General features: G+C 59.7%; 106 protein-coding genes and 3 pseudogenes. 60 read left to right on the forward strand and 49 right to left on the reverse strand.

The window, feature by feature from the left end; all coding sequences use genetic code 11:
• Positions 1-122 precede the first annotated feature (122 nt).
• On the reverse strand, positions 123-602 hold the full coding sequence (locus tag SB765_RS00515; RefSeq protein WP_016486745.1) for a GNAT family N-acetyltransferase: 480 nt from the start codon (positions 600-602) through the stop codon (positions 123-125).
• 124 nt (positions 603-726) lie between these two features.
• Between SB765_RS00515 and SB765_RS00520 the strand changes: the two genes are divergently transcribed.
• From SB765_RS00520 to SB765_RS00540, 5 genes are all read left to right on the forward strand, one after another.
• Positions 727-1,356, forward strand: a complete 630-nt coding sequence (locus SB765_RS00520) for a LysE family translocator (protein ID WP_410910682.1) — start codon at positions 727-729, stop codon at positions 1,354-1,356.
• A 21-nt stretch (positions 1,357-1,377) separates the two neighbouring features.
• Positions 1,378-2,250 (forward strand): alpha/beta fold hydrolase, encoded by an 873-nt coding sequence (locus SB765_RS00525; RefSeq protein ID WP_410930758.1) that lies wholly within the window; start codon positions 1,378-1,380, stop codon positions 2,248-2,250.
• Positions 2,251-2,346: 96 nt separating this feature from the next.
• Positions 2,347-3,234 (forward strand): pirin family protein, encoded by an 888-nt coding sequence (locus SB765_RS00530; protein ID WP_410930759.1) that lies wholly within the window; start codon positions 2,347-2,349, stop codon positions 3,232-3,234.
• A 77-nt stretch (positions 3,235-3,311) separates the two neighbouring features.
• Positions 3,312-3,815 (forward strand): DNA-3-methyladenine glycosylase family protein, encoded by a 504-nt coding sequence (locus tag SB765_RS00535; protein ID WP_410910683.1) that lies wholly within the window; start codon positions 3,312-3,314, stop codon positions 3,813-3,815.
• A gap of 186 nt (positions 3,816-4,001) precedes the next feature.
• Complete coding sequence (locus SB765_RS00540) at positions 4,002-4,262, forward strand: DUF1652 domain-containing protein (protein WP_041167745.1); 261 nt, start codon at positions 4,002-4,004, stop codon at positions 4,260-4,262.
• 20 nt (positions 4,263-4,282) lie between these two features.
• Here SB765_RS00540 and SB765_RS00545 read toward each other — a convergent pair whose 3' ends face one another.
• The 7 genes from SB765_RS00545 to SB765_RS00575 all read right to left on the reverse strand — a co-directional run bounded on the left by SB765_RS00545 (position 4,283) and on the right by SB765_RS00575 (position 11,879).
• Positions 4,283-4,897 carry a Yip1 family protein gene (locus SB765_RS00545; protein WP_016499858.1) on the reverse strand — a complete coding sequence of 205 codons (615 nt, stop codon included), beginning with the start codon at positions 4,895-4,897 and terminating at the stop codon, positions 4,283-4,285.
• 86 nt (positions 4,898-4,983) lie between these two features.
• Positions 4,984-5,271 (reverse strand): hypothetical protein, encoded by a 288-nt coding sequence (locus SB765_RS00550; RefSeq protein WP_028612962.1) that lies wholly within the window; start codon positions 5,269-5,271, stop codon positions 4,984-4,986.
• Between the two features lie 166 nt (positions 5,272-5,437).
• Positions 5,438-6,085 (reverse strand): DNA oxidative demethylase AlkB, encoded by a 648-nt coding sequence (gene alkB / locus SB765_RS00555; RefSeq protein ID WP_341795652.1) that lies wholly within the window; start codon positions 6,083-6,085, stop codon positions 5,438-5,440.
• A 250-nt stretch (positions 6,086-6,335) separates the two neighbouring features.
• On the reverse strand, positions 6,336-7,781 hold the full coding sequence (locus tag SB765_RS00560; protein WP_410930760.1) for a curlin: 1,446 nt from the start codon (positions 7,779-7,781) through the stop codon (positions 6,336-6,338).
• Between the two features lie 16 nt (positions 7,782-7,797).
• Positions 7,798-8,271 carry a curlin gene (locus SB765_RS00565; RefSeq protein WP_410930761.1) on the reverse strand — a complete coding sequence of 158 codons (474 nt, stop codon included), beginning with the start codon at positions 8,269-8,271 and terminating at the stop codon, positions 7,798-7,800.
• Positions 8,272-8,286: 15 nt separating this feature from the next.
• Positions 8,287-10,518, reverse strand: a complete 2,232-nt coding sequence (locus SB765_RS00570) for an Ig-like domain-containing protein (protein ID WP_341795650.1) — start codon at positions 10,516-10,518, stop codon at positions 8,287-8,289.
• A 32-nt stretch (positions 10,519-10,550) separates the two neighbouring features.
• Complete coding sequence (locus tag SB765_RS00575; RefSeq protein ID WP_341795649.1) at positions 10,551-11,879, reverse strand: hypothetical protein; 1,329 nt, start codon at positions 11,877-11,879, stop codon at positions 10,551-10,553.
• Between the two features lie 267 nt (positions 11,880-12,146).
• Here SB765_RS00575 and SB765_RS00580 point away from each other — a divergent pair, with 267 nt between their 5' ends.
• From SB765_RS00580 to SB765_RS00605, 6 genes are all read left to right on the forward strand, one after another.
• A complete protein-coding gene (locus SB765_RS00580; RefSeq protein ID WP_341795648.1) occupies positions 12,147-13,058 on the forward strand; it encodes a LysR family transcriptional regulator in 912 nt (303 codons plus the stop codon).
• A 98-nt stretch (positions 13,059-13,156) separates the two neighbouring features.
• Positions 13,157-14,086, forward strand: coding sequence for a hydroxymethylglutaryl-CoA lyase (locus SB765_RS00585; protein ID WP_341795647.1), 930 nt, complete (start codon positions 13,157-13,159; stop codon positions 14,084-14,086).
• Between the two features lie 24 nt (positions 14,087-14,110).
• Positions 14,111-15,301, forward strand: coding sequence for a CaiB/BaiF CoA transferase family protein (locus tag SB765_RS00590; protein WP_341795646.1), 1,191 nt, complete (start codon positions 14,111-14,113; stop codon positions 15,299-15,301).
• Between the two features lie 12 nt (positions 15,302-15,313).
• Complete coding sequence (locus SB765_RS00595; protein WP_341795645.1) at positions 15,314-15,838, forward strand: gamma carbonic anhydrase family protein; 525 nt, start codon at positions 15,314-15,316, stop codon at positions 15,836-15,838.
• A gap of 66 nt (positions 15,839-15,904) precedes the next feature.
• The gene (locus SB765_RS00600; protein ID WP_341795644.1) at positions 15,905-17,221 is read left to right on the forward strand and encodes an MFS transporter; all 1,317 of its coding nucleotides are present in this window, start codon (positions 15,905-15,907) and stop codon (positions 17,219-17,221) included.
• Between the two features lie 43 nt (positions 17,222-17,264).
• Complete coding sequence (locus SB765_RS00605; RefSeq protein WP_410930762.1) at positions 17,265-18,545, forward strand: OprD family porin; 1,281 nt, start codon at positions 17,265-17,267, stop codon at positions 18,543-18,545.
• Positions 18,546-18,557: 12 nt separating this feature from the next.
• Here the strand turns inward: SB765_RS00605 and SB765_RS00610 are convergent, their stop codons facing one another.
• From SB765_RS00610 to SB765_RS00630, 5 genes and pseudogenes are all read right to left on the reverse strand, one after another.
• Entirely contained in the window at positions 18,558-19,700 is a 1,143-nt protein-coding gene (locus tag SB765_RS00610) for a DUF6708 domain-containing protein (RefSeq protein WP_410930763.1), read from the reverse strand.
• Positions 19,700-20,695, reverse strand: a pseudogene (locus tag SB765_RS00615) (hypothetical protein); the annotation flags it as partial. The gene SB765_RS00610 and the pseudogene SB765_RS00615, both read right to left, overlap by 1 nt.
• A pseudogene (locus tag SB765_RS00620) lies at positions 20,672-20,905 on the reverse strand (DotU family type IV/VI secretion system protein); the annotation flags it as partial. The pseudogenes SB765_RS00615 and SB765_RS00620, both read right to left, overlap by 24 nt.
• Before the next feature lie 393 nt (positions 20,906-21,298).
• A complete protein-coding gene (locus SB765_RS00625; RefSeq protein WP_410930764.1) occupies positions 21,299-22,588 on the reverse strand; it encodes a cation:dicarboxylate symporter family transporter in 1,290 nt (429 codons plus the stop codon).
• A gap of 32 nt (positions 22,589-22,620) precedes the next feature.
• The gene (locus SB765_RS00630) at positions 22,621-23,034 is read right to left on the reverse strand and encodes a VOC family protein (RefSeq protein WP_341795640.1); all 414 of its coding nucleotides are present in this window, start codon (positions 23,032-23,034) and stop codon (positions 22,621-22,623) included.
• Between the two features lie 91 nt (positions 23,035-23,125).
• Here SB765_RS00630 and SB765_RS00635 point away from each other — a divergent pair, with 91 nt between their 5' ends.
• The 10 genes from SB765_RS00635 (at position 23,126) to SB765_RS00680 (ending at position 33,673) form a co-directional block, all read left to right on the forward strand.
• Complete coding sequence (locus SB765_RS00635; RefSeq protein WP_410930765.1) at positions 23,126-23,986, forward strand: LysR family transcriptional regulator; 861 nt, start codon at positions 23,126-23,128, stop codon at positions 23,984-23,986.
• Between the two features lie 3 nt (positions 23,987-23,989).
• On the forward strand, positions 23,990-24,112 hold the full coding sequence (locus SB765_RS00640; protein ID WP_410930766.1) for a DUF1737 domain-containing protein: 123 nt from the start codon (positions 23,990-23,992) through the stop codon (positions 24,110-24,112).
• Positions 24,113-24,468: 356 nt separating this feature from the next.
• Complete coding sequence (locus SB765_RS00645) at positions 24,469-25,215, forward strand: gluconate 2-dehydrogenase subunit 3 family protein (RefSeq protein WP_410930767.1); 747 nt, start codon at positions 24,469-24,471, stop codon at positions 25,213-25,215.
• 3 nt (positions 25,216-25,218) lie between these two features.
• Positions 25,219-27,003 (forward strand): GMC family oxidoreductase, encoded by a 1,785-nt coding sequence (locus tag SB765_RS00650; protein WP_341795636.1) that lies wholly within the window; start codon positions 25,219-25,221, stop codon positions 27,001-27,003.
• Between the two features lie 12 nt (positions 27,004-27,015).
• Positions 27,016-28,263, forward strand: coding sequence for a c-type cytochrome (locus tag SB765_RS00655; protein WP_410910694.1), 1,248 nt, complete (start codon positions 27,016-27,018; stop codon positions 28,261-28,263).
• A 264-nt stretch (positions 28,264-28,527) separates the two neighbouring features.
• On the forward strand, positions 28,528-29,547 hold the full coding sequence (gene ptxS / locus SB765_RS00660; RefSeq protein WP_410930768.1) for a transcriptional regulator PtxS: 1,020 nt from the start codon (positions 28,528-28,530) through the stop codon (positions 29,545-29,547).
• 66 nt (positions 29,548-29,613) lie between these two features.
• A complete protein-coding gene (locus tag SB765_RS00665) occupies positions 29,614-30,393 on the forward strand; it encodes a sugar phosphate isomerase/epimerase family protein (protein ID WP_341795633.1) in 780 nt (259 codons plus the stop codon).
• The gene (locus SB765_RS00670) at positions 30,386-31,336 is read left to right on the forward strand and encodes a sugar kinase (RefSeq protein WP_410910697.1); all 951 of its coding nucleotides are present in this window, start codon (positions 30,386-30,388) and stop codon (positions 31,334-31,336) included. Before SB765_RS00665 ends, SB765_RS00670 begins: the two co-directional genes overlap by 8 nt.
• A gap of 59 nt (positions 31,337-31,395) precedes the next feature.
• A complete protein-coding gene (locus tag SB765_RS00675; protein WP_410930769.1) occupies positions 31,396-32,688 on the forward strand; it encodes an MFS transporter in 1,293 nt (430 codons plus the stop codon).
• A gap of 10 nt (positions 32,689-32,698) precedes the next feature.
• Positions 32,699-33,673: a 2-hydroxyacid dehydrogenase gene (locus SB765_RS00680; RefSeq protein ID WP_341795630.1), complete on the forward strand. Its 975-nt coding sequence runs from the start codon at positions 32,699-32,701 to the stop codon at positions 33,671-33,673.
• 39 nt (positions 33,674-33,712) lie between these two features.
• Here SB765_RS00680 and SB765_RS00685 read toward each other — a convergent pair whose 3' ends face one another.
• The 3 genes from SB765_RS00685 to bamA form a co-directional block, all read right to left on the reverse strand.
• Positions 33,713-34,678 (reverse strand): endonuclease, encoded by a 966-nt coding sequence (locus SB765_RS00685; RefSeq protein WP_410930770.1) that lies wholly within the window; start codon positions 34,676-34,678, stop codon positions 33,713-33,715.
• Between the two features lie 14 nt (positions 34,679-34,692).
• On the reverse strand, positions 34,693-35,076 hold the full coding sequence (locus tag SB765_RS00690; RefSeq protein WP_341795628.1) for a hypothetical protein: 384 nt from the start codon (positions 35,074-35,076) through the stop codon (positions 34,693-34,695).
• A 251-nt stretch (positions 35,077-35,327) separates the two neighbouring features.
• Positions 35,328-37,691 (reverse strand): outer membrane protein assembly factor BamA, encoded by a 2,364-nt coding sequence (gene bamA, locus SB765_RS00695; protein ID WP_410930771.1) that lies wholly within the window; start codon positions 37,689-37,691, stop codon positions 35,328-35,330.
• A 196-nt stretch (positions 37,692-37,887) separates the two neighbouring features.
• Between bamA and SB765_RS00700 the strand changes: the two genes are divergently transcribed.
• Positions 37,888-38,580, forward strand: a complete 693-nt coding sequence (locus SB765_RS00700) for a response regulator (protein ID WP_410912705.1) — start codon at positions 37,888-37,890, stop codon at positions 38,578-38,580.
• Positions 38,577-39,842, forward strand: coding sequence for an ATP-binding protein (locus tag SB765_RS00705; protein ID WP_410930772.1), 1,266 nt, complete (start codon positions 38,577-38,579; stop codon positions 39,840-39,842). Before SB765_RS00700 ends, SB765_RS00705 begins: the two co-directional genes overlap by 4 nt.
• Here SB765_RS00705 and SB765_RS00710 read toward each other — a convergent pair.
• The 3 genes from SB765_RS00710 to SB765_RS00720 form a co-directional block, all read right to left on the reverse strand.
• Positions 39,835-40,830 carry an aldo/keto reductase gene (locus SB765_RS00710; RefSeq protein ID WP_341795625.1) on the reverse strand — a complete coding sequence of 332 codons (996 nt, stop codon included), beginning with the start codon at positions 40,828-40,830 and terminating at the stop codon, positions 39,835-39,837. The two genes, SB765_RS00705 and SB765_RS00710, sit on opposite strands and share 8 nt — an antisense overlap.
• A 96-nt stretch (positions 40,831-40,926) precedes the next feature.
• Positions 40,927-41,778, reverse strand: coding sequence for a LysR family transcriptional regulator (locus SB765_RS00715; RefSeq protein ID WP_410930773.1), 852 nt, complete (start codon positions 41,776-41,778; stop codon positions 40,927-40,929).
• A 116-nt stretch (positions 41,779-41,894) separates the two neighbouring features.
• Entirely contained in the window at positions 41,895-43,079 is a 1,185-nt protein-coding gene (locus SB765_RS00720; RefSeq protein WP_410930774.1) for an MFS transporter, read from the reverse strand.
• A 360-nt stretch (positions 43,080-43,439) separates the two neighbouring features.
• Here SB765_RS00720 and SB765_RS00725 point away from each other — a divergent pair, with 360 nt between their 5' ends.
• Together SB765_RS00725 and SB765_RS00730 are read left to right on the forward strand one after the other, a co-directional pair.
• Complete coding sequence (locus SB765_RS00725; RefSeq protein WP_243055441.1) at positions 43,440-44,564, forward strand: MFS transporter; 1,125 nt, start codon at positions 43,440-43,442, stop codon at positions 44,562-44,564.
• Positions 44,565-44,601: 37 nt separating this feature from the next.
• A complete protein-coding gene (locus SB765_RS00730; protein ID WP_410930775.1) occupies positions 44,602-45,252 on the forward strand; it encodes an alpha/beta hydrolase in 651 nt (216 codons plus the stop codon).
• A 138-nt stretch (positions 45,253-45,390) separates the two neighbouring features.
• On the opposite strand, the gene SB765_RS00735 is transcribed toward SB765_RS00730, so the two are convergent.
• The gene (locus SB765_RS00735) at positions 45,391-46,272 is read right to left on the reverse strand and encodes a LysR family transcriptional regulator (RefSeq protein ID WP_410931050.1); all 882 of its coding nucleotides are present in this window, start codon (positions 46,270-46,272) and stop codon (positions 45,391-45,393) included.
• Positions 46,273-46,441: 169 nt separating this feature from the next.
• Between SB765_RS00735 and SB765_RS00740 the strand changes: the two genes are divergently transcribed.
• Positions 46,442-48,085: an acetolactate synthase large subunit gene (locus SB765_RS00740; RefSeq protein ID WP_410930776.1), complete on the forward strand. Its 1,644-nt coding sequence runs from the start codon at positions 46,442-46,444 to the stop codon at positions 48,083-48,085.
• 65 nt (positions 48,086-48,150) lie between these two features.
• Here SB765_RS00740 and SB765_RS00745 read toward each other — a convergent pair whose 3' ends face one another.
• Positions 48,151-50,691: an HWE histidine kinase domain-containing protein gene (locus SB765_RS00745; RefSeq protein WP_410930777.1), complete on the reverse strand. Its 2,541-nt coding sequence runs from the start codon at positions 50,689-50,691 to the stop codon at positions 48,151-48,153.
• Positions 50,692-50,791: 100 nt separating this feature from the next.
• Complete coding sequence (locus SB765_RS00750) at positions 50,792-51,583, reverse strand: response regulator transcription factor (protein WP_410930778.1); 792 nt, start codon at positions 51,581-51,583, stop codon at positions 50,792-50,794.
• Between the two features lie 194 nt (positions 51,584-51,777).
• On the opposite strand from SB765_RS00750, the gene SB765_RS00755 reads away from it, so the two are divergent.
• The 3 genes from SB765_RS00755 (at position 51,778) to SB765_RS00765 (ending at position 54,970) form a co-directional block, all read left to right on the forward strand.
• Positions 51,778-53,142 (forward strand): APC family permease, encoded by a 1,365-nt coding sequence (locus SB765_RS00755; RefSeq protein ID WP_410930779.1) that lies wholly within the window; start codon positions 51,778-51,780, stop codon positions 53,140-53,142.
• Positions 53,143-53,154: 12 nt separating this feature from the next.
• Entirely contained in the window at positions 53,155-54,258 is a 1,104-nt protein-coding gene (locus SB765_RS00760; protein ID WP_410930780.1) for a P1 family peptidase, read from the forward strand.
• Between the two features lie 76 nt (positions 54,259-54,334).
• Positions 54,335-54,970: a dTMP kinase gene (locus SB765_RS00765; protein WP_410930781.1), complete on the forward strand. Its 636-nt coding sequence runs from the start codon at positions 54,335-54,337 to the stop codon at positions 54,968-54,970.
• A gap of 8 nt (positions 54,971-54,978) precedes the next feature.
• Here the strand turns inward: SB765_RS00765 and SB765_RS00770 are convergent, their stop codons facing one another.
• Positions 54,979-55,884 (reverse strand): LysR substrate-binding domain-containing protein, encoded by a 906-nt coding sequence (locus SB765_RS00770; protein ID WP_410930782.1) that lies wholly within the window; start codon positions 55,882-55,884, stop codon positions 54,979-54,981.
• 93 nt (positions 55,885-55,977) lie between these two features.
• On the opposite strand from SB765_RS00770, the gene SB765_RS00775 reads away from it, so the two are divergent.
• The 3 genes and pseudogenes from SB765_RS00775 to SB765_RS00785 all read left to right on the forward strand — a co-directional run.
• Positions 55,978-57,369 carry an MFS transporter gene (locus SB765_RS00775; RefSeq protein ID WP_341795614.1) on the forward strand — a complete coding sequence of 464 codons (1,392 nt, stop codon included), beginning with the start codon at positions 55,978-55,980 and terminating at the stop codon, positions 57,367-57,369.
• Positions 57,341-57,718: a DUF4440 domain-containing protein gene (locus tag SB765_RS00780; protein ID WP_341795613.1), complete on the forward strand. Its 378-nt coding sequence runs from the start codon at positions 57,341-57,343 to the stop codon at positions 57,716-57,718. Before SB765_RS00775 ends, SB765_RS00780 begins: the two co-directional genes overlap by 29 nt.
• Before the next feature lie 4 nt (positions 57,719-57,722).
• Positions 57,723-57,905 (forward strand): annotated as a pseudogene (locus tag SB765_RS00785) (TraR/DksA C4-type zinc finger protein); the annotation flags it as partial.
• 50 nt (positions 57,906-57,955) lie between these two features.
• Here SB765_RS00785 and SB765_RS00790 read toward each other — a convergent pair.
• Complete coding sequence (locus SB765_RS00790; RefSeq protein WP_016714074.1) at positions 57,956-58,396, reverse strand: Lrp/AsnC family transcriptional regulator; 441 nt, start codon at positions 58,394-58,396, stop codon at positions 57,956-57,958.
• A 143-nt stretch (positions 58,397-58,539) separates the two neighbouring features.
• Here SB765_RS00790 and SB765_RS00795 point away from each other — a divergent pair, with 143 nt between their 5' ends.
• The gene (locus tag SB765_RS00795; protein ID WP_410930783.1) at positions 58,540-61,587 is read left to right on the forward strand and encodes an aminotransferase class III-fold pyridoxal phosphate-dependent enzyme; all 3,048 of its coding nucleotides are present in this window, start codon (positions 58,540-58,542) and stop codon (positions 61,585-61,587) included.
• 252 nt (positions 61,588-61,839) lie between these two features.
• On the opposite strand, the gene SB765_RS00800 is transcribed toward SB765_RS00795, so the two are convergent.
• Together SB765_RS00800 and SB765_RS00805 are read right to left on the reverse strand one after the other, a co-directional pair.
• A complete protein-coding gene (locus SB765_RS00800) occupies positions 61,840-62,001 on the reverse strand; it encodes a hypothetical protein (RefSeq protein WP_410930784.1) in 162 nt (53 codons plus the stop codon).
• Positions 62,002-62,016: 15 nt separating this feature from the next.
• A complete protein-coding gene (locus SB765_RS00805) occupies positions 62,017-62,457 on the reverse strand; it encodes an Lrp/AsnC family transcriptional regulator (RefSeq protein ID WP_024717903.1) in 441 nt (146 codons plus the stop codon).
• A gap of 286 nt (positions 62,458-62,743) precedes the next feature.
• On the opposite strand from SB765_RS00805, the gene SB765_RS00810 reads away from it, so the two are divergent.
• The 6 genes from SB765_RS00810 (at position 62,744) to SB765_RS00835 (ending at position 68,786) form a co-directional block, all read left to right on the forward strand.
• Positions 62,744-63,532 (forward strand): ABC transporter substrate-binding protein, encoded by a 789-nt coding sequence (locus tag SB765_RS00810; protein ID WP_341795611.1) that lies wholly within the window; start codon positions 62,744-62,746, stop codon positions 63,530-63,532.
• Between the two features lie 65 nt (positions 63,533-63,597).
• Entirely contained in the window at positions 63,598-64,245 is a 648-nt protein-coding gene (locus SB765_RS00815) for an amino acid ABC transporter permease (protein WP_410930785.1), read from the forward strand.
• A 9-nt stretch (positions 64,246-64,254) separates the two neighbouring features.
• Entirely contained in the window at positions 64,255-64,914 is a 660-nt protein-coding gene (locus tag SB765_RS00820) for an amino acid ABC transporter permease (RefSeq protein WP_341795609.1), read from the forward strand.
• 11 nt (positions 64,915-64,925) lie between these two features.
• Entirely contained in the window at positions 64,926-65,675 is a 750-nt protein-coding gene (locus tag SB765_RS00825) for an amino acid ABC transporter ATP-binding protein (protein ID WP_410911763.1), read from the forward strand.
• 118 nt (positions 65,676-65,793) lie between these two features.
• The gene (gene nfsA / locus SB765_RS00830) at positions 65,794-66,615 is read left to right on the forward strand and encodes an oxygen-insensitive NADPH nitroreductase (RefSeq protein ID WP_410930786.1); all 822 of its coding nucleotides are present in this window, start codon (positions 65,794-65,796) and stop codon (positions 66,613-66,615) included.
• Positions 66,616-66,716: 101 nt separating this feature from the next.
• Positions 66,717-68,786 (forward strand): PAS domain-containing protein, encoded by a 2,070-nt coding sequence (locus SB765_RS00835; RefSeq protein WP_410930787.1) that lies wholly within the window; start codon positions 66,717-66,719, stop codon positions 68,784-68,786.
• Positions 68,787-68,825: 39 nt separating this feature from the next.
• Here the strand turns inward: SB765_RS00835 and SB765_RS00840 are convergent, their stop codons facing one another.
• The gene (locus tag SB765_RS00840) at positions 68,826-70,397 is read right to left on the reverse strand and encodes a sensor domain-containing diguanylate cyclase (protein ID WP_341795605.1); all 1,572 of its coding nucleotides are present in this window, start codon (positions 70,395-70,397) and stop codon (positions 68,826-68,828) included.
• A 90-nt stretch (positions 70,398-70,487) separates the two neighbouring features.
• Positions 70,488-70,658, reverse strand: a complete 171-nt coding sequence (locus SB765_RS00845) for a hypothetical protein (RefSeq protein ID WP_341795604.1) — start codon at positions 70,656-70,658, stop codon at positions 70,488-70,490.
• A gap of 181 nt (positions 70,659-70,839) precedes the next feature.
• On the opposite strand from SB765_RS00845, the gene SB765_RS00850 reads away from it, so the two are divergent.
• From SB765_RS00850 to SB765_RS00860, 3 genes are all read left to right on the forward strand, one after another.
• On the forward strand, positions 70,840-71,259 hold the full coding sequence (locus SB765_RS00850; RefSeq protein WP_341798889.1) for a hypothetical protein: 420 nt from the start codon (positions 70,840-70,842) through the stop codon (positions 71,257-71,259).
• 236 nt (positions 71,260-71,495) lie between these two features.
• Positions 71,496-72,851, forward strand: coding sequence for an MFS family transporter (locus tag SB765_RS00855; protein WP_341798888.1), 1,356 nt, complete (start codon positions 71,496-71,498; stop codon positions 72,849-72,851).
• A 12-nt stretch (positions 72,852-72,863) separates the two neighbouring features.
• Positions 72,864-73,907: a hydroxyacid dehydrogenase gene (locus SB765_RS00860; RefSeq protein ID WP_410930788.1), complete on the forward strand. Its 1,044-nt coding sequence runs from the start codon at positions 72,864-72,866 to the stop codon at positions 73,905-73,907.
• A 3-nt stretch (positions 73,908-73,910) separates the two neighbouring features.
• Here SB765_RS00860 and SB765_RS00865 read toward each other — a convergent pair whose 3' ends face one another.
• The 10 genes from SB765_RS00865 to SB765_RS00910 form a co-directional block, all read right to left on the reverse strand.
• Entirely contained in the window at positions 73,911-75,026 is a 1,116-nt protein-coding gene (locus SB765_RS00865) for an FUSC family protein (protein WP_410911550.1), read from the reverse strand.
• Between the two features lie 50 nt (positions 75,027-75,076).
• Positions 75,077-75,682 (reverse strand): TetR/AcrR family transcriptional regulator, encoded by a 606-nt coding sequence (locus tag SB765_RS00870; RefSeq protein WP_341795602.1) that lies wholly within the window; start codon positions 75,680-75,682, stop codon positions 75,077-75,079.
• A gap of 187 nt (positions 75,683-75,869) precedes the next feature.
• Positions 75,870-76,685, reverse strand: coding sequence for an HpcH/HpaI aldolase/citrate lyase family protein (locus SB765_RS00875; protein ID WP_059394843.1), 816 nt, complete (start codon positions 76,683-76,685; stop codon positions 75,870-75,872).
• A complete protein-coding gene (locus SB765_RS00880) occupies positions 76,682-77,524 on the reverse strand; it encodes a MaoC family dehydratase N-terminal domain-containing protein (protein WP_229609274.1) in 843 nt (280 codons plus the stop codon). Before SB765_RS00880 ends, SB765_RS00875 begins: the two co-directional genes overlap by 4 nt.
• Positions 77,525-77,537: 13 nt before the next feature.
• On the reverse strand, positions 77,538-78,467 hold the full coding sequence (locus tag SB765_RS00885) for an electron transfer flavoprotein subunit alpha/FixB family protein (RefSeq protein WP_410930789.1): 930 nt from the start codon (positions 78,465-78,467) through the stop codon (positions 77,538-77,540).
• A complete protein-coding gene (locus SB765_RS00890; RefSeq protein WP_341795600.1) occupies positions 78,467-79,216 on the reverse strand; it encodes an electron transfer flavoprotein subunit beta/FixA family protein in 750 nt (249 codons plus the stop codon). The genes SB765_RS00885 and SB765_RS00890 overlap by 1 nt, the downstream gene beginning before the upstream one ends.
• 52 nt (positions 79,217-79,268) lie before the next feature.
• Positions 79,269-80,465 (reverse strand): CaiB/BaiF CoA transferase family protein, encoded by a 1,197-nt coding sequence (locus SB765_RS00895; RefSeq protein ID WP_410930790.1) that lies wholly within the window; start codon positions 80,463-80,465, stop codon positions 79,269-79,271.
• Between the two features lie 55 nt (positions 80,466-80,520).
• Entirely contained in the window at positions 80,521-81,681 is a 1,161-nt protein-coding gene (locus SB765_RS00900; protein ID WP_162471785.1) for an acyl-CoA dehydrogenase family protein, read from the reverse strand.
• A gap of 75 nt (positions 81,682-81,756) precedes the next feature.
• On the reverse strand, positions 81,757-82,353 hold the full coding sequence (locus tag SB765_RS00905; RefSeq protein WP_410930791.1) for a thiamine pyrophosphate-dependent enzyme: 597 nt from the start codon (positions 82,351-82,353) through the stop codon (positions 81,757-81,759).
• Positions 82,341-82,871 carry a thiamine pyrophosphate-binding protein gene (locus SB765_RS00910; RefSeq protein WP_019470870.1) on the reverse strand — a complete coding sequence of 177 codons (531 nt, stop codon included), beginning with the start codon at positions 82,869-82,871 and terminating at the stop codon, positions 82,341-82,343. Before SB765_RS00910 ends, SB765_RS00905 begins: the two co-directional genes overlap by 13 nt.
• Positions 82,872-83,362: 491 nt before the next feature.
• Between SB765_RS00910 and SB765_RS00915 the strand changes: the two genes are divergently transcribed.
• The 3 genes from SB765_RS00915 (at position 83,363) to SB765_RS00925 (ending at position 87,371) form a co-directional block, all read left to right on the forward strand.
• Positions 83,363-84,658, forward strand: a complete 1,296-nt coding sequence (locus SB765_RS00915) for a dicarboxylate/amino acid:cation symporter (protein ID WP_341798886.1) — start codon at positions 83,363-83,365, stop codon at positions 84,656-84,658.
• A 142-nt stretch (positions 84,659-84,800) separates the two neighbouring features.
• A complete protein-coding gene (locus SB765_RS00920) occupies positions 84,801-85,724 on the forward strand; it encodes a LysR family transcriptional regulator (RefSeq protein WP_341795597.1) in 924 nt (307 codons plus the stop codon).
• A 276-nt stretch (positions 85,725-86,000) separates the two neighbouring features.
• A complete protein-coding gene (locus SB765_RS00925) occupies positions 86,001-87,371 on the forward strand; it encodes an MFS family transporter (RefSeq protein WP_410911556.1) in 1,371 nt (456 codons plus the stop codon).
• 45 nt (positions 87,372-87,416) lie between these two features.
• Here SB765_RS00925 and SB765_RS00930 read toward each other — a convergent pair whose 3' ends face one another.
• The 3 genes from SB765_RS00930 to SB765_RS00940 all read right to left on the reverse strand — a co-directional run bounded on the left by SB765_RS00930 (position 87,417) and on the right by SB765_RS00940 (position 90,757).
• The gene (locus tag SB765_RS00930) at positions 87,417-88,871 is read right to left on the reverse strand and encodes an alanine/glycine:cation symporter family protein (protein ID WP_410930792.1); all 1,455 of its coding nucleotides are present in this window, start codon (positions 88,869-88,871) and stop codon (positions 87,417-87,419) included.
• Positions 88,872-88,958: 87 nt separating this feature from the next.
• A complete protein-coding gene (locus SB765_RS00935; protein ID WP_410911560.1) occupies positions 88,959-89,768 on the reverse strand; it encodes an alpha/beta fold hydrolase in 810 nt (269 codons plus the stop codon).
• Between the two features lie 89 nt (positions 89,769-89,857).
• On the reverse strand, positions 89,858-90,757 hold the full coding sequence (locus SB765_RS00940) for a LysR family transcriptional regulator (RefSeq protein WP_063424285.1): 900 nt from the start codon (positions 90,755-90,757) through the stop codon (positions 89,858-89,860).
• A 107-nt stretch (positions 90,758-90,864) separates the two neighbouring features.
• On the opposite strand from SB765_RS00940, the gene SB765_RS00945 reads away from it, so the two are divergent.
• The 6 genes from SB765_RS00945 (at position 90,865) to SB765_RS00970 (ending at position 94,792) form a co-directional block, all read left to right on the forward strand.
• Positions 90,865-91,527 (forward strand): RraA family protein, encoded by a 663-nt coding sequence (locus tag SB765_RS00945; protein WP_410911562.1) that lies wholly within the window; start codon positions 90,865-90,867, stop codon positions 91,525-91,527.
• Between the two features lies 1 nt (position 91,528).
• Positions 91,529-92,194: an RraA family protein gene (locus SB765_RS00950; protein WP_410911563.1), complete on the forward strand. Its 666-nt coding sequence runs from the start codon at positions 91,529-91,531 to the stop codon at positions 92,192-92,194.
• On the forward strand, positions 92,191-92,820 hold the full coding sequence (locus SB765_RS00955) for an RraA family protein (RefSeq protein ID WP_341795590.1): 630 nt from the start codon (positions 92,191-92,193) through the stop codon (positions 92,818-92,820). Before SB765_RS00950 ends, SB765_RS00955 begins: the two co-directional genes overlap by 4 nt.
• Positions 92,817-94,025, forward strand: coding sequence for a pyridoxal phosphate-dependent aminotransferase (locus SB765_RS00960; protein ID WP_410930793.1), 1,209 nt, complete (start codon positions 92,817-92,819; stop codon positions 94,023-94,025). The genes SB765_RS00955 and SB765_RS00960 overlap by 4 nt, the downstream gene beginning before the upstream one ends.
• A 286-nt stretch (positions 94,026-94,311) precedes the next feature.
• On the forward strand, positions 94,312-94,605 hold the full coding sequence (locus SB765_RS00965; protein ID WP_410930794.1) for a DUF6555 family protein: 294 nt from the start codon (positions 94,312-94,314) through the stop codon (positions 94,603-94,605).
• A 28-nt stretch (positions 94,606-94,633) separates the two neighbouring features.
• The gene (locus SB765_RS00970) at positions 94,634-94,792 is read left to right on the forward strand and encodes a hypothetical protein (protein ID WP_174369621.1); all 159 of its coding nucleotides are present in this window, start codon (positions 94,634-94,636) and stop codon (positions 94,790-94,792) included.
• Positions 94,793-94,959: 167 nt separating this feature from the next.
• Here SB765_RS00970 and SB765_RS00975 read toward each other — a convergent pair whose 3' ends face one another.
• The 4 genes from SB765_RS00975 to SB765_RS00990 all read right to left on the reverse strand — a co-directional run bounded on the left by SB765_RS00975 (position 94,960) and on the right by SB765_RS00990 (position 97,080).
• Positions 94,960-95,208, reverse strand: a complete 249-nt coding sequence (locus tag SB765_RS00975; RefSeq protein ID WP_341798885.1) for a hypothetical protein — start codon at positions 95,206-95,208, stop codon at positions 94,960-94,962.
• A gap of 397 nt (positions 95,209-95,605) precedes the next feature.
• Positions 95,606-96,049: a DUF421 domain-containing protein gene (locus SB765_RS00980; protein ID WP_341795586.1), complete on the reverse strand. Its 444-nt coding sequence runs from the start codon at positions 96,047-96,049 to the stop codon at positions 95,606-95,608.
• A gap of 9 nt (positions 96,050-96,058) precedes the next feature.
• Positions 96,059-96,565 (reverse strand): hypothetical protein, encoded by a 507-nt coding sequence (locus SB765_RS00985; RefSeq protein ID WP_341795585.1) that lies wholly within the window; start codon positions 96,563-96,565, stop codon positions 96,059-96,061.
• 11 nt (positions 96,566-96,576) lie between these two features.
• Positions 96,577-97,080 carry a CinA family protein gene (locus SB765_RS00990; protein WP_341795584.1) on the reverse strand — a complete coding sequence of 168 codons (504 nt, stop codon included), beginning with the start codon at positions 97,078-97,080 and terminating at the stop codon, positions 96,577-96,579.
• A 184-nt stretch (positions 97,081-97,264) separates the two neighbouring features.
• Between SB765_RS00990 and SB765_RS00995 the strand changes: the two genes are divergently transcribed.
• The 3 genes from SB765_RS00995 (at position 97,265) to SB765_RS01005 (ending at position 100,702) form a co-directional block, all read left to right on the forward strand.
• Positions 97,265-97,429: a hypothetical protein gene (locus SB765_RS00995; RefSeq protein WP_341795583.1), complete on the forward strand. Its 165-nt coding sequence runs from the start codon at positions 97,265-97,267 to the stop codon at positions 97,427-97,429.
• A 102-nt stretch (positions 97,430-97,531) separates the two neighbouring features.
• A complete protein-coding gene (locus tag SB765_RS01000) occupies positions 97,532-100,174 on the forward strand; it encodes an ATP-binding protein (protein WP_410930795.1) in 2,643 nt (880 codons plus the stop codon).
• 99 nt (positions 100,175-100,273) lie between these two features.
• On the forward strand, positions 100,274-100,702 hold the full coding sequence (locus SB765_RS01005) for an NUDIX domain-containing protein (RefSeq protein ID WP_341795580.1): 429 nt from the start codon (positions 100,274-100,276) through the stop codon (positions 100,700-100,702).
• A 223-nt stretch (positions 100,703-100,925) separates the two neighbouring features.
• On the opposite strand, the gene SB765_RS01010 is transcribed toward SB765_RS01005, so the two are convergent.
• The 3 genes from SB765_RS01010 to SB765_RS01020 all read right to left on the reverse strand — a co-directional run bounded on the left by SB765_RS01010 (position 100,926) and on the right by SB765_RS01020 (position 104,514).
• Positions 100,926-101,276: a DUF5329 domain-containing protein gene (locus SB765_RS01010; RefSeq protein ID WP_341798884.1), complete on the reverse strand. Its 351-nt coding sequence runs from the start codon at positions 101,274-101,276 to the stop codon at positions 100,926-100,928.
• A 65-nt stretch (positions 101,277-101,341) separates the two neighbouring features.
• On the reverse strand, positions 101,342-102,928 hold the full coding sequence (locus SB765_RS01015) for a phospholipase D family protein (RefSeq protein WP_341795579.1): 1,587 nt from the start codon (positions 102,926-102,928) through the stop codon (positions 101,342-101,344).
• A 668-nt stretch (positions 102,929-103,596) separates the two neighbouring features.
• Entirely contained in the window at positions 103,597-104,514 is a 918-nt protein-coding gene (locus tag SB765_RS01020) for a bifunctional helix-turn-helix transcriptional regulator/GNAT family N-acetyltransferase (protein ID WP_341795578.1), read from the reverse strand.
• Positions 104,515-104,836: 322 nt separating this feature from the next.
• Between SB765_RS01020 and SB765_RS01025 the strand changes: the two genes are divergently transcribed.
• The 6 genes from SB765_RS01025 to SB765_RS01050 all read left to right on the forward strand — a co-directional run bounded on the left by SB765_RS01025 (position 104,837) and on the right by SB765_RS01050 (position 112,755).
• Entirely contained in the window at positions 104,837-105,415 is a 579-nt protein-coding gene (locus SB765_RS01025; RefSeq protein WP_410931051.1) for a TetR/AcrR family transcriptional regulator, read from the forward strand.
• A gap of 53 nt (positions 105,416-105,468) precedes the next feature.
• The gene (locus SB765_RS01030) at positions 105,469-105,945 is read left to right on the forward strand and encodes a DUF1348 family protein (protein ID WP_410930796.1); all 477 of its coding nucleotides are present in this window, start codon (positions 105,469-105,471) and stop codon (positions 105,943-105,945) included.
• Between the two features lie 1,214 nt (positions 105,946-107,159).
• Positions 107,160-108,968: a Mu transposase C-terminal domain-containing protein gene (locus SB765_RS01035; RefSeq protein ID WP_158541495.1), complete on the forward strand. Its 1,809-nt coding sequence runs from the start codon at positions 107,160-107,162 to the stop codon at positions 108,966-108,968.
• A 1-nt stretch (position 108,969) separates the two neighbouring features.
• On the forward strand, positions 108,970-109,833 hold the full coding sequence (locus SB765_RS01040; RefSeq protein ID WP_027609184.1) for a TniB family NTP-binding protein: 864 nt from the start codon (positions 108,970-108,972) through the stop codon (positions 109,831-109,833).
• Complete coding sequence (locus tag SB765_RS01045; RefSeq protein WP_141099599.1) at positions 109,833-110,840, forward strand: hypothetical protein; 1,008 nt, start codon at positions 109,833-109,835, stop codon at positions 110,838-110,840. Before SB765_RS01040 ends, SB765_RS01045 begins: the two co-directional genes overlap by 1 nt.
• Before the next feature lie 1,058 nt (positions 110,841-111,898).
• Positions 111,899-112,755 (forward strand): IS5 family transposase gene (locus SB765_RS01050; protein ID WP_088537540.1). Its coding sequence is split into 2 segments (ribosomal slippage): positions 111,899-112,240 and positions 112,243-112,755, totalling 855 coding nucleotides; the frame shifts between segments, so codons are not numbered across the junction.
• Between the two features lie 29 nt (positions 112,756-112,784).
• Here SB765_RS01050 and SB765_RS01055 read toward each other — a convergent pair.
• A complete protein-coding gene (locus SB765_RS01055; RefSeq protein ID WP_081717255.1) occupies positions 112,785-113,051 on the reverse strand; it encodes an antitoxin Xre/MbcA/ParS toxin-binding domain-containing protein in 267 nt (88 codons plus the stop codon).
• Between the last annotated feature and the right edge of the window lie 208 nt (positions 113,052-113,259).

The following is a 113,259-nucleotide window of genomic DNA, read 5'->3' on the forward strand; positions in this document are numbered from 1 at the left end:
TGCCGCGATCGGGCTGCATAGCAGCCCCGGCAATGTGTGCATATGCGCAGAAACCTGGGGCCGCTTCGCAGCCCGTTCGCGGCACAAGGCCGCTCCTACAAATGACCGCGTAAACCCGGCGGTCACCCGCGGGCGAATGCCGCCAGCTTCTCGCCATCCAGCCGGTAGCGCACCCACTCATCCTGCGCCTCGGCCCCCAGCTTCTGATAGAAGCCGATCGCCGGCTCGTTCCAGTCCAGCACGCTCCATTCCAGGCGCCCGCAATTGTTCGCCACTGCCTCACGGGCAATATGTCGCAGCAGTTGCCGGCCAGCACCGTCGCCACGCTGTTCAGGCGTGACGTACAGGTCTTCCAGGTAAATACCGTTGCGCCCAAGCCAGGTCGAGTAGCTGTAGAAATACACGGCAAAACCGACTGCCCGGCCATCGCGTTCGCACATCAGGCTACGCACCGTGCTCCCCTCGTCGAACAGGCTGTGCTCGATGTCGGCAAGAGTGGCGACCACCTCGTGGCGGGCGCGCTCGTACTCGGCCAGTTCGGTGATGAAGGCCAGGATCTGCTCGGCATCGGTGCGAACGGCAGGGCGAATGGTGAGGCTCATGGTGACGGCTTCCTTGGTCCGGGTTAGCGGTACAGTGATGTGTATCTAAATAATTTAATATAACTGTATCGGTCGCTGGAGTGGGCGACTCCGTTAGTGTGACAGCACCTATAACGAAAGTGGAATGCCCGCCATGCTTGCCTCTGCCGACCTGCTGACCGCTTTCGTGCTGTTTGCCTTCGTATCCTCCATCACCCCCGGCCCCAACAACACCATGCTGCTGGCCTCGGGGGTGAACTTCGGCGTGCGTCGCTCCATCCCTCACGCCCTGGGCATCAGTGTCGGTTTCATGGTCATGGTGCTGGCCGTCGGCCTGGGCCTGGGTGAGGTATTCAAGGCCTGGCCACCGCTGTACACGGTACTGCGCTACACCGGGGCCGCCTACCTGCTGTATCTGGCCTGGAAGATCGCCACTGCCGGGCCGGTTGGCACGGCCTCGTCCAGCGTCCGTAAACCCCTTGGTTTCTGGGGTGCGGCGGCGTTCCAGTGGGTCAACCCCAAGGCCTGGGTGATGGCGGTGGGTGCGATTACCACCTACACACCGGCGCAAGGCTATGTGACCAACGTGATCGTGATCGCCGCCTTGTTCGCCCTGGTCAACCTGCCCAGCGTCGGTGTGTGGGTCATGTTTGGCAGCGCCCTGCGCAACATATTGCAAAACCCGCGCTGGCTGATGCTGTTCAATGTCCTGATGGCCTTGTTGCTGGTGATTTCCCTCTACCCGCTGCTGTTTGTAGAATCGGCGTTTTCCTAGCCCCGCGAGTACAGCAAGCCGATGCAGTTGATCCCCTGGTCCCATGAATGCGCCGAAGGTTTTACCCTGCGGGGTTGGCGAACCCCGGCCAGTGGCAAGCCGTTGCTGCATTTTTTGCACGGCAATGGCTTCTGTTGCCTGGCCTACCAACCGCTGCTGATGCGCCTGGGCGAACATTTCGACCTGTGGCTTTGCGACGTCCAGGGGCATGGCGACACTGACCATGGTGGCGTGTTTCGGGGGTGGAACCGCACTGCCGAGCTGGCAGTGGAAGCCTTTCAGGCCGGGCGTGGCGAGTACGGCGATGTGCCGCGGTTTGCCGTGGGACACAGCTTTGGCGGCGTGCTTACGGGCCTGATCCTGGCCGCTGAACCTGCGCTGTTCGAGCGTGGGGTGTTGCTTGACCCCGTGTTGTTCAGCCGTCGCATGCTGGGTGTGATGGGCGCGGCAGCACTGGTTGGCCTGCACCGGCGTCATGCTCTGGCGCGCAAGGCCGCCAGCCGCCGCAGCCATTGGCCTGATCGCGAGGCAGCGCTGGCCTCGCTGCAAGGGCGGGGCATCTTCAAGGGCTGGACCGATGCGGCGCTGCAGGCTTATGTCGAACACGCCATCGGCGATTGTGGCGATGCAGTGGTGCTCAAGTGCCGGCCCAGCCGGGAAGTGGAAATCTTCAGTTCATTCCCCAAACGCATGTGGGCGCGCCTTGCAGCGATCAGCACGCCGACACGGATTCTGTATGGCGAACAGACTTATCCCTTCGTGCCACATTCGGTGAACCGCCTGGCGGGGCTCAACCGGCATGTAACCGCCCGGCAAGTTGCCGGTGGGCACTGCTTCATGCAGGAGGACCCGGCCATGGCGGCCGAGCAGGTGCTCGCTTTCTTGCAGGGTTGACTGTTCCATAGGTGGAACGATGCATGCCGAATAACCCGTCTACCGCCTGATTGGTATCATTGATAAGGTTATCCCAGCCAAGAGAGGAGCCTTCTCATGAAAAACATTCTGGGTATCCACCGCAGCCCACACGCCCATTGGGTAGGTGATGGCTTTCCCGTTCGCAGCCTGTTCACTTACGACAACCTGGCCAGCCGGATCAGCCCGTTCCTGCTGCTGGACTACGCTGGCCCCCATGACTTCACCCCGACCACTGCGCGGCGCGGCGTTGGACAGCACCCGCACCGCGGTTTCGAGACCGTGACCATCGTCTACCAGGGTGAGCTGGAGCACCGTGACTCCACGGGCGCTGGCGGCCTGATCGGGCCAGGTGATGTGCAGTGGATGACCGCCGCCAACGGCATCATCCATGAAGAGTTTCATTCCCCGTCCTTTGCCCGCAGTGGCGGTACGCTGGAAATGGTCCAGCTGTGGGTCAATTTGCCAGCGCGTGACAAGCGTGCAGCCGCCGGTTATCAGACGCTGCTGGGCAGCGATATCCCGGTGGTGGCGCTGGATGGAGACGCCGGTAGCTTGCGGGTGATTGCCGGTGACTACCGTGGGCACCAGGGGCCTGCCCGGACCTTTACCGCCATGGATGTGTGGGACCTGCGGCTGAATGCCGGCGCGTCCTTGCAGCTGCCAGTTGCTGCCGGTCGAAACGCTGCGCTGGTGGTGCTGCGCGGTAACGTGCGAATCAACGGCGAGCGTGAAGCGGGCCCGTCCAGCCTGGTCCTGCTGGACCGTCAGGGTGAGGATGTCACCGTCGAGGCGTTGGAAGGTGCCAGTGTGCTGCTGCTCAGTGGCGAGCCGATCGATGAGCCGATTGTCGGCTATGGCCCTTTCGTGATGAACAGCCAGGCGGAGATTGCCGAGTCGTTCGACTATTTCCATGCCGGGCGGTTCGGGCAGATGCAGGATGAGCGCGAAGGTGCTCAGCACTGAGTCTTGGCTGAAAAGCTGGGGTGCGAAGCGCCCCCGGCTTTCGTGTGCCCCAAGGCTGGGATGCCTGCGAACAAGCCATGCGTACTGTGCTGGGCCAGCAAATCAGCGTGGCCGGCGCCATGACCCTGGCCGGCCGGCTGGTACAACGTCACGGCACAGCGCTGCGTCTGCCGGTCGCGGGCCTGAGCCATGTGTTCCCGGCTTTGCCGGCATTGGCCAATGCGCAGTTCGAAGACATGGGCATGCCGCGAGCGCGCGCCATCACCCTCGGCACCTTGGCCAATGCACTACTGGCTGAACCCGGGTTGCTGCGTCGCGGCCAAGCGCTGGATGAGCTGCTGCGCAACCTGTGCCGGCTAAAAGGCATTGGGCCGTGGAGTGCGCACTACCTGGCGCTGCGCCAGGCCGGCGCTGCTGATGCCTTGCCGTTGGGCGATGTGGCGTTGATCAAGGCATTGCGCCTGCTTGAGGGCGATGACGCGAAACTGGTCGAACGGGCGCTGGCCTGGCGACCGTGGCGGGCCTACGCGGCGCAGCACCTGTGGGCATCGCTGGGGTCGGCAGGGACCGCTCGTCGTTAAGTCGGCCAATGCATCCGAACACTCGGCCCATGCCTGCAATCTTCCACTAAGGTGCTAGAGGATTCCCCGCATGATCATTGCCCCCGCGCATGGACGCCTGCCCGGGCATGCGCAATATCAATTGGCGCCCCGCCCGATAAAGGCGTACTCACTCACAACAGGCCATCGCACAGAGAGGGTCGTACCATGTCGTTGATAGGAGTTTCGATGCTGGAAATGCGGCAGATGATCGAGCAGGCCTGCTTGCCTGATCGCTGTGAAGTCAGCTGCCTGGATGGCGCCAACCTGACCATCCGCCTGGGTCAGGGTCAGAGTCTGGACGAGGGCGTGACCTTGAACGGGGTCCCGCTGCAAAGCCTTAACAGCTGCCGTGATCTGGTCCACCTGGTGGGGCAGCTGCACGCGCTGCGTGACAGCCGCCCGGCGCGAATCAGGTCGATTGCCTGAGTGCGCCCGTCGTGCCCCGGTCAGCCCAGGCTGGCCGGGCGTACGTATTCCGGCATCAGGCCGTTGAACCAGAACAGGATCATTGCCACCAGCATGGTCACCAAGAGTAGAAGCCCCACACCCCAGACGCATGTCGCAAACAGCATCGCCTGTTCCTTCTTCAACCGCAGGAATGTCTGCAACCCGCCATACAGCAATACGCTGGCATAAGCCGAGGCGGCGAGTAGTGCGGCGAAGGCCAGCCAGCGGATCGGCACCAGCCCGACCACGCCGGCAAAGAACCACGGCGTGGCACAGTAGGCGGCAAAACCAATGCATTGGTTGAGGCTGGGCTGCGCATCGAACCCTCGCGACATCCAACGTATCATCACCCCCATCAGCATCACGCCCACGACGGTAGTGGCATACAGCAGCCCTGCCAGTTGCGCGGCGCTGCCCATGCTCAGGCGTACCCGCTCCTCGGCTGCGAGGCTCCAGCCGAAGGTGGTAGTACCGACAAACAGGCACACAGCGGGTATCAATGCCAGGGCCAGCAGGCGCGGCAGGTATTGCTGTGGGTGGTCCTCTTCGGCCCGGCGGATATCCAGCCAGGCGTCGGCGGGGTGGGTGAAGAGCTTGAGTAATGGACTGTTCATGGCGTTCTCCGGCAGGCACGGGCCCTTTTGCTATGGAGATACGCCGCGCCGGGCCGGTTCAGCCGGTTTGGCCGCCGTTGATCGGCTTATTGCAGTTCCAGTAGCAGGTTCAGGCCGCCATCGCCGCACTTGCCCTTGTCGCGGACTACGCCGTGGTAACTGCGCCCATCCCAGACAAAGGCCACGCTATGAGCACGGTCGACCTTGTCAGGCAGTGGCGGGCAGATGTGCAGGCGCAGCCCCGGTCTGCCCTGCAGGTTGAGGGCGGCGAGCTGGCACTGGCATTCCACGCTTTGCGCCACCGGGCCGAACAGGGTGTCGCGTACGTAATCGAGCTGCAGCGAGGCATTGGGTGCGCGGCCAGGCATCTTCATCGGTACGTGGCTCCATCGCAACGGCTTGAAGGGCAGGGCGGGTTCGGCATGGCAGGCTCCAGGCAAAAGAAGGCGGCTTAATGTTTGAAGCTTGCCTGGCCAAGATGTTCAACGTGTTTCATGTGCATTCATCTTGTTTGCCCCGGGTGGCAGAAGGCAGGCCTGTTCAGGGGCCGGCCTTGCGCAAGGTCAGGTTGATCCGCCGCTCGCCCATGCGCGGATGCACGCCAGGTTTTATAGGCAGCACGCCATGAAAGCGCAAGCGGTCCTCACCACCCCAGACCAACACATCGCCGTGGCTCAGCGGGATGCGACGGGCCTTGTCGGCGCGCTGCAGGCCGCCGAACAGGAACACCGCCGGGAGGCCCAGCGATACCGACACGATCGGCTGGCCGAAGTCTTGCTCGTCGCGGTCTTGGTGCAGGCTCAGGCGTGTGCCTGGCAGGTAATGGTTGACCAGGCAGGCATCCGGCACGAAACCCTCGAAGCCGGCCAGGGCCGCAGCGCGGGTGGCGAGGGCGAGCAGCACCGGGGGCAGCGCGGGCCAGGGCTTGCCGCTGAGCGGATCGCTGGGGCTGTAGCGGTAACCGTGTTCGTCACTCACCCAACCCAGCGTACCGCAGTTGGTCAGGCCTACAGCCATGCGCAGGCCACCCGGCGTGTGCATGTGCCGAAAGGGCGCTGCACGCAGCACCGGGCGCAGGGCATCGAGCAGGGCCTCGGTTTCTGCCAGGGCGAAACCGGGCAGCAGTAGGGTGTGGCTGGCCAGGCGCTGCGGCTGGTGGCCGAACAGGTCTAGGTCGGACTGGATCATGGCATCGCACAGGTTCGAGGGATTGGACATTGTATCCCTGCAATCGCAATCCCTGTAGGAGCAGCCTTGTGCTGCGAAGAGGCCGGTATGCCTCCCAAAGATGTGCCGGTGCTGCAGGCCCTTTCGCAGCACAAGGCTGCTCCTACTGGGAATGCATATACCCGGCAGAATGAGAAGTTGCATAGGGTGTGAGCGAAAAAGGAACCGCGGCACCAGGGAGAGGAGTGCCGCGATTCAAGGGGGGAGAGGTTTACTTCTGGGTCACAGTGGCCAGGTTCGCGCTGCCCAGCTGGGTGATGGTGGCGGTTTGGGCGATACCGCTCTGGTCGACGAACGCCTTGTTGCCCTGGCCTCCCTGGGTCACGTAGGCGACGTTGATGCTGTCAGTCTGTTTGATGGTGGCTTCGTTGCCGCTACCGTACAGCTGGTTGGTATAGCTCTGGTTGCTGTAGCCGGACTGGTCCAGGGTGATGGAGTTACCGGTGCCCTGGCTGTTGCCGTAGGCATAGTTGTCGGTACCGCGCTGGTCGGCGATCAGGATGTTGTCGGTGCCGTTCTGCTCGAAATACAGCTCGTTGTTGACGTCGTCCTGCTTGGTCGACATCTGGTTGCCTTTACCGGTCTGGTTTAGCGTGGCCACTTGGTCAGCGCCTTTCTGGGTCAGGTTGACGCCGTTGCCATTGCCGTTCTGGTTGATGGTGGCGTTCTGGTTGATACCGAACTGGCCGCCCATCTTGGCGCCTTTCCAGTTGCTGGCGGTGATGCTGTTGCCATTGCCCTTGGTGTTGATGGTCAGGTTGAGGTTTTCACCATTCTGATAGGTGAAAAACAGGTTGTTGTTGCCGGTCTGGGTGATGGTGGCGGTGGCGTTGTTGGTCTCGAACTGGTCCGACCAGCTGGCGTTGGCATTGCCTTGCTGCGACAGGCTGACCTTGTTGGCCGCACCGAAGCTCTGGTCGATATAGCCTTCGTTAGTCTGGCCGGTCTGCACCACGGAGGCCTGGCTACCGACCTGGGTGTCCTGCCACACTTCCACCGAGTTGCCGCCACCGTACTGGCCAATGCCAATGGTGCCACCGGTGCCTTCGCGCTGGTCGCCGTAGGCCCAGTTGTCGTGGCCATCCTGGTACACCTGGATGTCGCCATCGACGTGGTTCAAGTGCTCGGCGGCGGCGTAGTTGTCCTGGCCGGTCTGGTTGACGGTACTGCGGTTGTTGGTGCCACCGAAGGTCTGCTCAATGAAGGCTTCGTTGCGCTGGCCGGATTGCCAGGTGGTGGCTTTGCTGCCTTCCTGGGTGTCCTGCCACACGGTGGATTTGTTGCCGACACCTTGCTGGGTTTGCAGCGATTCGTTGTTCAGCCCTACCGACTGGCTGGCGAAGGCATCGTTGTAGCTGCCCCCGGCACGCTGGGTGATCTTGCTGCCGTTCTCGAACAGTTGCTCGGCGTAGCCGGCGTTGTACTGGCCGGTGGCGCTCTGCTGGATATCGCTGGTGCTCTCGGTCTGCACCGCCATATGGTTGTGGCCCTTGCCCGTCTGGTTCTGGGTGGCCGAGGCGAAGGATGCTTGGGTCTGCGAGACTTCGGCGATGTTTTCCTTGCCGTCCTGGGTCTGGGACGAGGTGCTGTCAGCAGCCATGGCCTGACCTACGAGGGCCAGGACGATAGCGGCACTTAAAGGGGCGAGCTTGTACATGGTGGTGCCTCCAGGTCTATCGATATTGGGTGATCTGAACATGCTGGCCATTGCCGGTCTGGGTCACGGAGCTGTTGAGGCCCGAGCCGGACTGCACGATGCTGGCGCTGTTGTCGTTGCCGATCTGCTCGATGGCTGCGCTGTTGCTGCTGCCGCTCTGGCGGATCGACGCGCTGTTGCCATTTCCCTGTTGGCTGATGCTGGCCATCAGGTCACTGCCTTCCTGCAAGATGAAAGCTTCCTGCGCACCGCCAGACTGGACGATACGGCCCAGCAGGGCCTGACCGTTCTGGTCGAGCGCGGCGCGGTTGCCTGACCCCTGCTGCTCGATCACCGCAGCCTGGCCGGCACCGACCGGCAGCAGGCGGATGATCACCGGTTCACCGAGGTCGTTGCCGGGCGCGAGGTCGGCATTGTCCATCAGGTCGTCGGCCCAGCTGGCCTGGCCCGCCAGGGCCAGGCTGAACAGCAGTGGATACAAGCGTTTCATGGCGTTTCCCCGCCTTTACTGCACAACCACATTGACGGTGCGGGTGGTACCCGGGCTGGTGGTGATGGTTGCCGTCGGCGCGGCGGTCGGGATGATCGTGGTGCTGTTGCTCACTGCCAGCCGCCAGCGCCCAGTCACTGGCACCGTGGCCGTGCCCAACGTCTGCACCCCGGTGGTGGTGGTGACCCGGACGGTGACAACGTTGCCCGTGGTTACCGACGAAGTACCGCTGATGTCCCAGTTGTAACGGTTGTTGGAGCGCGCCGTGACGGTGGCTGCCGTGACCGCGAAAGTTTCGGCGGCGGGCCGTGGCGACACGTTGACGGTGACCGTACCCGGGGTGGACAACGCCCCCAGCGAGTCACGTGCCTGGTAGGTGAAGGTGGTGGTGAAGGCCGCCGTAACCGTGGCCGGTGGGGTATAGGTCACGGTGGCGCCGTCGGTGCTGACCGTGCCGCGGCCGGCAGCCGGTTGGGTGACGGCAGCAACAGCCAGCGGCACATTGCCTTCCGGATCGGTGTCGTTGGCCAGCACGTTGATGGTCAATGGCACACCCAGGGTGGCGACGGTTTCCGGGTTGGCGACCGGTGGCCGGTTAGGCGCCACATTGATGGTGACCGTGGCCGGTTCCGATTTCAGGCCCTTGGCATCCACCGCCCGGTAGCTGAAGGTGGCCACCAATGGTTGCGTAGCGCCGACTGGCGGGGTGTAAGTGACCGAGGTGGTACCGTTGAGCACCACACCGCCCAGGCCGGTACCCGGCTGGGTGAGGTCACTGAGGGTCAGCGGCACATTGCCGTCCGGGTCGCTGTCGTTTTGCAGCAGGTTGAGGGTGATCGGCACACCAACGCTGGTGCTGCCGACATCTGCCTGGGCCAGCGGTGGCTGGTTGGCCGCCTCGACGGGTGCGTTGCCGACCACGATCACGGGTTCCACGTCAGTACCACCATGGGCAGACTTGACCGTGACGGTAGCTGGCGGTTGTGCCACGTCGTTGACTGTGATGCTTTGCAGCGTGCCGGATTTCGACAGGCGGCCGTAGCCCTGGGCGAGCATGTCGGGGATAGCAACTTCGTCACTGGACCTGGCCTCGATCAGCAGGCGCTTGTTGGCCCAGTCGTAGCGCGCGGTGCTGACCTTGACCACGTCGGTCAGCTTGCTGGACAGTGCGGTTGGCTGGGTGCCGCCAATATTGTTGCTGGCGGTCACCACCACGATTGCAGGTGGTGCGTCCTGGCCGAACTGTTGATGGAAGAACAGCCCGTTGTTGTCGGCGGTGAGTGTGAACTGGCACGGTGAAGGCGGGGTGCCGACCAATGCCAGGCCATTGCGCATGCACAAGCTGGCCTCTATGGGCGCCTTGGCGAATACTTCCGTACGGGTGCCGGTGGCATTGCGTGAGTAGGTGGCGCGCTCCAGGGTTACCGGGGTCTGCGCACGTTGGTCCAGCACCTTGCCAGAGACTGTGAATGCGTTGGTCTGGATGATGCCGGCGGGCCCATCAATGCGTACGAAGTTGGTATTGAACGGGCTACCGGTTACCGCTTCGGTGATGTTGGGGTCACCGATGTAGGTTTCGGTGGAGCCAGTGTCAGGATTGACCTCGGTATAAGGCCCGCCAACCCCCTTCAGCCAAGGGCCGATCGCACCCGCCAGCGCCCCCTGGAAGTTGCCCGGAGCGCCAATGCCTATGTCCCGGGTAATGTTGATCGCTCGGCGACCTGCCGTGGTCACGTTGACCGTTTCCACCCCGTAAGGATGCGTGATGGTGTAGGTACCGGTGCGTGGAACCGAAGCGCGGATACGGATGCGGGCGAAACTTTGCTGATCACCGTCTACCGGGTTTTCAGCAGCGAAGGCTGCCTCTATACCCGCAACGTAGACCTCCAGCTCATAACCGCTGTTGCCCACTTGTGGTATCGAGGTTTCGGCCAGGAACCAGAACATCTCTGGTGGCCAGTTATCTGGAAATACCAGCGGCAGGGCGTCGTCATAGATACCGGGCTCGGGCAGCAAGGTGCACATGTAGGCCGGCGCCCCTGGTGCGCCTGGCGCGCGGGTGCTGGTGGCACGTGACTGGCACAGTTCCAGGGACTGGTTGAGGCTGTCCTTGTACCACATCGGGTAGCCGCCCGTGGCGAAGGTGTAGGGCCCCGGGTCGACATCAGACAACGCGGCAAAGGCGGCGCTGGTAACGGTGAGGGAAAAACCGGCGGCGAACAGCGCACGGCGCGACCAAGTGTTCATGCGGCCTCCTTGAAGGCTGAGCCTTTGTCTGTTCATGGCACCAGCACCACGTCTTCGGTGTCGCTACCGCCATTGGCACTGGTGACCTGCACCTTGGCCGGCGGGATGGGCGAGAAGGACATGCTCAACGTCTTCACGGCGCCGGTGCCGCCCAGGTTGCCGATCAACGTGCCGTTGCCGGTATGGGCGGTGAGCACTGGCGGGGTGGTTTCGTCGCTGGTGCTGGCCACCAGGGTCAGCTCGCCGGTGGACAGGCGGTACTGGGCCTGGGTGATGGTGACCAGGTCAGTCAGCGGCACGTTGCGGGTGGTCAGGCTGCTGGTCGGGATGGCCACGCTGTTGTCGGCGGTCAGGGTCACGATGGTACCGGCCGCCGGGTTGAGGGCCGACTGGGCGTACCAGGCGCCAGTGGCGTTGGCCTCGGTCAGGCTCAGGTTGGGCGTCTGGCTGGTCAGGGTGACGCTGGCCGGTGGCGGTGGGGCCATCACGAAGATGTCTTGCTGGGCACGCAGGTCGCCGTTCTCGGTGTGGCGTGAGTAGGTGCTGCGCTGAGGCATCAGCGGGGTTGGCAGGGCCACTTCGGAAAGCTTGCCCGAGATCGCGAACAGTTCGGTGCGCAGGTCGATGCCGCCAGGGCCTTCGATGCGCACGAAATTGGTGTTGAAGGGGCTGCCGGTTACTCGCTCTTCAAGGTTCGGGTCGCCGACGAAGCGTTCGTTGCCTTCGGTATAAGGGCCGTTGACACTGCGCAGGAACGGCCCGACATCGCCTTTCAGCGCACCGGTGAAATCGCCTGCCCCGGCAATGCCGATGTCGCGGGTCATGTTGATCGCCCTACGCCCTGCGGCGGGGACATCGAACACTTCCACGCCATAGGGGTGGGTGACCACGTAGGTGCCAGCGGTGGGGACATCGACCCGGATACGTACCCGGGCGAAGCTGACCTGGTCACCCTCGACCGGTTCTTCGGCGGCGAATGCCGCTTCGATCGCGGTGCCGTAGCTGAGGTCGATGCCACGCGCGACGTCGACGATGGCAGCGTCGGCGGTGAACCAGAACGCTTCGTCAGGGAAGTTGGTGGGGAAGACGATGGGTTGGGTATCGTCGAACACGCCGGGCGTGGGCAGCAGCGTGCACATGTAAGACGGTGCGCCGGGTGCGCCGGCAACCCTGGAGCTGACCGCCTTGGTCAGGCACAGGTCGAGGGTACGACCGTGACTGTCCTGGTACCAGGCGGGGAAGCCGCCGTTGGCGGGCACGTAGGCGCCCGGATCGACAGCATTCAAGGCAGCCTGCGCCGGGAGCTGGAGCATGCCGGCGAAAATCGCCACTGCCAGCGGGTGGGGTATCGGTCGGTGCATGAGTCAATTCCTCCTGCAAACGGGCCCATGGACTTGGGGCGTCTGGGAGGAGATCGGCAAGAGCTGTGCCACAATCTGGAAATAACGTTGCAGCCCTTGTGCGGCAAGGGAGCGGGCCTTTCAGCGGAGCATTTTGCGAGCAGCTGGCAGTGGGCTGCGTTCCCCCAAGGTTGGGGATTGGGGGCAGGTAATTTAAACCCGGTTTTCGAAGCAAATGCGGTTTTGCTACATTGCATCGGCGGTCCCATTCCCCTGCCGAGCCAAGCGATGCAACCCCTCGACCACCTTTCCCTGAACCTGTTCATCGTCGTCTGCGAAGAAGGCACCATCGCCCGCGCTGGCGAGCGCGCGTTCATGGCGCCCTCCGCTGTCAGCAAACGTATTTCAGACATCGAGGCGCGCTTTGGCACCGCCTTGCTCAAGCGCAGCAAGCGTGGCGTGGAGCCCACCCCAGCGGGCCTGGCCCTGCTGCGCCATGCCCGGGAAATGACCCGCGCCATGGAACGCCTGGACAGCGAGCTGAGCGAATACGCCGAAGGCGCGCGCGGCCATGTGCGGGTGCTGGCCAATGTGTCGTCGATCATGGAGTTCCTGCCCGAGGAACTGACGGCGTTCATGCTGGAGAATCCACTGATTCAGGCCGATATCGAGGAGCGCTTCAGCACCGATGTCGTTCGTGGTGTGGCCGAGGGCAATGCAGACCTCGGCATCTGCCGCAAATCCATGGCGGTGGGTGACCTGGAGTTCGTAGCGTACCGGCAGGATCACCTGGCCGTTGTCGTTGCTGCTGATCACCCGTTGGCCGGCCGCAGCCAGATTGCTTTCGAGGAAACCCTGGGTTACGACCACCTGGGCCTGTCGGCCTTCGCCACCTTGAACGCCTTCATGCGTAAAAGCGCCGAACAGGCCGGCAAAGAATTGCGTTTTCGTTCGTACGTGTCGTCGTTTGACGCGGCATACCGCCTGGTGCAATTCGGGCTTGGCCTGGCGGTGTTCCCGCAAGAGGCCGTGGCCCGCTATGCGGCATTGTTCGACCTGCGGGTCATCCCGCTGACGGACGACTGGGCGCTTGGCGAGTTCGTCATCTGCATGCGCGACCGGCACACGCTGTCGCTGTCCGCACGGCGCCTGCTGGACCACCTGTTGCTGCGTGCACCGGCCTGGCAGGTCGCCGGCTGATCCATCGTGGCTGACGATGGATCAGCCCGTGAAACACGTCTTTTCTGCCCGTCATTCAGCTCTTAGTCTGGCGCAACGCTTCAGACAGAGAGATCGTGATGACAACAATAACAATCAACGAAGTCGGCATGCGCGATGGCCTGCAGAGCCTGCAGACAACCCTGCCAACCGCCGCCAAACGCCGCTGGATCGACGCCGCCTACGCCGCTGGCGTGCGCCACATGGAGGTTGCTTCGTTCGTACCGCCACGCTTGCTGCCGCAAATGGCCGATGCCCGCGAGGTGGTGGCCCACGCCCTCACATACCCGGGCCTGCAGGTAACCGTGTTGGCCCCGAACCTGCGCGGCGCCAGGGACGCACTTGAGTCTGGCGCCCATCGCATCGTCGCCCCGGTATCGGTCAGCATGGCGCACAGCCTGGCCAACGTGCGCCGCACGCCCATGGAAATGGTCGAGGAACTGGGGCGCATGTGCCAAGTGCGTACTGAAATGGGCCTGCATGAGGTGCAGGTCATTGCCGGCATGTCGGTCGCTTTTGGCTGCACGCGCCAGGGTGAGGTGCCGCTGGCCGACCTTTGCGCACTGACCCGCCAGGTGATCGAAGCCGGTTGCGACCTTGTCTCGCTGGGTGACACCACTGGCTACGCCAACCCGGGCCAGGTGGCAACGGTGCTCCAGGCGGTGCGGGCGATTGCCGGTGACCGCCTCAAGGCCGCGCACTTCCATGACACCCGTGGCCTCGCCCTGGCCAACAGCCTGGTCGCTGTACAGCAGGGTATTCGCGAGCTGGACGCCTCCCTGGCTGGCCTGGGGGGCTGCCCGTTCGCCCCGGGCGCGTCGGGCAATACCGTCACCGAAGACTTGGTGTTCATGCTGCAGAGCATGGGCTACGCCACCGGTATCAACCTGCCTGCACTGATCGAGTCGCGCCAGGTGCTGAGCGAGGCGCTGCCGGGCGAGCCTCTTTACGGCTGCATCGCCCGCGCCGGTTTACCGCTGAACTTCGCCGACGCTGCCGGCCACGCCTGACCTGCCTGAACGAGGAATACCACGATGTCCAGACTTCCCTTGGACGGCATCCGTGTCGTCGAAATTTCCCACATGGTGATGGGCCCGACCTGCGGGATGATCCTCGGCGACCTTGGCGCCGAAGTGATCAAGATCGAACCTGTGCGCGGCGACGGCACGCGCCGGCTGCTGGGCGCGGGGGCGGGCTTCTTCCGCACCTTCAACCGTAACAAGCAATGCATCGCGGTGGATGTCGAATCGGCCGAGGGCCGCGAGGCCGTGCTGCAACTGATCGACACTGCCGACGTGTTTATCGAAAACTTCAAACCTGGTCGGATGCACAAGCTGGGCCTGGGCTACGCCGCGCTGCGCCAGCGCAACCCGCGGCTGATCTATGCCTCGCACAAAGGCTTTCTCAGCGGGCCCTATGACAACCGCCTGGCGCTGGACGAGGTGGTGCAGATGATGGCCGGCCTGGCCTACATGACCGGGCCGGTGGGCCGCCCGTTGCGTGCGGGCAGCTCGGTGAACGACATCATGGGCGGCATGTTCGGCGCCATTGGCGTACTGGCGGCGCTCAACGACCGTCACACCACCGGCAGCGGCCGCGAGGTGCAAAGTGCCCTGTACGAGAACTGCGTGTTGCTGGCCGCCCAGCACATGCAGCAGTACGTAGTCACCGGCGAGGCTGCAGCGCCGATGCCAAACCGCATCAGTGCCTGGGCGATCTATGACGTGTTCACCTTCGCCGGTGGCGAGCAGATGTTTGTCGCCGCCACCGGCGAAGGGCAGTGGCATGCGCTGTGCCAGGTGCTGGGGCAGACCGCCTTGCTCGATGACCCGACACTGGCCAGCAACAACGACCGTGTGTTGCAACGGCCACGGCTGCTGGCGCACCTGGCCGAGGTGTTCGCGCCACTGGATGCGGGGCAACTGGCGCTGCAGCTGGAGGCCAACGGCATCCCGTTTGCGCCGATCCGCCGCCCGGAAGAGTTGTTCGACGACCCCCACCTGCAGCAGAGCGGCGGTATGGCCGACCTGCAACTGGAAGACGGCAGCCACACACCCATGCCGTTGCTGCCGCTGTCACTGGACGGGCAGCGCCTACAGCCGCGCCGTGCGATAGCACGGATTGGCGAGCACACCCGCCAGGTGATGCGTGAACTGGGTTACAGCGATGCGCACATTGCCGAGCTGTGCGCGGCCGGCGTGCTGAAAACCGACGACGCAGCTTGAGGAGGGTTTGAGATGGCGATTTACCAATACGACACCCTGGCCCCCAACCTGCACCCGGAAGCGTACGTGGCAGAGGATGCCACCGTGATCGGCGACGTAACCCTCGAACAAGGCGTCAGCGTATGGCCGCAGGCCGTGCTAAGGGGCGACAACGAACCGATCCGCATCGGCCAGCGCAGCAATGTGCAGGAAGGCGCAGTGCTGCATGCCGACCCCGGCTTTGCGTTGACGGTGGGGCAGGGCGTCACCATCGGCCACCAGGCCATGCTGCACGGCTGCACCATCGGTGATGGTGCGCTGATCGGCATCCAGGCGGTGGTGCTCAACGGCGCGGTCATCGGCAACAACTGCCTGGTCGGGGCTGGCGCCATCGTCACCGAAGGCAAGGTGTTCCCCGATAACTCGCTGATCCTGGGTGCGCCTGCCAAGCTGGTGCGCGAACTGACGGCCGAAGCCATCGCCAGCATGCAGCGCAACGCCGTCGAGTACGTCGCAAAAGGCCAGAGCTTCAAGGAAAAACTGATCCGTATCCGCTGAAAACCCGCTGGCGACGCCCATGAAGGCGTCGCTGCTCTCCAATAATTACAAGAATGGAGATCCACCATGGTTGCCATGACCGGCGAACTGGCGCGTGAGCGCAACGACAGCCACATCAATGAACTGCTGCTGTACCGCCGCGTGGCCTGGCGCATTATGCCGCTGGCCATCATCTGCTTCCTGTTTTCGTACTTCGACCGCATCAACATCAGTTTCGCAAAAGCCCAGATGCAGCAGGAACTGGGCCTCAGCGACGCCGCCTACGGCCTGGCCGCGAGCATGTTCTTCGTGGGATATGTACTGTTCGAAGTACCTAGCAGTCTGGGCCTGAAGCGCTACGGGGCACCGGCCTGGATCTGCCGGATCATGGTGTCGTGGGGCCTGGCGACGGCGACGCTGGTATTTGCCTATACCCAGTACACCCTGTATTTCCTGCGCTTTCTGATCGGGGTGATGGAGGCCGGCTTCGGCCCGGCGATTCTTTTCTACCTCGCATGCTGGTTCCCGCGCAAGCACCTGGCGAAGATGAATGGCCTGTGGTTTCTGGCCGTGCCGCTGGCCGGTGCGGTGGGTGGCCCGGCAGCAGGTGTCTTGTTGGGGACCATGGATGGTGTGCTAGGCCTTGCCGGTTGGCACTGGCTGTTCCTGATGTCCGGTTTGCCCTGCGTGGTGCTGGGCCTGCTAGTGCTGTGGAAGCTGGACCGGGACATCGAAGCGGCAAAATGGCTGAGCCGTGAGGAGAAGGACCTGCTGGCGGAAAACCTGGCCCAGGACAAACGCGCCGAAAAGCCGGTTCTCGGCTCGATCTGGCGGGTGTTGCTGACCCGTGAAGTGGCGATCATGGCGTTCATCTACTACGTGATCAAAACCGCGTCCTATGGCCTTAACTTCTGGATGCCGCACCTGATCAAGTCATCAGGTGTGCAGGACATGCTCTGGGTGGGTGTGCTGTCGGCATTGCCGTACGCGGTGGCCTGCATCGGCATGGTGCTGCTGACCCGTCGCTCCGACCGTACCGGCGAGCGCAAGCGCTACCTGGTGTACTGCCTGCTGGCGGCAGCTGTGGGCTACCTGCTGGCGTGCCTGTATTCCGACTCGTCGCTGGCGATGATGGCCGCGCTGGTGCTGGCCACCGCAGGTACGTTCATCGCCATCCCGATCTTCTGGACCATTCCACAGTCGACCTTCTCGGGCCTGGCAATTGCCACCGGTACTGCGGCGATCAACTCGGTCGGGCAGCTAAGCGGCATCGTCGCACCGGTGATGGTGGGCAAGATCAATGACCTCACCGGCAGCGACTCCATGGGCATGCTGTCCATCGCCCCGCTGATCCTGATCGCCTGCCTGGTGGTGATGCGCTACGTGCGCAACCCCCGAAGCTGATTGGCGCTGAGTCTTCAAACAACAACAAGAACCAGGCACACCCATGATCAATCTTTCCCGGCGAGCATCGCTGATGCTCGGGGCGCTTTGCTGCGCCTGTCAAAACGCGCAGGCCGGCTTCATCGATGACGCCAGCGGCAGCATGGAACTGCGCAATTTCTATTTCGACCGCGACTTTCACGGTGACAGCGCCACGCAATCGCGGCGCGGTGAATGGGGCCAGGGCTTCATGCTGCGCCTGCAGTCTGGCTACACCGACGGTCTGGTCGGCTTTGGCCTGGATGCAGCCGGCATGCTGGGGCTCAAGCTGGATTCCTCACCCGACCGTAGCGGCACCGGCCTGTTGCCACGTGGCAGCGACAAACGCGCCGCGGACGACTATGCCAAGGCGGTGGCCACCTTCAAGGCCAGGCTGGCGCAGAGCGAGTTGAAAGTCGGCGGCCTGAGCCCGCAACTGCCCTTGCTGGCGTCCAACAACAGCCGCTTGTTCCCCCAGTGGTTCAACGGTGCGCAACTGGTGAGCAAGGACCTGGACCGGTTTACGTTCACCCTGCTGCAGGTGGATGCCACCAAGTTGCGTGACTCCACCAACTATGAGGACCTGACCGCCATGGCGCAGCAAGGGGCCTACTCGGCGACGGTAACCAGTGACCGGCTTTACTACGGCGGTGTCGATTACCAGCCGCTGAACAACCTGACCCTCAGCCTTCACACCAGCACGCTCGAAGACCTGTTCCGGCGTGATTTTGCCGGGTTCAAGTTCAAGACGCGCCTAGGGCCCGGGGATGTGTTTACCGAGTGGCGCTGGTTCAACGCACGCGAGCAGGGCCGGGCTTTGCTGGGTGAAGTCGACAACCAGACCCTCAGTACCAACTTCGGGTACAGCGTTCAAGGCCATACGTTCAGCGGTGGCTACCAGAAATTGCGCGGCGATACGGCATATGCCTACGTGGGTGGCACCGATACCTACCTGTTCAGCGAACAGCAGGTCAGCACCTTTGCCCTGGCCAATGAACGGGCGTGGATGCTGCGATACGACTACAACTTCGCTGCGCTGGGTATCCCAGGGCTCACGTTCAATGTGCGCTATGTGAAGGGCGACCATGTGGACCCGCAGCGCATCGCCAGCGCCAAGGGCAGGGCGCTGGCGGCTGGCGACGGAGAAGGGCGGGAGTGGGAGCGGACCACGGACATCACCTATGTGGTGCAGTCGGGGGCGCTCCGGAATGTGTCGCTGCGTTGGCGCAATGCGAGCATGCGCTCGAATTTTGCCGATGCAGCGGATGAGAACCGCGTGATCGTGGGGTACACGGTCGAATTCTGAATGCAGACACAATCATTCTGTGGGTGCAGCCGGTTCCTCTTTCGACCTGGATCTGCGCGGTTTTCGTGGTTTTTTCTCAGGCCGTTTGCCGGGTTTGAGCTGCCAGCGGTAGGCATTGGCGAGCAGGCGCTCCTGGATTGCGGGTGGGTAGTCGCTGAGGGTGGTCACGGGTGGTACGGGCTTGCCGGGCAAGCCGGCCTCGCGGATTACTTTCGGCCAGCGCGGTCGCCAGCACAGCAGCAGGCTGAGCCAGTGGCCGGTGCCAACAATGACGAAAGCGGGCCAGACGAACAGCAGGATAACTTTGAACAACCAGCTGCTTTTGCGGAAGAAACGCCCAAGCCCCTCGAACTGGGCGCTGAAGGCCTGGATGGGTGATGGTAGTTGTGTGCTCAGGCGGGGGCGGGGGACGGCGTGTGGGCCTTCTTCCATGTAGCGGCGGATGAACTCCCACTCGTCACGGAGTTCGCTGCCGCCTTGGCCTTGTTTGCCGAGTAGGGCCATTTCCATGTGGGGGAGGCCGGTGCGGCTGGGGTGCCAGACTAGCCCTAGTCGCATGCCCACGCTGAGTGGGTCATCTTCTGGGTCGATGGCTGTGCTTCCGGTTGTTTTCCACGGGAAAGTGACGATGCCGCCGCAGTATTTCGGTCGATGTAGGTGAACTTGTTGGGTTACACGATTGAAACGAATGAGCAAGTGACGGCTAGTCAGCATTTCTAGTCGGGTTAGGTGAATTCCATATTTTGAATAGAGATACAGTGACGTCGAGGTGACCGAGAGCATTATAAGTGTCGTAAGAATCGTGATTACGGACCGCCCCTCAGGGTCTGTGATGTCCATCCAGATAAACCCGGTGGTGATGTAAAGTCCAACAGCAACGGCCGGGGCGATGGCTCCGAGCGTTGCGAGCGTAATCAGCCCGCGCTTTTCTTCTGAACCACCACAGCGAATGTCTAAGAAGATGTCGTTAAAAGCGAATACAGGGCCTCTTGTGCGTGGGTTTTCACTCACCGGTTGAAAGTGCATTTCTTCAGCCAGCTCGTCCTCATACAAATCCTGACGTTTTTCTTTCGGTGTCAGCTCTGCTTCATAGGCTTTTCGCGCAGCTTCGGATTCAGTAGCCATTTGCCAGAAACCCCATTCGATCAGATACATCACAATACCTCGCTGAATGCGGAGTGCAGGGTCTTCAGTTCTTCTTGTTCTTCAAACGGTTTTGAGTTTTTTGCAAGGCGGAAGCTGCTGCGTTTGCACCACTTCTCTAAAGCGTCGTCTTCAAATATGTAAATTATCACTGTCAGGACTAGGCCAATCCAGAAAGCGCCAAGAATAAGGCGGGCAAGTAATAACCGAGCGGCCTGCGTTCCGAGCTTTTTTGCAAGCTCTCTCAAGGACGTGGATAGCATCCTAGCCAGCTTGGTTTTGGCATTATGAGAAAGGTAGTCGAAGAGAGGCTTTGCAACCGCGACTGCTGTTCCTAGCTCTGCTAGCGAAAGGGTTATTGTGGCCATCCCTCTCACAAAATACGTAGCGGCCAAGAGTCTCGAGTTTTTTTGAGCCCGCTGGGTAGCGTCACTCTGGCTGCTATTGAAGTGCTCAACCGAATCAGTGAAGTCCCACCACGCCAGCAGTGAACCTCCGATACCAGCCAATCCCGCCCCCCAGAGCTTCAACCTCCCCAATGTCGCGGCGGCCCCTTTCCCGGTCACACTGTTAGCGCCGTATCGTGTTACCACTTGGTCAACATAGCTGGCTCCAATTTCAAAGCCTGCTGCAGCCGTAGTCATCGCGGCCGCCATGAGTTCAGTCTTGATACGTGCATCACTGTCAGGCAGCTCGCGAGCCTTGAAAGCCATCAGCATGCCTTCGATAAGGCATATCAGGCCGGCAGCACGAACTTTATAGAAGTCGCTTTGCTTGTTATCAGCCTGCATTAGCCCTTCGGCCCAGGCCTGATCCAGGTACCGTGCAATCTGGCCACCGCTGCGTTGCGGATTGATTGGCTGCCCACTTCGTGCAGCTTCACTCACGCGTATTTCGACAGCCGTTTCATGTACCGAAGCAAACAACGCCAGGCGTAGACCGTGGTGCATCGCTCGGTCTGCGCTGCTCGGTGCCCCGGTTCTCAGTACCTGTCGCCGAATGACCAGTCCGAACAGCGGGCTTGCCGCAACGAGCATCAGGTTTTCGAAGCCGCCACGCAGCTGGAACTCCGGGTCGGCGGGGTAACCGGATAGATCCGTTGCGAGTTGAGGATCAGCGCCTGTACGGAACTGTTGGGTTTCCTCGATATCCTCAAGCAGGACTGGCTTTTTCTTGACCGGCACCGGTTTGTCAGTGCCATCGGACAGTCTGGACATCCTTAATCCTCGTCAATTAGCAGGGCAACTCACGCAATGGCCGCGGACTCCCCATGTGATCGGGCGCAAGCAATTTGCGAAAGCCTGAAGACTAACGAGGAATCAATTTCTATGGGAGATTGAAACTTCCTAAAGAGCTGTAGGAAGTTTCGCTACAGATTATTTTTAAAGTATTATTCGCAGGCAACGGGTCGGTGCTTTGGTATATGTTGCGGTTGTTTCTGGTGGCTGCTGGTGCCTCTGCTACGAGGGCCACGGCACAGCAGCGGCCAGTAGTGCAAGGCTGTTTTCAGGTGCCAACGCAACGCGTATATATGAAGAACCACCTGTGAACTTGATCGACTGACTACTGCACTTCCTCGTGCTTCGCAAAACGCAGCGATACTGATCGAATCACTGTTCTTGAGGGAGTGCTCTAGTTTCAGCATCACCTTTCACAGATTCATCACGGTTCTGGGATCGACTTTCCCATTTTGCCACTACCAAGGGGGCCAGCGCGTTGCCTAGCACATTCAGTGCAGTAACCGGCATATCCATTAGCCTGTACACGCCCGCGATCAAGGCAACACCCTCTAACGGCAACCCGGCGGCGGTGAGCGTGGCAGTGAGGATGACGAACATGAACCCCGGTACGCCCGCCGCGCCCTTGGAGGTTAGGACCATGATGAAAACAAGCATGATCTGGTCTGCCAGGGCGAGCTCAATGTTGTAAACCTGGGCAATAAAGAGTGTCCCTAACCCTGCAAACAAAGAGGCCCCATCAAGGTTGAACGAATATCCCAGCGGTATGACAAGCGTGGTGATGTTGCTTGGCACGCCTCTCACTTCGCTCTTGGCCATCAGTTGAGGCATGACCGTCGCGGAGCTGGCGCTACTGAATGCCAGCAATAATTCATCCTTGAAAGCCTTGATGATTTCAAAAATATTTTCGCCGACCAGCTTTGCAATGAAGCCGAGCACCACGATAGCAAAGACTATAACCGCTAGGTATGTCACGCCGATCAGCTTCGCCAGCGGCAGCAGGGCGTGAATACCAAAGCTGGATACTGTTACTGCAATCAGGGCAAAAATACCGATCGGAGAATACGCCATCACCATGTGCGTTACTTTGAACATGGTGTCGGCAACGGCTTGTAATGCACCTACCAAGGGAAGTCGCTTTTGCGGTTCCAGATTAGAAAGCGCAACCCCAAAAATTATCGCAAAAAACAGTACGGAAAGTAGCTTGGCTTCAGCCATCGCCGCGATGATGTTATCAGGGATAATCCCCAGGAGCACATTGCCTAACCCCTGTGAAGCACCCTGCATAGGGGCTTGCACTGTGGTGGTTGCTGCGCTGGAAAAGTCAGCACCAACGCCAGGCTGGAAAATATTACCCACTAATAATCCGAAAACAATTGCCAGGCCGGTAACCGAAAAAAAGTAGACCAAGGCCTTTGTGCCCACTCGCCCGAGAGAACGGCCCCCAGATCCCGCAATCCCCACTACCATACAGGAGAAAACCAGCGGGACGATGATCATTTTCATCAGCTTGATGAAGGCATCGCCCGCCGGCTGAAGGACCTGCGCTACCAACCAGTCTTTTTGATCGGGAAAGTAGTTGAGCAGTAGCCCGACAATAACCCCTGAAAATAAGCCGATTGCAATCTGGGTGATCAAGCTGATCTTTTTTTTCGCAGCCATGGTGTTGAGTCTCTTGTTATTATTTAGATGTATCAAGAAGCGAAGACGGCGGGGAGATTCCTAAAGCCTTTGACTTCAATTGGATTGCCACTCGGATCCAGGAAGAACATCGTACATTGCTCCCCGGGCTCCCCTCTGAACCGAACGACTGGGGGGATCTCAAACACGATGCCTTTGGCCTCTAACCGCTGAGCAAGCGCTAGCCAGCGATCAAGCGGCAGCACCACCCCAATATGGGGCATCAGCACCATGTGCTGGCCCACTTTGCCTGTACGGGTAGTCTTGAATGGTTCACCAAGATGAAGGGAGATCTGATGCCCGAAAAAGTCAAAATCTACCCAGGTGTCAGTACTTCGCCCCTCGATACATCCCAAGTATTCTTTATAGAATTTTCGGGATTCTTCAAGGCTGGTAACATGGTAGGCGATATGGAAAGGATTAAACATGGCGACTCTCCTCAGCAGGGGGAGGAAAGCTTTTCAGAACGCGCGATTCATGTACACCCACCAATTCTTGGTCTGAGCATAAGGAATCGGTATGGACATCAGAACGCTTGAGGCAGTTATATCTGTCATTGACCACGGGTCAATCGCGAGTGCTGCAAAAAAGTCGAGTGTGTCATCGACGGCCATCAGCTTGCGAATTCAAAGCCTCGAAAAAGAACTGGAGTGCGAGCTTTTCAATCGAGATGCCCATTCGATAAGGCCCAACCAGAGGCTGATTGCAGTGATACAAAAAATTCGTGACATCATACTACAAGTCAATGAATTGAAATTCGATTTGCAACTTGATGGCTTGCGAGGGGACCTTAGTCTTGGCGCTATATCCACCGCGTTAACGGGGATCATACCGTCAGCCATCGAACAGTTTTCGGTATGCGCACCTGACGTGAAGCTGAAGATTACCCCAGGCGATTCAAGGCTCCTGTACGATAAACTTGTCGGTGGCGATCTGGACGCGGCCATTCTCGTTGAGCCACCGTTCAAACTACCTAAGTCTTTAAGGCTATATTTGCTCCGCTCCGAGCCGCTTGGGCTGCTAAGCGGTACGCCGGTCACCGCAGAAGCAGTTTCATCCGCCCTGCAATCTCAGGCCTTCATACGCTACGACGTCAACTCATGGGGCGGGTCATTGGCTCAACGTTACCTTGATGATCGTGACATTGATGTAAGGGTGGCTTGCGATATCGATTCACTGGAAGCCATTGATTTGCTGGTGTCCTGTGGGCAGGGGGTGTCACTGGTACCTCAGTGGCTCACGATAGGGTCGTTCAGTTCTCACTATATTCCCGTAAGTCAGGATTCCCGTTACAGCCGGAACATCGTATTGGCTTATAGTGAGTCAAATCGTAACTTGCCAGCCCTTCAGCGCCTTCGGGATCTTCTCACCGCCGTTTAGGGAGTGAGTGATGCCTTGGAGCAAGGGTATCAGCGCCATGGTGGGCCTGCGCTCACGTTCAATGGCAAGAATGTAATCGCCGCCCAGGCTGTCATCTGGCCGGGGGCACAGGCGATTTCAGCCTGATAGAGGTTAGCCTTGGGTCTGCGGTGCCTGCGGGATCGAGCGCCGCCCGCGCGGCGCATAGCGAGCTGCGCTTGTTCCTACGTTTGTTTCGGTCCAGTAGCGCCTGTGAGAGGCGCGCGCGACGACACTGTAGGTAGCGGCATATCCGCAGAGAGTGAGACAGATGGAAAAGGCCTTGACCGGCCGGCAGTGTCGTGGCGGCTCAGCGGGTTATTGTCAAGCATGAAACCGGTTTCAAAACATTTCTGAACGCGCTAGATTATTTGGCTGTCTTCTTGATGGCCTATCAAGATCACCTCCCACAGAAAATCAGATGGCGCTTATCAAGGCCGCCGCACAGCCGATGAGGATTCGCAATGCCTGAGCATGCCCCAGACAACCCGCGCAGGGACTTTCTGCGCAAGACCTTGACCCTGATCCCCGTGGTTACCGTGGCCAGCACAGGGCTTGGCGTGGGCGCCAGCCAGCTGCTTGCGGCCCCGCAACCGCATCAGCAACCGAACGTGCCGGCCACGCCGCCTGCGGGCAACTATCAACCGACGTTCTTCAGCGCCGAAGAGTGGGCGTTTGTACAAGCTGCGGTATCGCGCATCATCCCGGCCGATGAGCTTGGCCCCGGCGCACTCGAAGCCGGCGCCGCCGAGTTCATCGACCGCCAGATGAACACCCCCTACGCGACTGGCGCGCAGTGGTACATGCAAGGCCCGTTCAACGCCGACGCCGCGCCCGAGCTTGGCTACCAGTTGCAGCTCAGCCCGCAACAAATCTATCGCCTGGGCATCGCGGCCGTGGACGGCTGGTGCAAAGCCAACGGCGGGCAAGCTTTTGCCGCGCAAGATAGCGCTACCCGAGACCGTATTCTCAGCAAGGTCGAAGCAGGAGAACTGGTGTTCGACGCCGTCCCGGCGAAGGTGTTCTTCAGCCTGTTGGTGCAGAACACCCGTGAGGGGTTCTTCTGCGACCCGATTCATGGCGGCAACAAAGGCATGGTCGGCTGGACCCAGATTGGCTTCCCCGGTGCCCGCGCCGACTTCATGGACTGGGTCGAGCGTAACGAGCGTTACCCGTTCCCGGCTGTATCGATCCGCGGCGAGAGGGCCTGAGGCATGGCGACTGTGTTGAACAAAGTGGATGCGGTCATCGTCGGCTTCGGTTGGGCTGGCGCGATCATGGCCAAGGAGCTGACCGAGGCCGGGCTGCACGTGGTGGCCCTGGAGCGGGGGCCGATGCAGGATACCTACCCGGAAGGCAGCTACCCGCAAGTGATCGATGAGCTGACCTACAGCGTGCGCAAGAAGCTGTTCGTGGATGTGTCGAAAGAAACCGTCACTATTCGCCACAGCGTGAATGACGTGGCACTGCCCAATCGCCAGCTCGGTGCGTTCCTGCCGGGCAAGGGCGTGGGCGGTGCGGGCCTGCACTGGTCGGGTGTGCACTTTCGGGTCGACCCGGTGGAGTTGCGCCTGCGCAGCCACTACGAAGAGCGCTACGGGCGTAAGTTCATTCCCGAAGACATGACCATCCAGGACTTTGGCGTCAGTTACGAAGAACTGGAACCGTATTTCGACTTTGCCGAAAAGGTCTTTGGCACCTCTGGCCAGGCGTGGACCGTCAACGGCCAGGTGGTCGGTGAAGGGAAGGGCGGCAACCCCTACGCGCCGGACCGTTCCAACCCGTTCCCGCTGCCCGCGCAGAAGAACGTGGTGTCGGCCAGGCTGTTCGAAAAAGCCGCCACCAGCCTGGGCTACAAACCCTACAACCTCCCATCGGCAAACACCTCCGGGCCTTACACCAACCCGTACGGGGCGCAGATGGGGCCGTGCAACTTCTGTGGTTTCTGCAGCGGCTACGTGTGCTACATGTACTCCAAGGCCTCGCCCAACGTGAACATTCTGCCGGCGCTGCGCCAGGTGCCTAACTTCGAGTTGCGGCCCAATGCCCATGTGCTGCGGGTAAACCTGGACGACAGCAAGCGCAAGGCCACTGGCGTGACCTACATCGATGCGCAGGGGCGCGAGGTGGAGCAGCCGGCGGAGCTGGTGATCCTGGCGGCGTTCCAGTTCAACAACGTGCGCCTGATGCTGCTTTCCGGCATCGGCAAGCCCTATGACCCAGTCAAGAACGAAGGTGTGGTCGGGCGTAACTTCGCCTACCAGAACATGGGCACGGTCAAGGCGTTCTTCGACAAAAACACCTACACCAACAACTTCATCGGCGCAGGTGGCAACGGCATTGCCATCGATGATTTCAATGCCGACAACTTCGACCATGGCCCCCACGGCTTTGTCGGGGGCTCGCCGATGTGGGTGAACCAGGCCGGTAGCCGGCCGATTGCCGGCACCTCCAACCCGCCGGGTACGCCGGCCTGGGGCAGTGCCTGGAAGAAAGCCACGGCCGACTACTACACCCACCAGGTGTCGATGGACGCCCATGGCGCCCACCAGTCCTACCGTGCCAATTACCTGGACCTGGACCCCACCTACCGCGACGCCTACGGCCAGCCGCTGTTGCGCATGACCTTCGACTGGCAGGAAAACGACATCAAGATGAACCAGTTCATGGTCGACAAGCTGAGCAAGATCGCTCAGGCGATGAACCCCAAGGCCATTGCCGTGCTGGGCAAGCAGGTCAAGGACCACTTCAACACCGCCAGCTACCAGACTACCCACCTGAACGGCGGTGCGATCATGGGCACCGACCCCAAGACCAGTGCACTGAACCGCTACCTGCAAAGCTGGGACGTGCATAACGTGTTCGTGCCGGGGGCTTCGGCGTTCCCGCAGGGCTTGGGTTACAACCCGACCGGGCTGGTGGCCGCGCTGACCTATTGGTCGGCACGCGCGATCCGCGAGCAGTACCTGAAAAACCCCGGCCCGCTGGTCCAGGCCTGAGGAGCGATGAGCATGAAGACAATGTTGATCGCAACCCTGCTGCTCGGTGCCACTACGGCCTTACAGGCCGTGGCGAATGACGATGCGCAGGTGCGCCAGGGCGAGTACCTGGCCCGCGCCGGTGATTGTGTGGCCTGCCACACCGCCAAGGGCGGCAAGGCCTTTGCCGGCGGCCTGCCGATGGAAACGCCAATCGGCACGGTGTACTCCACCAACATCACCCCGGCGGCCAGCGGCATCGGCAATTACAGCTTCGAAGACTTCGACCAGGCGGTACGCAAGGGCATTGGCAAGGATGGCAGCACCTTGTACCCGGCCATGCCATACCCGTCGTATGCGCGGGTCAGCGAGCAGGACATGCAGGCGCTGTACACCTACTTCATGAAGGGTGTGGAGCCGGTCGAGCAGGCGAACCAGGCCACTGACATTCCCTGGCCGCTGAGCATGCGTTGGCCGCTGGCAATCTGGCGTGGTCTGTTTGCGCCCGAGGCCAAGCCCTGGCAGGCATCGGCTGCAGCCGACCCGGTGGTGAACCGTGGTGCTTACCTGGTCGAAGGCCTTGGGCATTGTGGCGCCTGCCATACACCGCGTGCGCTGACCATGCAGGAAAAGGCGCTGAGCCCTGCAGATGGCGAGCAGTTCCTGGCCGGCAGCGCACCGCTGGAAGGCTGGATTGCGAAAAACCTGCGTGGCGATCACAAGGACGGCCTGGGCAGCTGGACCGAAGCGCAGCTGGTTCAGTTTTTGAAGACCGGGCGTAGCGATCGCAGCGCGGTGTTCGGCGGCATGAGCGATGTGGTCGAACACAGCATGCAGCACATGAGTGACGCCGACCTTAGCGCAATCGCCCGTTACCTGAAGACCCTTCCGTCAAGCAATCCGAATGACCAGCCGCACGTCTACGACAAGCAGGTCGCGGATGCGCTGTGGAAGGGCGACGACAGCAAACCCGGGGCGGCGGTGTACATCGACAACTGCGCGGCCTGCCACCGGACCGATGGCCAAGGCTACACCCGCGTGTTCCCCGCGTTGGCTGGCAACCCGGTGGTACAGACCGCAGATGCCACATCGCTGATTCACGTGGTGCTGGCGGGGGGTACGGTGCCGGCGACGCACACCGCGCCCTCGAACTTCACCATGCCGGCATTCGGCTGGCGCCTGAGTGACCAGGAGGTTGCCGAGGTGGTGAACTTCATCAGAAGCAGCTGGGGTAACCAGGGCAGCGCCGTTACGGCGGGTGATGTGAAGTCGCTTCGCTGACCTCTCCAGCTGCACCCTGATCCACTGCGGGAGCGAGCCTACCCGCGAATGCGATGTCGAATCTACCGACGCATTCGCGGGTGAACCGCTCCCACATTGTTTTTGGGTGAAATTGTATTTGCATCAATTATTTAATTTGCTTATCTAATCTTGAATATCATCTTTGTTTCAACATTGCCGACCAACGGCAGGTTGACGAACTGCCGCAGTTTTGCTGTATTGAAACCGGTTTCATCGCTATCACAATAATCATAAGGACCGCCCATGACCGACGCGCCTGCCCATGCCCGCGAACGGGTCACCATCAGCGAAGTAGCGCGTGTCGCTGGTGTTTCCAAGGCCACCGTCTCCCGTTACATCGGGGGCGATCGCCAATTGCTGGCCGAAGCCACGGCCAAGCGTCTGGAACAGGTCATCGAACGCCTCGGCTACCGCCCCAACCAGATGGCCCGCGGCCTCAAGCGCGGCCAGACGCGACTGATCGGCATGCTGGTGGCCGATATTCTCAACCCCTATTCAGTGGCCGTGATGCATGGTGTGGAAACCGCCTGCCGTCAGCACGGTTACAGCCTTGTGGTGTGCAACACCAACCGCGACGACGAGCAGGAGCGTCACCACCTGGTGGCCCTGCAGAGTTACAACGTCGAAGGGTTGATCGTGAACACGCTCGGGCATCACCCCGGCGAACTGCTCAACCTGCAGCGTGACCTCCCCATGGTGCTGGTCGACCGCCAATTGCCCGAGCTGAATGTCGACCTGGTAGGCCTGGACAATGCCGACGCCGTCGAGCAGGCCCTCGACCACCTGCAGGCCCAGGGCTACCGCGACATCCTGGCGGTCGGCGAACCCCTCGATGGCACCAGCTCACGCCTGGAGCGGGTGCAGGCATTCGGCGCGTCGGTCAGCCGCCGGCCCGGCATGCGCCAGCAGGTACTGGAAATCAGCGCCGGGCTGCAGGGCCAACTGGCTACGTTTCTTGCCAGCTGCGGCCATGGCCCGCAAGCCATCTTCACCTTCAACGGCGTTGCCACCTTGGCGGTGACCCGGGCCCTGCACGAGGCCGGGTGCAACCTGTTCGCCGATGTCGGGCTGATCGCCCTCGACGACCTCGACTGGTACCCCTTGGTCGGCAAAGGCATCACTGCGCTGGCCCAACCCACCGAGCGTATCGGTGTGGCGGCATTCGAAAGCCTGCTCGGTCGCCTGCGCGGCGACAACGGGGCAGCCCGGCGCATCGACTTCAAGGCCAACCTCATCATCCGCGGCTCAACCCAACCCCAGTAAGCAACGGCAGGCCCGCGCCTGCTGCTGCCGACTTAAAATGAAACCGGTTTCATAAGGATAAAAACAATGCACCCGAACCCCGTTTCCATCAGCCTCTCAAGCTACGGTGCCGACTTTGTGCGGCAGCGTGGCCAGGAGCAGTTCCTGGACATGCTGGCGGCCGCTGGCGTCAGCCGAGTGGAATTGCGCGAAGAGTTGTTCGCCAGTGCACCGGACGCGGCTGCACTCGGTGCGGTCATCGCCGCACTGCGCCTGGAGTGCCTGTACTCGACACCTCTTGAACTGTGGACCGCGCAAGGCGTGCCTGACCCGCTACTGGTCCGCAAGCTGGAAACTGCCCGGGCGCTTGGCGCTGTAGCGCTGAAGGTTTCCCTGGGGCACTTCGATGCGCACTGCGATGTAACCGCCCTGGCAGCGCTGCTGCCTGCGCAGGGGCCGCTGCTGCTGGTGGAAAACGATCAAACCGCACACGGTGGCAGGATCGAACCGCTGCTGCAGTTCTTCCAGCGTGCCGACACGCTTGGGCTGCGTCTGGGCATGACCTTCGACATCGGCAACTGGCAGTGGCAAGGCGAGCCTGCGCGGCAAGCCGCACGGCAACTGGGCCGTTGGGTGCGCTATGTGCATTGCAAGGCTGTGCAGCGCCGGGCCGATGGTCGCCTGGTTGCCATACCGCCCCAAGCGGCGGACCTGCAGGCGTGGACAGCGCTGATGACCGAGTTCGCCCCCGGCGTGATGCGCGCCGTCGAATACCCCCTGGTTGGCGAAGACTTGCTGGCGCTTACCCGTGCCCAGGTACGCAGCCTGTCTGCATTGGGCGCGAGGGTGGAGGTGGCCCATGCATGAGCATGACGTGCTGTGCTTCGGCGAGACCATGGCCATGTTCGTCGCCGAGCAAACAGGTGACCTGGCCAGTGTCGGTCAGTTCGGCAAACGCATAGCCGGCGCCGACAGCAACGTGGCCATCGGCTTGGCACGCCTGGGCTTCAAGGTGCGCTGGCTGAGCCGGGTAGGCGACGACTCGCTCGGCCGTTTCGTGCTCGACAGCTTGCGCCGCGAAGGCCTTGACTGTTCCGGTGTCGAGGTGGATGCCAGTTACCCGACGGGTTTTCAGCTCAAGGCGCGTTGCGATGATGGCAGCGACCCGGCAGTGGAGTACTTTCGCCGCGGTTCGGCAGCCAGCAGGCTGTCGCCCGTACTGCTGAACCCTGCCTGCCTGCAGGCTCGCCACCTGCACGCCACCGGCATCCCGCTGGCGCTGTCCGACAGCTGCCGTGCGCTGTCCCACGCGCTGGTGGACGCCATGCGCGCAGCCGGGCGCAGCATATCGTTCGACCCCAACCTGCGCCCCTCGCTGTGGCCGGATCAAAACAGCATGGTGCGCGAAACCAATGCCCTGGCGGCCAAGGCCGACTGGGTGCTACCGGGCCTGGAAGAGGGGCGGTTGCTGACCGGCCAGCATACCCCGGCGGACATCGCCGCGTTCTACCTCGACCAAGGGGTGGAACTGGTGGTGATCAAGCTGGGCGATGCCGGCGCCTACTTCCGCAGCGCCAAGGGCGAAGGGCAGGTAGCACCCGTGCCGGTCAGCAGAGTGGTGGACACCGTCGGTGCGGGTGATGCCTTCGCCGTCGGCGTGCTCAGCGCGTTGCTGGAGGGCCGCGCCGTGCCCGCAGCAGTGGCGCGTGGCAACTGGTGCGGCAGCCGCGCCGTGCAGTCGCGCGGCGACATGGAAGGGCTGCCGTTGCGCCACGAGCTGGAGGCCTACTACCTGCGCAGAAGCGCGTGAGCCAGCCAACCCCGAATCACCTGTTGCAACAAAAAAAACAAGCTCAGGAGAACCAAACCATGCAAAGCCAAAGCCTGGCACCTCGCCGCTGGTGGTACGTCATCCCGATTGTGTTCGTCACTTACAGCCTGGCGTACCTGGACCGCGCCAATTACGGCTTCGCCGCCGCCTCCGGCATGGCCGAAGACCTGCACATCACCCCGGTGCTGTCTTCGCTGTTGGGTGCGCTGTTCTTTCTCGGTTATTTCTTCTTCCAGGTGCCCGGCGCCATCTACGCCGAAAAGCGCAGCGTGAAGAAGCTGATCTTCGTCTGCCTGATCCTGTGGGGCGGCCTTGCCACGCTCACCGGCATGGTCAGCAACGTCTACATGCTGATAGGTATCCGCTTTCTGCTCGGGGTGGTAGAGGCCGCCGTCATGCCGGCCATGCTGGTGTACCTGTGCCACTGGTTCACCCGTGCCGAGCGCTCGCGTGCCAATACCTTCCTGATGCTCGGCAACCCGGTGACCATCCTGTGGATGTCGGTGGTTTCGGGGTACCTGATCAAGCATTACGACTGGCGCTGGATGTTTATCATCGAAGGCCTGCCTGCCGTGATCTGGGCGTTCTTCTGGTGGCGCCTGGTGGATGATCGCCCGGCCCAGGTGAAGTGGCTGAGCGATCAGGAGAAGGCGGCCCTGGCGCAGGCACTGGCCGCCGAGCAACAGGGTATCAAGCCCGTGAAGAACTACCGCGAGGCGTTCCGCTCGCCGCAGGTGATCATCCTGGCGCTGCAGTACTTCTGCTGGAGCATTGGCGTGTATGGCTTCGTGCTGTGGCTGCCGTCGATTCTCAAGGAGGCCGCGAATGTGGATATCGTGCAGGCCGGCTGGCTGGCCTCGGTGCCGTACCTGGCGGCGGTGCTGGCGATGGTCGGTGTGTCCTGGGCGTCCGACCGCCTGCAAAAGCGAAAGCGCTTCGTCTGGCCACCACTGTTGATTGCCGCCGTGGCGTTCTATGGCTCGTACGCGTTGGGCAGCGAGCATTTCTGGCTGTCGTACGCGTTGCTGGTGGTTGCCGGTGCCTGCATGTACGCACCCTATGGCCCGTTCTTCGCGATCGTGCCCGAGATCCTGCCGGCCAACGTCGCAGGCGGGGCCATGGCGCTGATCAACAGCATGGGCGCGCTGGGCTCGTTCGGCGGCTCGTGGCTGGTGGGTTACCTGAATGGCGCTACGGGCGGGCCAGGGGCCTCTTACCTGTTCATGTGCGGCGCGCTGCTGACCGCAGTGGCACTTACCGCCGCACTCAATACATCCCAGACGTCTGGCCGGGCCAAGCGCGGTAGCTCGCGGCTGGCCATGAACTCATAGGAAAACTGCAATGAAGAAGCGAATCGTGCTGTACAAACGCCTGTCCGACGACTTGATGGCACGCCTGCAAGAGCGCGTCGAGGTGACCTGGGTGGATACCTCCCAGCCCGATGGCCTGGCCCGCCTGCGCGATGCGTTGCCGGGTGCTCACGGGTTGCTGGGGGCCAGCCTGCGCCTGGATGCCAGCCTGCTGGACCTGGCGCCACAGCTGGAAGTGGTGTCCAGCGTTTCGGTGGGCGTGGACAACTACGATGTTGCCGAACTCAGCCGGCGTGGGGTGATGCTGACCAACACACCTGACGTGCTCACCGAAACCACTGCCGACACCGGCTTTGCTTTGATTCTGGCTACAGCCAGGCGGGTGGTGGAACTGGCGAACTGGGTGCGTGACGGCCATTGGCAGGCCAACCTGGGGCCGGCGCATTTTGGCTGTGACGTGCATGGCAAGACCTTGGGCATCGTTGGCATGGGCCGCATCGGCGAAGCCTTGGCCCGGCGCGCGGCAGCTGGCTTTGGCATGCGTGTGCTGTACCACAGCCAGCGCGCCAAGCCCGAGGTGGAGGCGCGCCATGCGGCACGCCAGTGCAGCCTGGATGAGTTGTTGCAGCAGGCGGATTTCGTTTGCCTGACGGTGCCGCTGAGCGCCAGCACCGAAGGCCTGATCGGCGCACGGGAGCTGGCGTTGATGAAGCCTGAGGCGATCCTGGTGAACATCTCACGCGGGCGCGTGGTGGATGAGCAGGCGCTAGTCGAAGCGTTGCGGGCCAGGCGCATACGCGGTGCGGGGCTGGATGTGTTTGTGCAGGAGCCGCTATCAGTAGACTCGCCGCTGTTGCAGCTCGATAACGTGGTAGCGACACCGCATATCGGCTCCGCGACCGAGGAAACCCGCCAGGCCATGGCGCGTTGCGCGGTAGACAACCTGCTCAGCGCGCTGGCCGGCGAGCGGCCGGCGAATTTGGTGAATGAGGAGTGCAGGACCTGAGAACAAGGGGCTGCACAGCAGCCCCCGTACAATACAGGTCTATCGGCAGTTACCTGCCTTGCGATAGCCCGCTGCCTGCGCCTCACCCTCGTTAGCGAAGGTAACCTGGTTCTTGGCGGCAACCTGGTTATAGCCCGGGCAGCCAGCAGACAGGTGATAAACGTGGCTGTTGCGGTTGCCAAGCACGGCCCCGACTGACTGGACAGTGGCCAGGCTCGGCCTGGCCTCTGCCTTGCTGGCTTTCACCGGCACCGCTTGCGCCACGCCACTGCCAACTGGCTTGTAGTCAGCCGTCCACTTGCGTTCCCCGCTCACGAACGGGTTGGCGTGCCCCATGATCGCGGCAATGCGCCGGTCGCGCTCTTTCTCCCAGGCCGACACCGGGTGCTGTTTGTCCCAGGCCATCAGCAGCTGTTGCTGCTGGCGCGACATGCTCAGTTGGTAACGGTCGAACATGTAGAACGTGGTACGGGCCACCAGGCCTTTGACTTCATCGCGCGGTTCGGCGGCGCGCTGGACGAAGTCGACCTTGGTGGTGCACTGGCCATACTCGCCGGCATTGCCCGCGACCATGCCGTAGTTGAAGTTGCTGCGGTCGCCGTTGACCTCGCCCACGGCCGGGTAGAGGTTGAACAGGTCGGCTTCCATGGCGCGGAACACCGGGTCGTTGTCCACGCAGTGCTCGCGGCCGCCGTTCTTCCAGCACTGGCGCTGGTTGCCGAAGGTGTAGGCGGGCACGATGTGTTCCCACTCGGTGCGCTCGGCGCGGTTCTGTTGCTTGCGGGTCTGGTAGCCGCACGAAGCCGCATCGATGCGGCCGCCGGACTTGCCCACCCAGGTCCACTTGCAGCCGCAGTACAGGTCGCCCATGGCACTGCTGGCCTGGTCCAGGTACACCTTCTGCTTGGCCACCACCTTGGCCTCGGTGAACGTGGCTGGCGGGTTGGCCAAGGCAGGGAGGGTGAAGGAAAACACTAAGGTTACGGCGTAAAGCAGTGATTTCATGGGAAAAACATATTTCAGATTGGGGCGCGCATTGTAATGCTTTCCCCGTCGCTGGCCAGCTCGCTGAGCCATACCAGCGGTCGGCCCGGGTCGTCGCCGGCCATGCGGTTGAACGTGGCTGAGTCGAGCATATCCCTGACCTGAGCGCCCATGCGCAGCAGCCGCTCGATGAAACCGGCACCGACGTCGCCAGAGTCCTCAAGTGAAACGCCGCTCTGGTTGTGCTGTATTGCCAAGTGGTAATGACTGACCCCGGCGCCATTGCCACTGCCGCCCAGCACCACGGTAAAGCGTGGGCCCAGCAGGCCGGCCAGGCGTTGCTGGACCAGGTCGAGCAGTGCGACCGGTACTTCATCGTGGCGCAGTGATGTGGGGAAACAGGGTGTGAACGGAGGCATGAGGGTGTCCTGCTGGGCGGGTTCGGGTGTTGCCCAGCTTAGGCAAGGTGACTGTCAACTTGGGTTAAGCGGGGGTAAAAGCGGGTAATACTCAAACAGGCCCTACGCGGTCCCTGTAGGAGCGGCCTTGTGCCGCGATGGGCTGCGCAGCAGCCCCGGGATTTCAGTGTCATGGCAACAACTTATGGGGCTGCTGCGCAGCCCATCGCGGCACAAGACCGCTCCTACAGGGGCCGTGCATGGCTGGTGTATCAGAACGTCTGCCCCAGCGAGAACTGGAAGATCTGGGTCTCGGCGTTGTCCGGCTTTTTCAATGGCGCCGCCAGGCTGAAGCTCAGTGGCCCCATCGGGCTGTACCAGGTCACACCAACCCCCAGCGACACGGCCATCTGCGCCAGGTCGACGCTGCCGCAGCCCTGGGTGGTCGAGAGGTAGCAGGTGTCGGCATAAACGTTGCCGGCGTCGACGAACAGAGAGCTGCGCAGCTGGCTCTGGTCCTTCACGAACGGCAACGGGAAGATGTATTCGGCGCCGCCGGTAATCAGGATGTTGCCCCCCAGCACGTCGGTGTCGCGGTCGGAATAGTAAGCCTGACCGGCGCTGGCGTAGGTGCCGGTGGCCGGGGTATTGCGCGGGCCGAGGGTGCCGTCCTTGAACCCGCGTACCGAGCCCTGGCCCCCCGCGGTGTAGCTTTCATAGAACGGCAAGCCGTCGGTGGACCCGTAGCCATTGCCATAGCCCAGCTCGGTGTGCAGGCGCAGCGAGGTGTTGTTGGTCACCGGCAGGAAGGCCTGGCCGTTGTAGTCCAGCTTGTAGAACGACAGGTCGCTGCCAGGGGTTGTGGCCATCAGCGTGAGGCTTTGCGAGTGGCCACGGGTGGCCAACACGCCTTTGTTGAGGGTGGATTCCGACCAACCGATCGACGCCTTCAGGTTGTTGAAACTCTTGCCCTCACGGGAGATGAAGTCGTAGATCTCGTCGGCGCTATAGGTACCCGGCGAAATGTCGTCATGCTGCAGGGTCAGGCCGTAGGTCAGGCGCGAGGTTTCGTTGATCGGGTAGCCAAAGCTGACCCCGGCGCCGTAGCTGTTGATCGCATAGTACGAAACGCCATCGTCGTAGTAGTCGCTGTAGTCGGTGGTGTTGTAGAACAGGTTGTAGCCCAGGCTGACACCGTCGGCGGTGAAGTAGGGGTCGACGAAGCCGAAGTTGTACTTGGTCTGGTATTCGCTGCGAGTCAGGCCGATGGACACCTTGTTACCGGTACCCAGGAAGTTGCTCTGGCTGATCGAACCACCGAGGATCAGGCCGGCGCTCTGGGCGAAACCGACGCTGGCGGTGATCGAGCCGGAGGCTTGCTCTTCGACGCTGTAGTTGACGTCGACCTGGTCGTCAGTGCCTGGCACCGGCGGAGTCTCGACGTTGACTTCCTTGAAGAAGCCCAGGCGCTCCAGACGGGTCTTGGACTGATCGATCAGGTAGGTCGAAGCCCAGCCGCCTTCCATCTGGCGCATTTCGCGACGCAGCACTTCGTCTTCGGTCTTGGTGTTGCCGCGGTAGTTGATGCGGTTGACGTAGGCACGCTTGCCCGGATCGACCACGAACATGATGTCGACCGTGTGGTCCTGGTCGTTCGGCTGTGGCACGCCGTTGACGTTGGCGAAGGTGTAGCCTTCGTTGCCCAGACGACGGGTGATCAGCTCGGAGGTGGTGGTCATCACCTTGCGCGAGAACACCTGGCCCGGCTGCACCAGCAGCAGCGACTTGACCTGGTCTTCCGGCACTTTCAGGTCACCGGACAGCTTCACGTCGCGAACGGTGTACTTCTCGCCTTCGTTGATGTTGACGGTGATGTAGACGTGTTTCTTGTCTGGCGTGATGGACACCTGGGTGGAGGCGATGTCCATGTTGATGTAGCCGCGGTCGAGGTAGTAGGAACGCAGCCGCTCCAGGTCACCGGACAGTTTTTCGCGGGCGTACTTGTCGTCGTTCTTGAAGAACGACAGCCAGTTGGTGGTCTTCAGCTCGAACAGCTGGCCCAGGGTGTTATCATCGAACACGTTGTTGCCAACGATGTTGATGTGCTGGATGGCAGCGACGGTGCCTTCGTTGATCTTGATCTTCAGCGCCACGCTGTTGCGCGGCTGCGGCACGACTTCGGCGTCGACCTCGGCCGAATAGCGGCCCTGGGCCACGTACTGGCGCTGCAGCTCGTTACGCACACCTTCAAGGGTGGCACGCTGGAAGATCTCGCCTTCGGCCAGGCCCGATTGTTTCAAGCCCTTCATCAGGTCTTCGGTGCTGATCGCCTTGTTGCCTTCGATCTCGATGCTCGACACCGACGGGCGCTCGACCACGTTGATGATCAGCACATTGCCATCGCGGTTCAGCTGGATGTCCTGGAAGAACCCGGTCTTGAACAGGGAACGGGTCGAGTCCACCAGGCGGCGGTCATCGGCCTGATCGCCGACGTTCAGCGGCAAGGCACCGAAGACACTGCCAGCGGAAACCCGCTGCAGGCCGTTGACCCGGATGTCGGCGATCCTGAAAGGGGAGGCCTGGGCCAACGTGGCTTTCAGCAACAGGATGGAGAGCAACAGGCGCGGGTAGTTCATCGGGGGTTCCAGACAAGCGGATTCGAAGGGGGCAAGCGCGGGCAACCCGCTAGCAGCGGGCGATGAGGATACGGGCGGGCTGTGTACGGCGCGGTTAGCCGAGGGTAAAGATGTGTAAAGTCCGACCGGCCGGCGGTGACAGTGCCGGCCTGGGGGGCGATCATTACAGCCCCTGCAATTGCGATGTCTGGCCCCGATGATCCCTGTGCTGCTGGTCGACGACGACCGCGAACTGACTGAAATGCTCTCTTTGTACCTGGCGCGCGAAGGCTTTCAGACCACTGCCGTGAATACGGGTGAAGAGGGCGAGACCCAGGCGTTGTCCGGTCACTTCCAGGTGGTTGTGCTGGATGTGATGCTGCCGGGTATCTCTGGCATCGAAGTGCTGCGGCGCGTGCGTGCGCGCAGCCAGGTGCCGGTGCTGCTGCTGACCGCGCGTGGCGACAATATCGACCGTATTGCCGGCCTTGAGCTGGGCGCCGATGACTACGTACCCAAGCCCAGTTCCCCGGGTGAACTGGTGGCACGCCTGCGGGCGATATTGCGCCGGGTGCAGCCGCACCCGACGGGCGAGGGCAGTGCGCCCGAACACGTGCGCACGGGCGCATTGAAAATGTGGCCGGGCCGCCGTGAAGCGCACTGGGGCGAAGCCACGCTGGAGCTGACCGGCTCGGAGTTCAGCCTGCTCGAAGCGTTGGCCCGCCAGGCTGGCCAGCTGGTCAGCAAGCAGGACCTGTCACTCAATGCCTTGGGTCGGCCGTTAACCCGTTATGACCGGCGCATCGACGTGCACGTCAGCAGCATCCGGCAAAAGCTCGGCCCGCGCGCCGACGGCAGCAGCTGGATCCAGAGCGTGCGTGGCATGGGCTACATGCTGATAGTCGAATGATGCGCCGGCGCCTGTTCTGGAAGCTGTTCCTGGCGTTCTGGCTGGCCAACTGCCTGACTTTCCTGGTGGGTGCGGGTGCCTTCATGTTCAATGACTGGCGCGGCGATACCCCGGCGCTGCGTTCGCTGCTGGCCACCGAACTGCAGCTACTGCAGCGTTACGGTGAGCAGGCAGGCCGGCAACTGCTGGAGGTGTCACCGCAGCCGCCGGATGTGCAAGTGGGCCTTTATGACAGTAAAGGCCAACTGCTGGCGGGCAGGGCGGTGCCGGTGTCGCGTTTCGAGCAGGCGTTGAGCGACCGCGAGGGTCGCCCGCTGGTGCTGCGTGCGTCGGTGGCCACGGTGCTTGGCGAACCGCCGCGCCCGCGGGGCATGGGCCCGCTGTTCACCGGCACGCTGATGAGTGCGCTGTTTGCCTTCCTGTGCAGCCTTTACCTGACTCGCCCGTTGGCCTGGCTGCGCGAAGCCATGGCCCAGGTGGCCCAGGGTAGGTTCGATGTGCGCGTGAAGCCCAGGCTGGGCAAGCGGCGCGACGAGATTGTCGAACTGGCCGAGGACTGCGACCGCATGGCCGGCCAGCTAAAGGCCCTGGTGCAGGCGCAGCAGAACCTGCTGCACGATATTTCCCACGAACTGCGTTCACCGCTGACCCGCATGCATGCCGCCATCGGCCTGATGCGTCAGCAACCCGACCGACATGACATGCTGGAGCGGGTGGAGCGCGAGTCACGGCGCATGGACGACCTGATCGAGCAGCTACTGACCTTGGCCCGCGCCCAGGCTCGGCAGGGCGACAGCGACTTTGCCAGTGTGGATGTGGTAGACCTGCTGGCGCAGATCGTTGAAGACGCCCGTTTCGAGGCAGGCATGAAGCAGTGCCAGGTGTCCCTGCAAGCCCAAGGCGCGTTTCTTATCCATGGGCATGAAGAGTTGCTGTACCGGGCGTTCGAGAACATCATCCGCAACGCCGTGCGCTACACCGCCGCCGGCACGGAAGTGTTGGTGCAGGCTGCGCTGGCACCGGGCGGGCAATGGTTCCAGGTCAGTGTCAGCGACCACGGTCCGGGCGTAGACCCGGCGCGGCTGAAGCGCATCTTCGAGCCGTTCGACCGAGGTACCGACAGCAGCGACGATGGCTTTGGCCTGGGCCTGGCGATTGCCCAGCGGGCCATCGCCCTGCATGGCGGCTGCATCACCGCGCTGGCCGCAACCAGCGGCGGGCTGCGGGTGCGCATCGAGCTGCCGCAAGCCCGCCCTACTTGAAGCCGGTTACCGCATGGGGGACGTAAGGGGCCTGCAAGCGCGCCACCTCGGCCTCGCTCAGCTGCAGTGACAACGCGCCCAGTGCATCGTCCAGGTGGGCGGGCTTCGAGGCGCCGACGATAGGGGCGCTGACGCCGGCCTTACCCAGTACCCAGGCCAGCGCAACCTGGGCCATCGGCACGCCCCGTTCGCCGGCGATCTGCTCGACCACGTCGATCACCCGGCCGTCTTCCACCTCGGTCTTTTCATAGAACGACTGGCCGGATACATCGCTGCGCGTGCGTGCGGTCTGCTGCCCGTGCGGCCGTGTCAGGCGCCCGCGGGCCATCGGGCTCCAGGGCATCAGGCCGACCCCCTGGTCCAGGCACAGCGGGATCATTTCGCGTTCTTCTTCGCGGTAGATCAGGTTGAGGTAGTTCTGCATCGACACGAAACGGCTCCAACCGTTACTGGCCGCCACCTGCTGTGCCTTGGCGAACTGCCAGGCGTACATCGACGATGCACCGATGTAACGCGCCTTGCCGGCCCTGACCACGTCGTGCAGGGCTTCCATGGTCTCCTCGATGGGGGTGTGGTAGTCCCAGCGGTGGATCTGGTAAAGGTCGACGTAGTCGGTGCCCAGGCGGGTAAGGCTGGCGTCGATGTTGGCCATGATCGCCTTGCGCGACAGGCCTTGTTCATTGGGCCGGCTGGCGCCTTCCCACATGTTGGCCGGGAAGAACACCTTGGTGGCGATCACGGTTTCTTCGCGACGGGTGAACTCCTTAAGCAGTTTGCCGAGGATGATTTCCGAAGTGCCGGCCGAATAGCTGTTGGCGGTGTCGAAGAAGTTGATGCCTTGCTCGACGGCATGGCGAATGATGGGGCGGCTGGCGTCTTCGCCCAAGGTCCAGGGATGAGTGCCGGCGTCGGGTTCGCCGAAGGTCATGCAGCCCAGGCACAACCTGGAGATGTCCAGCCCGGTGTTACCCAGCTTTACGTATTGCATCGTCGTCTCCTTCAAGGGCGTTAGTGATGGAGTTAGCCTAACGCGGGCAGCCTTGCGCGAAAATTCCATATTGATGCAGGTCCAGTCCGCAAAAATTCACAAGCGCAGCAGTGGCCGCACCTGTTGCTGGAGGAAGTCGGTAACTGCCTTGATCCGTGGGGTGGCGCGCACGTCCTCATGCACTGCCAGCCAGATTTCGATGCTCATGGTCTGCTCGGGGCTGCCGGCTTCTTTCAGGCCGTGCTCGTGCGCCATGAACGCGGGCAGGCAGGCGATTCCGATGCCGCCGGCACAGGCTTGAGCCTGGATGCGCAGGTCATTGCTGTGCAGCGCAAAGGGCTGCTGGCCGGCTTGCCGGTTCAGCCATTGTTGCTGTGGGGAACTGGCCTGGGACTCGTCGTAGCCGATGTAGCGCCAGGCCGCCGCGCTGGCCAGGTAGCTGGCCGAGGCGTACAGCCGGTAGTGCAGGTGCCCCAGCAGGCTGACCACCAAGGTCGGTTCTGTGGGCCTGGCCAGGGCGATGCTGATGTCGGCTTCGCGGCGGGCCAAGGATGCCTTTGATTTGCTGCCCACCAGCTTCAGGCGCAACTGTGGGTAGCGCTGGTACAGCTCGCCCAGGCGCCGGGCGACGATGCTGCCGAGCAGTGCCGGTGGTGCCGACAGCACCACTTCGCCTTCTACCGCCTGTTGGCCGGCGCTGGCGAAATGTTCAAGGGCGAAGGAGGACAGGGTCATTTGCTCGGCAAGTTCGGCAACGCGTCGGCCTTCGTCGGTGAGCACATAGGCGCGGGGACGCCGGTCGACCAGCTTGAGCTTGAGCGAGGCTTCGAGCGAAGCGATGCGCCGGGCCACGGTGGCGTGGTCGACGCCCAGTGCCTTGGCGGCGGCGGACAGCGAACCGGCCGAGGTGAAGGCAGAGAAATGACGCAGGTCTTCCCAATCGAACATGAAGGGCTCGGCAGTGGCTTGTGCGGAAGGGGGTAGGGTAGCGTTTTCTGGGGGGCACTGTGGATTGCGGCGGGTTGGAGATTTTGGGGCTGCGCTGCAGCCCCACATGGCTGGCCTCAGTGGCCGCCTTTCATCCGTCGCGCCATCAGATAGATGCCCAGGCCAACCAGCGCAGTCGCGGCGCCGATATAGCCAGTACTGGTCCAGCCCATGCCCGCAGTAATCGCCATGCCACCCAACCATGGCCCCAGAGCATTCGCCAGGTTGAATGCGGCATGGTTGGACGCTGCAGCCAGGCTCGGCGCTTCATGGGCAATGTCCATCAGGCGGATCTGTAGCGGCGCGGCCAGGGCAATCATGGTCCCCACCAGGCCGATACCCAACAGCAGGCTCCACAGCGCCTGGGCGGCGAAGGTGAAGTACAGCAGCACTGCGATCGACCACACCAGCACCAGCCCCACGGCGCGGAACTGCAGGCGGTCGAACAGTTTACCGCCGGCAATGTTGCCGACGATGCCGCCCACCCCGAACGCCGCCAGGCCGAACGGAATCCACTGTGGCGATACCTGGGTCACTTGCAGCATGGTCGGCGCCAGGTAGCTGAACACCGTGAACATGCCGGCGAAGCCGATCGAGGCGATGGCCAGCGCCATCCACACCTGCGGCAGCGTGAAGGCTTGCAATTCCTTGCGTGGGTCGCTGCGCACTTCGTCGTGGCGCTGCGGCACAAAGCGCCACACCAGGGCGATGGTGCACAGCGCGATGGCGCCAACCAGCACGAACGCCGAACGCCAGCCGAAAAACTGGCCCAGGTAGGTTGCCACCGGGTTGCCGAGCAGCATGGCCAAGGTCAGGCCCATCATCACCCGGGCAACCGCACCCGCCCGCTGGTCCTTGGCCACCATGCTCGATGCCACCACTGCGGCAATGCCGAAGTACGCGCCGTGCGGCAGGCCGCTGATGAAGCGGAAGGCAACCAGGCTGCTGAACGAGGGGGCGAAGGCGGTCGCCAGATTGCCAAGGGCGTACAGTGCCATCAGCAGCAACAGCATGTGCTTGCGCAGCAGCCGGGCGCCCAGGATCGCTAGCGTCGGGGCGCCAACCATCACCCCCAGTGCGTAGGCACTGATGGCATGGCCCACCTGGGGCTCGCTCAATTGCAGGTTGCTGGCGATGTCGGGCATCAGGCCCATGATGGCGAATTCGCCGGTGCCGATGGCAAAGCTGCCCAGCGCCATGGCGGCCTCCATCTTCGCGACGGTGCCTTTAGTGGGGAGAGGGGGTATTTCCTGGACTGACATCTGTATCCCTTTTGAAACATGCTGAAACGTTCAAGGCGGGATCATAGTCAATATTTGCCGGCAACGTCGAGGAAGCTGACCGGCTTGGGGCTTTTGGCCCTTTCTGCGTGCGGTCTTGAATGGCCGCTCGACGGTTTCATCACTGGGCTACCGGGTGGAGTACAAAAGTACTCTACTTGGATTTCCGGCACACAACAGCGAGCGCATAACTGAAATGCCGGGATGTTATGGCAAGCCGTACGCCTGCTCTTTTAGACTGCCGCCTGCGTGCGCCGACATCCGGCCCGCTTGGTCGATAAGGTTGCTTTAGTGAATGCTGGCGTACGTTTTCCCGGGCCTTTGGGCATTTTCTGGCTGGGCCTGCTGCAAATCCTGGTGTGGGGTGGTTCGTTCTTCCTGCTGGCGGTGATGGGCAAGCCAATCCTGCGCGAGACTGGCTGGGACAGCGGCTGGGTGTATGGGGCGCTGTCGCTGGGCCTGATGGTTTCGGCGCTGCTGGCGCCGCTGTCCAGCCGCCTGGTGGCGCGTTATGGCGGGCGCTCGCAACTGGCCGCCAGCGGTGTGGTAGTAGGGCTGGGCTTGCTGGTGGTTGCCAACTGCCACAGCCTGCTGGTGTTCCTGCTGGCCTGGGTGATCATTGGCGCGGGGATGGCAATGGGGCTGTATGAAGCGCTGTTCGCCACCCTCGGTGCCTTGTATGCGGAACGGGCAGGGCGGGCGATTACCGGTATCACCCTGATTTCGGGGTTTGCCACCACCATCACCTGGCCGGTGGTGGCCCTGGCCATCGAGCAACTGGGCTGGCGCACGGCGTGTACGGCTTATGCGCTGGTGCTGATCGTTGCCGTGGCGCCGTTGTACCTCTGGGTGTTGCCGGCAGGCCAGCCCGCACACAAGGCCCAGGGCGTGACGGCGACGAGCAATCTGCCTGTGGACCGCCGCCTCTATTGGCTGCTGACTGCAATCTTTGCCATTGGCGCGATCATCATGACTGCCGTTTCGGTGCAGCTGGTCGCAGTACTGCAGGGCCAGGGGCATTCGCTGGCGGCTGCCATTGGCCTGAGTGCCTTGCTCGGGCCGAGCCAGGTGGCATCGCGGGTGCTGCAGATCATCGCCGGCAAGCGCCACCCGATCTGGACTGCACTGGTGTCATCGGTGCTGGTCGCCGTCGGCCTGACGCTGGTGGCCGTGGCGCCCGGCGTGACCGCGCTGGGCCTGCTGCTGTATGGCTGTGGCAATGGCCTGCGCGCCATTGTCAGGGGGCTGCTGCCGCTGGCCCTGATGCCGCCAGCCCAGTATGTTGCGCTGATGGGCAAGATGTCGCGCCCCTCGTTGGTTGGCCAGGCACTGACGCCTTTGGTGGGTGGCTACCTGTTCCAGCACTTCGGCGCGACGGGGGTACTGGCAACGCTGTCGGCGCTGGCATTGACCAGTGTCGTGCTGGTGTTGCTGGTGATGCATGGCCTGCCGCGGCAAACGGCGTGATCAGGCGCTACTCATTTGGCTAGCAAGGACGATAAAGATGTCGGATGCATTACGTAACCAGTTGCTTATCGATGGACCGGCCGGCCAGATCGAACTGCTGATCGACCACCCGGCCGGGCCGCCAAAGGGGGTGGTGCTGGTCAGTCACCCACAACCGCTGCTGGGCGGGAGCCCGCGCCATATTGTGCCGCTGACCCTGGCGCGGCAGCTGTGCGCAGCCGGTTGGCAGGTGGTGCGGCCGAGTTTTCGTGGGGTAGGGCAGACACAAGGCGCGCACGACGAGGGCATCGGCGAAGCGCAAGACTGCATCGCGGTCATCCGTCACTTCAGCCGGGAGTTGCCGGAGCTGCCAATAGCCTTGGTAGGGTTTTCTTTTGGTGCCTATGTGTTCGCCCGTGTGGCCTGTGCGCTTGAAGGGCAGTTGCAGGCAGTGGCGTTGCTGGGGCTGCCGGTGGGTGATGTACCGGGCGGGCGCTATTACGAGCCATTGCCGGTGCCTGCGGATTGCCTGCTGCTGCATGGCGAACAGGATGAAATGGCGCCGCTGGCCAACCTGTTGCAATGGGCAGGCCCGGGGCAACGGGCGGTGTCGGTTTATGCAGGTGCCAACCACTTTTTCAAGGGCTGCCTGGGGCGGGCGGCTGAGCAGGTGATCGTCCATCTGGCGTTGAAAACCGCACTACCCTAGAACGGCTGCGGTGGTCTGGCACCGGCGTTGCCGGTGTTCGCGGCTGAAGCCGCTCCCAAATTGATCGCACTGGCTTCAAGGCATGCGCCGTACCTGTGGGAGCGGCTTTAGCCGCGAAAGGGCCGGAGCAGGCTAGCCTCACCGCTCCAGGTAATGCGTCTGCGCAGCAAAGTCGATGAACCGCTTGCTGGCCAGCGACAGGTATTCCCCGGAGCGCCAGCACAATCTGAAGCTCATCTGCTGCGCGGGCCGGAACGGCACCCCGACGATGCCCGGCGTGCGCTGCTGGACCGAGCGCAGCAGGGTCGCCACGCCCATGTTGTCCAGCGCGGCCTGCACCACCAGCGAGACGAAGTTGCTCTGCAACGCCACCTGGTAAGTAATGCCATGCTCGGCGAAGAACGCGTCCAGAAGGTGACGTTGAACGAACGTGCGGTCGAACACGACCATGTCGGTATTGCGCAGGTCTTGCGCCGTGAGAAAGGCTTTGCCGGCATAAGGGTGGTCCGGGTGCATGCACGCCAGCATCTCGTCACTGCCCAGCAGGATCGATTCCTTGTCGGGGGGCACGCGCCTGGACTCCAGCAATGCCAGGTCGATTTCCCGTTGTTCCAGGCGATGGCCAATGTCCTCGGCACTGCCTTCGAACACGGTCATGGCAATGCCTGGAAACAGCTGGCGGAAGGCGTTCATCAATCCCGGTACATAGTGCAGGCCGAACATGGGCGGGATGCCCAGGCGCACTTCACCGCGTTTCAGGTAGGCCATGTCGCGCAGCTCTTGTCGGGCAACATCCATCTCGCGCAGCGCCGACGCAATGCGTGGCAGGAACTGTTCGCCCTCGGCGGTAAGGATGACTTTGCGCGTGGTGCGGTTGAACAGGGTCACGCCCAGTTCTTCTTCCAGACGGGTTACGGCCATGCTTAGCGCAGGCTGGGCGATGTGCAAATGCTGGGCAGCCTTGGTGAAGCTGCCTTGGCGCACGATCTCGACGCAGCAGCGCAATGCCTTGAGGTTCATTAGGTGTTCTACCATTCATAACGAACTGTGATGCTAAGCATCATAACAATATATTTATTATTATTAACCAGAGGGCCTACGATGCGCGCCACTGAGACATCCTGCAATATCTCAGTCACGCAGCGTAATAATGCTGCAATCCCACAAAGATTTTGAGGTAGTACCCCAAATGGCCAAGGCCGCCGATGTCGTTGTGCAATGTCTGGAAAACGAAGGTGTCGAGTATGTGTTCGGCATTCCTGGTGAGGAAAACCTCGACCTGCTCGAATCCCTGCGCAAGTCGAAGATCAAGCTGGTACTGACCCGTCACGAGCAGTCTGCAGGTTTCATGGCTGCCACCTACGGCCGACTGACCGGCAAGACTGGCGTCAGCCTGTCCACCCTCGGCCCTGGCGCCACCAACCTGGTTACCGCCAGCGCCTACGCCTACCTGGGCGGCATGCCGATGATGATGATCACCGGGCAGAAGCCGATCAAGAAGTCCAAGCAGGGCCGCTTCCAGATCATTGACGTGTGCGGCATGATGGACCCCATCACCAAGTACACCCACCAGTTCGCCTCGGCCGACAACATCCCGGCCCGCATGCGCGAAGCCTTCCGCCTGGCTGAAGAAGAAAAGCCGGGTGCGGTACACCTGGAACTGCCGGAAGACATCGCCGCCGAGCAGACCGACGCACTGCCGATCCCGCGCAGCCTGCACCGCCGTCCGTTGGCCGAACACGTGGCCATCGAAGCTGCAGTCGAGAAGCTGAAGACCGCCCGTAACCCGATTCTGGTGATCGGCGCTGGCGCCAACCGCAAGATGACCGCCAAGGTCCTCAAGCAACTGATCGACAAGACCGGCATCCCGTTCATCACCACCCAGATGGGTAAAGGTGTGGTCGATGAGCGCCACCCGCGTTTCCTCGGCAACGCTGCGCTGTCGTCGGGTGACTTCGTGCACCGCGCCGTCGAAGCGGCCGACCTGATCATCAACATCGGCCACGACGTGATCGAGAAGCCGCCATTCTTCATGGTCCGTGGCGGCACCGAAGTCATCCACATCAACTTCCGCTCTGCCGAAGTCGATGCGGTGTACTTCCCGCAGGTGGAAGTGATCGGCGACATCGCTAACGCCGTGTGGCAGATCAGCGAAGCGCTGAACGACACGTCGCACTGGGACTTCACCCGCCTGATGGCCATCCGTGAAGCCAACGAAGCGCAGATCGCCGAAGGCGCTGACGACAACCGCTTCCCGGTCTACCCGCAGCGCATGGTTGCGGACATCCGTCGCGTTCTGCCGTCCGAAGGCATCGTTGCCTTGGACAACGGCATCTACAAGATCTGGTTCGCCCGTAACTACAAGGCGCACAAGCCGAACACCGTGCTGCTGGACAACGCCCTGGCCACCATGGGCGCCGGCCTGCCATCGGCCATGGCCGCGCACCTGGTGCACCCGGACCGCCCGGTGATCTCGGTGTGCGGCGACGGCGGGTTCATGATGAACAGCCAGGAGCTGGAAACCGCTGTACGCCTGGGCATGCACATCACCGTGGTGATCCTGCGTGACGATGGCTACGGCATGATCCGCTGGAAGCAGGCCAACATGGGCTTCACCGATTTCGGCCTGGACTACGGCAACCCGGACTTCGTCAAATACGCCGAAGCCTACGGTGCCAATGGTCACCGTGTGGAAAGCGCCGAAGGCCTGCTGCCGCTGCTGGAACACTGCATCAAGACCCCAGGCGTGCATGTTATCGACTGCCCGGTCGATTACAGCGAGAACGACCGCATCCTCAACAGCGAGCTGCGTGAGCGCGCGCTGGCGGTGTAAGCCCTGAGGTACGGCGCCAGCGCAAGGCTGGCGCCTTTCCCTGAGGAGCGGCCTGGTATCGCCTTTCAGCGATCCAGCAGGCCCCGCAGGCTGGCCAGGATGCTGTTGGCGTCGTAAGGCTTGCGCGCTACGGGGACGCCCTTCAAGTGCTCGGGAATGCTGATGCCATCGCCGTAGCCTGTGGCAAACAGGAATGGAACCTGACGGCGTACCAGTTCATCGGCCACGGAAATGGATGTGCCGGTGCCCAGGTTGACATCCAGTATCGCAACGTCCGGTGTGCGGCGGGCGAGCAATTGCATTGCCTCGGCTTCGGAGTTGGCGGTGATCACGTCTTTGATTTGAGCATCGTTGAGAATCTGCTCCAAGCCGACTGCAATCACCAACTGGTCTTCGAGGATCAGCACGCACAAGCCCGCCCGTGTTGCAAAGGTATCGCCTACGCGGGCCAGGACCGAGGCCGGGATGGCTGGCTCGAAGGTGTCAGCGACGGTCAGGTGCTTGTCAGGGATCCTGAAAACGCCTTGCAGGCCTTTGGGGTAATATTCCACCGTGCTGGTGCCGCCCAGGTCGAACGGGATACTGCGGTCGATCAGTACCGAGCCAAAGCCAGTGCGGCTGGGCGGGCGTACCGTTGGCCCGCCACTTTCACGCCAGCTGATGACGCAGGCGCTGGCGGCGTCGATCGCCCAGCTCACCGCAAGCTTGCCGCCGGCCCGCGACAGTGCACCATACTTGGCCGCATTGGTGGCAAGCTCGTGGAGCACCAGGGCCATCACCGAGTAGGCGCGCGCGTCGAGGATGACGTTCGGGCCCTGCAACTCGATCACGCCGGCAGCAGTGCGATAGGGTGAAAGCTCGGCCTCCAGCAGCATTGCCAGGCGGCCGCCACCATCCCCACGCACCACTTGGTCGTGGGCCAGTGACAATGCCTGGATACGTCCTTTGAGGGTGGCCACATAGTCCTGGAGGGTCTGGCTCTCGGAGGTCGGGTGGGCAACCAGCGCACCAATCAGTGACAGGATGTTCTTGACCCTGTGATTGAGCTCCTCGTTAAGGATGCGCTGGCGCACTTCAGCCTTCGAGCGCTCGCTGGCCAGCAGCTCGCTGTTGTGCAGCACCACTTCGACGATGGCGGTGCGGATGGCATCGCCAAATTGGCGGTCCTGTTCGGTCCAGGGCAGCGACTGCTGGTGAACGGTTTCTTTCCAGATGGCAAAGCTTTTGCGCGGCGTCAGGCGATCGCCCAGCGCGCCGCTGTCGTAAGTTTTGTTCGGGTCCCCGGCCCAGTCGAGCGTCTCGATGACCTCCTTGCGAAAGAAGATCAGGTAATCCCTCGGCTGTTGCGACATCGGTATGATCAGCACGCCGGATACGTCGCTGAAGTACGCCTGGGCAGAGGGAAGCACCATCGACAGGCGGTTGGACGCCCAGATGCGGCCATCGGTGACCATATCCGCCAGGCGCAACAGGTCGGGCACGGCAGCTTTGGGCACTGCCAGCCCGGCCGATGCCCAGCGGCCTTGCAACGACATGCCGATGCCATCGCAGGGGATCAGCGACATCAGCCGCGGCAGGCGTGAGTGGAAGAACCCATCGATGTCCGCTGACTGGTTGGCATTGCGCACGATGGTGTCCAGTGCTTTGTGAACCCGTACGGCGGCTTCGAGTTTTTGCCGGCTGCGCAGGGTCTCGATATGCAACGCGAAGAACTCGCCGAACATTTCGGCGGCCACCCGCTGCCCCATGGCCAGAGTACGCGGTGCGTAGTGGTGGCAGGCGATCAACCCCCATAGCTCGCCGTTGACGATGACCGATATCGACATGGAGGCGCCCACGCCCATGTTGCACAGGTACTCGCAATGGACCGGCGACACGCTGCGCAGGTGCGCGTAGGACAGGTCGAGCGGTTCGCCTGACGGGTCAAGGACCGGCTCGATGGCGACCGTTTTGAACTGGGCGTCGGAAATCACCCGGATCGGGTTGCGCAGGTAAAGCGCTCGGGCCTGCTGCGGGATGTCGGAGGCGGGGAAGTACTGGCCCATGAAGCTTTCAAGGTCGCCACGTTTGGCTTCGGCGACCACCTTGCCGGCACCGTCTGCGCCGAGCTGGTAGATCATCACCCGGTCGTAGCCCAGTACGGCCCGGACAAAGCGGGCAGCGTCGCGGAACAATTTGCCGGTCTGGTCGATTTCGCGCAGCTGCGCAATCAGGGTACGGGCCAGCTCGATGGGCTCGGCGATGCTGGCGCCGGCCGGTTCGAACTCCAGGATGGCCGTACCTTTGAACAGGTGGGCGGCGATATCGAAGGCCTGGCCGTTGGGCAGCATCACGCTGAAGCTGAGTGCAGGACGCGAGGCTTCGCGGGTACGGGCCAGCGCGTTGCGCAGGGCATGGGCTACCTCGTCCCCTAGCACCGCGTGCAGCTTCTGGCCGTTGATATCGCCCGCCAGGCCCAGCATATGCGGAGCGTTGACCGAATGGCGCAGGACCACTGTCGCGGATGCATCACAGGCCAGCAGGCAGCCGTGGGGCTGGATGCTGCCAGGGATCTGGATGGGTTCGCGGTCGCAGTTGGTCAGGTTTACTTGTGGGTCGAAGGTCATTTGGCCCGTGCCTAAGGGTAAAGAGTAGGCTGCCAGGACGGCCGCCATCGTCAGCCTAGCAGGCATTGTCCGCCTTGGGCATTGCCGGGTGGTTGCCTTTTCAGGCTGATGGGGTCTCCCCCCGTTCATCTGCGAACCCCAGCTCCCGTATGAACATCGAAAACAATTCGGGGTGAGACGAGATGTTCAGCTTCGCGTACAGGTGGCGCCGGTGCACCTTTATGGTTTCTGGCGAGATACCCAGCCGTTGCGCCATCGCTTTCGACGAGTAGCCGCGCAGGATAAGGCGGGCGATTTCCAGCTCCCGCTCGGACAACAGGCCTTGGGCAAACCTGGCCAACGCATCGCCAACCGGTGCCTGCACGGGCACCGGCACGCCACTACGCGCCCAGTGCTGCCCAAGCAGCGCCAGCACCCAGGCACTGATCAGGTTGAGCTTGCCCAGCTCTGTTGCGTCGAAAGCGCGGCGCATGCCCAGTGACAGCGACAATACCCCATCGGGCAGCTGCAACAGGAACTGGACTTCGTCGACCAGCACATGGTCCTGAAAGTAGTTCTGGTAATAATCCGTTTGCCAGAAATGGTCTGGCGCCACTTCTTCCAGGTGGTAGCAACCACTGGCCAAGCCTTCGCGGGCGGCCTGGTAGAAGGGGTCGAGCAGATACAACCCGTCGAGGTACAGCTCACCCGCTGCGGGCGCTGGCGCTGCATCGTATTCCTCCAACACTTGTGGGGCGCCTTGGGGAGGGAAGTGCATCGCCAGCGCGTTGTCGAACGGCACCCAATGCCTCAGCACCAGGATCAGCTGACGCCAGAAGCGCGGGCTGCCAATCTGCTCGATCGTTCTGGCCAGCGCGGTGTGGCCGGCAACCACATGAAAGAGAATTTCCACGACAGCGTCCTTGAAAGAAGTAGCGCATTGGCACCCGCTTTGCCTCAGCTGTCAACCGGGGGTACCCCTTAGTGGGAATTGTCCTGGCGGGTGGCGCCGCATAGATTTCATATCTATCAAGCGGGCCGTCGAGCTCGCCACGTTTCGCTTACTGGTTCTGCCTCTGACACTAACAACAACGTGAGGATGAACAAATGACGTCCTGTAGTGCACCCACCCCAAAACTTAAACCGACGCTGAGCGTCGCAGATGTAGTCGCCATCACCGTGTCTTCGGTCACACCCGCAAGCTCCGTCTTCGTCATTGCGCCCTTTGCTATCGCCCAGGCAGGTACAGGTGTGATTTGGGCCTTCGTGCTCGGTGGTGTGCTGGCGCTGATGTTTGCGCTTTGCTATGCCGAACTGGGCCGCGCGCACAGTGCGGCAGGGGGTGAATACGTGTTTGCCAAGCGGGTATTTGGCGGGATGGCAGGTTACGCCACTTTCCTTACCGTGCTGGCGATGCTGGTGTTCATTCCACCGGTCTTGGCCACGGGGGCAGCCACTTACCTGAATGCAGCGCTCGGCACCCAGCTTGACGGGCAGACGGTGGCCTTGGTGATCGTGGCACTGGGCTATTTGCTTGGCATCCTCAACATCAAGCTCAACGCGTGGGTCACCGGCATTTGCCTGTTTCTTGAGGTGGCGGCACTGATGGTGATCGTGGTGTTGGGCTTTGGCCACGCCCAGCAACCGGTCAGCAGCCTTGTCAGCCCGCTGGTACTCGATAACGGGATACTGCACGCGGCGCCCTGGGCGCTGGTGATTGGTGCGGTGGGCACTGCGCTGTTCTCTTTCAACGGTTATGGCGGCGCCGTGTTGCTGGCCGAAGACATGAAATGTGGCGGGCGTGGTATTGCCAAGGCAGTTTTGTGGTCACTGGTGCTGGTGCTGGCCATCGAAGTGATCCCGCTGGTTGCGCTGCTGGTGGGTGCACCCTCGCTTGAGGCAATGCTGGCCAGCCCGGACCCTATCGGCTACCTGCTGACGGCCCATGGTAACGAAACACTCTCGCGCCTGGTCAGCGCCGGGATTTTCCTTTCGGTGTTCAATGCCATCATTGCCCTGGTCATCCAGAGTGGGCGGGTGATCTACAGCAGCGGGCGGGATGCGTTGTGGATGCCGACCCTGAACCGCGCCTTCACCCGCATTCACCCCAAGTGGGAGTCGCCATGGCTGGCCACGCTGTTCCTCGCCGTGCCTTCCGCTGCCTTGACGTTCAGTTCCAACCTGTCGGAGCTCACGTCCTTCACCGTGCTGCTGATCCTGTGCGTGTACCTGGTAGTCGGGCTGTGCGCGCTGTTCAGCCGCGTGCTGCGCCGCGACCGTGAGCACCCTTACCGGATGCCACTGTGGCCACTGCCGGCCTTGGTTGCGGTGACCGGGGCCGGGTACCTGTTGACGACCCTGTTGAGTACGGCTTCAGCCCGGGACATTTTCATCATTCTTGGCATTCTGCTTACCTCTGTGTTGCTGTACGGCACGTATGGCAAGTTGAGCCCGGCCTTCCAGAAACTTTGAGCGAGAGACAAGATGCGAGCACGCGATTTCGGTATCACGCTGGGCCTTGGTCGGCCTGGCCCCCACAACGCTATTACCGATGTGCCGGGTGTACGGGTTGGCCACGCCACCCTGGACAAGCACCATAACGGCAAGCCTGTACGCACCGGTGTCAGTGTCATCGAGCCCCGCGAAGGCCCGGCGCGCCATCAACCGTGCTTTGCCGGCTGCCACGTGCTCAATGGCAATGGCGACGCCACAGGCCTGGAGTGGATTCGTGAGGCGGGCCTGTTGACGACAGCCATTGCCACCACCAACACGCACAGCGTCGGCGTTGTGCGCGATGCACTCATCGCCCATGAGCATGCGACCCTGGCGGACGCGTCGACCTACTGGTGCATGCCGGTGGTGATGGAGACCTACGACGGCGTGCTGAACGACATCTGGGGGCAGCATGTGAATGCGGAACTGGTTCAGCAAGCGCTGGGGGCGGCCCGTGGCGGGCCTGTTACCGAAGGTGCGGTAGGCGGTGGTACCGGCATGATCTGCCATGAATTCAAAGGCGGGATTGGTACTGCGTCGCGGGTATTGCCGGCAGAGCAGGGTAGCTGGACGGTGGGTGCCTTTGTCCAGGCCAACCATGGCCAGCGTCGCGAGCTGCGGGTGGATGGCTATCCCGTAGGGCGGGTGTTGCTCGATTTGCCCTCGCCATTTGATCAGCAGGACACTCCTGGCATGGGCTCGATCGTGGTGGTACTGGCCACTGATGCACCGTTGCTGCCGCATCAGTGCCAACGGCTGGCCCAACGTGCTGCGCTGGGTATTGCCCGCACGGGCGGCGGCACCGATGACTCCAGTGGCGATATCTTCCTGGCATTCTCGACGGGGAATACCGGGCTGGCGCCTGCCGACTACAATCGCCGCGATCTGCCGAGGACAGCGCAAGTGGCGATGGTCAACAACGACCATATATCGCCGCTGTTCGCGGCGGCAGCCGAGGCGGTGGAAGAGGCTATTGTCAACGCGATCCTGGCAGGCAGGACCATGCAGGCAGAGGATGGGCGAGAGGTGCCGGGCCTGGACGGTAAGCGGTTGCTGGCGGCCCTTGAGCAAGTGGGTTGGAAGGCTCAGGGTTGACGTAGAAAGAGAATCGCTTGAAGACAAGCCACGATCAATGGTCTCATCCCGCGCCTGAGCCAACTGGTATTGAACGATGAACCGCCCGCTGTTTGTTTCCATTGATGGGCCCAAGGGTACCGGCAAGACCACGCTGCTGGAGGCCGTCACTCAAGCCTTGCGGCTGGACGGGAACAAGGTGATCCGCCTTTGTGAAAGAAAGAACGACCCTTGCCGGGGCGAGACCATGGCCCTGGTCAACCAGCTTGCCAGAAGCCCATGCCGGGACCTGGAGTTCAAGGTGTGCGAGCGCTTTGCAGAGAGCCGCGCCTGGATTTCCCGGCATGTGCTGCCCAGGCAGCCAGCTGACAGCATCATTTTGATTGATCGCTGGTACCCCTCTGACGCTGCGTTTCGCCGCACGGTGCCGTTCGACCAGATCTTGCGCCTGAATCTCGAACGAAACGTGCAAGTACCGGATTTGCATGTCGGGGTTGTCACAGCCGCTGAAACCTCATGGGCACGGGCCGCAGCGCGTACGCGTGGGCTGGGCAGTACGGTGATCCACAACCTGGATGAACAGGTGGCCTGTACCGAGGCGTTCGAGCGTGCTGTTGCAGCGCACGGCTGGGTGCTGTGCCGCAATGAAGGGACGATCGACGAGGCAACCCGGCAGGTGGTTGGGGAGATTCAGGGCGTGCTTGCACGCATGCGAGCTGTGCCAGCAACGTGATATGGCTGTTACAGCCCGGTGTCCTCAAGGGCCCATCGGGCTGCCAGCTTGTCAATGAAAACGCGTGTTGCAGCAGGTACATACATGCTGTTGCGGTACAACGCATGAATGGGTTGCCGTGCAAAGTGTTGTGGGTCAAGGACGGCGCTGAGCTTACCCTTCGCGATGGCGTCGTCTACCAACCAGCTTGGCAGAAGCGCAACCCCGAGCCCGCGCAAGGCCATGTCCAGCAACGCCTCTGCGCTATCTGCCTGAAAGCGGGACGGGCGCACGAACTGGCAGCTTTCGGTCATGGACTGTGAGTTGAAGAAGCGCCAGGGCGCATCGCTCAGGTGCGTATGAGCCAGCCAGTGCACGTTGACCAGCGCCTCTGTCGAGCCAACCGGGTGCCGTAGCAGATACGCCGGGCTGGCGACCAGCTGCAAGGCATAGTCGCCAATCCTGGCGGCCTTGTAATCGGAGTCCGCCAACTCGCCTAGCCGTATTGCGACGTCGAAGCGTTCAGCAACCAGGTCACAGAGGTGCGATGACGCTACGTGCTCGATCGACAGATCGGGATGAGCCTCTGCCATGTCTGCCAGCACCGGCAGCACTGCACGCTGTGCAAAGGCGGAGGTACTGGTGATGCGTAACCGCCCGCCAAGCCCCGTGGATGACTGTTGCACGCTGGCTGTTGCGCGCTCCATCTGGTCAAGCAGCTGACGCGCTTCAACCAGAAACCGTTCACCGCAATCGGTCAGCACGGTGCGGCGGGTGTTACGGGCCAGCAGGCTGGCGCCCAGTTCAGCTTCCAGACGCCGTACATTGAAGCTGATCCGCGCCTTGGACTGGCCCAGCAACTGCGCAGCCTTGGTAAAGCTGCCGCTATCTGCAACGGCGACAAAGCTGGCAACGCGATTGAGGTCGAGCATCATTGTCAAAAATCAGTTAACAGTGTGGGCGCTATTACAGCACTTATGTCGCTGTCGGTGCAGGGGTACAGTCACGCTCGCTGACTGGAGTTCACCGTGGCCTTACTCAACCTGCGTCGTCGTATCACGCTGTTCTACTTGCTGGGTTTCTTCGTAGACCTGATCAATACCTTCATCACCGCCGTGGTTTCACCGAAGATAGGTGAAGCCCTGCACGCTGATGTCGCCACGCTCGCTTGGGTGAGTACGGCCTATCTACTCGGGCTGATGCTGGGGATGTTGCCCAGCCGATGGCTGGGGCAGCGCATGGGCGAGCGCTCAGTACTGCTCGGCTCACTGGTGTTTTTCTCAGGCGCCACACTGCTGATCGCCTGGTCGGGCCAGATGGCAACGCTGTTACCTTTACGCGGCCTGCAGGGTTTTGCAGCCGGGCTGTTCATTCCTCTGGGCCAGGCACTCGTCTACCGCCTGTATTCAGCGCATGAGCGGCCGAGGGTGACCATGGCGATTATGGCCATAGGCTTGCTAGCGCCAGCCGTATCACCCCTGGCAGGCGGTTGGTTGTCGCAACGGATGCCTTGGCAGTGGGTGCTGCTCGCCAGTCTTCCCATGGCACTGCTGGCTTTGATCCTGGGTGCTTGCTGGTTACCACGCCCGCCGTCAGCCACGCGCAATGAACCCTTTGATGGCAAAGGCTTGCTACTGGCTGGGGGAGGGGTGGCCAGCGGCTTGCTGGGTATGACTGATGCGGGTGGTGGCCAGGGTGGCATGGCTATGGCCTGGGCCGCACTGGCTGCAATCTTGCTCGGCAGCTACCTGCGTCACTCACGGCGTATCGCTGCACCCCTGTTGGACTTTTCGGTAATGCGCGAGCCCGTTTTCGCCGGATCGATGATGTTGTACCTGGCTGTGCCGGGCCTGTTCATCGGGGTAAACCTGTTGGCCATGCTTTACCTTCAGGCCGACCTTGGATGGACCGCAAGCGCAGCCGGCAGCCTGATGTTGCCATGGACCGTGGGGGCAGCGCTGGCGATCGCTTGCACCACCTGGTGTTACAGATCATTCGGGCCCACCCCGTTACTGCTGCTGGGGCTGGCGCTGCAGATACCGGGTTATGCACTGCTGGCGCTGGCTTCCAGCACGTCTTCACTGATGATTGCCTACGCGCTGCTCGGTGTCGGGGGGAGCTTATGCACCAGCGTCGCGCAAAGCGCTGCCTTCTCAGCATTGGCATCATCGGAACTTGGCCAGGCCAGTACCCTGTGGGCCCTGAACCGGCAGTTGAGCTTCTGCCTTGGCGTGACAGCCGTCAGCCTGGTTTTCAGCTTGCTGACCATGCTCTTCGAGGCCCGGCAAGCCTATCAAGCCACATTCATGCTGGCAGGAGGGGTGCAGGCAACCTGCCTGGCAGTCCTGTTCTGTCTGCGGATACGCTCACTTGTCAACCGAAAGGAACGCCATGAATCGGTATCTGAAAGAAGTCATTGATCTGCACGTATTGATCGAGGCGCGCTTCGCCAGGGGGGAGGGTTCTGTTGCAGCCATGGTCGAGCGGTTTCACGCGGATTTTTCTATGGTGACGCCTGCCGGTGCTCAGGTAGACCTGGGCGATGTTTCATCCCTGTTTGCTCAGCGTGCAGGGTCTCAGCCGGGATTGAGCATTGAGGTCGCCGAACTGGAAACCCTCGCACAATGGCCGGAGGGTGCAGTAGTGTGCTATCGCGAGACGCACCATTTGCCCGGCCAGAAAGCGAAGACACGGGTCTCGACCGCACTGTTCAGTGCTGTAGGGGGACGCGTGTTATGGCGCCATCTGCAGGAAACCTGGGCGGCTTGAGCTGCGCGAGCTGCTGGACAAGGTCGACGAAGCCCTGGAGCGCATTGCTCGGGGTGAGTACGGATGGTGCAAGGACACTGGCGAGCCCATCGGCCTGAAGCGCTTGCTGCTGCGGCCGACGGCGACACTGAGTATCGAGGCCAAGGAGCGGCAGGAACGCCAGGAGCGGCATATACGCGAAGCTTGATTCCCCTGGTGTGGATGGCACCGGCTTCGCCCGTGCCATCCTGCAGGTCGTCAGGCACCCTGGCGGTCGATGTCACGGCGCAGGACTACCGACGTGGTAATGTCATCCACGGATTCGTGGCGCGCGACGTTGTCGCGAACCTGGTTGAGGTCGTCGATGGTCCGGGTCTCCACTTCAACCACCAGGTCGAGCTGACCGCTCACCGAGGAAACCCGCCGCACGCGTGCGTCAGTAGCCAGCTGGTCAAGCAGCCCCATGGCAGGCGTGCGCTGTAACGTTACCAGCAAGATAGCGCGTATGACATTGGCGTCTATCTCGCCGATATCCGCCCGATATCCGCGAATGATCCCGCTGCGTTCAAGGTTGGCAACGCGCTCGGTCGTGGCGCTTCTGGAAAGGCCTATGCGGCCGGCTAATGCCTTCAGCGCAATGCGCGCGTCCTTCGAAAGTACTTCAAGAATCTCACGATCTTTTGCATCCAGCTCACGCATTGCAGCACCCGATTAGCTCGCCGTCTTTATGCCGGTCAGAACCGGCATAATGCCTGTTGATCCCGACCGTATGCAGGGTGTCGGTTTCGGTGGTGCATGACAAGCTATTGAAAAAACAATTTGCTCGCTCGGAACGTGATGATATGACAGACCTTTCCCACCCGGCACCTCGGTTTTCGGCAAGCGATGCAGAGGGCCTCGCAAAAGATTTCTTCAATGTCTCTGGCACTGCCACGCCCCTGGACGGGGAGCGTGATCGCAATTACCGGCTGGAGACTGGCGTGGATGCAGGCTGGATACTGAAAATCGTCAATGCCAGCGAGCCCAGGGTAGAAAGCGAGTTTCAAACCGCGCTGCTCGATCACCTGGCCGTGCACGGCGGGCATCTGGGCGTGCCTCACTTGCGGGCCAGCGTGGCTGGCGACTACCTGCCGTCGGTGACCGGTGCCACAGGTGAAAAGCACGCAGTGCGCCTGGTCAGCTGGTTGGCCGGCACGCCACTTGCCGAGGCCAGGCGCTCATTCGCACTGATGAGCAACTTCGGCCAGGCACTCGGCGAACTCGATCGCGCGCTGCAGGGCTTCATGCACCCGGGCGCCGTCCGCGACCTTGACTGGGATCTGCGCCATGCTGCGCGCTCCCGTTCGCGCCTGCACTTCATAAAGAGCCCTGAACGCCGGGCCATTGTCGAGCGCTTCATCACCCAGTTCGAACAGTCTGTACAGCCAAGGCTGGCTTCCCTGCGGGCCCAGGTGATCCACAACGATGCCAACGACTGGAACATCCTGGTCGATGCCGAAACTACCAGTACCGTGACTGGCTTCATCGACTTTGGCGATGCCGTGCATACCGTGCTGATAGCCGAGGTTGCGATCGCCAGTGCCTACGCCATTCTCGACATGGACGACCCGATCGGCGCCGCTGCTGCGCTGGTGGCCGGTTTCCATGAAAAGTACCCGCTGCAAGCGCAAGAGCTTGATGTGTTGTTCAACCTGATCGCCATGCGCCTGGTCATCAGCGTCACCTTTTCCGCTTCCCGGCATGACCAGACAGACGACAACCCCTACCTGGCGATCAGTGAAGCGCCTGCCTGGCGCCTGCTGGAACAGCTTGATGCGATGAACCCACGGCTGGCCACCGGCATCCTGCGCAAGGCCTGTGGTTTCGATGCCATCGAAGGCGCGGGTGATGTCCGCCGCTGGATTGCGGACAACCACAAATCCTTCGCCGACCTGGTACGCCCGTCTGCCGCCATCCTGAACAAGGTGATTGCCCCGTTTGGCGACGCCACCCACGAGATGACCATCGCCTCGGCTGAGCAGCGCCCTGCAGATGCAACCCGTTGGTGGGACGAGTTCTCTGCTGCTCACCAGGTGCCGCTGGCCATCGGGCCGTGGGGTGAGTTGCGCAGCATCTACACCGACAGCGCGTTCGAGTCCCGCTTCATCAAGGGGCAACGCCGTACACTGCATGTGGGTGTCGACCTGGTGATGCCAGCGGGTACGCCGTTGTACGCACCGGTCGCTGGCACTGTCAGAAGTGTGGAGGTTGAACCAGACCCGCTGGGGTATGGTGGCCTGGTGATGATCGAGCACACGCCACCCGGTTGCCCGCCATTCCTGACCCTGTGGGGGCACATGGCGCATGAAGCGCTCAGCCGCTTGAAAGCCGGTGACAAGCTCGAAGCTGGCGACCTGGTCGGCTACATGGGCACCGATCATGAAAACGGCGGCTGGATTCCCCACCTGCACCTGCAGATGACCACCGATACCCAGCTGAGCGCGAGCGAGGTCATTGGCGTGGGTGAGCCAGAGTACCGCGAAGTGTGGGCCGACCTGTTCCCCGATGCCTCGACCTTGGCGGGTATCCCGCCAGAGACCTACACCCAGCAAGGGCTTACCAAGGCCCAGATCATCGCCAGGCGCAAGGAACTGCTGCTACCGAACCTGTCGATTTCGTACAGCGACCCGATCAAGTTCGTGCGCGGTGATGGCGTATGGCTGATCGACAACTTCGGGCGCGCCTACCTGGACTGCTTCAACAACGTGTGCCACCTGGGCCATAGCCACCCCGACGTGGTCGAGGCCTTGACCCGCCAGGCTGCTCTACTCAACACCAACACCCGCTACCTGCACGACAACATCGTCGAATACGCCGAACGCCTGACCGGTACCCTGCCAGAGGGCCTTTGCGTAGCGTCCTTTGGTTGTTCGGGGAGTGAAGCCAACAGCCTCATGCTGCGCATGGCGCGCAACTACACCGGCAGTGACCAGGCGATCGTGCTGGACTGGGCCTACCACGGCACCACGCAAGAACTCATCGACCTTAGCCCTTACAAGTACAAACGCAAGGCCGGCAAGGGCAGGGCGCCGCATGTTCACGAGGCGGTGGTCCCGGACAGTTACTACGCGCCCGAGCACTGGCCAGTGGAACAGCACGGCAAGCGTTTTGCGGAGTCGGTCGCAGAGCAGCTGGATGCCATGCGCAAGGCAGGCAAGGGCCCCGGGTTCTTCCTTGCCGAGTCGATTCCCAGCGTGGCAGGCCAGGTGTTCCTGCCTGATAACTACCTCAAGGAGGTCTACGCCATGGTTCGCGCCGAGGGTGGGCTGTGCCTGGCCGATGAAGTACAGGTCGGGTTCGGCCGCGTCGGTAGCCACTGGTGGGCATTCGAGACCCAGGGCGTGGTGCCGGATGCCGTCACCATGGGCAAACCGATTGGTAACGGCCACCCGATGTCGGCGGTTGTGACCACCCGTGAGGTTGCCGATGCCTTCAACAACGGCATGGAATATTTCAATACCTTTGCCGGCAACCCCGTGTCGTGCGCGGTAGGCCTGGCGGTGCTCAATGCAATCGAGCGCGACCAGTTAAAAGAAAACGCCTTGAACGTCGGCAACTACCTGCTCGATGGTTTTCGCAAGCTTCAGCAGCAATTCGATGTGATTGGTGATGTGCGCGGGCTTGGGCTTTTCCTCGGCATCGTCCTGGTCACAGATCGCAAGTCGAAGGCGCCGGCCACGGCCCTGGCCCGGAAAGTGGCTGATGGAGCCAGGGAACGCGGCGTATTGATCGGCACTGAAGGCCCGCATGACAACGTGCTGAAAATGCGCCCTTCAATGATTTTCAGTCGGGGCAATGCCAACTTCCTTCTCGAGGTGCTGAAAGACAGCTTTGTGGCAGCCTTGAAGTAGCCCTCACAGATTGCACGGTCCCTGTAGATACTCTGTTGGCGGTCAAGCTTTTCTAAGGTATTCAGAGCTGAAAAGCTTGGCCGTATCAAATGGTTCACCGGTGCGGATATCCACCATGGCAATTGTGCCGGCAATGGCTCAATCGCTCAGGCTTGCCATTTCCTTGTAGGAGCAGCCTTGTGCTGCGAAGAGGCCGGCAAGGCAAAAGATCATCTTCGCCAGCTATGGCCTCTTCGCAGCACAAGGCTGCTCCTACAGGTACTTTGCATGGCTTGAAACCAGTGCCTCTTTGCCCCGGTTCAGGGGCTGGATCAGGTAATCGAGGATGGTCTGCTCACCGATGCGGACATCCATCGTGGCAATTTGTGCATCAGCACTGAAACCTGGGGCTGCTTCGCAGCCCTGTCGCGACACAAAGCCGCTCCTGCATCACGCCTTCTGCCGGTCTATGTCACGCCGCAACACCACTGCCGTGGTGATGTCGTCTACAGAGTCGTGGCACGCCACGGCGTCCCGTACACGGTTCAAATCATCGATCGTCCGTGCTTCGACCTCGACTATCAGGTCGAGCTGCCCGCTGACCGATGAAACCCGTTTTACCTGGGCGTTCTGTGCCAGCAGGTCCAACAACCCAAGCGCCGGTGTACGTTTCAGCGCTACCAGGATGATTGCCCGTATGACATTGGCATCGATTTCACCGATGTCGGCGCGATATCCGCGAATGACCCCGCTACGCTCCAGTTGCAAAACCCGCTCGCTGGTGGCACTTCTTGACAGGCCAACTCTTGCAGCCAGCGCTTTGAGCGCCACACGCGCTTCCTTGGAGAGTATTTCGAGGATTTCCCGATCTTTGACGTCTAACTCGCGCAATGCTGACACTCCCGCCTGATCACCGGTAAATGACTGGCCGCCCCGGAAAAGTGCAGTAGGCAAACCCGCCGAATACTTGCTTGTTTTTAGTGCATTGGCAGACACTACTCCAGTTTTCCAATGCCCAAAGTAGTGCCGGCATTGTGTCGGTCGATTCCGGCAATGTGCCAGCCGAACGCGCACATTGCAGGGTGATTTCAAGGTATCAGTGTGCAAAGCTCTCAGTGAAGGTTGGGGCCTCAAAACCCAAGACAATAAGAAATAGAAACTTCCAAGGAGTGCCTTGATGCTGGCAAGAAAAACCAGGATGCTACTGGCTTCCACCGCTGTTGCGGCGGCTGGGTTGTTCTCTCACGGTCTGGCGCACGCCGATGACTTGCAGGCCGTTCAAGCGTCAAAAGTACTGCGCGTGGCAATGAGCGGCCAGTACGCTCCCTTCAGCTTTGCCAATGAAAAGAATGAAATTGTCGGTTTCGACGCCTCTATTGGTGAAGCACTCGCTCAGCGTTTGGGCGTGAATATAAAAATTATTACCACACCGTTTGACGGCATTATCGCCGGGCTGCTGGCCAAGAAGTATGACGCTGTCATTGCCTCGATGACCATTACCCCCGAGCGGCTGAAAGCCGTTGACTTCGTGGGCCCTTATTACCATGCAGGCCGTACCATCGGCGTCAAGCAAGAGTCTCCGATCAAGGGGCTTGACGACCTCAAGGATGTCACCGTCGGCGTTACGCTGGGCGATTCGCATGACAAATGGGCGCGCACCCGCGGCAATCTTAAAGTGCGCACCTATAAAGGCTTGCCGGAAATGCTGGTGGACCTGGAAGCCGGTCGTATCGACGCGGTAGTAATGGACAGTATTCCGGTAATGGTTGCGGTAAAGGAGACCGGGCAGAAGGTGCGGATCATCAGCCTGCCGGACGAGCAGGGTGGTCGTGAAGGCCTGGGCATTGCCATTCGCAGAAACAACCCTGAACTCAAGGCCCAGTTGCAGAAGGCCCTGGAGGAGATCCTGGCCGATGGCACCTATGAAGAAATCTCCATGAAATGGGTGGGTAGCGACATTCGCTGATGCACACCTGGAGTGGCCTGACTGACTGTTTGGGTCGGGTTGGCTGAATTTTGTGAGTGATTTTTATGGACCTGTCATTGATCCATCGCACCTACCCGTTCTTCCTGGAAGCCGCCTGGGTAACTGTGCAGATCTCGTTGCTATCACTCTTGCTGGGTTTACTCCTTGCAATCGTTCTGGTGGCGTGCCGGTTATCACCATTTATTATCTTGCGGTGGGCAGCCAACATCTACGTCAGCGTATTTCGCGGTACACCCTGCCTGGTGCAGTTGTTCATTATCTATTTTGGTGGGCCACAAATAGGTATTGAGCTTGAGCCGTTTGCTGCTGCGGTGATCGGTTTAGGCATGAATATAGCGGCGTATATGTCGGAGTCCATTCGAGGGGCTATCGATAATGTCGACCCAGGCCAGGAGGAGGGCGCACGGTCGATTGGCTTCAGCCGCAGCCAGACGCTGTTGTTCATCATCATTCCCCAGGCAATGAAGCTGATGATCAGGCCGCTTGGCGTAAATGCCATCGGGCTGATCAAGGGTTCTGCCCTGGTGTCGGCCATTTCGGTAGTTGAACTGACCTACACCGCGCAGCGTTTTATCAGTTCAACTTACAAACCGTTCGAGATATTCATGGTGTCGGCGTTGCTTTATATCGTCATGGTCTACTCGGTCAAGTACCTGGTGGACATACTGGACCGGCGATACGCAACCCAGTGAGGAGTGCCAGTGGAAGGACTAAACCTGAGTGTCATCACGCCTTACTATGAAATGCTGGCAACCGGCCTGTGGTGGACGGTTGTCATGTTTCTCGGTTCCAGCGTCATCAGCCTGACGGTGGGTGTGCTATTTGCCCTGATCGACCTGTATGCGCCGAAGGCCATGGCACTGCCTGTACGGTTTGTGACCTGGCTGTTGATGGGCACGCCATTGTTGCTGCAACTGTATCTGATCTATTACGGGCTGGTTCAGGTCGGTATCGATATCCCGGCGCTGGCTGCGGGGATAATCGGGCTAAGCCTGCATTTTGCGGTGTACAACGCCGAGGTGATCAAGTCCGGGATCGAGGCGGTGGACCCAGGCCAGATAGAGGGCGCGCGCTCGATTGGCCTGAGCAAGGCCATGACCCAGCGCTACATCATCGTTCCGCAGGCCCTCAGAAAAACCATTGCGCCGCTGGGGAACAACCTCATTGTGTTGCTGAAGGACACTTCACTGGTGTCGATCATCGGTATCGCCGAACTCGTCTACAGCGCCCAGTTGGCTGTCAGCGAAACGTACAGCCCGTTTGAATTCTATATCGCCGTCGCAGTGATCTACTACGTGGCCAACCTGGTGCTCGAGGCTGGGTTGCATCTTATTGAAGCCAAGGTCGAGATGTCACGATGAACAACAACGCTATGGTAGAAGTGAAGGGCGCTCGCAAAGCCTACGGCACACTTGAGGTGCTGAAGGGCATCGACCTGTCGGTTTCGCGTGGGCAGATCTACGCCATCATCGGCCCGAGTGGCTCTGGCAAAAGCACCTTGCTGCGGTCGATCAACCATCTCGAAGTGCTCAATGACGGTGAAATCTGGCTGGATGGTGACCAGGTCAACCGCCCCTTGAAAGGCCGCGCCTTCGAGCAGCACATCAATCGGGTGCGCCAGCAAATGGGCATGGTGTTTCAACACTTCAATCTGTTCCCGCACCTTACCGTCTGTGAAAACGTCGCGATCGGGCCTGTGAAGCTCAAAGGCTACTCGAAAACTGCGGGCAGAGCGCTGGCCCTGGAGTACCTGCACAAGGTCGGGCTGGCTAACAAGATCGACGAATATCCTTCTCGCTTGTCTGGTGGGCAGAAGCAGCGCGTGGCCATTGCCCGGGCGTTGGCCATGCAACCCAAGGTCATGTTGTTCGATGAAGCGACCTCAGCCCTGGACCCGGAGCTTGTGGAAGAGGTGAACCTGGTGATGAAGCAACTGGCGGCCGAGCACATGACCATGTTGATCGTCACGCATGAGATGCGCTTTGCCGGCGAGGTTGCTGACCAGATCGTATTCATGGATGGTGGGGTTGTTGTGGAACAAGGGGCTCCTGGGGAAATCCTGAGGAATCCGGTGCAGGATCGTACCCGGGCTTTTTTGAAGAAGCATTTGCATGGCGGCTAGCGGGCCTACCGCTCAGGTGCTGGATAGCGGAGTGACGCTGAGGCGCGAAAAAATAATCAGTGTAGCTGTGTGGTAAACGCCTAAATTTGATAGCCTCCTATCATTTTGGAGGCTTCTCATGACAACCAACGCTCAGGCAAAACTCGCTGCACGCTATGGCGCACCGAACATTTCTGCGCTGCAACAATGGAATGACACCATCGACCAACTGCTCCAACACCGCAGCGTCAGGGCGTTCACTGATCAGCCTCTGCCCGAGGGTACGCTCGAGACCTTGGTTGCTGCCGCGCAGTCCGCGTCCACATCATCCAACCTCCAGGTCTGGAGTGTGGTTGCGGTGCAAGAGGGGGATCGCAAAGGCCGCCTCTCGGCGCTAGCCGGCAACCAGCCCTATATCCATCAAGCGCCACTGTTCCTGGTCTGGCTTGCCGATTTGTCCCGCGTCTCGCGCATTGCAGACCAGCATGGGGTAGAGCTGGAGGCTTTGCCATACCTGGAAAGCCTGTTGCTCGGCACCATCGACGCAGCGCTTGCGGCCCAGAATGCGGTCGTTGCGTTGGAGTCGCTTGGGCTTGGAAGCGTGTACATCGGCGGTATTCGTAACGACATCGAAGCCGTTGCCAAGGAACTGCAACTGCCGCCTCAGGTCTATCCGGTCTTCGGCCTCTGCGTTGGCTATCCATCGCCGGATCGGCCAGCCAAGGTGAAGCCGAGGCTGCCACAGGCAGCAGTGCTTCATCACGAAACGTACTCGGCTGCCGACGAGCAGGGCGTTCTAGCGGAATACGACAAGCGCCTGGGTGCTTTCTATCAACGCGAAGGCATGAAGGCTTCAGGCTGGTCGGCACAGGTGGTCAGCAGGCTGCGGAACGTTTCGAGCCTGCATGGGCGCGAGGAGCTGCTGGGGGAATTGAGCCGGATGGGCTTTGGCCTGCGCTGAACAGATCAGGTAAAGGGCTTTGCTCGCCATAGCTCGGCATCACGCTCTAGAATCTCATCCATTGGCTTGTCGTTCATGTGCGTAAGCAAAAGAGGCAATATATGGATCGCGAACGCGCCGGCTTTTCAGGAGAGCTGGATGCTCCCGCATTACCCAGTCAGGAGTCCGCGTTTCCGACAACCGCTTTGGAGCGTCTGCAGTTGGCGCTCGATGCGGGCGCGATCATTGGAACGTGGGTGTGGGATATTCGGCACAACCAGGTGACCGCAGATGAGCGGTTCTCGCGATCATTCGGGCTTCCTGCAGATAAATGCCTGGCGGGTATTCCGATCGAGGAAGCTTTTGCCTCGATTCACCCTGACGACCGTGATCGTGTCTCTGCCGATATCCAGGAGGCGATGAGCCGTGGCGGCGCCTACCGGTGTGAATACCGCGTCAGACAGCATGACGGCAGCTACCGCTGGATTGAGGCCAATGGCAGAGCTGAGCTAGACGAGCAAGGCGAGGCTGTTCGGTTCCCTGGCATTCTCATGGACATTGAGTCACGCCGGTCAGCGGAGGCTGAACGCGACAGGATGTCAGCGTTGCTGCGTACCTTCACGGCTGCTGTCCCGGGTGTTGTCTACGCAAAGGATCTCGAGGGGCGGCTGATTGTTGCAAATGACGGTGTCACCCGACTGGTCGGTAAACCACCAGAGCTGTATCTGGGCAAAACCGACCTGGAGTTTCTGGAAGACAAGGCCCAGGCACGCCAGGTCATGGAAACCGATCGTCATATCATGCATGGCGGGAAGGGCGCGCTGCAGATCGAAGAGCGTGTCGACATGCCGGATGGCACGGCTACCTACTGGCTTTCCGTCAAGGCACCCCTGTGCGACGAAGCAGGCGAGGTCATCGGGCTGATCGGCTCGTCCATCGATGTCACCGCGCGAAGAAATGCCGAGGCGCAGTTGCTTGAGCTTAACCGCACCCTGGAAGCGAAGATCGAACAAGCAGTGGCCGAGCGGGAAGCGGCGCAGGCGGCGCTACGGCAATCGCAGAAGATGGAAGCGGTCGGTCAGCTGACCGGGGGTATCGCTCACGACTTCAACAATTTGCTCGCGGGCATCACGGGAAGCCTTGAACTGATCAAGCTCCGCTTGAAGCAGGGGCGCATTGCTGACGTGGAACGTTACCTGACGGTGGCACAGGGTGCCGCACAAAGGGCAGCATCCCTGACCCACCGGCTCCTGGCGTTCTCTCGCCGCCAGACGCTGATGCCTGTTCATACCGATGTGAACACCCTGATCAGCGAAATGGAGGAGCTGATACGTCGGACAGTAGGGCCGGCAATCCAACTCAAGGTAGAGCTCCATGCAACCTCAAGTACCTGCCTGGTGGATCCGGCCCAAGTAGAGAACTCGCTGCTAAACCTGTGTATCAACGCGCGTGACGCACTGGAAGGCGGAGGGTCGATCGCCATCAGGACGTACAACGAGGAGCTTGTACAGGGGGCAGATCTTGACCCTGAACTGCCACCCGGCACGTACTTCACGATCTGTGTCGCCGATGACGGTGTCGGCATGAGCACCCAGACGTTAACGCGTGCATTCGAGCCTTTCTTTACCACCAAGCCTGTGGGGGCGGGTACCGGGCTCGGCCTGTCCATGATCTATGGTTTCGCCAAGCAGTCTGGCGGGCAGGTTCGGATCGAGTCAGAGGCGGGCCAGGGCACCCGCGTATTTCTGCAGCTACCCAGCCATGAGGTTGAGGTCGATGCTGCAGGTCGTGCCGAGCCATCGCCTGAGTCAGAACTGACCTCGTCAGGCGAAACGGTTTTGGTCGTCGATGATGAGCCTTCCGTCCGCATGTTTGTGAGTGAGTCGCTGGGCAGCTGCGGATACATCGTCATTGAGGCGACCGATAGCCTTGCGGGCCTGCAGTTACTCCGCTCGGATACCCGCATCGATCTGCTTGTCACAGACATTGGCCTGCCAGGAGGAATCGACGGCAGGCAAATGGCCAATACCGGCCGCAGCTTCAGGCCGGGCCTTCCCGTCTTGTTCATGACCGGGTATGCGCAACCGAATATATTGGACAACGCCCAGCTAGAGCCCAACACGGCTGTGCTGACGAAACCTTTCACACTCGAAGCGTTGACGTTGAACGTAAATGCGTTACTCATGAATTGATGATGCATAAGACACGCAAGCACCGTATCTCTTGGGGCATCAGAGCGTTACCCGATCATCGGCCACTACCCGGTTACGTCCATTCTGTTTGGCCAGGTACAAGCGCTCGTCAGCGCGCTTGAGGATGGCCGGGGCACTGGGGGTGTCTGCGTCCCGGCAGGCCACACCGATGGAGATAGTCAAGGTGCCGATCTGCGCCACCGCTGTAGCGTTGAGCGTTGTGCGGATCCGCTCGGCGACTTCCCAGGCCGTGCTCAGCGCGGTGTTCGGCAGCAGCAGGCAGAATTCTTCGCCACCCGCCCGGCACGGCAGGTCCCCGGCCCGCGTGCAGTCGCGGATCACTTGCGCGACCCTTTGCAACGCCAGGTCACCCACATCGTGACCAAAGTTGTCGTTCACCCGCTTGAAGTGATCGACGTCCAACGCCAGTGCCGAATACGGCTGTTGGCTTGCATCAAGCGCCTGGAGTGCCGCGTTCATCGCACGCCGGTTGGCCAGGCCGGTCAACGGGTCGGTGTCGGCGGCGGCGTTCAAGCTGCCGATCTTCTGTTGCAGTTGCTGCGACTGCACTACCAGCGCCTGGCGGATCGCCGCCGCCTCGGCGTACCAGGCGTTGATCGCGGACAGTTCAGCGGTGGCATTCGGCGTCGAAAGGTCGATGGCATGGCCGGCCAGAGCGCGCAGGGGGCGCGTGATCAGCATGACGCCGAGCAGTATCAGGACCAGACCGATCACCCCAGCCGGGATGATCCTGACCAGCATGTCGCGCATCAGTTTGCCCAGTGGCGCCAGTGCCTGTTCCCGGGGTTGCTGGACGACTACGGCCCAGTTGGAGCCCTGCACGTGCGCGAACCCGGCGAGCATCGGTATCCCATGGTAGTTGACCGTCTCCAGCGGGCCGTTGTCACCGAGCAACGCCTTGTCCACCGTCTCGCTCCAGCCGAGCACTTCACCGATTCGCTGCTGATCGGGGTGGTAAAGCAACCGGCGGTTGCCATCGGCGACGAAGGCGAAGGCACCCTCGAGGTGGTGTTCACCAATCAACGAATGCATCACGCCACGCTGTTGCAAGAACACGGAGCCGCCGACTAGCCCTAGATACTCGCCTGTGGGGCTGAAGACAGGCTGGGAGACGAAGACGATCAGCTTGCCGCTGGTTGAGGTAAAAGCCTGGCTGACCATGGGGCGACGCACGTTCAGCGCCTGGTGCAGTTCATCGGAGGTGACGGTCGAGCCGATCGGTACCGCAGGCGGGTAAGCCTGCAATACCTTGCCCGCAGGGTCGGTGATCAGCACGGTGTTCAACTCCGAGTCCTGGGCCTGCAGTCGGCGTGCTTCTTCCTCGAGCAACGCTCGATTGGCAAAGTCGCTGCCCAGGCGTTGGCTGCTGTACTTCAGGCGTTCATTGACCGAGTACAGAAACTGATCGATGCTCGAGGCGACCTTGAAGGCATAGGCACGGTTAGCCTCCAGTGCCGAGTGCACCAGCGCATCGCGTTGCACACTGTAGGCCGTGATCAGACTGTTGCAGAGGGTACTCAGCACGGCGAGCAGGACAAAGCCAAGAACCAGGCCACGCAGACCGATACGCGATGACAGCACCTTGCTCATGAGTACGCCTCGTCCCTCGCTAGCTGGAAAGTTCGGCACAAGCTTAGACGGGTATGGCAGCAAAGGTGCATCTGCGCGGGGGGTGAGCCGTCAGGCCAGAAACTCCGAATCAGCAGGGCAAGCCGGCTGCTTGTCCTGCTGGATGTTGCTGTACACGGCAACCCCGCACACGCAAGCCAGGCCGACACTGGCAAGCAGGATGTCGCCCAGCAACATGCCTGTGACCAACACCAGCACGCTGATGCGAAAGAGGGTTGTCATGACTGCCTCCGATGCAGTTCGATATCAGAACCCTGACCATACCGGCGCTGCCGAAATTGTGCAGCCCACTTGCGCGCCTGCGGCCGTGTTTACCTGTGAAATGGCAGAACGGACCTATTTGGCAGGGTATGGAATGCTGGTTGGCGGTATCCTGAAAGCCCCAGCCTCAGGTGCACCGATCATGCGCACAATGATGCTTTTATTGGCAATCACGGCAGTTACAGGTTGCCAGTCGCCGCTGCCAACCGCCAATCCTCAGATGGCCTGGGTCGATTTCTCGGTGCCATTTCCCAATGACAGGTTACTGATGGCTGAACGGCTGGATAAGCAACGGTTGAGCGACGGGCGCTTCTTTCAAGTGAGCCCGGGCAGCCATGAGCTGATCGTCAGGTTCGATTATGAAGTGGGCGGTGGCGGGGGGCTGAGCCTGATGGGCGGCACCACTGTGCGCGAATGCTACCTGACGGTCCCTTACGCCAACTTCCAGGCAGGCCAGCGCTATGTGCTGGAGGGGAGGTCGATGGCGCTAACTCCTGAAGCGCGTTTGTACGACGCCAAGGGGGAGGTGGTTGCAGAGGTCAGCGAATTCTATTGCCTGTAAGGGGCAGGGTTTCATGCAACACGTGGTAGAGCCAGCCGGCGTTCGGCTGTGTGGTGAGTGGCCAGCACAAGCTTGCCCTGATCTCACCCCGGTTTAGTTTGGTTGAAGTAAACGGCCATGCCCGCCAGGCATAGCTGTTAGATCTTTGGCAGGTCTTCCGTCACACCATCGCTGTGCAAAGCTGTACCCGAGTTGGCAAAACAATAACAACAAGGGTAGCGATCATGAATGCAGATATGGGCACGGCACGTCCGTTGACTCGCAAAGAGCGTACAACTGCAATTGTAGGTGTCTGTTCCGGCAACCTGGTGGAGTGGTACGACTTCTTCATCTATGCCTACACATCAATCTATTTCGCCTCACTGTTCTTTCCGGCGGGCGATCAGACCAGCCAGCTATTAGCCACCGCCGGTATTTTTGCGGTCGGTTTCTTCATGCGCCCGCTGGGTGGCTGGATATTCGGTTATATCGCCGATACGCGTGGTCGCAAGATATCGATGATCATCTCCGTGTTCATGATGTGCGGTGGGTCGTTGATGATCGCTGTCATGCCTACCTACGCCACTGTCGGTGTCGCGGCGCCGGTCCTGTTGGTGGTCGCCCGCTTGATGCAAGGGCTATCGGTCGGTGCAGAGTATGGCACCGGCGCGACCTACATCAGTGAGGTATCACGCGCTGGGCGCCGCTCGTTCTATGGCTCGTTCCAGTACATGACCATTATCGCAGGGCAACTGCTGGCGCTGTTGACGGTGGCAGTGCTGCAGCTGGTGCTGTCTGAACAGGACCTGAAAGCCTGGGGTTGGCGAGTGCCGTTCCTGATCGGCGCGCTGGCCTCGATCGTGGTGGTGTACCTGCGCCGGACCATGCGCGAAACAGCCACTGCGCAAGGTATGAAGAGCAAGGAGGCGGGTTCGCTCAGAGGCCTCATGCAACACAAGCGCGCTGTACTGCTGACCTTCACAATCACCATCGGTTGTTCTCTGTACTTCTATACCTTCACTGCCTACATGCAGAAATTCCTGGTGGTGAGTGTCGGTATTCCGGCACCGACAGTGAGCATCATCATGGCTTCGGCGCTGGTGATCTTCATGTTTGCCCAGCCGGTTTTCGGCATGCTTGCGGACAAGATCGGCGTACGCCGCAACATGATAATTTTCGGTCTGCTGTCCACGTTCCTGGTCATACCCCTGTTGTCAGCGATCAAATCTGTTCAGAACCCGCTGAGTGCATTCGCGCTGGTGGTCGCCGGGTTGCTCATTGCAGCTTTCTATACGCCGGTTACTGGCGTGCTGAAAGCAGACTTCTACCCGCCAACCGTTCGGGCCCTTGGTGTAGGGCTGCCTTATGCGGTAGGTGCTGCAGTGTTCGGGGGTTCCGCTGAATACGTGGCGCTGAGCTTCCGCTCGCTGGGCATGGAGCAGTACTTCTATCTGTATGTCGCAGCCATCGGTGCCATCACCCTTGTTTCCTCTCTGTTGATGCCAGACCTCTCCAGACATGGATACCTGGATGGCGATGGCAAGGTCGAGGAGAACATTGGGGTTCGCAAATTCATGGGACGCAAATCCACGCCATCCCACATCAGCCATTGAGGTGAGGCGAGCATGAATAGCGAAGTGAAGAAGATCGTACGCTTCGACGTCTGGTACCACCCGGTGATGGCCCAGACGCTCGAAGCCTCAGCCGATGTGGTGTTGCAAACCGTACCTCGTGACCAGGCGCCCGGGCTGATCATGCAAGCGCTGCGCAGTTGCCAGGTCTACCAGGTGCCATCCGCGCGCGATGAGCTGCCACCTGCATGGCATGTGACGGAACGTTTACTCAACCAACTGCCAAACCTGCTCTGTGTCTCAACCAATGGGGCCGGTTATGACACCGTCGACGTCGATGCCTGCACCCGTGCCGGAGTTCTGGTGGTGAACCAGTCCGCTGCCAATGCCCAATCGGTAGCGGAGGCAACCATCGGACTGATGCTCGACAGTGCGCGGCGCATCAGTGAATCGGATCGGCGGTTGCGCAGGGACCGAGGTTTCTCGCGCGAAGATTTGATGGGCTTCGAGCTCTCAGGGAAAACGCTGGGTCTGGTCGGTATCGGTGAGATAGGTAAACGGGTAGCGCGTATCGCCCAGGCCCTGGGCATGCGTGTCATCGCCCATGATCCGTTACTGACAAGCGAGCAGATCGATCAGCGAGGCGCAACAGGCTGCGAACTGGGGACGCTTTTGCAGCAGAGTGATGTCGTGTCGTTACATTGCCCCCGCCTGGCTTCGACGCTGAACATGATGAACGCAACAACGTTTGCGTCCATGCGCAAGGGCGCCATTTTTATCAATACGGCGCGTGGCGGCCTGCATGACGAGGCCGCACTTCATGCGGCGCTGGCCTGTGACCACCTTGGGGGCGCGGGTATCGACGTCTGGGACGAAGAGCCGCCAGCCCTCGATCATCCATTGCTTGGGCTTGATAACGTGGTGGGCCTTTATCACACCGCAGGGGTAACCCGTGAGGCCCGTCTGCGCATGGGGCTATGGGCAGCGGAGCAAATTCTGCAGGTGCTGCGCGGGGAGGAGGGGCCACGTATGGTCAACCCGCTAGTGTTTGCAGCCTATCGACAACGGCTGCAGGCCAGTAATCATTCGTCAGCCTAGGGTTCATCGGGACGCGCCCTGGCGGATCAACTGATTCGCCAGGCGTATTACGCCGATCAGGACGAAACCTGCCAACACCCCCTCCAAGCGGATGAACCCGGGCGAAGGGCTGACGTTGACGTACGTATCAGGCACCATCACTACCAGATACACGAGGGAAAATTGGGTGCCGGCGTAAGCGTATGAGCGGTTGCTGTTCTCGATGTGCCGCCCGACCATCACGCCGATGCACATTGCCAGGGTCATGGCGATCCAGTTCGAGCCTACCAGCCATAAAGCCAGCCCTGCACAGGCAGCGCCCGCGCAACAGCCTGCCAGGCGATGAACATTGCGCAGCGTCACTGCGCGGCTACCTGGCAAGAGCGCCCCAGGTGGCACCATCATCACGGCCATGACGGTGATAGCTGCCTGGCTCAATCCCGCCACCTCCAGCCAGATACCCAAGGAAGGGATCAACGCTAACGCCAGGCCTGCCTGCAGCACATGACCTGAAAGGCAACGGTCAAGGTCCGGTTCGCTCACGCGCGCGCCAGATCGGGAAGATAACCCACCATCGGGAAACATCTTGCGTACAGTACGGCCGGAGAGCATGGCTACGAACCAGCAGGCAAGGGTGCCGCATGCCACTTCCTCCAGGCGGGTTCTGGCTATCTCGATCACAGATGGGCCACCCGTCGCGTCAAATCCGGAGATAGCCACCATGGCGAATGTCAGCCCGGCAAACAGCCAGGCGTAACCATGCTCATGGCGGATGGCGCACCACAGTGTGCATGCGCCGACCAGCCCTATGACGGGACCAAGACAATGCACGCTTATTTGCAGTTGAGTCAGTAGCGCTGCTGCGGCCAAGCCGCCTGCGGCAGTGCCGATGATCCGGAGCCCGCCACGGTAAACGCAGTCATGCAGACTTGAACGCATCACCATGTAGCCACTGAACGCAGCCCAGCCAACATTATCGACAGCCAAGTAATGCGCCATGCCGATAGCCAACAACACGGACAGCAGCGTCTCGGCTTCGTCCAGCAAGCGTTGGGGGAGGCGGTCCGGGTTGGAGAACTCTTTACCTATCCCCTGGGTGAATTGCGCGAGGCTCGACCACAGTGTGAATCTGAATGGCATGATCTAGATCCTGATCCGTTCCGTCCGGGCGTGCTTGCAGACAGGATAGGTCAAGGATGATTGCGGTGGCCTGAGCACCAGAGCGCGCGTTGATGAGGTCGCAGCAATGCATTGCACGCCTGCAGGATGTGCTCCTGGATCCAGGTTTCATCGAAATGCGCCTTGCTGAGCCGCAGGCTGTTGGCGCTTTCGATAATCGCAACGATCGCCACCGAGGCTTTGGAGGGCTCATCCACGCGGTACTGGCCTGTCGCACAACCTTTCTGAATGATGCATTCCACAGGTTGGGCCAGGCGCGCACTCGCCCGGTCCAGCCAGCGCCGGTGGCTGGTTTCAAGGTGCCTGACCTCGTGTCGCAGGATCAAATCTTCCTGTGGGACGGTGACTTGCCGCTCGAGTGAGAAACACACATATCCCTTCAGGTCGCGTGGACATACGCTCGCATGCCACGCCTGAAGACGTTTTTCGACGATGTCCAGGACCACATTGAGCAGCAGATCCTGTTTGCAGTCGACGTGATGGTAAAGGCTGCCTGGGAGTATTCCGACACGTTGCGCCAGTTTTCGCATGGTCATGGCGGTATAGCCTATTTCAACCATCAGCTCTGACGCGGCCTGCATGACAGGTGCAGGGCATGTACGGGCGGCCTCAGCCATACGCCGGCAACCTGGACGGGGCACGCAGCAGCCGGCAGATCAAGCGCTTGCAGCCCTTGCACGGTGGCAGGGCTGCGCCATTCATGGAGCACATACGACACCTCTTCGACAGGTGCCCCCGATACAGATTACCCCTGCGCGTCAGAACAGTGGTCGCGTGCTGTAACGGGAGCATGAACTGGACCCTTCAACCCGCCTGCAGCAAGATTGCCCGGGCACGCAGGATCACCGGAGCGTCGACCATCTGGCCATCAAGGGTGAAAACGCCGGCGCCAGCTTCGGCCTGCTCGACCACCCGTCGAGCCCAATCCAGCTCGTGATGCGAGGGTTTCAGGGCATCGTGGATTACCTGGACCTGGCTTGGGTGAATGCACAAGGCACCGCCAAAACCCATGTCCCGTGCGAACCGGACTTGACGCTGCAAGCCGTCGATATCCTGGATGGCGGGGAACACACCGTCCAAGGGCGCGGCCAGTCCCGCGACCCGGCTATGTAGCAGCACTGCATAACGGGCATGCCCCAGCACGTGCTCGGCTGCTGCGCTACCCGTGCTGAGGCCAAGGTCCAGGCCCAGGTCCAGGCTGCCAAATGACAACCTGTCTACGCCAGCCGCTGCCGCCAGGGATGGTAGGGCAGCCAGGCCCTTGGCACTTTCGATGATTGGCCACACCGCCTTGCCAGTGGCATGGGCGCGATCTATCTGGTCGACGCTTTCAGCCTTTGGCAGCAGAATGCCGATGACCCCGGCATGACGCCGGCAAAGCGAGAGGTCAGCCTCGTGGGCCCAATGACCAGGCGCATTCACCCGAACCAGCACCTTGGCCTGCGGATGATCGTTGAGGAACTGGTCGAGGTTGTTGCGCGCCTGCTCTTTCAGCGTCTCTTCCACAGCGTCTTCAAGGTCGACAATGACCCGGTCGGCGCCACTGGCCAAAGCTTTCGGAATGCGTTCTGGTCGAGTAGCGGGAACGAAAAGCGCGCTACGGACTGGTTGTTGTGTCATCGGCGTGCCTCCTGGACGAATTCGATCTCGCCGACCTGGGCCTGGCCTGCCTGATTGCCAGCCCAGACTTGGGCTTTACCCTCACCGATCAATCGGCCACCGACATCGAACGCGTCAGGGCAGATCAAGGGACGAACACCACGGAAGCTGAATCGACGCACTGTCAATTGAGGGTTCGCCCGTACAAATGCTTGCACGTTCAGCGTTGCGATCAGGGGGCCGTGCACCACCAGGCCAGGGTAACCTTCGGTTTCGGTCACATAAGGCCAATCATAGTGAATGCGGTGGCCGTTGAACGTCACTGCCGAATAGCGGAACAGCAGCGTCGGGGTTGGCTGAACGTGGAGATGCCAGTCTCCCTGCGGCATCGGCTCGGTTCCGCCCAGTTTGGGTGGCGAGGGCTCACGATAAACGATGTCCTGTTCCTCGATGAGCGCCTGCTGGCCGTCTTGCACGTACTCATGTTGTACGGTGACAAACAGCAACGCCCCCGTACGCCCATGCTTTTCCTGAACGTTGAGGATGGTCGAACGGCGGGATACCTGGGCATCGACGCGCAGCGGGTGCAGGAACTCCAGGCGGCCACCTGCCCACATGCGGTTGCGGTTATCTGCCGGGGGCAAGAAGCCGCCTCGCGCTGGATGACCGTCCCCACCAAGCCCGGAGTGCTCGACGGCGTCCTGGAAGAATGCCCAGTGCCAGAGTTCGGGCAGGGGGGCACCCGGAGCTGGCGCTGGCTCACCCAAGGTTGCGGCAATGCGTTTTACCAGGTTATGGCTGATGCAATCGTGCACGGTCTCACTGCGACCGATCCACGTTTCAGGTGCTGATGTGGTCATTGTTTTTGTCCTGTTACAGCGTGGAGGTGAGTTCTGGCAGGATATCGAACAAGTCGCCGACCAGTCCGTAATCGGCCACCTGGAAGATCGGCGCTTCTTCATCCTTGTTGATCGCGACAATGACCTTGGATTCCTTCATGCCCGCCAAATGCTGGATCGCGCCGGAGATACCGACCGCGATGTACAACTGCGGGGCCACGATCTTGCCGGTCTGGCCGACCTGCATGTCGTTGGGAACAAAGCCTGCGTCTACTGCGGCGCGTGATGCCCCAACTGCCGCGCCCAGCTTGTCGGCCAGGCGGTACAGGTGGCTGAAATTGTCGCCGTTGCCCATGCCGCGGCCACCGGAAACAACGATGTCTGCCGCGGTCAGCTCGGGGCGATCGGACGTGGCCAGTTCTTCGCCGACAAACGCCGATATGCCTGTATCACGCGCGCCAGCCAATGCCACGATCGGCGCACTACCGCCTTCTGCCGGCAGGGCCTCAAAGCCGGTGGATCGTACGGTGATGACCTTGACTGCGGCGTCCGACTGCACGGTGGCGATGGCGTTACCCGCATAGATCGGGCGCTTGAAGGTATCGGCAGACTCGACCGAAATGATTTCGGAGATCTGATCGACATCCAGCAACGCTGCGACCCGTGGCAGGATGTTTTTGCCGTTGCTGGTGGCAGGGGCGAGTACATGGCTGAAGTCGCGACCCAGGTTGGCCACCAATGGCGCAACATTTTCCGGGAGCTGGCGCGCGTAGGCAGCGTCGTCTGCCATTAGCACCTTACTCACTCCCGCGATCTGCGCAGCCGCGAAAGCGACACCGGAAACGTCCAGTCCCGCGACCAGGACCACGACTTCCCCTCCGATCTGGCGGGCTGCAGCCAGAGTATTCAAGGTCGGCGCGGCGAGTGTGTGATTGTCGTGTTCAGCTACTACCAGGATAGACATCAGATTACCTTCGCTTCGTTCTTCAGCTTCTCGACCAGTTCGGCCACCGACTTGACCTTGATACCCGCGCTGCGCGCAGCTGGCGCTTCGACTTTCAGGGTCGTGTTGGTGGAGGCGAGGGAAACGCCGAGGTCGTCAGGCTTGACGGTCTCCAGCGGCTTCTTCTTGGCCTTCATGATGTTCGGCAGCGACGCATAGCGTGGCTCGTTCAGACGCAGGTCGGTGGTGACGATGGCTGGCAGGTTCAGCGACACGGTTTGCAAGCCACCATCGATTTCACGGGTGACGTTCAGCTTGTCGCCAGCAACGATGACCTTGGAGACGAAGGTGCCCTGGGCGTAGCCGGTCAGCGCGGCCAGCATCTGGCCGGTCTGGTTGTTGTCGCTGTCGATGGCCTGCTTGCCAAGGATGACCAGCTGCGGCTGCTCTTTGTCGACAACGGCTTTCAGCGCTTTGGCTACGGCCAGGGAGCTCAGCTCATCGACGGCTTCGACCAGGATGGCACGGTCGGCGCCTAGCGCCAGGGCGGTACGCAGTTGCTCCTGGGCGGCGGGCGGGCCCACGGAGACGACCACGATCTCGCTCGCCACGCCTTTTTCCTTCAGGCGTACGGCTTCTTCCACGGCGATTTCGCAGAAGGGGTTCATGGACATCTTGACGTTAGCAAGGTCGACGCCGGCGTTGTCCGCCTTGACGCGGACTTTGACGTTGTAATCGACCACACGTTTGATAGCGACCAGCACTTTCATAAGCAGTAATACTCTGTTCTTGAGCTCTCACAACAGGCGGTAAAAAGAGGGGTCAGATGCCCCCTGAAGCGCGCAGCTGTTGAATTCGTTCATGCGTCAGGCCAAGTTCGGCAAGGATGTTTTCGCTATGCTCGCCAAGCGCGGGCACCGGGCCCATGCGTGGTGCAAAGGCATTGCTGGTGGCGGGCGGGAGCAGGCTGGGAACGCTGCCTGCGGCCGTGTCGATGCGCCGCCAGCGGTCTCGGGCTTTCAGTTGTGGGTGCTCCCAGACGCCCTGCATGTCGTTTACCTTGGCGTTGGCAATGCTGGCCTGATCCAGCCGCTGAATAACGGTATCGAAGCTCAAGGGGGCGAAAGCCTCGATGATCAACGCGCGCAGGGCGTCGCGGTTGGCCACGCGTTTGAAGTTGGCAGAAAACCGATCGTCATCAGCCAGCTCCGGTCGGATCAGCACATGCTGGCAGAACAGCTGCCACTCCCGTTCGTTCTGCAGGCCGAGCATCACGGTGCTGCCATCGCCAACAGGGAATGGACCGTATGGATAGATCGTGGCGTGCGCTGCACCAGCGCGAGGCGGTGGCGGGGCTCCTTCGTAGGCGTAGTAGAGCGGGTAATTCATCCACTCCACCAGGCTCTCAAGCATCGAAACTTCAACGTGGCTGCCGATGCCGGTTTTTTCCCGCAACAATACGGCCGAGAGGACGCCCGTGTAGGCATACATGCCGGCAGCGATATCCGCTATCGAGTTGCCCGCCTTGGCCATCCCGTCTTCGCCGGGGCCACCGGTGACCGAAAGAAAACCGCCTTCGCTCTGAATCAGCAGGTCATAGGCTTTTTTCTGCTCGTAGGGGCCCCCAGCGCCATAGCCGGAGATGTCGCAGACGATGAGCCGCGGGAAGCGCTCGTGCAATTGCTCGAAACTCAACCCAAGGCGCGCGGCCGCGCCTGGCGCAAGGTTCTGCACCAGCACATCGGCTTGCTCCAGTAGCTGGCCAAGGATGTCCTCGGCGATATCCTGCTTGAGGTCAAGGGCCAGGCTTTCTTTCGAGCGGTTGGTCCAGACGAAATGCGAGGCCAGGCCGTTGACCCGCTGATCGTAACCACGGGCGAAGTCGCCACTGCCCGGGCGTTCGACCTTGATCACCCGGGCGCCCAGGTCAGCCAGCTGACGGGTACAGAAGGGCGCTGCGATCGCATGTTCGAGGCTGATGACAGTTATGCCGTCAAGTGGGCGAATGGGCTGACTCATGATTGTTGTCTCTCTTGTTATGGCAGGCCCTCGCGGTTGGCGAGGGGGCCCCGGGTCAGAACGAACGTGGCAGTTCCAGCAGATGTTCGGCCACGTAGGACAAGATCAGGTTGGTTGAAATGGGCGCGACCTGATAAAGGCGGGTTTCGCGGAACTTGCGCTCGACGTCATATTCATTGGCAAAGCCGAAGCCGCCGTGGGTCTGCAAGCATGCGTTGGCGGCCTCCCAGCTGGCTTTGGCCGCCAGGTACTTGGCCATGTTGGCGGCGGCGCCAGCGTTGCGGCCGCTGTCGTACTCGGCGCAAGCACGCCAGCGCATCAGGTCGGCGGCTTCGATTTCGATGTGGGCTTCAGCGATGGGGAACTGCACGCCCTGGTTCTGGCCGATCGGGCGGCCGAATACCACGCGATCACGGGCGTACTGGCTGGATTTTTCGATGAACCAGCGGCCATCGCCGATGCATTCGGCGGCGATCAAGGTACGCTCGGCATTGAGCCCATCGAGGATGTAGCGAAAACCCTTGCCCTCTTCGCCAATCAGGCTGCTGGCAGGGATTTCCAGGTTGTCGAAGAACAGCTCGTTGGTTTCGTGGTTCACCAGGTTGGCAATCGGCTGTACGGTCAGGCCGTTACCAATGGCTTCACGCAGGTCGACCAGGAAAATCGACATGCCATCGACCTTCTTGGTGACCTCGGCGAGCGGGGTGGTGCGCGCCAGGAGGATCATCAAGTCAGAATGCTGGACGCGAGAGATCCACACTTTCTGGCCATTGACCACATACTTGTCGCCTTTGCGAACCGCCGTGGTCTTGATCTTGGTGGTATCGGTACCGGTGGTCGGCTCTGTCACGCCCATCGACTGCAGGCGCAGCTCGCCACTGGCCAATTTGGGCAGGTAGTAGCGCTTTTGCTCTTCGCTGCCGTTACGCAGCAAGGTGAACATATTGTACATCTGGCCATGGATGGTGCCGGAGTTGCCGCCGCAGGCGTTGACTTCTTCAAGAATCACCGACGCCTCGGCCAGACCCAGGCCGGAGCCGCCAAACTCCTCGGGTATCATCGCCGACAGCCAGCCGGCCTCAGTCATGGCTTTGACGAAGGCTTCAGGGAAGCCTTTTTCTTCGTCGACCTTGCGCCAGTATTCGGCCGGGAAATCGCCACACAGGGCACGTACACCCTCACGAATGGCGTTGAGTTCTTCTTGATTGTTGTCGATCATCATCATTCTCCAGGGTGGGACAGGCCGGCAGCGTCATCGTGGTTCGGCCGCCGGCCCGACCCTGTAACACGGTCAAATAGGCTGGAAGCCAAGGGCGGCGCGGAAACGGTTCTTGATGTATTGGCCATCACGCGGCGGAAGTACACGTGGCGGGTTTTCGGCTTTGATCTTCACAGTGGCCAGCTTGACCCCGTCCCGATTGGCGAAACGCTCACGCAGGGCTTGGACCCCGTCCATTTCACGAATTTCCTGGGTCCAGGCAAAGCCACAGGTTTCAGCGACCCGGTCCAGCTCGATGCCGAAGCCGGCGTGGCTGACTTGCATGCCGGTTTCACCAAAGTGGCCGTTGTCCAGCACCACGATGGTCAGGTTTTTCGGCTGCTGCAGTGCAACAGTGGCCAGTGCGCCGAACCCCATCAGCAGCTCACCGTCACCAGTGACAACCACCACGCTTTTGTCCGGCTGCGCATTGGCGAGGCCCAAGCCCACGGTAATGGCACTGCCCATGGCCGCCCAAAGGTAGTAGTTGTTGTCGTGGTCACCCGCGGCCATCACATCATAGGAGGCAGAGCCCAGGCCGGTGACGACGAGCACATCATTGCGATCGGCGAGCAAGGTACGCACGACCTCTCGGCGGCAAAGCACGTGGTTGGCGCTTACTTGACCCATTTCTTTTCTCCGATCAGGCGCTGACCAAGCAGCAGGGCGGTGGCGGCATCGCCGTTGAAGGCCATGGTGGCGGCGCCATGCAGCAGTGGGGCCACATCCTCAGGTTTGTCAGCGCGCCAGGTCATCACTTTCATCAGGTTCAGGGAGGCTTCAGTGGCCTGACCCATCGGGTTTTGCCAGGCGTTGAATTCAGCCCAGTCACCCCGCATGGTCACTACCATCAGCAGGGGGAAACCAGCGCAGTTCTGCAAGGCGAGGGTGTTGATGCAGTTGCCGACACCGCTCGATTGCATCAGCAGCGCGCCGCGCTCCCCACCCAGCCAGGCGCCGGCCAGGTAGCCAATGCCTTCTTCTTCCGTGGTGAGCACAACGGCCTTGATGTCGGGGTCTGCATAGGACATGCGAATGGACGCCGAGTGGCCAGCGTCCGGTACGAATACGACGTGCTTGACGTCGTGGGCCTTGAGAACACGGAACACGTCCTCTTGCCAGTTCTGTTCAGCTTCTTGCGATGACATGGGTATCTCCCGGCAGTGCTGCTTTTGTTTTTTCTCATCATGCGGCGAGATGCAGCGCAGGACGACTACCGTTTTTTTCTTTGAGATATGCCGTAGCGGCATAGGTGAGGGCATGCCACAGGTCATCGAGGTTGAGTGCGACTGACTGCCGCGTCATGTGAAGCATCGCCCGGGCAGGCCCGCCAGTGGCTATATAAAGCGGGCATAGCTGTTAGACGCGCTCAGCGCTTCTGGGCAGCAGGTGAAAACGTTAGGTTGCCTGCTCGGTCGCGGCTGCGCCGCTATCGAATCAAAACAACAATAAGAACGAGGATTTTCCATGTTGCTTCGTTACCTGCGCACGCTCGCCGGGTGGCTCACCGCTGCAGAGTCGCCATTGGCCGATACACCATCCTCACCATGCTGTTTCCGGCATCTTGCACTGTCCTACTTCGTTCCGTAGTGCACCGCTCTGGCGGTGACGGTCCCTATTGGTTGAAAAAAGGTGCTCAATGAAATTCAAACTACCGCTGGCGGGCTGGATACTGCTCGCCATGTTTTTTGGCGTGGTGATCGGCTATGTCATTTTCCTCACCAGCCCTGACAAGGCAGCTGCTACCGAGACTGCCGGGTACATTTCGGTGATATCGGACGTATTCCTGAGGCTGATCAAGATGCTGATCGGGCCGCTGGTCTTTTCCACCTTGGTGGTGGGGATTGCTCACATGGGCGACGCCGGTGCGGTGGGTAGAGTCTTTGGCAAGGCGATGATGTGGTTCCTGACTGCTTCGCTGCTCTCATTGGCGGTGGGCCTGATGATGGCCAACATCCTGCAGCCAGGGCATCATCTGGCACTGCCTTTGCCGGACGTGAGCGCAACCACTTCCCTCCAGACATCTGCCTTCACCCTCAAGGCGTTTGTCACGCATCTGGTGCCCAGGTCGTTCGTCGAGGCCCTGGCCAACAACGAGATCCTGCAGATTGTGGTGTTCTCACTGTTCTTTGGTGTAGCCCTGGCGGCCCTGGGCGAAAAAGCCAAGGGTCTCGTGCGCCTTGCCGACGAGTTGGCCCAGGCCATGCTTCTCATTACGGGCTACGTCATGAAGCTGGCACCGCTGGCTGTCATGGCAGCGATGGCCGCCACAGTCGCGGTTAACGGGCTGTCGATCCTCGCAACGTTCGCGGTGTTCATGCGCGACTTCTACCTGGGGCTGATGGTGCTTTGGCTGTTGCTGATAATGGCTGGGGCGCTGTTCCTGGGCCGGCGGGTTTTCGCGCTTCTGGCGCTGATCAAGGAGGCCTTCCTGCTGGCGTTCGCCACGGCGAGTTCCGAGTCGGCTTATCCCAAACTGCTCTCGGCGCTGGACCGATTCGGAGTAAGCCGCAAGATTTCCAGTTTTGTCATGCCCATGGGCTATTCCTTCAACCTCGATGGCTCGATGATGTACTGCACCTTCGCTGTGCTGTTCATCGCCCAGGCATACGGCATCGAGATGACCCTTGGTACGCAGATCCTGATGCTGCTGACGTTGATGCTTACATCCAAGGGGCTTGCCGGGGTGCCGCGTGCATCACTGGTGGTTATTGCGGCGACGCTGGTGCAGTTCGATATTCCCGAAGCAGGGCTGCTGCTGATCCTGGGCATCGACACATTCCTCGATATGGGTCGCTCGGCCACCAACGCCGTAGGCAACTCGATCGCCACGGCGGTGGTCGCCAAGTGGGAAGGGGAGCTGCAGGACCCGGATACACAGCCGGCAACTGATCGTGGCACAACACAGGGGCCGGCAGGGTCTTCAACAGTCTGAGGTATCGATAGCCCAGTCGCGCCGTGGCGTATGCCTTTGGTGCTAGCTGCTATGCTCAAATTCTATAGCTGGTCCCCGAACCTGTCTTTAGACTGTGAAAACGCCGTTCTGAGGCGCCCCTTTCTTTGCCAGTGGTTGACCGATGGACGTAGTGCAACTGAAAACCCTGATCCATGTGGCCGAACTTGGCAGCCTGAGCAAGGCTTCGGACCGGCTCCATGTGGCGCAACCTGCATTGAGCCGGCAGATTCGGCAGTTGGAAAAGGAATTGGGCGTCTACCTGTTCGAGCGGCATGGCCGCGGCATGGAAATCACCGCTGCCGGCCTTGAGGTTCTTGAACGGGCTACCCGGATCATGGACGAGCTCGAGTCCATCCGTACCTCGGTAGCCGGCGGCCGTGCCGCATTTCGAGGCATGGTCGCCATCGGTACCACGCCGACCACCGCCGAGATTGTCACTGTGCCGTTGGTTCAACGCATCCGCGACACTCACCCGGACCTCTCGATCCGCTTTTCATCGGCGTTCAGCGGCTATTTGCTGGACTGGTTGCAGCGGGGCGAGCTGGAGCTGGCCATCTCCTACGATCCGCAGCCACTGCACACGTTGCGAATCGAACCGGTAATGATGGAGAACCTGGTCCTGGTTGGCCCTCCCGAGGCCAGGTTGAACCTGGACACGGCCGTGCCGTTCGCAGAATTGGCCAATGAACAGATGGTGCTGCCCAGCCCCCGGCATGGGCTGCGCAAGATCATGGACCAGTGCGCCCTTGAGCGAGGCTTCAAGATCACCACCAGTGTCGAGGCGGACTCCTTTGGCGCGATGATCGACCTGGTCCGTCATGGTTTTGGCTATACGGCATTGCCACTGGCCTCCATCTACTCTCGCCTTGATGACGGCAGCTTGTGCGCCGCGCCGCTGGTTGACCCGACGCCAATGCGCAAGCTGGTACTCGTGCTGCCCGCCGATCGGCAGGTAAGCCCCGCAACACGCTACGTCGGCCAGACCTTTGTGGACATTGCCAGCGAGCTGGTGGCCAAAGGCATCTGGGCGGGGCACATGCTCTGAAACGGCTGCGCCAAGCTATTCAATCGCGGCATAACTGCTAGAGGGCAGCGGGTCTGGCCGCTACCCAGGTGAGGGCGTAGCTTTGCCCGGGATAAAAGTCAGTGCGCTTTCGCTGACTTGTAAAATAATAGATCCCAGAAGGTGCCCCCATGATGTGCGTTCCATCGCCCCGCGTACTGCCGCCTGCTTTTCCTGTGATGACTCCGAGCCAGTAGATCGACGCAGACCAACGCTGTTGTTCTTGCCTCGCGTTTGCCTCAGATCTGGAGTTCCCCAATGCACGCCAACAATCACAATCCTGCTGCGCCTGATATTCGTAACCTGACCAATCGCCAACGGATCCGCGCCATTCTCGGCGCCTGTTCCGGAAACCTGGTGGAGTGGTACGACTTCTTCATCTACGCCTACACCTCAATCTACTTCGCCGCGCTTTTTTTCCCTCAGGGCGATCAGACCACACAGCTATTGGCAACGGCCGGCATTTTTGCTGTGGGCTTCTTCATGCGCCCCCTGGGCGGGTGGATTTTCGGTTACCTCGCTGACACGCGTGGCCGCAAGTTTTCCATGATCATCTCCGTCTTTCTGATGTGTGGGGGCTCGCTGATGATCGCGGTCGTGCCCACCTACGAAACCATTGGCATGGCCGCGCCGGTTCTGTTGCTGATTGCCCGCTTGATGCAAGGCCTTTCGGTAGGGGCTGAATACGGTACCGGTGCGACCTACATCAGCGAAATTTCCAGTACGGGCAAGCGCTGCTTCTTTGGCTCGTTCCAGTACTTCACGATCATTGCCGGGCAACTGCTGGCATTGCTGACTGTGGTTGTGCTGCAGAACCTGCTGCCCATCGAAGAACTCAAGGCCTGGGGCTGGAGGATTCCATTCTTCATTGGTGCAGTAAGTGCGCTGGTGGTGGTCTACCTTCGCCGCTCGATGCTTGAAACGGCAAGTCACCAAGGCGCCAAACACAAGGAAGCGGGCTCGATAAAAGCGCTGATGAAGCACAAGAAAGCCGTGCTGCTGACGATTGCCATCACTGCCGGTTGCTCGTTGCACTTCTATACATTCTCCACCTACATGCAGAAATACCTGGTGGTTTCGGCGGGCTTCGATCCGTCGACCGTGAGCTTCATCATGACAGCCGCGCTGGTGGTGTTCATGTGCCTTCAGCCGGTGTTTGGAATGATGGCTGACAGGATTGGTTCGCGAAACAGCATGATTGCCTTCGGCTTGCTGTCGAGCCTGTTGATCGTACCGTTGCTCACGGGTCTCAAGACCGTCAACAATGCGTACGAAGCCTTCGCGCTGGTCATGCTGGGCCTCCTGATTGCTGCGTTCTATACGCCGGTCACCGGCGTGCTGAAGGCGGACCTGTACCCCGCCACGGTCCGCGCGCTGGGCGTAGGGCTGCCCTATGCCTTGGGCAACGCGCTGTGTGGCGGTACTGCCGAGTACGTGGCGCTGTCCCTGCGCGGCGCTGGCGTGGAGTCGTATTTCTACTACTACGTGGCGGCGATGAGCGTCATTACCCTGATTGCCGCAGTGCTCATGCCCGATCTACGAAAGCACGGTTACCTCGACGGAACGGGGGCTGTGGAAGAAAACACGGGCTTGCGGCCCGGTACCCATTATTCGAATGCACGAAGCTGACACCAAGCCCAGGCAACCACTACGGTTGCCTGGGCTTCCTGCCAATCAGGATGTTTTTGGTGGTTCAGGCTCGAGCACACCCAAGCCCTGATCTTTTGCGACCTGCTCTGGAGCATTGCCCCAGATGGTCCTGTCTATGTTGAGGTCGTGGAAGGCACTGGCGGTGAGAACCGGCTCGGCCACGCCGGCTTTGCGCTGTGTGTCGTAATCGGCGAGCAGTCGCAGGCCGACTCGGCATAGCAGGACCAGGGCGATGAGGTTCACCAGCGCAGAAAGGGTCATGGTGATGTCGGCGAAGGCAAACACCGTGGACAGGTCCTGAACCGAGCCCCAGAGAATCAAGGCCAACACCAGGGCGCGATAGCTCAGCAGCGCCTTGCGGTTCTTGCCCAGAATAAACCTCAGGTTGTTTTCGCCCAGGTAGTAGTTGTAGAGAATCGAGGTGAACACGAACAACGCAAGTGCAACGCTGATGAAGCTGCGGCCCCAGTCACCGACCACTGCGGCAAGCGAGTTCTGCGTCAGCACGATGCCGTCACCCGCGAAACCGGCGGTATAGAAGCCCGACAGCAAGATCAGCAAAGCGGTGCAGGTGCAGATGATGAACGTATCGAAAAACACGCTGAACGCCTGCACGACACCTTGTGAGACAGGGTGCCGGACTTCGGCCACCGCGGCGACGTTTGGCGCACTGCCCAGGCCAGCTTCGTTGGCGAATACGCCACGCTTCACACCCATCACGATTGCGCTGCCGATGAGGCCACCAAAGGCTTGATCGAGCCCGAACGCGCTTTTCACGATGGTCAACAGCATCAGGGGCACGTGATCAAATTGCAGCACAATGACGTACAGGGTAACCGCTATGTAGGCCAGCGTTTTCACCGGTACCAACAGGTCTGCCACCCTGGCGATGCGTTTGATGCCGCCCACGAACACCAGCGCTAGCACGGCGGCCAGGGCGATGCCGGAATAGGCTGGGTCAACGCCAAAAGCATTCTGCAACGAGTGGGTCACTGCGTGTGACTGCAGGCCATTAAAGGAAAAACCGAAAGTGACGATCAGCAGTACCGCCATCACAACGCCCAGCCAACGCTTGTTCAGCCCGTATTCGATGTAGAACGACGGGCCGCCATGAAACTGGCCAATACCGTTGTGGCGCTTGTACAGCTGCGCCAGGCTGCATTCGAACAATGTGGTGGCCATCCCGACCAGTGCGGTAACCCACATCCAGAACACCGCACCAGGACCGCCCAGGGTTACAGCCACGCCGACGCCGGCGATGTTGCCCGCCCCGACACGGCCGGCCAGGCTGAGCATGAGGGCCTGGAAGGAACTGATCTGAGTGGAGCTACTGGTGAGGCTGTCCTTGAACACTTTGAACATGTGCAGGAAGTAGCGAAGCTGCACAAATCGTGTCTTGACGGTGAAATAAGCGCCCAGTCCGACGACCAGGACGATAAGCAGCTTTCCCGAAAGAAAGCCATTGATGGCTTCGAGCATGACGCAACCTCATTGTTATTATGACTGGGTGTGCGGGTACACACGGCCGCAAGCAGCCGTGTAGGAGTTGGAGCCGGTTGAACGGGGTCAGGCGCGGTCTTGCAGTGCCTTGATGTGCTGCCACATCAGCGCCGGGTTGGAGTACATCGGGAAGTGGCCACAATCAGGGATGCAAGCCAGTTGCACCCCTTGGGCAGCGATGTCGTCCAGATAGGAAAGGTGGGCGTTGGTTGCGCCGTACATGTACTGGCGCGGGAAGGGTAGCGCCAGGAACTTCTCCATCAGACCGCCGTTATCTGACAGCTCAACCATGGACTCGAAGATGCCGCGCACCGCCCCGGTACGTACCTTGTGCGCCAGGCTGGCCGCATAGAGTGCGCTGGCAGGATCGCCGGCAAGCCGGGTGCGCTCGATGAAGTCGCGGAAAAAGCGCAAATCGTCTTCGCGCGGGTGATCGTGGATCTGCCGGCTGAGGAAGCAATCTTCGGGCGCAATATTGCCCTCGATGTCGACGAAACTCAGCACTCGATCTGGAGCGGCATCAGCGAGCATCAGCCCGGTCAGGCCACCCATGGAGTGGCCGACCAGGTGAAATTTGTCGACGCCAAAGTGTGCCAGTACAGCCTGGGCAGTCTTCACCAGCAAGGAGATGTTGATGCGGGCGAGGTCGGCGCATTCGGTTTCTCCGCAACCAGGCGCATCGTAGGCAATGAAGGGATGGCCTTCGAATGCGGGCTGCAGCGTGATGTCGGCATAGTCTTCTTTGGTAGAACCGAACCCATGCAGGAAGAGGATAGGTGCCTTGGGGCCGGAACGATGGATCACCGCCAGGTCCAGCAGCACGCCGTCGATGTTCAACGGCAGTTTCTCGTGAGTGAAGCGAGCAGGGTTTGCCACGGTGGGAACTCCTTTTACAGAGGCCCCAATGTCGGGCCCACCCTGAATTTTGTAAAATACGAAGCCGCGAACCCTGTCATATGCCCAGCCTATGACGCAAAAACCTGTTTGGCCTGGTCAATCATCGCATCCACCAAAGGATTGCCGTTAACGCCGTGCCATGCCATGGCGGTGGTGACAACCTTCACTTCGGGCTGCAACGGCCGCACCAAAACATTTTCAGGAGCAAGCTTGTCCATGGAGGTGGGCACCAAAGCGATGCCCTGGCCACAACTGACGAACGCCACCTGCGCCGTGACAGAGCGGACCTGATGCACGATACGCGGCGCGAAGCCGCTGGCCTTGCATAGCCCCACCAGATAGTCGAAATACACCGGGCTGACGTCTCGTGAGGCCATCACCAGGGTTTCATCGGCAAGAGCCTTGAGCTCAATGGCTGCACTGGCCGCCAGTGGGTGGTCCTTGGGCATCGCGACTGCCAGGCGATCCTCTGACAGCGGCATGGACTGCAGATGCCGGCCGAGGTTGCCTTCAAGGCGTGCAAAGGCGATGTCGATATCGCCGGCCTCAAGCGCGGGTATCGCCTCCGCGCTATCGATCTCTCGAACCGAAACCGTGACCAACGGGTGGTCTTGCTTGAACCGCTCGATCAGCTGGGGCAGCACATCGATCATGGCCGAGGTGATCGCCCCGATGGTCACCACGCCGGCGTGGCCGGCCACGGCCTCGTGAACCGCCAACTCCAGTCGCTCCAGCTGATCAGCAAACTTGCGCACCGCGGGGAGAATTGCAGCCCCGGCGGCAGTGAGCTGAGCGCCACGGCGAGAGCGGGTGAACAGTTGAATGCGAAGGGACTGTTCAAGCGCCTGGATCTGCTCGGTCAACGGCGGCTGTGACATGCCTAGCCGCTTGGCCGCGCGGCTGAAGTTCTGGTCCTCGGCAACGGCCAGGAACAGCCACAGGTGACGTATCAAGCGAAAGTTGATCACGGCATTCTTCCATAGGTTTGGGGTATGACAAGCTTAGCTTCTTCGTAATATACGTATCAAATGCCCGCGCAGATACTCAAGCCTCACTTACAAGAGGCCTGCAACCGATGAGCTTGAAAGCCCCGCTTGAGCGCCTGGCTGTGCTCGATACCAATACGGTGTCGGACGCGCTGGACTTCCTCCAACTGCCTGGAGCCACCAACGACCTGATGCCGCTCTGGAACTGCCCGAAGATTGTTGGCCGAGCCAGCACCGTGCAGTTGGGGCCAAAGCAGGACGTGGCACCCACCGTTCACCTGATTACCCCAGTCATCGAGCAGATCACCACCGATGACCGCGTGCTGGTGATTGCGGGTGGCGTTGACGGTATTTCCAGCTGGGGTGACATCCTGGCCAATGCCGCCCGGCGCAAAGGCATCCGTGGCTCGATCATTGATGGCTTCAGCCGCGACATCTGCGGCAGCGCCGACATCGGTTACCCGGTCTACGGCCGTGGCGTGACCATGATCAGCGCGCGCAACAGGCTCATCCAGATCGACGCGGCCGTCACAGTTCGCATGGCCGGCGTTGACGTGGATGAAGGCGACTACGTGATTGCCGACGCATGCGGCACCGTTTTCGTCCCGGCCAGTGCCATCGACAAGGTGCTTGACCTGGCCGAGCGTATCGACCGTCGCCAGGCCGGCATGGTGGACGCCGTCCGCGCAGGCCGTTCGGTCGAGGAAGTGATGCACGACACCCAATTCGAAGCCATCAAGGTGGAGCACTGATATGGGCCTTTCTGATAAAGACCTCGTCGCCTTGTTCGAAGGCCTGGATACCCCAGGGGTGTCCGACGCGATGGACAAGCTGGGCCTTCCCGGCCAGGCCTTTGGTATCGCGCCGCTGGCCAACTACAGCCAGGTCGTGGTCGGCCCAGCCTTCACTGTCCAGTACGTCAGTGCGAGCACACCGCCAGGCACCGTGGGTGACTTCATTGATGAAGTCGCACCAGGCGACGTAGTGGTCATCGCCAACGAAGGCCGTACCGATTGCACGGTGTGGGGCGACATCATGACCCAGTACGCCCTGGCCCGCGGTATTGCCGGCACGGTCATTGACGGTGTCTGCCGCGATGTGAACAAGGCGCTGGGCGAAGGCTACCCGCTGTTCAGCAAAGGCCGCTTCATGCGTACCGGCAAGGACCGCGTGGAGGTCGTGGCCGTCAACCAGCCGGTGTCGGTTGGCCATGCCCGGGTTTGTGCCCGCGACATCGTCGTCGCTGACGCCAATGGTGTCGTCATCGTCCCGCGTGACCGTGCCCGGGAAGTTGCTGAAACGGCACGTCGCATCGAACACGTCGAAGCGCAAATCCGCGAACAGATTGCGGCTGGCAAGAGCCTCAAAGAAGCCCGTGCCGCCCTCGGTTACCACTCCCTGCAGAGCAAGCAATCATGAGCCTTCCACACGATTATCAGAACCTTGCAAAGGTCCTGGGCACCTCCACCCTGTACGAGGCGTCCGGGCTGCCGTGCGCGGTCGATCGCGAGATTCGCGCAGTCTGGAAAGGCGCATTCATCGCCGCGCCGGCTTACCCGCTGCAGTGTTCACCAGGTGACAACCTGGGCCTGCACCTGGCCGTGGCCAAAGCGCCGCGCGGCAGCGTGCTGGTGTGTGATACCGCCGACTTCGTCGCCGGCTATTGGGGTGAGGTGCTCACGGTGGCGGCGGAAGCGGCAGGCATCGTTGGCCTGGTGATCAACGGTGGTGTGCGCGACGTCGCCGCGCTCGAAGCTCATGGTTTCCCTGTATTTGCGCGAGGCATCTCGGTCAAAGGCACCGTCAAGGCAACCACGCCTTCGGTCGGCAAGCCGTTCGACTTCAGCGGTGCGCAGGTCAGCGCCGGCGATCTGGTCGTCGCGGACGAGGATGGTGTGATCATCATTCCGGCCAATGCCGTTGAACATACCTTGCGGGAAGGACAGAAGCGCGCGGACAAAGAAGCCGTATTCATGGGCAAGCTGCGCGAAGGCAAAACCACCATGGACCTGATGGGTCTTTCCCACCCGGAGGAGCACGCGTGAGCCTGGCAACGCTGAACCGTCGCCTGGAGGCTGCCAAGCCTTCGGCGACCTACAAGATCATCGACCGCGTGGCTGCGCGCCGCGCAGACGGGGCGAAGATCATTTCGCTCTGTGCGGGTGAGCCTGACTTCGATACACCGGAGCACATCCGGGCCGCGGCCATCAGTGCGATCGACAACGGCCATACCCGCTACACCCAGGTAGCCGGCCTTCGCACGCTGCGTGAAGCCATCGCACGCAAATACCAGCGTGAGAATGGTCTTGATGTCAGCTGGCAGGACACGCTGGTTTGCAGTGGCGGCAAGCAGGTCATCTTCAATGCCCTGGCCGCGACCCTGAACGAAGGCGACGAGGTTGTGATCCCCGCGCCATACTGGGTCAGTTATCCAGAAATGGTTGAACTGTGCGGTGGCGAGTCGCGGATCGTCGCTTGTGGCGCCGAGTCGGGCTTCAAGCTCACCCCGAAAGCGCTGGCCGAAGCCATCGGGCCGAAAACCCGCTGGCTGATCCTGAACTCACCGTCCAACCCCACGGGCGCCGTGTACGACCGCGACGAATTGCAGGCTCTGGCTGAGGTGTTGCTGGCCCATCCGCAGGTGCTGATTCTGGCGGACGATATCTATGAGCACCTGCTTTTTGACGGCCGTGACTTCCTCACGCTTGCCCAGGTCGAACCACGGCTGGCTGCACGGACACTGACCATGAACGGCGTGTCGAAGGCTTACGCCATGACGGGTTGGCGGATCGGGTTCGCTACCGGCCCTCGCTGGCTGCTTGAGGCGATGGAAAAGCTTCAGGGTCAGCAGACCTCGGGCGCTTGCTCCATCTCGCAGCACGCCGCAATCGCTGCCCTGGACGGTCCGAAAGACTTCATCGCCCACAGTCGCGAAGTATTCCAGCGGCGCCGTGATTTCATGGTCGAGTTGCTCAACCAGGCGCCGGGCATCCGTTGCGAGGTACCAGGCGGGGCGTTCTACGCTTTCGCCGACTGTTTTGGGCTGATCGGCAAGCGCTCACCTGCTGGGCGCGAATTGGTCAATGACGAAGCTGTGGCCCTGGCGTTGCTGGAGGAGGCCAATGTTGCAGTCGTTCAGGGCAGTGCTTTTGGTCTACCGGGCTATTTGCGCATTGCTTATGCGCTGGATGACGAGTCGCTGCGTGCGGCTTGCCGGGCCATTTACCGCTTCTGCGAGGACGCACGGTAGGTATAGTCCCTGTATCAGTGGCTCATCATGGCTCTGTGCTTTCTTGGCAATCTCAGGCAGCGTTATCTGAGCGTTGATGAAAGCGCTCTGTAAGGTACTGTACCCAGACGGGGCTGGCGCAATGGCCGCTTCGCGGAAAATGCGACGTTCTGAATTGATTGAGCGTGATGAGCCTGCCATCGATGAGGTTTGAGAGAGACGGCGGCACCGAGCCGCTCCGCTTCTCAACTGAATTTTTCTCACATTCGATACCTCCATAAGACATGAACTATAGGGAGGGATTCTTGTGTCAGCACTTCAACTGTACGTGATCGAGTATGAACTGCACGGCGATCATCGGACATTCATCATCCGCCTCGAGAAGATGGATAACGCTACTGCTTGGCACTGGGCGAGCTGCGATGCCGGTGTCGGCATCATTCCGAGGTTTGGTCAGCACAATATCAAGCTGGTGAGCCGGCCTATGGCGGAGCGCTATGGCATTTCCGAGGTGAGATGGAGGTTAGCGGGGCAGGGGCCGGAGTTCATACCTACCCCTGTTGATTTTACGAAGTTTTCGGAAAAGGCAGGTGGCGCGTAGCGCCAGGCAGATCACACTGGAGGTAGCTATGCAACCTAAGACTGAGGGCCCGGAAGAAAAAGGGCCAAGCGATGTCCCATTCATCAACGACCCGGAAAAACCCACGTCGCCGCCTTTGAATGATGCCGATGCTACGGACGCAGCAGAGGCGGAGGAAGACATTCAAGATGACGCAGAGTCGATCTAGAGCCGAGGAGCTACGCATGGATACCTACGGTTTGTACAAGTGGCTGCTCGCAAGCTTTCTCATCGGTAAAAGGATTCGCTCAACTCCGTAATCCCCTCAAGGTGAACAGACCCTACGGTAGAGCACAATGAGTAGCGGTGACTGGGATCACCCCACAGCCGGACTGGTCATGACCGCAGCTCGGCTGCTGTGTTTTTCTTCCAACCCCTAAAGTTCATAAGACACAGCACTACCTGAAGCACAATCAATGCCCAAGCTTGGGCATGCCATCCCCAGACCGTCCATAAAATGTTGCTTGCGATAAAGCAACAGAAGCCCACTTTGCGCCGCCTAGGGCGGTGCGATCCAATACACCAGGCTGCCAGCACTGTGACCGCCATCGCTGGCCATTCCAGCAACTCAATCCAATTTTCCATCAAACCATTCCAGACCGTTTCCATAAACCTAGAGCCATTTTCCGTCGGTCAATCCGCTTGTGAGTAACCGGATCCCTTTGGATTTGGAGTTCATCCTGGAGGACTGGGTTCCGCATACGATAAGGCAGGTGACGCGGCCCATTTAACGCTCTGGGCCGTAACCGCTGATTGCCAGGGCGGCGCGCATCGCAGCAAGGAGTGCCGAGGTTATCGCATGTCCCAATCACTCATTTTGGCGATGATGGAACAGGGGCAGATCTTCGACACCAGCAAAATGTGAGAATGGCTGACCACCCAGCGGAGTCTGATGCCTACACCAATAATTGAGCCTCACCACGCCATTCTCCTTAGTTAAATAGGCGGGGCGCCGTGGCCTGTCCGAGGCTCCTAGAGAATGTCACTCGTTGGGAATGATCGAGATCTTGCCGTTGCGCTCGACAATGGCAAATTTGATCTGCTCCACTTTTTCGATTCCCTGGCTATCGCGCGCAGCTTCAAGAATATCGTCTTCAGTGAGCCGCGCTCGGTGCATACGGTGGTGCAGAAAACGGCCATGCTCAACGACCAGCGTAGCGTAGCCATCCAGCAGTCGCGCCAAAGGCTTGGAATTGAGTTTCGCGAGCGACAGTCCGACATCCAGGACGATCAGCGTCGCGATGACCAACATGGCATTGGTGAAGGAAAAATCATCGCCCAGCAAAGCCTGTTGGGTCGCTTCGCCGATGATTAACAGCAGCACAAAATCAAAGGTCGTCAGGTCAGCTAAGGAACGTCTGCCTGCAACGCGAAACAACAGCATGAGGGCGATGTACATGCCGGCTGCGCGAAGGATTGAATCCATTACTCGCTCCTAAGGGAATAGGAAGGTAGAGAAGTGGACTGCACTGGATGGGCCTGCGCGCACCGCGCATTCCAGTGTTCCGACATACTCGCTGCGTAAGGTCAGATAGAGCGTGGCAATGCCATCCCCGCTGGTTCCCAGTTGCAGCAAGATGGCCTTGCCCTGTGAGAGCGAGGCTTGTGGTTGAGGTTGTAAGGTTTCAATGCTGGCTTCGCGCAGTAGTGAACCATCGAGCTGCACCATGATGGGCTCTCGGGCGCTGCCGCGTACAGTGATGCGCAAGCTGTCAGTTGTGCCACTGCGGCTGAGGCGTTGATACTCAACATGCAGACGGCCATCAGCGCTCGTGACCTGAGCATTGCTGAGTGGGCCATTACCGAATACGCCGGCCAATCCAAGTAAGACAATGACGACCAACAGGTACCAACCCACGCGTTCGAAGCGCCAGACGCGCTGCTGCATGGTCATGTCTTCCTGGACAGGCTGCTGTCTCGACACCAGTTCATCATCCGCCATAGCCATAATCCTCAGGCGCGCTCCCCACGAAGCCAGCGCTCGTGATAATGGATCAGGCGGGTCAGTCCGTAGACGGCCCCGTCATGCATGACTTGCGCTCGCTCTCCAAAAAAACGCTGGGTACGGGTAAATACGGCAATTGGTTCCCCGGCAAATGCCCAGGCAAAGCACACTGTGCCGGGTAGAACCCCAGATGCTGGGCTAGACCCGGCTACACCGGTAGTTGCAATAACGACGTTGGCATCGCTGTCCTTCAAAGCCCCTAGAGCCATCTCCCAGGCGACTGGTTCGCTAGTGAGCCCGTATCGTTCGATGGTCTCCGCGCTTACACCTAGCAAACGCTTCTTGGCGGAGGGGGAATACACTACGTAGCCGCTTTCGAGCACCTCGCCTGTACCTGGGAATGCCGCTAGCAGAGCGACCATGCAGCCCGCTGTGCAGGACTCGGCAGTGGTGAGTACCAGATGGTGGTCTTTGAGGTAGCCAAGCACGGCCAGTACGGGATCACTTGCCATTTTGATGTCGACTCGTTGTTCTTTTGTGGTGGACGTGTCAGCTATGTAAATGGTTCACCGGTTCAGCGCAGTTTCGCTTGGGTTCTTGACTTGAACTTCATTCCCCGCGTCAGCATCAATTTAGGTAGCACGGAGCCGGGCTCCGAAGTGTTATTTGAATGACAGAGACAAGGGTAGGGTAGCCATGAAAAAGCACACCGACACCGGGCATAGGCCCCAGGCCCCATCAAAATCCCAAGGTGAAGAAGAACGCGACAACGATGCACATAGACCGGATGGCTCATCAGGCTCCGATCATGATTCGACCGCACAGAAAACAGCGCGCAATGAAGGGGAGAAGAAGCACTGAGGCCAGCAACGTTGGCGCCTGCCAGCTTCTTTGTCAGACCAGCACGCCAATGCATGGATCTTGAGTTAAATTTATAGGGCTCCCCCCGTGGTGATTTGTCCTATGGATTACGGTGATCAGCGCTCAGCAATCGAATCGTTCGTGACGAACGACGGCCAGATTGGCACCCAGATGCGTCGAGTAGATTGGGCCAGTACCACCCTAGGTAATCCAGGGTGCTGGCCAGTGCAACTGCGGCACGCCGTGAGTTTCTTGCTCAGCTCGGATCTGCCCACTGCACTTCTTTGGGGTGCCGACAGAACACTGCTCTACAACGACAACTGGATCCCGGCCATGGGGCACCGTCATCCCCTAGGGCTGGGCAGGCCCGCGCACGAGGTCTGGACGGCGGTGTGGGGGCGGGTCGGTCTGCAGCTCGAAGCGGTAATGGAGAAGGCAAGCCTGTTATTACTTTCCGATTCGGAGTTTCCGGTTCGCCTGGATCGAGAAAAGCCGTGGGCGTTCAGCTTGAGTCCTTTGAGAGCCCCTGAGGGGCACATCGTTGGTGTCCTGGTGCAAGGGCAAGAAGTACAGTCGTCAGCCCTTGAACCCGTACCGTCGCACATTATGCTGGGTCGAGATCGCCGTATGTTTGACCAGGCACCGGGGTTCATCACCATCTTCCGAGGCCCTGACCACATCTTTGAATTCGTCAACGAGGCCTTCAGGCGGAGCTTTGGTGATCGAGGCTATCTCAACCGCTCTGTACGTGATGTATTCCCCGATCTGGAAGGGCAGGGTTATTTTTCCTGGCTGGATGAGGTGTTCAAGTCGGGCAAGCGGTTTGTCGCTACCGGCACGCCTATTTCGCTGCTCTGGCAATCAGATGGGGCCGAGATCCGCTACCTCGATTTCGTGTATGAGCCTGTATTAGACGATGCCGGTGTAGTGACCGGTATTTTCTGCGAAGGCTTCGATGTCACGAAACGAGTGGAAACCGAGCGGGCGCTTAAAGAGGAAAGCCGCACGCTTGAGATCCTTCGAGACATCAACGCGGCGTTCGCCAGTGACCTGAACCTTGAACGGATCGTGCAAAACCTCACGGATGCAGCAACGTCGCTCACAGGAGCAGCTTTTGGCTCGTACTTTGCCAATGAGGTCGACGATGCCGGCGCGCATCTGAAGCTTTATACCTTGTCAGGTGCTGATCGCTCGGCCTTTGAAAAGTTGGGTCATCCTCGCGCCACTCCGGTGTTTGCACCTACTTTCCGGAATGAAGGTGTCGTTCGATCCTTGGACATCCTGGCCGACCCTCGCTATGGCCAGTTCGAGCCCCATCATGGAATGCCTAAGGGGCATCTGCCCGTACGCAGTTACTTGGCGATCTCGGTGGTATCGAGAACAGGCGATGTCCTGGGAGGGTTGTTTTTCGGTCATCCTGAACCGGGAAAATTCACTGAGCGGCACGAACGGCTGGTAGTCGCCCTGGCCGCCCAGGCAGCAGTGGCCATCGATAACGCCCAGCTTTATCGGCAGGTACAGCAGGCGAAAGCCACACTTGAAGAGCGGGTCGCTCAACGCACAGACGAGCTTTCACAGGCCAACGAAGCCCTTCGCCAAGCTCAAAAAATGGAAGCGCTTGGGCAGTTAACGGGCGGAATTGCCCACGACTTCAACAACATCCTGGCGGCGATTCTGGGAAGCGCCGATTTACTATCACGGCGATTGAAACAGGGGAAAGGCGAAGCTACGGCGCGCCTGTTGGAAGGGATTCAAGTCAGCGCCAAGCGAGCAGCATCGCTGACTCAGCGTCTGCTCGCATTCTCACGGCGGCAGACGCTCGATCCCCGGCCTACGGACGTCAACGTACTTATCGATGGTCTGGTCGACCTGATCAATCGCTCGGTGGGGCCTGCAATTACTGTCATCACGCATCTGGAGCCGGGTCTAGGGTTGTCCCGGATTGACCCTGCCCAGTTGGAGAGTTCGCTGCTCAACCTGGCGATCAACTCGCGTGATGCCATGCCCGAGGGGCGCGGTGGGATCTCCATCACTACGCAGACAATCGAACTTGACGACCTGATGGCAGCTCGTGCCGACCTGCCTGCAGGCGAGTACATTGCGATTTCTGTCACTGACTCGGGAAGGGGCATCTCTGCGGAGAACATCAAGCGGATATTTGACCCGTTCTTCACCACCAAGCCACTTGGCCAGGGCACCGGACTGGGGCTATCTATGGTGCACGGTTTTGTACTGCAGTCCGGTGGCCAGATTGATGTGCATTCCCAAGAAGGTGTGGGCACGACGGTTCGCCTCTTGCTGCCCAAATTCGAAGGGCAACTGGAATTACTCGAGGGCGAGGCCAGGCAGAGTGCGCTTAGCGGCCAAGGGGTCGGGAGAATTCTAGTAGTCGATGACGAACCTATCGTGCGCATGTCCATCGTGGAAGCCTTGATGGAGGCCGGATATGAAGTTGATGAGGCTGAAGATGGATCTAGCGCCATGCATACGCTTCGCTCGTGCCCACCTTATGATCTGCTCGTCACCGATGTCGGGCTTCCAGGTGCGCTGAATGGACGCCAGGTGGCAGATGCCGCTCGTGAGGCTTTTCCAGACCTTCGGGTTCTATTCGTGACCGGTTTTGCAGAGGCATCGGTTTTGAAAGGTGGATTCCTGACACCTAGCACGGCAGTGATCACAAAACCGTTCGACATTCAGGTACTCCTGAACAAGGTGACCGTAATGCTGCACCAGCCCCAGACTTGAGCAGGGTGCCGGAACTCAGCTTCCTCCCCGGCAGTCATCAGCCTAAGGAAGTTCGTCCCAGCGTTCAGGATGTCGCGCGTTCTTTAGGTGCTATCCCTCATGAGCGTCATCAAGCATCGTCCAGCAGGGGCAAAAGTAACGATCATCTGTACTCGAAATGACCAGGTTCTTCTTGTTCGCAGGAAGGGTGCCAAATGGAAGTTTCCAAACGGTCTGCTTGAGAGAGGAGAGGCTCCAACCGTGGCTGCCGCTAGAGAGCTTTGGAAGGCCCTATCGTTGCACTGCTCAGGCCTACATCTCGTGGGCATCATTGAGATAGGCAACGTACTCCACCATATCTTCACCACTGACTTCGCTGATGGCTGTAGCGTGGCGCTGGGGAGAGGCATTGTCGCATGTAAGTGGATTGGCTGGGAGGACTTGAGCTCAACCATGCTCAAGCCCACAGCTGCTGCTTTGCTGTCACGAGATCTATCAGCGCTTGTCCATCGTTATGAGCCCGCAGAATTGGCATCCAACACAAACTGAACGGCAAGGTCATCGAGCCGGTCGGATCGTTAAATGCCATGAAAACTTATCAGGGCGGGTGTTGCTCCATGAGCGGCCCGCGTGAACGCGCGGGCTTTTTTTGATAGATGTGCTTGATCATGTTCGTGCCTAATGCCGGTGTCTTTTCAAGCATTGCCGTTTTTTGCTATCTACGGACGCTTGGCTCCTGACGTCCCAGCCTTCTCTTGGCTCAATAAGAGATTCAGTGAAATTGCCGTTGCCTTTGAAGCTCTCTGTGCAACCAGATGGCTGCCGGTTTCCTACCATCTGAGCATCGCACCTCGTAGGCACGGCCACTCAAGCTGCTTTTAGTCGCAGCAAGGTCGATGAAGTCTTCCGCGCTTTTCACCCTGTTCTTGCTTTTGAGGTAATCTAGCTTCCGCTCTAGGTGCGCTCGAGCTCGGGCGCCTGAGTATTCCGCTCCGTTACGAATAAATGTGCAGTCACTCTGCTCTACAAACTCTAGCAATCCCCTTATTTCATTAGCGGTTTGAGGCAGGGCTACTACCCGTGTGTCAACGATGATTGCGATAACGCAAACACTCACCGCCATTATCAGTTGACTGATAACCCGCCTGGGGCCTCTCGTCCACATCCGCATGATTTGTCCTTCCCACGCTATAGCATCTTTTCAAGTCCTATCGTGCTGCTGAGCCACGAATTGAAGCGCCGCCACCAGCCCCCCGGTTCTGTGGTCAACGTGCGTTGTTGGCCATTGTCTTCGGTGACCCAGACCAGATGATTATCTTCCAGCCGGGCCTGGTAACTCAGAGCAGATGCCATGCCTTCCAGAGCCAGTTCGCGCACCCGTCCGGCGAGCTCCGGATCATCAACCAAGACGCCGACTTCGGTGTTCCACAGCAAAGAGCGCGAATCGAAATTGAACGAACCGACAAACGCTTTTTGCTTGTCGAAAACCATCGCCTTGGTATGCAGGCTGGAGTCGGAGCTGCTGGAGGGCCCGCTGGAAGAGCCTTTGCGAGAGAAACGCGGCCTAGTATCGCTGTCGCTACGATCACCTGCTTGGCGACGTAACTCGAACAACTGCACGCCATGCTCGAGTAAGGTCTTGCGATAGGGCGCGTAAGCACCGTGCGAAGCCGGTACGTCGGTGGCCTCCAGAGAGTTTGTAAGCAAGCTGATTGACACGCCGGCGTCGGCTCGACGGGTCAGGTACACCACCGCGGGATAGCCCGGCACCATGTAGGCCGACACCAAAATTAGCTCCTTACTTACCCCGTTGAGTTCGGGTGCCAACTGAGTAGCCAACAGCAAGTGCGCAGCGGGTTCACCACTCGCCAATACTTTGCTAGGTGCATCCCACATCGCTTTGTTCCAGGCCCAAATCAATTCCCGGCGCCAGTTATTCAGGCGAGGCTGAGTGGTATAGCTCATCAAGTGTTGATAGAGCGCATGATTCTGAGTGCGCGTTTCCTCCAAGGAGGCATCCAGCCGAGTCCGAAGATCTTTCAGGTCTCTGCTCGTCGGCTTGAACGATATAAACTGCTCGATGGGCTTGCTGAGGGCACTGTTCCAGTACTCGTCAAAACTATGTCCCAACTGTTCTGCGACCGGGCCGACACTGAGCATGTCAATGTCAGTAAAATTTCTGTTGGGCTCGGCATCGAAATACTCGTCGCCCAGATTGCGACCTCCGACGATGGCCACACAGTTGTCTACCACCCACAGCTTGTTGTGCATACGCCGGTGTTGAAGCGACAGGTTGAAGAGTCGACCCATCGTGCGTGTCACCACGGTACTGCGGCCCAAATGGAGAGGATTGAACACTCGGATCTGTATATACGGATGCGTCGCCAGAGTCGCGATGGTTTCCTCCAGGTCATCGCTGGTGGTGTCATCGAGCAAAATCCTCACACGCACTTTACGGTCGGCAGCGAGGAGTAGCTCGCTCAGCAGTATCCGGGTACTGATACCGTCATGGACGATGTAGTACTGCAGGTCAATGCTGCTTTGAGCGCTGCGAATCAGCTCGGCGCGGGCGGCAAAAGCCTCGGCACTCTCCGGGAACAGCCGAAAGCCCGATCGTCCATGGTGGGGCGCTACCTGCGCCTGAATCGAACGACCGAACGCCGAATTGTTGGCGGGCAAGGCCTGACTGGGTTCATGGGGTGCATTGTGTGTCGTACAGCCACCGATGAACAGCGTGAGAAACAGAGCGACAAACAAGGGCTGTTTGGATCTCACGGAGCGTACCCCAGCGGATGGCGATGAGGGTGTCGGAGCCGAAGATGGGCCATCCCTTACCACCAGCGCATAGCTGCAACGATCGTGCGCAATGTTTCTTCGATCAGCCGGTTTCTTCAAAGCGTAGATCAACTCTGAGGGTGCCGTATCGCTCAGGGAGTATTAAGCAATGCCTTAGAAATCAAGAAATTATTTACAATGCTTATCAACACTACTCTCTTACTGATTCATATACGCGATACGCAGGGCAGTCCTATGCGCGTGATCTGCGACAGAGATTTGCGACGGTTCACTTCCTTGAATCTTGAGTTCAAAAAGGGTAAGCGGAGCGCGCCGGCCCAATGGGCCAGAGGCGTGAGCATGGAAGCCCGGTAGGGCGGACCCCAGGCCGACCCTAGGGGGCGGTTCACGACAGCCTTCCTAAGGCCCATTCTCCTCGTGGGAACCTGTTGAAGCGTCTCACCTCTCCATACCACGGTAGGCAGTGCGGCCGGTGGCCATGCCTAAGCTTTTGCGCTTAGCCTTGCGGCGTATTCAGGAGGGATGACTGCAACCAGGTTGGCGCATCAGCTCTAGGTCGAACGGCCTCCATCACTGACAGCTTTCGACCCATTGCAGCCGTTCAGCACTGGCAGAATTTGATCCCTCGCGGCCAGTGCTCCCGACACTTACAGTTCCCGAGCCCAAGTCTGGCTGACGAGGTCTTTTCCGAAGCTGTGTACCTGTTCTTCTTCGACCAATTGGAAACCTGCTTTCTGATAGAGCTTTCGGGCATCGACAAGCACACTGGTTGTCCAGAGGATCATGTGCTTGTAGCCCGCGAGCCGCGCAAACCGAATACTCTCTTCCAGCAACCGATTGCCGATTCCCATGCCCCTGACGCTCGCGTCAACGTAGAGCATCCGCAGCTTGGCGGTCGTCTGGTCATGTTTGACGACAAAGACCGAACCGATGACTGTGCCTTCTTTTTCCGCGATCCAGCATCGCTCGCAGGACGGGTCGAATTCACGAAGGTAGTTGGCGACGATTTCCGCCACCAGCGCTTCGAACTCCATATTCCAACCGTATTCGCGGGCATAGAGTTGCGCTTGTTGCTGAACAACAATACCCATGTCGCCCGCTTGTGGATCGCGCAGGATGTAGGAACGATCACCGTCGCCCAATTGAGTCTGGATCTTTCTCATGGCTTGGATCAATTGCTCTTGCTGGGGCTCAGATAAGCCTTGCAACATCAACATGACTTCTTCACGAGCGGCTTGCTCCAGCGAGGCCAGCACCTGACGACCTGGCTCGGTGAGCTGGATTTGAGAGGCTCGGGCGTCGATTGCCGACCGAGATCTGCTGATCAGCCCTTTTTTCTCGAAGCCACCGATTAATCGGCTGAGGTAGCCGGCGTCCAGGCCGAGCAAATGGCAGAGATCTGAACTCTTCAGGCCAGCACTAGCGCCTAATTCAAAGAGGATGCGTGCCTCGGTCAAGGAGAATTCGGCTTGAAGCAGGTGCTCTTGCAGCGCGCCAATCTGCCGTGTGTAGAAGCGGTTGAAACGGCGGACGATGTCAGCGCGCTCCAGGAGGGTTGTAGTCATGAAAATGCTCATATAGTTGCTTTTGGCATCTATATTATTGCCTTGGGCAACTATGTCAATCCTCTCATGTGCGGATGCATGGGCAGCGATGGAGCGATAGCCGCCTCTCGCAACCGGCAGGTTTCGACCCGTAGCCGCCGCTGCGCCTGAGAGCTACCTTGTGGGAGCGGGTTCATCCGCGAACACCGGCATAGCCGGTGCCATCCGGGCTGCTGGGCGCAAATTCGAGCGAGAGATCGATTGAAAACTCATCTCACGCGTACAATCAAAAAAATCCCAAGAGATGCTTGACCAGGGAGAACGATCGTTCTACTCTGGCTACATGGATCAGCCAATGACCGACACACGCGAAAAAATTCTTGCTACAGCCGAGAAGCTTATTTACGAAAATGGGATTCACGCCACTGGCATGGATCTCCTGGTAAAGACCTCGGGCGTAGCACGTAAAAGTATTTATCGATATTTTGCGAATAAAGACGATGTAGCAGCAGCGGCATTGAATGCACGCGATGTACGCTGGATGCAGTGGTTTAAAGGTGAATGCGAAAAAGCGCAAACTCCACAAGAACGCATTCTCAGCATTTTTGATGTTTTAAAGACCTGGTTTGAGTCGGACGGTTTTCGCGGCTGTGCCTTTATTAACACCGCCGGAGAAGTGGGCGATGCGGACGACCCTATTCGGCAGATCGCAAGGCTGCATAAACAAAAGCTACTTGAGTACACGCTAGAGCTTACTAGCGATTTAGGCGTCAAAGATCCGATTATTTTGGCTAGGCAGTTGTTCGTGCTTATAGAGGGCACTATAACCGTGGCCCGGGTAATGGGTGATTTCACCGCCCTGGATAGTGCTAAAGAAATCGCCAACATTTTGCTCAAAGAAGTACCGCGCACAAGCGCTTAACGTTCCAGAAACGCTAATTCCACTGAACGATCTAAATGATTGGAGGCACCCTCATGCCCAACGAACAAGCTCGTCCGCCACTTCCTCCTTTCACTCGCGAATCGGCGATTGAAAAAGTCCGACTCGCTGAGGATGCTTGGAATACTCGCGAACCCGAAAAAATCTCGCTCGCCTACACGCTGGACACCCAATGGCGTAACCGCGCCGAGTTTGCGACCAATCGCCAAGAAGCCGAGGGTTTCCTAACTCGCAAGTGGAAGAAGGAGCTGGACTACCGTCTGATCAAAGAGCTCTGGGCGTTTACTGAAAACCGCATCGCCGTACGGTACGCTTACGAGTGGCACGACGATTCGGGCAACTGGTTCCGCTCCTATGGCAATGAAAACTGGGAGTTCGAAGCAGATGGCCTGATGCACCGCCGTTTTGCCTGCATCAACGATATGCCTATCAAGGAAAGCGAGCGTAAGTTCCACTGGCCACTGGGTCGCCGGCCAGATGATCACCCAAGTTTAACTGAATTGGGTCTCTAAGCCATGCAGAGCCTGATCCTTCACAGCTGAAGGATCAGGTTTTTTGCTTTCCCCAAGGTGCCGCCGTGGTAATCATGCCGAAACCCATCGCAAGTGCCGTCTCCCTTGCGCAAGCCAAAGCCTACAAGGAGAGAACTCAGCAAAAAGTAGGTGAGGGCGCTTGCACTGAAATCAGGGCTCAGGCTTTTCACGCGAAGACTTTGACAGCATGACCGCAGTCAGACGCCGGATGTCATCAGCCGCTTGGGCAATCACTCAAGCACCTCATCGGAGATGGTGCGTAGAGCTTCTGGGCGGTTAAATACTAGCGATTTCGGCGTTTTCAGTGCGACTTTTTCCCGAGAGGCATCAACGTCCTTAAGGTAGAAATCCATGAACTGTTTTACGCAGATTGAGCATCTTTTCCATACCTTGGACGCAGGTGTTGTATTGCCGGTGGGGATTCCACGGGCTCCGGTTGTGGGCAATCCAGTTGATGAACCGGTCGACGTACCAGGTACTAATGAACGGCTGGCACTCAGTGTTGACTTCGCTCAGGCGTGCCGAGACTTGGAGGTTGCCAGGGAAACTGGTTGCGCTTTTTGGGCGCCAGTGACTGTAGGGAGGAAAGATCGGGAATGGGATGAACGGCCGCGTCATTGGACCCGCGCGCTAAAATCTCTGAGTTGTGCATCTACGTTTAGCAAACGTACCTGGTGCTGGCCAGTTTTCAGAGCGTCAGGTGGTGAAACGGAGATTCGTGACAGGGCAATCTAAGAGAGGATGTGAAGATGGTGATGCAATGGACTGATTTTGCATCGAGCGGAGGTTTGTGCAAAACCGACCGGGGGTTAATGGATGTGACTGTTATCCATAAATGATAAAAACGTATATTCAAGAAAATCAGGTCGTTAGCAGAAGTGAAACCCATAAAGGATAAATAATTAGCAAAATCTTAGGGATTTATCCTTTTTGAGCTGCAGAAGATGCGCATTGTAACGTCATATATCGTAAGGTTATAAAAAGCATCTGAACAACATTTTTTTGTCATTTTTCGTGTATCCGTTACACGGTTTTAGAAAATAATAAAAATTGGCATGCAATCATATTTCTTAAGAAAATCATCAGCTTATGAGAGATAATTCCTTTGATTTTTGGCTGGTTTGCCAATGGTGGTTTTGCGGTGCTTTTTTCTTTGCTATATGGAGATTTTTTCACACGGAAAATCTAAGGTCATGCATATCGAGATTGAAGAAGGGATGCATGTTGTAGCTCGCGGAAAAGCTGCATTAATTGTGGGGCCGGTTGATGCAGATTCAGTTGAGGTACTTCTGCTTTCTACTCGACAAAAGATCACTGTTGGACTGAATGAGATAGAGTTTATCACGGTGCCCAAGAGATCTACTGGCGGCCCCGAACTTCTTTATTTGACTAGATTGGAATCTGAATCAAATGACCAGGAAATTCAGCTGGCATTGAGGCGCTACGAGGTATTGTCGAGATTGCACCGTAAGGAAATTTCTGTGGCTCAAGCAGCAGAGGAAATAGGTGTTACTCGATCGCATGTTTATAAGTTGCGTGCCAAGCATGATGAAAGTATGGGGTATTGCACGCAGTTGGTTCAGCGAAGAGGTAATAAGAAAAACTCACGACATTTAGATCCTGCTCTCGAAAAAGAAATAGAGGCGGTGCTCGAGACATTTCGTGAACGTGCAGGAGTTACATTTGCAGAGGTGTGGCGTGCTGTCCAAAAAGCTTGCATGTCACTTAACCTAAAATGTCCTGTACGCCGAACGATTCGAAATCGTATGAAAAGTAGTTTTACTCGCAAAGAAGTCACCCGTTTGAAATATGGGCGGGAGGTGGCTGCACAGATGCATGACTCTCGACCAGGAAAGTACAAGGCTACCAAACCCTTAGAGTGGGTGCAGACTGACCACACGCTCGTTGACTACGAGGTCCTCACGGACGACCGTAGTGACATTATTGGTCGCCCTTGGCTGACTCTGTTTATTGATGTCTATACGAGGGTGATACTAGGCTACTATCTTAGCCTTCATCCACCTAGCACTTTGTCGGTTGCTTGTGCCTTAGCTCATGCGGTGATGCCAAAGGAAGACTTTTTACGTAGATTGAACTTATCAGGCTTCAAGTATCCGATGTATGGCCCCCCGTCCATGGTCTATATGGATAATGCGAAAGAGTACAGGAGTCATAAGTATCTCTCTTCTTTAGATCGTGCGCATATCGGCTACGACCACCGTCCGCTTGGGAAGAAGCACTTTGGTGGTCATGTCGAAAGGCTGATAGGTACGATGATGAATAAGGTTCATTTGTTGAGCGGCAGCACAATGTCAAATACAGTTATTAGGAAAAGACTGGCTAGAGATAGGAAACCCACCCAAACGTTCACGGAGTTTGCTAGGTGGTTTGCGTTAGAGGTAATGGAATATCATTCAACCGTGCACAGCGAAATTAAAAAGACACCTTTGCAAGCATGGCAGGATTACTATGGTCCGCATGGTGTAGTGCCTTTTCCTCCGCAAATAACAGATGCGCACCAGTTTCGCTTGAACTTCATGCCTCAAGAATATAGAAACATTCGGCCCGGTGGCATTGAATTCAAGACTCGTTTTTATTGGGATCCTGTGCTCGACCCCTTCATTGGAGAGAAAAAGGTTCTGATGAAATACGACCCTTTTTCACTTAAGCAAATCTGGGTCCAGTTAGATGGGCAATTCATTGCGATTCCTTTTGCCGACATGACGTTGCCTGATATTACTCTGGAAGAGCATAGAGCGAAAGTTCTCTCTAGTCACTCACTGGAGCCAGGATCTTTTGGTGATGCTCAAGCAGCAGAAGCACACAGTGAAGCAGGCAGGATAGAAAGTACAAGCATAAAGAAGACGCGCGCCGCCAAAAAACAACTAGCTGCGAAAGTTGAGTATCAGAAAGAGTTCTCGTCTGCGGTGGTTGTCAAAAAAGAGAAGAAAGTTGCTCCCGATTATTCTTTGCCGCCAAAGCCTTTCAAGGGGGGTGTGTAAGATGGGTTATGATCATGTGCGCCCTGACCGGGAGGCGTTGCTCGACTTGGATGTTGAAAGTAGAATTAAACTGATGCTCGGTGATATTTGGGTGGATATAGCGCCAAGTGAAAGCGTATTCAAAGTTATGAACAATATGGCGAATGTTCCTAAGAGAATCACAGCGCCCGCGCTTTTGGTGACGGGCCTAGGGGGAACTGGAAAGAGTGCAATAGTCAAAGAGATTCCAAATCGAGTAACTCGGAGCGAAGGACTTCTAACGATAAGCATGGCCTCTGATCCAGACTTAATGAAAAGAAAAGAGTTTAGGACTGAGATTTACCAAAAACTGGAGCTTCCCTGTCCGCCAATTCACCGCAAGTCCTCTGTAGCCGACTTAGTTACTAGAGAGCTGTCAGAGATCTTAAAGCTTAGGAAAATATGGGGCTTAGTGATTGATGAGATTCACGACATGCTATTGTGCGGAAAGGTGGAACAGAGGATTAATAGCTCAATGCTGAAGGCTTTTCTTGGGGAGTCATATGGAATTAGCCTATTCGCGTTTGGTACTCCTAAAGCTAACAGCTTTATATCCGCCATAACCGAAACGCAGCGTCGTTTTTCGGTAATCGAATTAGAGGACTGGAAAGAAGATGAAAGCTTCAGGACGTTTTTACTGGGAGTCGAGGAATTGCTTCCTCTTAAAAGGTCATCACGACTGTACGACCAAGACAAAGTTTTTGCCATTTTGGCTGCCACTTCAGGGCGAATGGATAACGTGATGAATTTGATCAGGTCTGCAGGATGCTACGCGCTCAGAGATGGAACCGAAGCTATTAGTCTCGAGCATCTTGCAAAAGCATCTGCCAGTCCTTGGGGTTTTTGATGAGTACCGTTGCAGGTATGCCCCATATACTGCATGATGAAACGATATCTTCTTGGCTGTATAGATCTACGCTTAGGTCTCGATACAATAATCAGTATTTGGCTGGTCAGTCATTTATGATCCCGCCACCAGTTTCCTGGGGCGGCCCGCTGGTCGAGAGTAGTGACTGGGACTTTGATCCAAACACAGATTTTTTAAAAACGGCCATGGAGAATTTATCAATTGATGTTAATTATGCCGCTGCATTATTTTTCAACCCCCACGGGCGTGTTGTGGACTGGGCTCGACGCTGGTGGTTCTGTGCCCAGTGCTTGCGTGCAGACATTGCTAGGGGGCAAGCCCCAGGCTGGCGTAAGCATTGGTGCTATAGAGATTCGATCGTTTGTTCGACCCACGGGGCGGATCTGCAAAGGTTACAGGCCCAACCTCAACTGAGTCGTGGATGGGACGCCTTTATTCAATGTCTGCAGGACAGATTGATTGATCCAGCCTGGCAGAGCCAAAACTTTCAGCGCTTCCGCGTCAGTGTTGTGAACAGATTGGCAAGATGGAAGTTGAAGCAAAGAAAAGTCACCCTTAATATATTCGACAACTTATATAGTGTTATGCTGCTTGCGCCTGTGTATAACGGCAATCAGGGCATGGCGTATGAATTATTTGGCGAGCCTGGCCCTTTGGTCCGCCTTGCGATGCCTAATTATCTTGCTGGCATCAAATACGGTGCAGAATTTGCGAGTATGAAGGCAAGATTTGCGAGTCTTTTGCTTGCTGGATACTTAATGGGAATTGTAGGTGGCCGAGATCTAGAATTTGTCGCAGCCAAGGATGAGAGATTTGAGACTTGGAGGAGCTATAATTTGGATATAGTGAACTCTATGCGATTTGGGTGTGCAAGTCAATTGGACGTCAAGTTACTTGAATCGCTTCTCTTTGGGCGTGAGGGGCTCCAGTGCGATATTCTTAATCGTGCGCTTCGTACTTATTTTTTTAAGCTTAGAATGCAGTAGGACTTTTCACGCTTATGCTGGGCTATAGCCGTGCCGTAAAGTATGTGTATCGTGCGCTGCTAGTTTTGACTTGGTTTGGCAAATGTTGCCCAGTGAATATCTTTGTTCACTCATGACGCTTTTTCATGGATTATTTATAGAAAACTAATTGGTGCGCAGGGCGAGGCGTTCCACATGTGTGAGCGTGGCACCAACCAATATGCTTTGGGGCTGTGCTCACAAGCCTCTGCTTAGGTCCATTCTCCGGGTTATTTCTTGAAAACTACGTGAGAAGTGTTCCAAGGTTTTCTTAGTCAGCACCATGTATTGAGATGGGTGGGCCTTCCGCTGCCCGAAGTCAGATTAGGATGAGGCAGAGTGGGATTTCAATAGCGATCTTGATTTCTTATATGGAATGGGGCAAGTGCTAGGTAGCCTACCGCACTGTCAGACTGGGCTTGCAGAGTGCCAGATTGGTAAGGCCAAGGCCCTGTTTTTTTGCTAGAATTACCCAAGCTTGGATGATTTTCTTCAGTAGGCAAAGAAAATCTTCAGTTCTGAAGTTTTTCTACAATTTTTCTTCAGTCACGTTTAACTCGCGTGACGCATTCAAGGTGTTTTCGTGATCTTGACAATGTTCGCTAGCTTCAACGCTTGTACAGTAGGTGGCCGATGAGCGATCAAATAGCCCCCCTGAGTTCCGATTCGACGAGGTTCGTTTTCCGCTCCTGCTATGCCACAGTGCTCAGAAGGGTGGACGCCCGATACGACGTTCGGGGTTACCTATTGGCTCAGATGGTAAAGCTCTGCCTTCAGAATCGAGGCAGGCTGCCTCGTGTTAGCCGCGACTTTTACACGCAGTACGCTCAAGCCGAGGCGATTGCATTCTTGGAAATATGTGCCACCAACTTGCTGTTAGGTCCGGCAGGTCGCTTTTCGCTGCAGGAATATCATTACCAGGCAGATGCGCACGCGGACCTGGGCTAGGCTCTGTACGAAATCCCAAGAAACTGAATCGAAGCCCCTCGGGGGCTGAAATTCTGTAGGGTTCTCCGCCATCTACGGAAAGGAATTCTGTGATGGCAAAGCGGTACGAACTCTCGGACGAGGCCTGGGATGTGGTCTCCGATCTCTTCATCGAAACCCATGGCCGGGGGCGACCGCGTCTGAGCGACCGCCTGATGCTCGATGGCGTGCTCTGGGTGCTCTGCTCGGGTGCTGCTTGGCGAGATATGCCGGATCGATTTGGCCCGTGGTCAACGGTGTATCAACGATTTCGGGGCTGGCGAAATCAGGGGACATTCGATCAGATGCTCAAACGCTTGCACCTGAGGCTGAATGAGCAAGGCTTGATCGATCTGCAAACCTGGATGATCGACTCAACTGCAGTACGTGCAACCCGAGCCTCATCTGGCGCCGGGAAAAAAGGGGGCCTGACGAGCCTGCCGATCACGCTCTAGGTCGCAGTCGCGGCGGCCTGACAACCAAAATCCACATGCTCTGCGACGCCAACGGGACACCGTTGCGCTTTCTTCTCTCTAGCGGTCAAGCCAGTGACATTAGCTACGCCCAGCCTCTGTTGGACGAAGTCAGCATTCCATCAAGCCAACGTGGCCGCCCGCGCAAACGCTGTAAATGGCTGCTTGCCGACAAGGGCTATGACGCCGAAGCGCTACGCCGCTATTGCGACCAGTATCGAATGCAGCCCGTCATCCCTCTGCGCTCGATGAAGCGCAAGCCTAAACCAGGATTACCCAGACTCTTTGATCGGCCCAAGTACCGACAATGCAACATCATCGAGCGCATGTTTGGCTGGCTGAAAGAGAACCGCCGGATCGTAACGCGCTTCGACAAACTCGCGAAAAGCTACGCCGCCATGGTCTCACTGGCTTGCTCCATGCGGTGTTTGAGACATCTCTTTTCGTACAGAGCCTAACCCTTAGCCCGTTCAGCAGCATTAGATGCTCACGTATAAACGTCGTACTCAAGACGGTAGAGGAAGGCCCATACCTGCTCATACCTTTCTTGATGCCAAAGCAGGGTGCATGGGGTGTGGTTGCCAAGACCTATTGCAGGATTGATCATCCAGCGCTGCGCCAGTTCTACTTTTCCGAGCACTTCGATAGCTTTTCGAAAAATTTCTCCGTGCCTTGTTAAAAACGCTCCATGTGCAGAGGTCCAACAGCTCGTTGAGGGCTGTTCGCTAAGTCCGTGGATCGTGAAACTGTTCATTGGCAGGGGTCCGAAATTGGCAGTCGAGAGACTCTATTAACACTATGACATTAGGAGGGGGGGCACGCCACCGATCCTGTAGCCACGGGCAGCGGACCGCTATGTGAAGAACCCCTGATTTTATCGAGTTGCGATGGGTGTCGGCTAAGCCAGTCGGTCATCAGGGTATCGGCTCAGTGCCTCATAGCTGGTGTTTAGGTTGTGTGGT

It is taken from the genome of Pseudomonas sp. SIMBA_067, assembly GCF_046534675.1.
GTDB classification, from domain to species: domain Bacteria; phylum Pseudomonadota; class Gammaproteobacteria; order Pseudomonadales; family Pseudomonadaceae; genus Aquipseudomonas; species Aquipseudomonas putida.

Bases quoted from the DNA above. Each gene is read 5' to 3' on its own strand.
- SB765_RS00515 (WP_016486745.1), bottom strand. From the start codon at position 602: ATGAGCCTCACCATTCGCCCTGCCGTTCGCACCGATGCCGAGCAGATC.
- SB765_RS00520 (WP_410910682.1), top strand. From the start codon at position 727: ATGCCCGCCATGCTTGCCTCTGCCGACCTGCTGACCGCTTTCGTGCTG.
- SB765_RS00525 (WP_410930758.1), top strand. From the start codon at position 1,378: ATGCAGTTGATCCCCTGGTCCCATGAATGCGCCGAAGGTTTTACCCTG.
- SB765_RS00530 (WP_410930759.1), top strand. From the start codon at position 2,347: ATGAAAAACATTCTGGGTATCCACCGCAGCCCACACGCCCATTGGGTA.
- SB765_RS00535 (WP_410910683.1), top strand. From the start codon at position 3,312: ATGCGTACTGTGCTGGGCCAGCAAATCAGCGTGGCCGGCGCCATGACC.
- SB765_RS00540 (WP_041167745.1), top strand. From the start codon at position 4,002: ATGTCGTTGATAGGAGTTTCGATGCTGGAAATGCGGCAGATGATCGAG.
- SB765_RS00545 (WP_016499858.1), bottom strand. From the start codon at position 4,897: ATGAACAGTCCATTACTCAAGCTCTTCACCCACCCCGCCGACGCCTGG.
- SB765_RS00550 (WP_028612962.1), bottom strand. From the start codon at position 5,271: ATGAAGATGCCTGGCCGCGCACCCAATGCCTCGCTGCAGCTCGATTAC.
- alkB (WP_341795652.1), bottom strand. From the start codon at position 6,085: ATGATCCAGTCCGACCTAGACCTGTTCGGCCACCAGCCGCAGCGCCTG.
- SB765_RS00560 (WP_410930760.1), bottom strand. From the start codon at position 7,781: ATGTACAAGCTCGCCCCTTTAAGTGCCGCTATCGTCCTGGCCCTCGTA.
- SB765_RS00565 (WP_410930761.1), bottom strand. From the start codon at position 8,271: ATGAAACGCTTGTATCCACTGCTGTTCAGCCTGGCCCTGGCGGGCCAG.
- SB765_RS00570 (WP_341795650.1), bottom strand. From the start codon at position 10,518: ATGAACACTTGGTCGCGCCGTGCGCTGTTCGCCGCCGGTTTTTCCCTC.
- SB765_RS00575 (WP_341795649.1), bottom strand. From the start codon at position 11,879: ATGCACCGACCGATACCCCACCCGCTGGCAGTGGCGATTTTCGCCGGC.
- SB765_RS00580 (WP_341795648.1), top strand. From the start codon at position 12,147: ATGCAACCCCTCGACCACCTTTCCCTGAACCTGTTCATCGTCGTCTGC.
- SB765_RS00585 (WP_341795647.1), top strand. From the start codon at position 13,157: ATGACAACAATAACAATCAACGAAGTCGGCATGCGCGATGGCCTGCAG.
- SB765_RS00590 (WP_341795646.1), top strand. From the start codon at position 14,111: ATGTCCAGACTTCCCTTGGACGGCATCCGTGTCGTCGAAATTTCCCAC.
- SB765_RS00595 (WP_341795645.1), top strand. From the start codon at position 15,314: ATGGCGATTTACCAATACGACACCCTGGCCCCCAACCTGCACCCGGAA.
- SB765_RS00600 (WP_341795644.1), top strand. From the start codon at position 15,905: ATGGTTGCCATGACCGGCGAACTGGCGCGTGAGCGCAACGACAGCCAC.
- SB765_RS00605 (WP_410930762.1), top strand. From the start codon at position 17,265: ATGATCAATCTTTCCCGGCGAGCATCGCTGATGCTCGGGGCGCTTTGC.
- SB765_RS00610 (WP_410930763.1), bottom strand. From the start codon at position 19,700: ATGTATCTGATCGAATGGGGTTTCTGGCAAATGGCTACTGAATCCGAA.
- SB765_RS00625 (WP_410930764.1), bottom strand. From the start codon at position 22,588: ATGGCTGCGAAAAAAAAGATCAGCTTGATCACCCAGATTGCAATCGGC.
- SB765_RS00630 (WP_341795640.1), bottom strand. From the start codon at position 23,034: ATGTTTAATCCTTTCCATATCGCCTACCATGTTACCAGCCTTGAAGAA.
- SB765_RS00635 (WP_410930765.1), top strand. From the start codon at position 23,126: ATGGACATCAGAACGCTTGAGGCAGTTATATCTGTCATTGACCACGGG.
- SB765_RS00645 (WP_410930767.1), top strand. From the start codon at position 24,469: ATGCCTGAGCATGCCCCAGACAACCCGCGCAGGGACTTTCTGCGCAAG.
- SB765_RS00650 (WP_341795636.1), top strand. From the start codon at position 25,219: ATGGCGACTGTGTTGAACAAAGTGGATGCGGTCATCGTCGGCTTCGGT.
- SB765_RS00655 (WP_410910694.1), top strand. From the start codon at position 27,016: ATGAAGACAATGTTGATCGCAACCCTGCTGCTCGGTGCCACTACGGCC.
- ptxS (WP_410930768.1), top strand. From the start codon at position 28,528: ATGACCGACGCGCCTGCCCATGCCCGCGAACGGGTCACCATCAGCGAA.
- SB765_RS00665 (WP_341795633.1), top strand. From the start codon at position 29,614: ATGCACCCGAACCCCGTTTCCATCAGCCTCTCAAGCTACGGTGCCGAC.
- SB765_RS00670 (WP_410910697.1), top strand. From the start codon at position 30,386: ATGCATGAGCATGACGTGCTGTGCTTCGGCGAGACCATGGCCATGTTC.
- SB765_RS00675 (WP_410930769.1), top strand. From the start codon at position 31,396: ATGCAAAGCCAAAGCCTGGCACCTCGCCGCTGGTGGTACGTCATCCCG.
- SB765_RS00680 (WP_341795630.1), top strand. From the start codon at position 32,699: ATGAAGAAGCGAATCGTGCTGTACAAACGCCTGTCCGACGACTTGATG.
- SB765_RS00685 (WP_410930770.1), bottom strand. From the start codon at position 34,678: ATGAAATCACTGCTTTACGCCGTAACCTTAGTGTTTTCCTTCACCCTC.
- SB765_RS00690 (WP_341795628.1), bottom strand. From the start codon at position 35,076: ATGCCTCCGTTCACACCCTGTTTCCCCACATCACTGCGCCACGATGAA.
- bamA (WP_410930771.1), bottom strand. From the start codon at position 37,691: ATGAACTACCCGCGCCTGTTGCTCTCCATCCTGTTGCTGAAAGCCACG.
- SB765_RS00700 (WP_410912705.1), top strand. From the start codon at position 37,888: ATGATCCCTGTGCTGCTGGTCGACGACGACCGCGAACTGACTGAAATG.
- SB765_RS00705 (WP_410930772.1), top strand. From the start codon at position 38,577: ATGATGCGCCGGCGCCTGTTCTGGAAGCTGTTCCTGGCGTTCTGGCTG.
- SB765_RS00710 (WP_341795625.1), bottom strand. From the start codon at position 40,830: ATGCAATACGTAAAGCTGGGTAACACCGGGCTGGACATCTCCAGGTTG.
- SB765_RS00715 (WP_410930773.1), bottom strand. From the start codon at position 41,778: ATGTTCGATTGGGAAGACCTGCGTCATTTCTCTGCCTTCACCTCGGCC.
- SB765_RS00720 (WP_410930774.1), bottom strand. From the start codon at position 43,079: ATGTCAGTCCAGGAAATACCCCCTCTCCCCACTAAAGGCACCGTCGCG.
- SB765_RS00730 (WP_410930775.1), top strand. From the start codon at position 44,602: ATGTCGGATGCATTACGTAACCAGTTGCTTATCGATGGACCGGCCGGC.
- SB765_RS00735 (WP_410931050.1), bottom strand. From the start codon at position 46,272: ATGAACCTCAAGGCATTGCGCTGCTGCGTCGAGATCGTGCGCCAAGGC.
- SB765_RS00740 (WP_410930776.1), top strand. From the start codon at position 46,442: ATGGCCAAGGCCGCCGATGTCGTTGTGCAATGTCTGGAAAACGAAGGT.
- SB765_RS00745 (WP_410930777.1), bottom strand. From the start codon at position 50,691: ATGACCTTCGACCCACAAGTAAACCTGACCAACTGCGACCGCGAACCC.
- SB765_RS00755 (WP_410930779.1), top strand. From the start codon at position 51,778: ATGACGTCCTGTAGTGCACCCACCCCAAAACTTAAACCGACGCTGAGC.
- SB765_RS00760 (WP_410930780.1), top strand. From the start codon at position 53,155: ATGCGAGCACGCGATTTCGGTATCACGCTGGGCCTTGGTCGGCCTGGC.
- SB765_RS00765 (WP_410930781.1), top strand. From the start codon at position 54,335: ATGAACCGCCCGCTGTTTGTTTCCATTGATGGGCCCAAGGGTACCGGC.
- SB765_RS00770 (WP_410930782.1), bottom strand. From the start codon at position 55,884: ATGATGCTCGACCTCAATCGCGTTGCCAGCTTTGTCGCCGTTGCAGAT.
- SB765_RS00780 (WP_341795613.1), top strand. From the start codon at position 57,341: ATGAATCGGTATCTGAAAGAAGTCATTGATCTGCACGTATTGATCGAG.
- SB765_RS00790 (WP_016714074.1), bottom strand. From the start codon at position 58,396: ATGCGTGAGCTGGATGCAAAAGATCGTGAGATTCTTGAAGTACTTTCG.
- SB765_RS00795 (WP_410930783.1), top strand. From the start codon at position 58,540: ATGACAGACCTTTCCCACCCGGCACCTCGGTTTTCGGCAAGCGATGCA.
- SB765_RS00810 (WP_341795611.1), top strand. From the start codon at position 62,744: ATGCTGGCAAGAAAAACCAGGATGCTACTGGCTTCCACCGCTGTTGCG.
- SB765_RS00815 (WP_410930785.1), top strand. From the start codon at position 63,598: ATGGACCTGTCATTGATCCATCGCACCTACCCGTTCTTCCTGGAAGCC.
- SB765_RS00825 (WP_410911763.1), top strand. From the start codon at position 64,926: ATGGTAGAAGTGAAGGGCGCTCGCAAAGCCTACGGCACACTTGAGGTG.
- nfsA (WP_410930786.1), top strand. From the start codon at position 65,794: ATGACAACCAACGCTCAGGCAAAACTCGCTGCACGCTATGGCGCACCG.
- SB765_RS00835 (WP_410930787.1), top strand. From the start codon at position 66,717: ATGGATCGCGAACGCGCCGGCTTTTCAGGAGAGCTGGATGCTCCCGCA.
- SB765_RS00840 (WP_341795605.1), bottom strand. From the start codon at position 70,397: ATGAGCAAGGTGCTGTCATCGCGTATCGGTCTGCGTGGCCTGGTTCTT.
- SB765_RS00845 (WP_341795604.1), bottom strand. From the start codon at position 70,658: ATGACAACCCTCTTTCGCATCAGCGTGCTGGTGTTGGTCACAGGCATG.
- SB765_RS00850 (WP_341798889.1), top strand. From the start codon at position 70,840: ATGCGCACAATGATGCTTTTATTGGCAATCACGGCAGTTACAGGTTGC.
- SB765_RS00855 (WP_341798888.1), top strand. From the start codon at position 71,496: ATGGGCACGGCACGTCCGTTGACTCGCAAAGAGCGTACAACTGCAATT.
- SB765_RS00860 (WP_410930788.1), top strand. From the start codon at position 72,864: ATGAATAGCGAAGTGAAGAAGATCGTACGCTTCGACGTCTGGTACCAC.
- SB765_RS00865 (WP_410911550.1), bottom strand. From the start codon at position 75,026: ATGCCATTCAGATTCACACTGTGGTCGAGCCTCGCGCAATTCACCCAG.
- SB765_RS00870 (WP_341795602.1), bottom strand. From the start codon at position 75,682: ATGGCTGAGGCCGCCCGTACATGCCCTGCACCTGTCATGCAGGCCGCG.
- SB765_RS00875 (WP_059394843.1), bottom strand. From the start codon at position 76,685: ATGACACAACAACCAGTCCGTAGCGCGCTTTTCGTTCCCGCTACTCGA.
- SB765_RS00880 (WP_229609274.1), bottom strand. From the start codon at position 77,524: ATGACCACATCAGCACCTGAAACGTGGATCGGTCGCAGTGAGACCGTG.
- SB765_RS00885 (WP_410930789.1), bottom strand. From the start codon at position 78,467: ATGTCTATCCTGGTAGTAGCTGAACACGACAATCACACACTCGCCGCG.
- SB765_RS00890 (WP_341795600.1), bottom strand. From the start codon at position 79,216: ATGAAAGTGCTGGTCGCTATCAAACGTGTGGTCGATTACAACGTCAAA.
- SB765_RS00895 (WP_410930790.1), bottom strand. From the start codon at position 80,465: ATGAGTCAGCCCATTCGCCCACTTGACGGCATAACTGTCATCAGCCTC.
- SB765_RS00905 (WP_410930791.1), bottom strand. From the start codon at position 82,353: ATGGGTCAAGTAAGCGCCAACCACGTGCTTTGCCGCCGAGAGGTCGTG.
- SB765_RS00910 (WP_019470870.1), bottom strand. From the start codon at position 82,871: ATGTCATCGCAAGAAGCTGAACAGAACTGGCAAGAGGACGTGTTCCGT.
- SB765_RS00915 (WP_341798886.1), top strand. From the start codon at position 83,363: ATGAAATTCAAACTACCGCTGGCGGGCTGGATACTGCTCGCCATGTTT.
- SB765_RS00920 (WP_341795597.1), top strand. From the start codon at position 84,801: ATGGACGTAGTGCAACTGAAAACCCTGATCCATGTGGCCGAACTTGGC.
- SB765_RS00925 (WP_410911556.1), top strand. From the start codon at position 86,001: ATGCACGCCAACAATCACAATCCTGCTGCGCCTGATATTCGTAACCTG.
- SB765_RS00930 (WP_410930792.1), bottom strand. From the start codon at position 88,871: ATGCTCGAAGCCATCAATGGCTTTCTTTCGGGAAAGCTGCTTATCGTC.
- SB765_RS00945 (WP_410911562.1), top strand. From the start codon at position 90,865: ATGAGCTTGAAAGCCCCGCTTGAGCGCCTGGCTGTGCTCGATACCAAT.
- SB765_RS00950 (WP_410911563.1), top strand. From the start codon at position 91,529: ATGGGCCTTTCTGATAAAGACCTCGTCGCCTTGTTCGAAGGCCTGGAT.
- SB765_RS00955 (WP_341795590.1), top strand. From the start codon at position 92,191: ATGAGCCTTCCACACGATTATCAGAACCTTGCAAAGGTCCTGGGCACC.
- SB765_RS00970 (WP_174369621.1), top strand. From the start codon at position 94,634: ATGCAACCTAAGACTGAGGGCCCGGAAGAAAAAGGGCCAAGCGATGTC.
- SB765_RS00975 (WP_341798885.1), bottom strand. From the start codon at position 95,208: ATGGAAAATTGGATTGAGTTGCTGGAATGGCCAGCGATGGCGGTCACA.
- SB765_RS00980 (WP_341795586.1), bottom strand. From the start codon at position 96,049: ATGGATTCAATCCTTCGCGCAGCCGGCATGTACATCGCCCTCATGCTG.
- SB765_RS00985 (WP_341795585.1), bottom strand. From the start codon at position 96,565: ATGGCGGATGATGAACTGGTGTCGAGACAGCAGCCTGTCCAGGAAGAC.
- SB765_RS00990 (WP_341795584.1), bottom strand. From the start codon at position 97,080: ATGGCAAGTGATCCCGTACTGGCCGTGCTTGGCTACCTCAAAGACCAC.
- SB765_RS00995 (WP_341795583.1), top strand. From the start codon at position 97,265: ATGAAAAAGCACACCGACACCGGGCATAGGCCCCAGGCCCCATCAAAA.
- SB765_RS01000 (WP_410930795.1), top strand. From the start codon at position 97,532: ATGGATTACGGTGATCAGCGCTCAGCAATCGAATCGTTCGTGACGAAC.
- SB765_RS01005 (WP_341795580.1), top strand. From the start codon at position 100,274: ATGAGCGTCATCAAGCATCGTCCAGCAGGGGCAAAAGTAACGATCATC.
- SB765_RS01010 (WP_341798884.1), bottom strand. From the start codon at position 101,276: ATGGCGGTGAGTGTTTGCGTTATCGCAATCATCGTTGACACACGGGTA.
- SB765_RS01020 (WP_341795578.1), bottom strand. From the start codon at position 104,514: ATGACTACAACCCTCCTGGAGCGCGCTGACATCGTCCGCCGTTTCAAC.
- SB765_RS01025 (WP_410931051.1), top strand. From the start codon at position 104,837: ATGGATCAGCCAATGACCGACACACGCGAAAAAATTCTTGCTACAGCC.
- SB765_RS01030 (WP_410930796.1), top strand. From the start codon at position 105,469: ATGCCCAACGAACAAGCTCGTCCGCCACTTCCTCCTTTCACTCGCGAA.
- SB765_RS01035 (WP_158541495.1), top strand. From the start codon at position 107,160: ATGCATATCGAGATTGAAGAAGGGATGCATGTTGTAGCTCGCGGAAAA.
- SB765_RS01040 (WP_027609184.1), top strand. From the start codon at position 108,970: ATGGGTTATGATCATGTGCGCCCTGACCGGGAGGCGTTGCTCGACTTG.
- SB765_RS01045 (WP_141099599.1), top strand. From the start codon at position 109,833: ATGAGTACCGTTGCAGGTATGCCCCATATACTGCATGATGAAACGATA.
- SB765_RS01055 (WP_081717255.1), bottom strand. From the start codon at position 113,051: ATGAACAGTTTCACGATCCACGGACTTAGCGAACAGCCCTCAACGAGC.